This is a genomic window from Gilliamella sp. B3127 (genome assembly GCF_026536935.1).
GTDB lineage: Bacteria > Pseudomonadota > Gammaproteobacteria > Enterobacterales > Orbaceae > Gilliamella > Gilliamella apicola_E.
Genome location: NZ_JAFNNI010000001.1, coordinates 288,357 through 403,699 on the forward strand (window position 1 = coordinate 288,357; position 115,343 = coordinate 403,699).

Genomic DNA, 115,343 nt, shown 5'->3' on the forward strand with positions numbered 1-115,343 from the left:
GAAGGTATATCTGCAATCCAACTTAAAATTTGCATATTAACCTCCATGACTCATATTAGGTAAGCGTGTATGTTTTTCAACAAAACGCATAATCGTTAACACAGCATAGTTTATCAACATAAACGCAATGGTAACGCCACATAATATTTCAATAATACTATTAGTTGCATCATTAATACGATCGATTTGACCGATCAAATCAATAAGCCCAATGGTCGAAGCCACTGATGAGTTTTTAATGATGTTGGTCATTTCAGATGTTAATGGTGGAATAATACGACGATAAGCATTAGGTAATAAAACATACATATAAGCTTGTCGATTGGTTAAACCAAGCGCAATTGCCGCATAACGTTGGCCTTTAGGTAGAGTTTGAATACCTGTTCTAACTTGTTCTGCAATACGTGCAGAAGTAAACAAACCTAAAGCGATTGCCGCAGTAATAAATGCGCTGACATTAGGAGAAATGCCAGAAATAAACCATGTTTTTAAGCTACCAGATAAAATTTCTGGAAAAAGCATATACCATAAAAACATCTGAACAAGTAATGGGATATTACGAAAAAGCTGGATATAACCGGCAGCAAAGCTATTTAGAAATTTATTTTCTAAAGTTCTGCAAATCCCTACTAGTGATCCTAGTATGAATGCAATAATCCAAGCTGTTACTGCTAATGAAACGGTAACGATAATACCGTCAAAAAGCCAGTTTAAGTAAATTCCATCACCATAAGGGGTGGATTCAAAAAATAGTGTCCAATTGAAACTCATAATATATTTATTTCACTAAATTAGATTATGTACTAAATGCAAAAACATTTAGTACATTGGATTAGAAAGATATGAAAAGTATTAATCTAATGCTTTATCATTTGGATTTGCAAAAAGCTCAACCATTTTAGGTGAAATTTCAAGAGCCATATTCGCACCTTTAGGTGGAACTGGTTGAGTAAACCATTTGTTATAAGACTCTAATGCTTTACCAGATTTTTGTGCATCAGCAATAGCTTTATCCATCAATTGTTTAAATTGGGTATCGCCTTTTCTTAACATACAACCATAGGATTCGTAAGATAATGGCTCGCCAACAATTTTCCATTCAGCTGGATTGATAGCGCGTGAACGTTCACCAGCTAAAAGTGCATCATCCATTAAAAATGCAGCAGCACGGCCTGTTTCAAGGGCATTAAATGCATCACCATGATCTTTAGGCGTAATAATACGAATACCTAAATTATCTTTATTATTAATTTGATTTAATCGGACTTCAGAGGTAGTACCCGCAGTAGTTACCACATTTTTACCTTTTAAATCTTCGATACTATTAATATTGCTGTCTGCTTTCACTAAGAATCGAGTACCAACAATAAAAATGCTATCAGAAAAGCTTACTGTCTTTTGGCGCTCAAGATTGTTAGTAGTAGAACCGCATTCAAAATCATAAGTATAGTTATTAAGTAATTGAATACGCGTTTTAGAAGTAACCGGTAAATATTTAACTTTAAGATCTGGCATATTCAACTCTTTTTTAACTGCATCGACAATTAAATTAGAATAATCTTGTGAATAGCCAATAACTTCTTGTTTTTCACCATAGTAGGAAAATGGAATAGAAGATTCACGATGACCAACAACAATCACACCACTATCTTTAATTTTGGCTAATGTACCACTTAATTCTTCAGCAACAGCGGCACCACTCATTAGTCCAAGCATTGCTAATGATAACACTAATTTGGTTAATTTTGTCTTTTTGTTCATACTCATCTCCTACTGTTTAATTTGTATCATATTAAATAAATTTAATATTTTTACAAAGGGCGTATATTATAACTTATTTTTCATCATAAAAGTACTTTTTACTGTATATTTATCGATTAAAAGGACAAGCTACAACCTAGGTTTATCTAGATTTTCACAAAAATTTAACTCAGACAATTTTTTGAATTTCAATAATATACAAGCAATATTTATGCCAGAAAATTGATTATCGACGTTTTTTTACAAAAACCAAAATAAATAGCAAAGAAAGAATAAGATAATAAGCTAGATCGCCAAATCTAGCATAAGGAGTCAAACCAACAGTTGGAGATAACGTATAATTTAAAACATTGGTTTGAAATTGCGGTAACTGCTCAATAATATAACCATGATGGTCAATAATTGCTGTAATGCCGGTATTGGTACTACGAATCATTGGTCGACCAAACTCTAACGCTCTAGCTTGCGCCATTTGCAAATGTTGTTTTGGCCCAATACTATCACCAAACCAAGCATCATTTGAAACGGTCAATAAAAAATCTGTATCAGGTGCAAAATTCTTCCACATCAAATTCGATAAAATCACCTCATAACAAATTGCAGTAGTAAACTTAAATCCCTTCATTGTAAGCTGAGGTTGCTTTTCTGCTCCCTCTTGCATTGACGACATAGGAATATCAAGGAGATCGGCAATAGGATCTAATAAAAATCTAAAAGGGGTAAATTCGCCAAAAGGCACCAAATGATGTTTTTGATATCGATTAGCATTAGGATATTGATATGGCGTATTTTCGCCTAAAACCAGTAACGTATTGTAAATATCTGGATTTGCATCATTATCTCCGATACGATAATCAATAATACCGACTGCAATTTCACTACCATTTGCTCGGGCTTCATTATCTAAAAACTGTAAATAAGGTTGCTGATTTATCTCGTAATCAGTAACACTGGCTTCTGACCAAATAATAATTTTATCTTTACCGAAATTCTTTTCGGTTAATGAAGCGTAGGTTTGTAAAGTGTTATCTAACTGCTCTCTGCTCCAACGTAGTGATTGTAAAATATTTCCTTGAATTAAGCTGAAATTAGCTGTCCGGGAATGATCAATGGTTGTCCAATTAATTGAATTGAGTGAAACTGGTGCAAAAATGATCGCAAATAGTGCGACAATTGCACCAAATGTGTGCTTTATAAAGGCTGATTGCTTGAAATGGTACAAATAATAAACACCCAATCCACAGCATATAGTAAAGAGTAACGTTACCCCATTAATTCCAACGATCGGGAAATAATTTCGTAAAGGGCTATCAAGTTGACTATAACCTAATTCTAACCAAGCGAATCCTGTTAAAATATAGCCTCGTAAAAATTCGGTAACTTGCCACAAAATTGGTGCCAGTAAAACCAATTGTTTCATTGAACACTTAGTTGCAAAACGGTCACAGGCTCTCAATAACCAAGCAAATAGCATTGGATAGAGCGCTAAATAGCTAACTAACAGCCCCAAAATAATAATCGCAACTGACGTTGGCACTTCGCCATATTGTTTAATACTGATATAAACCCAGTGAACACCAGCTAAAAAGTAGCCAACACCCCAACTAAAGCCAACTAGCATAGCTTGCTTTTTTGTTTTATCAGCAACTAACCATAAAAGCCCAGCAAAAGACACAAAGGCAATTGGCCAAAAATGGAAGGGCGCGTAACTAAATACGGCAATGGCGCCTAAAAAAAGGCTCAATAGAATATGCTTAAGCATTTTGCTCTAAATTAGGAACAACTGCATCTTCAGGAATTGTGACATGCAATTGAATAATTCGTCTACGGTCAACAATGGTTACCTTAAATTGATAGCCATCAATAGTAATCGTCTCGCCACGAATTGGTAAACGCCCAAAATGTTGCATCACCAAACCGCCGATGGTATCCATCTCCTCATCACTAAATGAGGTACCAAAGATCTCATTAAAATCTTCAACAGGCGTAAGCGCACGAACGGAGTACATAGTTGGTGATAAACGACGAATATCTCGATCTTCAACCTCATCGTATTCATCCTCAATATCGCCAACAATAAGTTCTAAAATATCCTCGATAGTCACTAAACCTGAAACGCCACCAAACTCATCAATGGCCATCGCCATATGATAGCGCTGCATACGAAACTCTTTTAACATATGATCAACGCGTTTACTTTCAGGAACAACAACAGTCGGTCTAAGGATCTTCTTCAAGTCAAAATCATTAACACCTTGTCGAATATAAATAAGTAAATCCTTAGCTAAAAGTACTCCCTCAATATGGTCTCTATCTTCACTAATAACCGGGTAGCGTGAATGACCGTGTTCAGAAATAATATCTAAACATTCATCAAGGGAAAAATTATCTTTGATTGTTACAATTTGAGAGCGGGGGATCATGATATCGCGAACGCGCTGATCAGCTATATCCATTACACCTTCTATCATATCAAGGGTATCTGGATCAATAAGTTCGTTTTCTTCAGCTTCACGAATCACTTCAATAAGTTCATCTTTATCTTTTGGTTCTGAATTGAATAATTGACTTAACCATAATGTAAACCCTTTTTTGGGTCTCCGGTGATTATCATCACTCATTTGCTCTCTTCCTTTCATATATCAAATGTATTTTGAGTTATAATTTTATATTAAACAGACTATTAAAAATTAGTCATCTAATCAATTAATAAATAAGGATTATCAAATCCTAACTGTGCCATTATATCGATTTCGATATTTTCCATTTCTTCGGCTTCTTCGTCAAGGATATGATCATATCCTAATAAATGCAAACAGCCATGAACAATCATATGCGCCCAATGTGATGTTAACGACTTATGTTGCTCAATTGCTTCAGCTTCAACCACTTGCTTACAAATCACCAAATCGCCAAGTAATGGAACATCAATTTCAACCGGCGATTCAAACGGAAACGACAAAACATTGGTTGGTTTATCTTTATTGCGATAAGTATGATTAAGGTGTTGACTCTCTTCCTTATCGACAATCCGAATAGTGATTTCAGCATTCTCCACAAACTGCGGTAAAATTACCTCTAACCACTGCATAATTTGTTGCTCACTTGGCAGATTATCTTGTTGCTCTGTGGCAATTTGCAAATCTAAAATATTCATTCAAATACCCAACCTATTCACGATGATAAGGATGATTAGCCGTTAAACTCCAAGCACGGTAAAGGCTTTCAGATACAATCACTCTAACTAGTGGATGTGGTAGCGTTAAAGGTGATAGCGACCAACTTTGCTCAGCAGCAGCCTTACAAGCGGGAGACAGCCCCTCAGGTCCACCAATTAACAAACTAACATCACGCCCATCTGCTTTCCAACGTTCAAGTTGCTTAGCTAAATCATGAGTGGTATAAGGTTTACCGGGAATATCTAGCGTCACAATGCGATTACCTTTACTACAAGAAGCCAGCATCTGCTCACCTTCTTTATCTAAAATACGCGCAATATCGGCATTTTTAGTCCGTTTTCCTGCGGGGATTTCAATGAGTTCTAAAGGCATATCTTTGGGGAATCGAGATTGGTAATCATCAAAAGCGGTGGTTACCCAATTTGGCATCTTGTTGCCAACAGCAATAAGCTGTAGTTTCACGTAACTAACTCCAAAGCTTCTCGAGTTCGTATAATTGTCGGCTCTCTTCTTGCATTATATGAACGATCACCGAATCCATATCAACGACTACCCAATCCGCATCATTTTGGCCTTCACTGCCTAATACCACATGTCCTTGCTTTTTAGCTTCATCAAGTAGATGCCCTGCAATTGAAGAAACATGACGATTTGAAGTTCCAGTACAAATAATCATATAGTCGGTGATACTTGACTTACCACGCACATCAAGGGTAACAATATCCTTGCCTTTTAAATCATCAATTTTATCAATAATAAAGTCTTGTAATGATTGTTGCAAAATATACTCTCTACTAATATACATAAAGCGCTAGTATAGCATATTTTTTCAAAATCGCCTTGAAAATAGCACATCTCAACCAGTACAAATCAAAAAAAGTGAGGAGCGCACTTTTTAAAATAAAAAAAGTTGAGGAACGGGGTTTTTGACACCCCAAATCTTACAACTCAACCACCTGATCAAACAATGGATTATCCGTTAATCTATGTGTAACCATCAGCAGAGTTTTATCGTATTTTTTGATAAGTTCAATTATCTGCAGTTCAGTTTGTTGGTCAAGACTTTCGGTAGGCTCATCCATCAACATTAATGGTGAATTATGTAGTAATGCCCGAGCAATACCGATACGTCGAGTTTCACCACCAGATAATGATCGTCCTCCTTGCCCTAATGGCAAATCTAAACCCTGATCGGTTGAGATCAATTTGGAAAGCCCAACTTGATGTAAAATATCCATTAACTGTTGATCAGAAGCGTTTGGATTACCGATTAACAAATTTTGTCTAAGCGAGTCACTAAAAATAGTAATCACTTGAGGAACCACAGCAATCGCCTGACGTAAAGTTGGCTCGTCAAGTTGATTAATCGGTATATCGTTGATAAAGATATTACCTGAAGTGGGTTCCCACGCGCGCGTGACTAAATTAAGTAATGTGGATTTGCCACAACCGGTTTTACCAATTAAGCCAATATGTTTGCCGGCTTCAACTGTCAATGAAAAATGGCTTAAAACTGCAAAAGGTTGATTTGGGTAGCTAAAGCAAACATCTTCAAACCGCAGTTTTGCGGTAGTCAAATCTATCGATCTGCCTTGCTCGACAAACTGGATATCTGGTGTTTGATCAAATAAAGCGGTTGTTCGTTTGGCTGACGCTAATACTTGCCCTAAAAAGATAAATGCAGTAGGGATTGGCGCCAAAATTTCACTACTAGCAAGGCAGACAAACACAAATAGGGCAACTAAAGGCGATAATGTGTATTGAGTGATAAGCCAAAGCACTAACAAAGTCAAAAAGCCAGCAATTAATACCACAAGAGCACTCGAGAGCGCCATTAAGGTAGACTGCTTTTGTTGATGATAAAGCCAGTCTGATTCAAGTTTGTCGAGTTTTGAACGATAACGATCTTGCGCATTAAATAAAGTCAGTTCAGCTTGACCTTGTAGATAATTAACCAACAATGCGCGATACTCACTTTGCTGTTTAGCCAGTATTTCGCCTAATTGTTTACCTGCATAATAAAAGATCACCGGTATAGCAAGTAGAGTAGTAGTTAGTACCATGCTGATAATTAATGCAATAGGAAAGTTGATATAACTTAATCCGACAAACAAGAGCACAATAATTACCAGTGCCGTTACAATAGGTGAAAAGAGTTTTAGATAGAGATGATCAAGTGCATCAATATCCACAATAAAACGATTAAGAAGATCGGCTTTTTGATATTGGGATAATTGGTTAGCGCTTAAAGGAAGAATCTTCTTAAATGCTAATGTTCTTAAATACGCTAATATTTTAAAGGTGGTATTGTGATCAACCAAGCGCTCAGCATAACGGGATGCCGTTCGCATAATGGCAGCCGCTCTTACGCCCGCAGCAGGTAACATATAATTAAACGTATATAAACCCGCCACACCGACTACCGCGGTAGAAGCTAAAAACCATCCAGATAAAGAAAGTAAAAAAACACTGGCAAATAATGTAAGAATAGCTAAACCTAATCCAATAACAATTTGCCAAAAGTAGTGCTTATAAAGTGCAATATAGGGACGTAATAGCGCTAGCATAAGCTCTCCTTGATGGCGTTAAGTTGACCTTTCGACAATTTCCATACTTGGTCAAATTCATGCATATCATCATGTTGATGAGTGATAGTGATACTATTTGTCGCAATATCATAGGGTGCTAACTGCTGAACTGTCTGCTTATCTAAACTTGCGGTCGGTTCATCAAGTATCAGTAATTGGCAAGGTTTCAGCATTGCTCTAGCAAGGGCGATGCGCTGAGCTTGTCCAACTGATAATCTAACCGCATCTTCACCAACTTGGGTATCGACGCCTTCTGGTAATTGATCGATAACATCAGATAATTGCGCTTTTGCAATAACCTCGTCAATTTCATTGGCGCTCGCTATGGGTTTACCCAGTAGAATATTTTCACGAATCGAACCATTAATCAAATAAGGATTTTGCCCAATCCAACTGATTTGATGTTGCCAACTTACTAAATCAAGCTGATTAAATTCAATCCCATTAATTTTTAGTGAACCCTGATAAGGTAAAAAGCCAAGCAATACTTGCATAATAGAACTTTTACCTTCACCACTAGTACCAATTAACGCTAATTTAAATGGCGCTTGTAATGAAAAGCTAAGCGGGCCAACGATAGGCAGACCTTCGTTAGATAACACGATAAGATCTTTCGCTTCAATTGTTTTTAAAACATTTATTTCAGAAGGAATGGTTGATGATGATTGATTAGACTCGTTTTTTTTCTCAACGCTATCAAGTGGCAATTTTTTATTTAAAAAAGTTTCAATATTATCAGCTGCGGCAATGGCTTCTGCTTTGGCATGATAATAGACGCCCAAATCACGTAGCGGTTGAAAATATTCAGGTGCTAAAATCAAGGCAAAAAAACCAGCAAATAACGTGACTGTGCCATTATAAGCACCAAAATCAAACTCCCCTAAATACGAAAAACCAAAATAGACCGCCACAATTGCAATCGAAATCGACGTAAAAAATTCCAAGACCGCTGATGACAAAAACGCCATCTTTAATACTTGCATCGTTTTAATTCGAAAATCTTCAGACGCCTTGGCAATTTGCTCGGTTTGCTGTTTGCCTTGATTAAATAAGCGAATAGTACTCAGCCCTTTAAGGCGATCTAAAAAGTGCCCACTTAAATAAGAGAGTGCTTTAAAATGACGACGATTAATATCCGCGGCTCCCATTCCCACTAAAATCATAAAAATAGGAATTAGCGGAGCAGTACAAAGCAAAATAACGGCCGCGGCCCAGTTAAAAGGGAAAATAGCAATACAAATTAATATTGGCACCATACTTGCCAGGCGCATTTGCGGTAAATAGCGAGCAAAAAAATCATGCAAATTATCGACCTGCTCAATAACTAAGGTACTCCAAGCTCCTGTAGTACTTTGACTTAAATATGCAGGACCAAACAATTCAAACTGATCGATAATTTTTTGCCGAATTTGTTGTCGGATTTTTTGGCCTAAAGCAAAGTTAATCTTTTCACGAAAGAAAATAAGCAAGCCACGCGCCAATAGGATGACAACTAAAGATAAAAAATAAGGGAAAACGGTGGTAAAAGGAGTCTGATCGATGATCAACTTCTGCAAAATAATCGCCAATAAAGCAGCTTGGCCGATCATTAATAGACTCAACAAAAAACCGAATAAAACTGAAGCACGCAAATCTGGTTTATGCATTTTTGTGTGCTGTTTTAACCAGCTAAGTAAATAATTTTGACGTTTTTTATCTAGTGACATTTTAATTTATCTAAATAATGTTCAGCATCTAAGGCAGCCATACAGCCTGTTCCTGCCGAGGTAATGGCTTGTCGATAAATATGATCCATAACATCGCCCGCAGCAAAAATTCCTTCTACGCTAGTTTGTGTTGCATTACCTTCAGTACCTGATTTCACCTTGATATAACCATTATCAAGTTCAAGTTGGCCTTCAAAAATTGCGGTATTGGGTTTATGACCAATAGCAATAAATACCCCCATTACAGATAACTCTTCGGTTAGATCAGAATCGATAGTACTTCGTAATCTTACACCCGTTACGCCCATATTATCGCCAAGAATTTCATCGACGATTTGATGAGTATGCAAAATGACTTTACCTTCTTGCACTTTTTCAGCTAAACGATTCATTAAGATTTTTTCAGCCCTAAAACTATCGCGACGGTGGATTAAATGGACTTCACTGGCAATATTAGCCAAATAAAGGGTCTCTTCAATCGCAGTATTACCGCCACCGACAATAGCCACTTTCTGATTACGATAAAAGAAACCGTCACATGTAGCACAGGCTGACACACCTTTACTTTTGAAAGCTTCTTCAGAAGGCAACCCGAGATATTGTGCGGAGGCACCAGTTGCAATGATTAACGCATCACAACTATATTCCGTATCGCTACCAAATAGTTTGAAGGGCTTTTGGCTAAAATCAACGCTATCGATATGATCGATAATAATTTCGGTATCAAATCGTTCGGCATGTTGTTGCATTTTCACCATAAGTTCAGGACCTGTTAATTCTGGATTTGCTGCTGGCCAGTTTTCGATCTCGGTCGTGGTGGTTAGCTGTCCACCTTGCTGAGTGCCAGTTATTAATACTGGAGAGAGATTTGCTCGCGCAGCATAAACCGCTGCGGTATAGCCAGCAGGGCCTGACCCTAAAATTAATAAACGGGCATGTTTGGTTTTCATTTTGTATCCTTCCTATTATTCTGGCTAAATAAAATATGATTAGCGCAATTTATAGATGATAAGTCTAACATTATCAACTATTTTCTTGTAAAAAAAATGTTTATTACAGCAATAGGTGAAGGTGATAAATAACACGGAGTAACGTTACTTTTCCTTATATTTTCAAATTGTTAAATTAACTTATGTTTTTAACAAATTGATTTTATTTATCTAAAGTTTTCATAAGTTTTAATAATTAATTATTACTGTTTTAATCATTAGGCGATAACGCCTTCACTCGAAATACGACAAGCCACCATTCAAAAAAATGGAAATGTAATCAGCTAAAATTACGTGGGTAAAAGAAATTTTAAACTCAACTCAGCAGAATATTAACGATCCAAAAATCGCAAATATATTATTGGGTGTTGAATTTATTTTAGATTCACTATTAGCAGATGCGCAAACGCTTAATAACACGTTTGAATAATTGTTAAAAAAAGAGTTAATGCCGCCAGTTGGCTACATAAGACTAATAGCAATTAAGATAAGAAAGTGGTGACATCTTCAAGTGACCAACGAATATGAGGTGGTTGCTCATCAATACGATAACCAAACGCTAAACACAGCCCAACACCAAATACCTCACGACTAAATGTTGGAATATGTTTTTCTAAAATATTAATCACCTTATCATATTGGAATCCGCCAAGCGCACAAGAATCTATGCCATGATAAGCCGCTGTAGTCATCATATTTGCAGCAGCAATATAACCTTGCATTTCTGACCAGCTATCAGCATTTAAACCTTCCCGTAAACCATAAGCAATATAGTTAAGAAAATCTTGGCTAGCTTTATCAATTGCCGTTTGATCGTTCTGATCTGGCAATGTTCTTCCTATAGCTTGACGTAAATATGGACTTTGCAAAGTAAAATTATTCGCTTTACGGTAAAGTAAAATCACAAAATGTGAACAGCTAGTAACTTGTTCTTGGTCATAACAAGCAGCACGCAATTCAGCTTTGATATCTGCATTATCGACAACGACAAAATGCCAAGGCTCAAAACCAAACGAAGAAGGCGATAAACGACCCGCGTCTAAAATAATTTCAACATCGCTATGACTAATCTTTTTTGATTCATCAAACCGTTTACAAGCATGTCTAAACTCCAAAGCTAACGATAGTTTGTCCATAATGTCTCCTAAGATTTCTTATTCCATGGTGCCACTTTCAATAGTAACACCATGCCGGGTATTGCTAATAGCGTACATAAACCAAAAAAGTTGGTCCATCCTAAATATTCAACCATAATTCCTGTTGTTGAATTAATCAATGTTCGAGGAATAGAAGCGATGCTGCTAAATAACGCAAACTGTGTTGCAGTATATAATGGATTCGTGGTTTTGGCTATAAAAGCAACAAAAGCTGCCGAACCAAGACCAACCCCCAAGGATTCAACACTGATCACTATCGCTAACATTATTTTTTCACTGACACCAATATCATTAAAAGGGCCTTCAATTGATAACCAGGCAAAACCTAAAATAGAAAAGACTTGAACAAAACCAAAGTACCATAAAGCCCGATTAATCCCTATTTTTATCATCAAAATGCCGCCCATAATCCCGCCTAATATCCCTGGCCATAATTGCGCATTTTTAGCGATCAAACCAATGTCTGGTAGGCTGAATCCCATTTTCATATAAAAAGTAGTCGCTAACGATGTTGCCATGCTATCACCTAACTTATATAAAAATATAAAGGCCAAAATGATCATCGCGGATTTAACGCCTTTTCTTTTAATAAATTCTAAAAAAGGATTGATAATAATATCTTCAAAATTATGGGATTTTGGTATTGGTTTATTAATTGGCTCTTTTATCAACAAGGTAATAATTATCACGGGCAACATAAATAGCGCCGTGACCATAAAAACGCTACTCCAAGGTAAAAAATGAGATAAGATTAGCGATAATGAACCGGGCACCAAACTGGCAAGACGATAAACGTTAATATGAATACTGTTCCCTAATCCAAGTTCAGTATCAGAAAGAATTTCTTGGCGAAATGCATCTAAAGCGATATCTTGCGTGGCTGAAAACAGCGCAATAATGAAACAGAGTGTAGCAATAATCCAAATATTTAGAGTCGGTGAAAAACACCCCAATATTGCAATAAAAAAGAGCAATACTATTTGCGACAGAAACATCCATCCCCGTCGACGCCCCATCCCAAACAGTGAAATATTGTCCATAAATGGCGCCCAAACAAATTTAAAAATATAGGGCAGTTGAGTTAATGAAAATGCACCAATAGCTTTTATATTCAGCCCTTCACTGGTTAACCAAGCAGGTAAAAGTTGAATTAACAAATAAAAAGGAAGACCGGAAGCCAAACCAGTAAAAATACAAATAAGCATTTTAGTGGAAAAGATAGTCCTAAGAAGAGAAACTTGTTTTTTATTCATTAGTTAACATTATCGGTCAGTTATATAGCAAAGTGCTATCATAGCATATTAATAAAAAAAATAATTGCTAAAGCTAACATAAAGCGTTTTACTATACAGGTTAATTTTTAACTCAACTTTCAAAAGTAAGCATTTAATCAACATTCGCCAAAAAAATATCAAGTAAACAATGCGTTTCAATCATCATTAAAACTTAAAAGATGCATTAATTAAACGCCTATAAGGGGGATTGCAGTATGAAAGAAACAGTCAAAGTCGCTGTTTTTAGCAGTAAGCATTACGACAAAGAACATCTCGAAATCGCCAACAAACACTTTGGTTTTGATATCGAATATTATGAGCATAAATTAAGCCATAAAACGGTTGTCACCGCGCAAGGTTATGATGCTGTTTGTGTATTTGTTAACGACGAAGTTGATAAATTAGTTCTACAAAAATTAGCCCATTATGGTATTAAAATTTTAGCATTACGCTGTGCGGGTTTTGATAATGTTGATCTCGATGAAGCAAAAAAATTAGGGATCACCGTTGTTCGTGTGCCAGCTTATTCTCCTGAAGCGGTGGCTGAACATGCGGTTGCATTGATGATGACACTAAACCGCAGAACCCACAAAGCTTACCAACGTACTCGCGACGCTAACTTCTCGTTAGACGGCTTAACCGGTTTTAACATGCATAATCGTACAGCAGGTGTGATTGGAACGGGTAAAATTGGCCAAGCAGTGATCCGCATCTTAAAAGGATTTGGCATGAATATCCTTGCTTATGATCCTTATCCAAATGATATTGCTGTTGAATTAGGTGCACAATATGTTCAATTAGACGAACTCTATGCCAAATCAGATGTTATCACCTTACATTGCCCAATGTCTCCTGAAAATTATCATCTACTAAATAAAGAGTCATTCAACAAAATGAAAAATGGTGTGATGATTATCAACACAAGCCGAGGTGGTTTATTGGATGCAACCGCTGCAATCGAAGCGTTAAAACAGACCAAAATCGGTGCACTAGGTATGGATGTTTATGAAAACGAACGAGACCTATTTTTTGAAGATAAATCTAATGATGTCATATTAGATGACGTATTCCGTCGATTATCAGCCTGTCATAACGTGATTTTTACTGGTCATCAAGCGTTTTTAACCCAAGAAGCACTATTAAATATCTCTGACACAACCTTAAATAATATAGCGCAAATATCAGCAGGAAAAGAGTGTCAAAATATTGTTAAATAACAATAAATAATTTAATATGTCGCGGTTTTTTAACTAAATGAATATGGATGATTTATGCAACGTATCGTTATTTGTGTCATGATGGTTTTATGGCTCACTGCTTGTTCGAGTGGGGGATCATCGAAATCGCCAATGCAGCAACATCGAGGACATTCGAATGTAAAGGGTGGCGTTTATCTAGAAAAACAGCACGAAGAACCAAAAGCCAATAGTGCTCCTTTATCGGTCGATAAAGAAAAATTTATCACAATGATGGTAAATAAACATGGCTTTAATCGCCAACAACTTCGCAATATTTTAGAACAAACCAACAAACTTGATTGGGTTATTGGTTTAATGGACAAACAAGCGCCAAAATCAGGAACGTCAAACGTACCTAATGGCGCATGGATTCGTTATAAAAATAAATTTATCACCCCAGGTAACTTACCTAAAGGTGTCGAATTTTGGAATAAATATGACAAAGATCTACAACGTGCTTACAAAGAGTATGGTGTACCACCTGAAATTATCGTCGGAATTATAGGCGTTGAAACCGGGTGGGGAAGAGTAATGGGCAAAACCAAAATTATCGACGCATTATCAACCCTAGCATTTTATTACCCAAGACGATCACAATACTTTGCTAAGGAACTTGAAGACTTCTTAATTATGTGTCGTGATGAAGGTGTTGATCCGTTTGATTTAAATGGATCATTTGCAGGAGCAATGGGCTACGGACAATTTATGCCATCAGCCTTTAGAAATCATGCTATCGACTTCAACCATGACGGTCATACCGACTTATGGGATCCGGTTGATGCAATCGGCAGTGTAGCAAACTATTTCAAAGCTCACGGCTGGCAACGAAACAAAAAAGTCGCAGTGGTTGCTGATGGTCAAGCGCTCGACCTCGATACAGGCTTTAGCACCAAATATACGATTGAACATTTAGCTAAAGCAGGATTAAAACCAAAAAGCTCAATCGACGGCCATAAAGAAGTCAGCTTATTACGTTTAGACATGGGTGATAATTATCAATTTTGGTATGGACTACCTAACTTCTACGTCATCACCCGCTACAACCATAGCACACATTATGCAATGGCAGTATGGCAATTGGGATTAGCCGTTAAACAAGCTAGATAAAATTAACCTTAAAAGCAAAAGGTCGCAGTTGCGACCTTTTTTATTAATCCTAATAAACTATCTAAAAAGTTGAGGAGTGGGGTTTTTGGGGTTCTAAATTCTTTTTTGAAATATTGTCCCAAATAAATAATTCCGCCTTAAACTGTGGAGTTTTTTAGTAGCTGTATTTTTCCATCAAAAAAAGTTGAGGAGCGGGGTTTTTGAGGTTTTAAATGTCACTTAAAAATTATTAAATGATCAAAATCACTAAGTTTCTAATCCAAAGCCCTAAAATAAAATTTTTAAGGATCAATCGCTCAAATTTTAAAGATTTGTAATTACAATACATTTAAACAAAACAATAGTTAATCAATTATTATTTAGATCTTTTTTAGATCATATTTACAAAAGTTAATATAAATGAGCGAAAAAAAGTGTTGCATCGTGTTTTTCCAATCACTATACTTTTTACACGGTTTTAGCTAATAGGCTAAAATTTAACAGAAAAGTATAAAATTGTAAATTAATCAAAAAATTACTTGACTATAATTTTCAACAGCCAACAGCTAAACCTATCTTTTAAATTCGTCTAAGTCCAGCACCTCGCTTAAATTTTTCACTGAAACTTATTTTTCCACGCAATCAAGTAAAATTCTGCGAATTTTCGCGCGTTCGCTTCCGCGATCCTCTTTTCGATCCTGTTTTCGATCCTTTTCCCAATTATCCCAGAAGATTGTTTTTTTCGTGGCTTTTTTCTCTCTTTTTCGGGTCACGCATTGACATCACAGACAATTAGGAATGCGATACAGGGTAGTGCTCCGTATTTGACTTTCGATGGTGGTCGTACTCGTGCGGTTGATGCTAACGATCTGCTTGGGATTACACTATCTGATGGAACTAGGTACACGCCTTCAACCAAATCTTATCTACAACACCCATCGTTTTGCCTGCTACAGGTTAGAGTTTTGCTGTGCCTAATGGTAAGTTCAATGAAGGTGGTTGAGAAAATATAGCCTTAAGTTGTTATGAGTTAGCTGACTCAAAGAGTCAATGTAGCCAAGCGTTAAAAAACGATTTTGTAAAGCATATCAATAATCGGCCTTTAGGCTATGATGGATTTTATTGACGAATGTGTTGTATTATAAAATCACAATTCTCATTGTTAATATGTCTATTTGTAAGATAGAATGTTACAGTATTAATTATTTAGTAATGAAATACATTGCGCATAGGGTGGGAGATTTTTATCCTTTACTCGCAGTTTAGTAGGTAGTATTTTAATGAGAAGTTATTGTTAGTTAAGGAGCAGTAGATAAAAATAAAAATTTAAATAAAACTTAATTGATAAGGTATTTGTTATGATATGCAATTTCAAAGACCAAATCTGTTCAATTTATAATTTACACTTACTTAATTTAAGCTCAAAAAGTCTTTTTTTTAACTCTAGTTTATTAATCGTCAAAATTTTAAGATCGTTATGTAGATCATTGCAAATATCTTCCAAACGATTATATTATGCTTTCATATTATCTCGCCAAATGCTTTTGTCGTATGGCTTTTTGTTTATAACTTCGTATTCTTGTGATGCATTAACTTCTATAACATCAAATGCGATTCAAGGGAATGCGCCTTATTTAACATTTGATGAAGGGCGCACGCGAGCCATCAATACTGACGATCTGTTATGGATATCTCTTTCTAATGGGGATAAATACACACCTTCAACAAATAATTCGTCAACAACCCCAATTGAATTGCCTGTAGCTGGTCAAAGCTTTTCTGATATTGATATGTTAATGCCAAGGAATAGCTATTCAGTTGGTTTGAATACTCTTATTGCTGCGCCTTTTAATTATTGGAGCGATGATGATGGAGATGCTGATGTTTCAGTTACTGGTGACCTAAATTTGTATATTGTTGATGAAGACTATATATTCTTATCACGTGATACAGTGCCATCACTGTGTAATGGTTCTTATCGTGTTACATTAGCTAATACTAGTGGAACATTAACTACCCGTTATGGCATTCCTAATAGTAGTACTTTTAATGCTAATAGTGTTACTTATCATATTAATCCTAAAGAATTGCCAACGGTTTGTTTTGCCAAGCCAGATACAACTTACGGTAATTCTAGTTATGCTGGTCCAACTACTATGTGGAAAACTGATAAGGGTTTTATTCCACAGTCTTTTATTTCGTCATCTTATAATTTAAACTTCCCCACTACAGGCGCTAACAATTTGTTTTTTGATTTAATTATTGTTGGTAATCATCAGCCATTAACTTGGGATACGGTCTCCCATGGCGGTATTACCGCTACTATGACAAATTCATCAAATACAGGGGTTCGTGTTACATTAACTGGCCCTGTTGCAACTTCATCACAATGGAGAGCTAAAAATCCTGGAAATATACCAAGCCCCTCCTTACCTCAGACTTTCGAGTTAATCGGTCGTGACAGCCAAGGTAATGAAGTTGTTAAGTATGGGTTTGAGTTAAAGCAGTGGTTCATCAACCGAGGTACTTTTGAAGACAATTATGCTAATACATTATCTTGGTGTAAACGTATCGGTTACAGAGTTCCTAAGGTTAAAGATTTAACTAATGCTTTTTGTGCTGAAAATAGTACTTTAAATAATGAATGTAAAGGTTCAGTCGGTGCAACTCCTTCTTCAATCGATAATTATTATCAGCGTATAATCGGCGCAGGATTTTTTACCGAGTGGGGTTTGATGAAAAATTACTCACAAGCCAATTTTTCTTTTAGAGATTATTGGACAGTTGATACCAATTCTACATATAATCAGCCGTTTGTTGTGGGCTCGTACTACGGTAATACGCTATTCGTGGACCGATCTCGCAACTACAACGGACTTTGTGTTTCTCCTTAACTTTTATTCGATAGTTCATATTACTTGAGTAAATAAACTGGAGATAGCAATAAGTCCGTTAGATAGTTGACTTGAAGTGTTTAAAACACCGTCTTGATTAGGACTAATTTTTTTTGTTTTTATAGTAAAAAAGTTGAGGAACGGGGTTTTTGGGCTCCTTAATTGCTTGTAATTTGAAACTTCTGTTTTACTTTCAATTAACTGAGTTTACTTTTCCGATAATTTACTATGATATTGCCGTCGATATTCAGTGGGTGTTCGTTCGGTTTTTTTTCTAAAAATTCGGCAAAAGTAGTTACTATCTTTAAAACCCGCTTCAAGCGAGATTTCTTTGACGTTTAAGTCGTAATCTTTAAGTAGTGATTTTGCGTACTCTATCCGGATATGGTTGAGATATTCATTTAAGCCAATTTTGCCTTCGTTTTTGAATAGATAGGATAAATAGTTAGGTGAGATATAAAACATTTTAGCTAGAAATTCACGGCTTATATCTTCCCGAAAATGAGTATCAATATATTGGCGTATTGCTTCGAATAAGCTGGTGGTTTTTGATGCGGTTTTTATGTCGGCATTGAGTAAATCTAGGGTGTTACTAAGCAGGCTTTGAATCAAGTAGTAGCCGGTTTGCGTTTGTGGTTGATTTTGCCATGTCAATTCAGATAGCGCTTGAATAATAAAGGTGCCAACTCGTGGACCTCGCCTTGGTATGTTGGTTTGTGCTAGCGGAATTAATTGGTTACCGTCCCAATAAACAATGCTGATGCCAATCTGCTGTTTACCAAATAAGATGTTTAACCAGGTGATTGGGGTTGTGCGGATAGGTTTGTTCCAGCTGTTAGCGGTAATGTAGAGCAGATCATTAACCTCAAGTTGTTGTGTCATTATTTTGCCATTGCTATCAGCCCATTGCATAAGCTGTTGACCTTCTATGATCACTTCGATCCTCGGAAAATCAACTTGATAAGCATGAAGTGGTGCCGTTTGTTGGTTATTGGCAAAATAGAGGTGGTTGATTTGTTGGTTAGTGAGCTGAGTTAATACGTTTTTTAAGTTTTTGGTCATATTGTTAGTAAACCAAGTAATGTGCAGTTGGTTTAATTATAGCTTGTAGAGTTAAACTTGAAAAATTTATTTAATTTAATGTGTTATTAATTGTGATTAAAAATGTGATCGAGATCGCATTTTGCTGTTTATCGTACAAAAATCCAGTAAATAGAAAATTTGTCTTCTAGGCTTGAGTTGAATTTTTTTTTACTATGCTACTCATCAATTAAGCATTTAATTAGGAGTGGGTATGGAATTATATTTAGATACAGCCGATGTTGCAGCGATTAAGCGTTTATCTGCAATTTTGCCAATAAAGGGGGTTACCACTAATCCAAGTATTGTCGCTAAATCGGGTAAGCCAATTTTTGATTTGTTATCTGAATTACAAGATTTGCTGGGTTCTGATAAGTTGTTATTCGCGCAAGTGCTTTCGCATAATGCTAAAGAGATGATTAAGGAAGCGGAGCAACTTCGTAAAGTCGTTCCCTCCATTGTGACTAAAATCCCTGTTAATGCCGAGGGGTTGATGGCGATTAAGGAGTTGACCAAGCAGGGTATTCCAACTTTAGGTACGGCCGTTTATGGTGCGGGTCAGGGCTTTTTAGCTGCGCTTGCTGGTGCAAAATATATTGCTCCTTATGTCAATCGTATTGATGCCCAAGGTGGTAATAGTAAAGATACGGTTTATGAGCTACAAGCGCTGTTAGATTTGCATTGCCCTGAATCGATGGTGTTAGCAGCAAGTTTTAGAACGCCAAGACAAGCATTAGATTGTATGCTTGCCGGTTGTCAGTCAATTACGTTACCGGTGGATGTGGCGGAGCTGTTTATTTCCGATCCGGCCGTCGATGCTGCTGTGGTTAAATTCGATCAGGATTGGTGTGGGGCGTTTGGGGCCTTACGCTTTTAATACTTGCTATTGATTTAGATTCCACCCATTTAGGGTGGTTTTTTTTCTCTTTCCCGTGATTAAAAATTCCCCTTTTTTATTTCAATTATGTTGTATGATAGTGATGCGATATTAGAGGAATAGAAGAGAACACCAAATGCACGAAAAATCAAAAAAATACATTATTAATGCTTTATTGACGGTGATTAAAGTTGAAAGGCCTTCAGAGAGTTACTTTCGGTTACATTTTAGTTGTGATAAGCCTTTAGAAGTTAATCCAAATTGGATTTGTCCACATTTAAAGTTGTTATTTGCTGATCCTTTGACTGGCAAAATTACTTTCCCGATGTTAGATGAAAATAATAAAATTTTAGTGAGTGATAAAGTTCGACAATTTGCTCGCAGTTATAGTATTCGGGCTTATGATGAGTCGTCCAATCAAATGGTGATTGATTTTGCTATTCATGCCAGTGGTTTAGCGACGGTTTGGGCTCAACAGGCAAAAGTGGGCGAGCAAATCGGTATAGTTGGGACAGCAGGTAAGTTAGAATTTGATAATCAATATTTGATTTTGATGGGTGATGTGTCTTCTCTGCCCACTATCTGTTATACCCTTGAACATTTACCTGCAAATCATAAAGCAGTTGCTTTTATTGAGGTTAATCATAAGAGCGATATCGTTGAACTGCCATCTGATTTATCTGTTCAATGGTTGATTAAAGATGCCAATCATCCTAATCAATTAGTTGATGCGGTGATGAGTTGGGATTTGAGTCAACAGGATAATCTATTGTTTTGGGGTGGGTTAGAGTGTTCGCTTGCACGGCAATTACGTCAGGCAATTAAAGATAAATATGTCGATTTGCAACCTAGTTCGGTCCACATTACTAGTTATTGGCGAGAAGGTTTTGCTGAAGGGGAGTTTAAACATCGAGATTAACCATGAATATTCTTGCACATTTACATTTGGCAACGTTGGCGAATAGTTCGTTGATTGGTAATACAGTTGCTGATTTTATTAAAGGTGATGCTTATCGAAAATATCCTAAAGAGATTGCCGATGGGATTATGTTGCATCGTAGGATTGACCGTTTGATTGATAGTTTTGCTGAAGTTAAGCAAGCTAAATTGCTTTTTCGACAATCACATCAACGTGTTGCACCGATCACCTTGGATATTATTTGGGACCATTTTTTGTCAAAATATTGGGCGGAATTTAACGCTAAGCAATCTCTTTCATCATTCAATATCTTCACTAAGCGACAGATTCAGCCTTATATCGCAAATTATCCAGTTGATTATCAAGATTTTATGGGCGCAATGTGGCGTGGTGAATGGTTGGTAAATTATGCCTCAGTGGATTTTATTGGTAAAGTTTTAAACGGTATGGCAAAGCGTCGACCTAAACTCTATCTATTAAGCGATACCTTTATTGATTTTGAACAAAACTATACGCCACTAAAAACATTGTTTTTCGAGCTTTATCCTAAAATGTGTTCACTTATTGTCGAATATAGTTGATTAAATGACTATCGAATCGTACTTTGATTTGTTCGATAGTCATTTGTGAGTTTGATTTTATTGCGAAAAGGTAATCTTACCATTATCAACAGTGATTAGATTGTTGGTATCTGGAGTTTGCGATATTGGGACTAGATTTTCAGCCGTAGCTTGTGGCGCTTGTCCACTTATGCCTCCTCTCGGTTTTGTGCGAATGATTTGGCTTTCCGGTAAAGTGGTTTGATTGGTTATATTTGCCCATAACCATTCCATGGCTTCATCACCATAATAGTCAATAGGTAATAGCGTATTGTCAAAAGGCGCTTTGCCATCAAGATAACTTGCATTTTCAACTTCAATATAACGGAGTTGTGACTCTTTTCCTTCCACTTTACTGTTTAATGCAACATAAGGTCGAGATGTGTAGTCGATAAGTTGTTTAGGGTTATTTTTACCATGAACAATAAAGGTTTTGACTTTGTTTAAATTACCTGTTGCCTGGACTTCTTCTAAACCTTTAATTACGCGTGGATCTTTTATTTTTTCTCTTAAGCAAATGGCTCCTTTAGTGCCATAATCTATTTGATGTTCATTGGTAGACCTTGAGAACCATTCACGTCGAGGCGATGTGATATCTTTATTTTCAACTAGGTCAATCGCCGTGGCATCCTGGTTGGCCCAGATTGGTAATTGGCCATTAGATAATCCCCAAATTTGGGCAAAATTGACTTGTTTTAGTGGTTTCACTTCACCAAAATTGTAATATGGGTCCTGTTGAGTACTTGCCACTGAAAAGTCACACATGTTTTCAGTTACATCATATCGACCATAGGCACTAATATATTTATAAGGGTAGGCAATTGATTCATTAAGATAGAAATAAGGTAATTGGATGCTCATTTCAGGTTTCCAACCATAATCATACAGTTTGTTTAATGCCTCTTTTGGTGTGCCGGTTGGTAGTATGTTGGCTTGTTTTAATGCATCACAACGGTTTTGTGAAAAAAGGTATTTAGAGGCTTCAGGGACGTATTTGTCCTGCTTATTGGGTTCAATTGCCGGTATGGCACAAGGAATATAAAGTGCCCCATAGGTACTGTAATCCGGTAGTGAATGATAGGATTTGTTTTCAATAGCGCTATCTTGGCGAGGCTGAATTTGTGGATTAACAGCCACGATACCATTAATTTTTCCCATCGTATCTGATTCAGCCGTTTTGAGCGCAGCTGTCGCACCATCCTCTGCTCCATAGATTAATATAAGTGTATTTGATTCGGAGAAGTTCAATTTATCAGGTTCAGGGAATAGCTCATTTAATTCATACATAGCGAAAATAATTGAAAAGAAGTTATATTTTGACCAACTTGCTTCTTGATTTTGCTTTGAATGGAGCTGTTTTACTGCATAACGGTGCGGATTATTTTTGATAAACTTTTTTTGATTTTGTATAGTTGGCTTGAAGAGTATGTTGTCCTTAGCAACTTGACCATCAACAGTAAAGCCTTGTTCGTTGGTAATATCATAAATACCAGTACCTAAACCTTTGTCGTTATAAACTACTGCGCAGTTATGTTTAAGACCCCACAATCCACGGATTTGTATATCTTTAGCATTATATAGTCCATCAGAACCAGAAGCCGGTACGGCAACAATACAGGGTTTTTTCTTATTAAAATCAATAGGAACTTGTAATAACAAGCCAACATTTTCATCTTTTATGGTGGCTAAAATCTCTGTGCCGGCAATTTTTCCGTCAAATAAAGGCGACAAATCCTCACTTTTAAATCCAAATAGCGAGCCTTCTCCCGTTTTTGTATCAATAAATCGATTTAGTTTTGCACGGCGCAATTCTTGAGGAGTTGGGTTTGATGGATCGGCATAATAGACCTTTTGGATCATTTTCGATAATGCAGTAAACCCCATTCCAGCGGTAACAAGATCATCACTTTCGCCATCATAGTAGTTTGAACTATGAATAACTAGCCAATGCGGTTTATAATTAATTGGGTTTCGCTTTGCGATATCACCCAATTCAGCACCACTAGGATTTGAGAATATTGTTAAAAAGAGTAAGGTGGATAACGTGCTTATTTTTTTTAATTTTATTGGCATTACATTCGTTCCCTACATTTTAATTAACTGCTATATACTAATTAACTGTAGTCTATTATATTATTTTTTATTGGGTTGGTAAATTTGGGTTACTAATAGACCAAAATGCTGAAATAATTTTTTCTGATAATCGTCTTTTTTGCACACAGATGCCAACATCAAACGGTTCCATTAAATTGGTTGACCATTCTGTGATGCGTTCTCTTACTCTTTCAGGGCTATTTTCCATTACCACTTTAGGCAATAAAGCCACACCACATCCCAAAGCAACCATGGAGACAATGGCTTCGTGCCCAGCTACCGTTGCATAAATTTTGGGGCTGATGATTTTTTGTTGTTTAAACCATAAATCTATTCGATGTCGGCTTGGACCGTGCTCAGGCAATATGAATGGGATATTATGCCAATCTGGTGCTTTTTGATGCAATTTGTCACTGAATGAACTATTAAGTTTAGGTATGAGTAATACCATTTCAATTTCACCTAATTTAATAAATTCAACACCAGATGGTAGTTGTTTGGGTTTACCTGCAATAGCTAAATCAGCTTGATGAGATTGAATTTTTTCAACAGCATCGGCTGCATCTCCCGTAGATAGTTTAATTTCTACTAATGGGTAGTGTAGGCGAAAGCGATCAAGTATTTCAGGTAGATGGCTGTAAGCCGCTGTGACCGAGCAAAATAAGGTTAATTCACCAACTAATCGTTGATCTGCTTGGTCCAATTCTTGTTTTAATTGTTGGTGTAGATTAATGACTTGTTGGGCAAAGCGCTTTACTTTTTCACCTTCGTGAGTAATTTGAACTTGTCGGTTGTCGCGGATAAATAATCGATGACCAAATTGTTCTTCAAGGCGCTGGATCTGCCTTGAAAGGGTGGAAGGGCTTACATGCATAGCATCGGCACTTATTCCAAAATGACATGTATCACATAGATGTAAAAACAATTTTAAGTCACGAATATTCATATCTATTTAATTATTGAGAAATATTTAGCGTAGACACCGTTATAATTGATTAATTATATTATCTTCGATTTTATTTGCTCTATTATGCATAGATATTAGGCAAATAGCAAAATAGCGTTCATCAATGGCAATATAGATAGAGACCTGCTAGAATACCGCATCATTTTTTTGCTTAGCTAAATTAATTAATTTTATGACAGAACAAGCTTATTTAGACGAAGTGAATGCTCGTCGTACTTTTGCAATTATCTCTCACCCCGATGCCGGTAAAACAACCATTACTGAAAAAGTTTTGCTTTTTGGACAAGCCATTCAAACTGCGGGAACAGTAAAAGGGCGTGGTGCTAATGCGCAGCACGCTAAGTCAGACTGGATGGAGATGGAAAAACAGCGTGGTATTTCAATTACGACCTCCGTTATGCAATTTCCTTATAATGACTGTTTGGTAAACTTGCTTGATACCCCCGGGCATGAGGATTTTTCGGAAGACACTTATCGAACTTTAACCGCAGTTGATAGTTGTTTGATGGTGATTGATGCAGCAAAAGGTGTCGAAGACAGAACGCGTAAATTAATGGAAGTTACACGTTTACGAAACACACCTATTTTAACTTTTATGAATAAGCTCGACCGTGATATTCGTGATCCGATGGAGTTGTTAGATGAAGTTGAAAACGAGCTTAATATTATGTGCGCCCCAATTACTTGGCCAATTGGTTGTGGTAAGTTATTTAAAGGGGTCTATCATTTAGCTAAAAATGAAACTTATCTTTATCAAACCGGTAAAGGTCATACCATTCAAGAAGTTAGAATCATTAAAGGATTAGATAATCCTGAACTTGATAGCACCATTGGTGATGATTTGGCCCAACAACTTCGCGATGAATTAGAATTAGTGCAAGGTGCATCAAATGAGTTTGATTTAGATGCATTTTTGTCTGGTGATTTAACGCCTGTGTTTTTTGGTACTGCGTTGGGTAATTTTGGTGTAGATCATATGCTTGATGGTCTAACTGCTTGGGCGCCAGCACCACAGCCTCGGCAAACAGATAAACGAGAAGTTGAAGCAAGCGAAGAAAAATTTACCGGTTTTGTATTTAAGATCCAAGCAAATATGGATCCTAAACACCGAGACCGTGTTGCATTTATGCGCATTGTTTCAGGTAAATATGAAAAAGGTATGAAGTTACGCCATGTTCGTATTGCTAAAGATGTTAATATTTCTGATGCATTAACCTTTATGGCAGGCGATCGTGATCATGTTGAGCAAGCTTATGCTGGTGATATTATTGGTTTGCATAATCACGGTACGATTCAAATTGGTGATACGTTTACCCAAGGTGAAGATCTTAAATTTACTGGTATTCCTAACTTTGCACCGGAATTATTCCGTCGAATTCGTTTAAAAGATCCACTTAAACAAAAACAATTGTTAAAAGGTTTAGTTCAGCTTTCAGAAGAAGGGGCTGTTCAAGTATTCCGACCAATTGCTAATAATGATTTAATTGTTGGGGCAGTTGGGGTGTTACAGTTTGATGTGGTGGTTGCCCGTTTGAAATCTGAATATAACGTTGAAGCAATTTATGAGCCAGTTAACGTCACCACTGCGCGTTGGGTTGAGTGTAGCGATGCTAAGAAACTTGAAGACTTTAAACGCAAATGTGAACAGAATTTGGCTTTAGATGGTGGTGATAATCTTTCTTATATTGCACCAAGTATGGTTAATCTAAATTTAACCCAAGAACGTTATCCGGATGTTGAGTTCAGAAAAACTCGCGAACATTAATATGCTATGTAATAAAAGAGACGCTGTCTCTTTTATTTACTTTCCAAACCATTCAAAGCAAATCGTTCAAATGATGACCATTGAGAAAAATAGGTTGATAGCTGGTTAATCGTGCTAAATAATTTTTTTTCTTCCCCCATAAAGCTAATAGATTGATTTAAGCTTGTGGTTTGTGATTCGTCACTTTGTGGATATTGATTGTAATTTTCTGATGTTTCATCTTCAATAATGCTGCTTTCAAGAGCGATAACAATTTTTTTATTGTTGAGCTCTCCCCAAGTTAGCCATTGAGAACTAATCGTATAAATTTGTGCTAACTTTGTGCGATAAGCCATAATAATTAATTTTGAGCTATATGGTAGTGTCTTTTCGACTATATTTTTTCCGTCTTCTATATCAAGTAACCAAAATGGCAAGACTATTTCAATTTTATCATGCCAAGTTTCGCTTAATGTTTTTATTGCATTATTCCATCTTTGCCAAATGTGGCTTTTATTTTGTGCATATTCAGCCAATAAGTATGGTTCAATATCATATTGAATTCCCGCAAGACAAGGATTGTGTATTTGGCATAACTTTTTAATGACTTTATTGCGTTCAATGGCATTTTTTAAACCTGAATCAGTAATCATATCAGGTGCTCCTTCAACAGCAATAATGCTCATTTTCTTTTTAGCTGCGATATCAAGTAGCTGAAATAGCTTATCTTGATTTTGAATATGCCCATTTGCTATATTCAATTGGAGATAAACTTGATTAATACCTTTTTGTTTTAGTTTAGTCAGAAATTGATCTGGTGAATGAATCCAATTTTCAGTATGCCAATTCCACATCGAAATATTGATATCGGATCTATATTGATTGGGCAAAGAGGTATAATTTGACTTCATCTTATCCGCATTTAATTGATTAATATTTGAATAGACATTGGTATTTTTAAGCACCGAATTAGTGTTTATGAAATCTTCTTTTTCAAGTAGCTTTAATAGTAAGGTAGCACTTTTTTTGATTTCATGAGTACTTAAGTAATACCAATGTTTTAAATTGATGGAGCTAATATTTAATGCTAAATTTTCAGCAAATGTTGCAGGACTCATAAAACTTATCACAAATAATAAATATATGATTTTAAGTTTATTTGTCAAATTTTACCCTCTCCATTTTTCCCCAAGATAAATTACCTTTTATTAATCTAGCATAGCCTTTAAGCTTCCAATATAGGTATAACTGTCGATAACCAAAGTTATCTAGTAATGCAGTAATAAATAGTTTTAGTAGATATCTAGTTTTATCTAATCCTGATAATAACACACCATCAATCGCTATAGCAAAAGCACTTATAAGGCTATTGTATCCAAAAACAATTAAAAAATAAGATAACATTACGTTGCTATCTATCATGTCAAGAGACCAAATCAGCGGTATTAAAAAGTACCCTAGCAGTTCAGCAATTGGACCTAAAATATCGGTTAATATTGAAAAAGGTAATAGCATAAGGCTTAACTTTTTATATTTTAGTTTAAAAGTTAACGACTTAAAATTTATAAAAGTTTGTAGTGCGCCTATATGCCATCGTATACGTTGGTTTTTTAATACCTTCCATTTTTCAGGCACTTGGGTCCAACATATGGCGGTTGGTACATAATCAATTTTGTAATCAACATTAGAGTCATAAATATATTTGTGCAATTTTAGAGTGATATCATAGTCTTCGCCAACAGAACCGACACAAAAACCACCGACCTTTATTGCAAAATCTCGTCTAAATAAACCAAATGCACCTGAAATTATCGGTAAAGTATTAAAATGATTCCAAGCAATTTTTGCCAAGAGAAATACTCTCATATATTCAAGAATTTGAATTTGTACGATGAATCTTTTAGATAAATTTATTTTAGATATTATTCCATTTCTAATAGAGCAACTATTAGCCACTCGCACCGCTCCACCGACTGCAACTGTTTTTGGGTCGTCAATTAAAGGGACTACAGCTTTGTTAATGGCGTCAGGTGCTAAGATTGAATCGGCATCAATAAGACAGATAATTGGGGAGTTGCTTAAATTAATTGCGGCATTATGCGCGTCTGCTTTGCCACCATTTTCTTTATCTATAACTCTAAGCCGGCTATCTTTTTTTGATACATAAACATCTCTTATTTTAGCATGAGAGAGTTGATTACGTTCATTTAAGTGATGCGCAATAGGTTGTAAATCAAAGTACTCTTTCACTTTTGAAAAAGTGTTGTCCGTTGAGCCATCATTTACAACTATCATTTCAACATTAGGATAATGAGTTGCTAATGTTGATTCGATACTATCAATTATAGTTACACTTTCATTATAAGCTGGTAAAATGATGGTAATTGGATGTGAAATACCGTCATTTTCGGTCTGGATTTTTCTCTCTTTGTTTGGATTTTTAAGTAACACATAAATTGTTACTAGTAGCTGCACAAAATAGATGAATATTTGCACTAATCCAATTAGCATTATCGTTATAACTAAGAATTTAACACCGAACATCATTATGTTGTTTATATAATCACTCATTGTTTCACCCACATTTCTTGCTTAAAGAATTATTTAATTTTTATCGATAAATAGTTTGCTTTTTAAATCAAAATGTTCTGTTATTAGTTTTTCAATGCTTAATGATTTCTTTATGTAACATTCTTCATTAATGAAATTAAGAAGATAACAACTGTGTATAATCCCTTGTGGTGTTGTTTGTAGTTCCAGTAAGTTTTCAAAAAAAGTTTGCATATAAGTACGCTCATCTTCTTTTGCAAGAATAAGGTAGGGGGTAATGTAGTTCTTAGAAATTTTTTTTAAGATAGTAAAAAATTGGTGATTGGCAAACTCTTCACAATTGATTAGCGATTCAAGCTCTAGAAATTTATTAGAAGGTAAAAGCCTAAAAAAGCAAAATACGCCTTTTTGCGGTATCTTGTTAAATAGCGTAATAATTATCTGAATTATCGAAATACCTGAAGCGTTTTTAACTAGACTCAATGCTGCAGCAATGGCGACTTCTTGACGAGAACTGTTACAAGCCTGAATTAACGCTTGATTCGTTTTTTCGCAAGGATAATATGCTAACATGTTAGCTGCATCAATTTTCTGTTTTATTGTGCCTTTTTTTAATAGTAACCTAAGTTTATTTAGGAATGGTTCCAGATCAAAATAAGTTAAAATATGTTTTTCGCGATGTTTCTCGAAAAAATAGGCAGCAATTATTGCTACGCAATTTAGCGATAATTTTTTTGTTATCTCTTGCTTAAAATAAGATTCATCACCAGTTTTCAATGCTTTTTTGTAAATTTTTAGCAATTGCAATTTTAATTTCTTGTGTCTTCTAAATTGAATTTCACGTTTGATGTAAATTGCAATGGTTACTATCAATACAATAAAGCTAATAAAAATGAAACAGGCATTATATAAATTTAGGTATCGAGTTAGAATGTCCATTTTATTCCACATCCTAGTGTTTTTTTAGTATATAACTTACGGCTGTGGTTGGTTTGAACTCTTTCTTCATTATTATAGTTTACAAACCCAGTTATTGAATTAGATATGTCATATGACAATCCAATAAAATGAGATTTGACTTTAATTAATGAACGATTAAATTTTATCGAACGGTCGGATGTTTCTTGACTATTTGCATATCCTGCAAATAGATGTAATTCTTCTGTAGGTGATATGGTGGTTTTAAATAAATAACCACTCATATGATGGTTGTCTTGATCAAATGTGTTGAACCATTTACCTGCTATGGATAAACGATCATTAAAGAAAAATTGTTCAATACCCGGTGAAATAGTTTTAATGTTGCCATCGTTATAGTGGTCCAACTTTGCATCGAGGGTGATATGGAGTGAATTTATTTGATCATTATACGGGGAAAATAATTGATAATCCCCACCGCTTGTTATTGTATATGTTGCGTAAAATTTTTTAGATGTGGCGACAGAACCTGATAGATAACCATACGCTTTATTGTTGAATGTGTGCCAATAAGTGAGGCCTATTTTTTGGTCGTTGCTATGAAAACGGTTTGCCTGGGTTAAATGGCCGGTTATGGTATTTTGCGGTGATAGCCGATAAGATAGTGCTAAATCCACTTCATTCCAATTCGGCAAAGATTTAGATAATCGACTATGTGTGCTAGATAGAACAATATTCCAGTAATGTGTATTTTTTTTTATGTTATCAATGTTTGCCTGTAGGGACAGTAATTGTTCGTCATTAGGTGTTAGATTTAAGTACTTATCAAGTAACAATTTGGCTTTTTCGGGATGGTTAGGATCTTTTGCTAAAACAACACTAACTAAACCATATTGCGCATCTACGTAATTGGGGGCGATATCAAGTGCGGATTCAAACGATTTTTTTGCTTGTTCTAACTGAGTTAGTGCGTAATAATTGAAACCTAGTTGGACAAGAATATCGGAATTATTTGGCTGTAGTTGATTCGCTTTTATTAATTTTGATATTGCTAATTCAAAATTTTGTGTTTTTTTCGCATCAATACTTTCTTTTAATAATTGATCTGCTTTTATTGCATCATTATCTCTATTTGTGGTTGCTACTGTTTGATAACTGCAAAACAAAATACTGACAATTAAGACAAACTTATAGTACATATAATTACCTTAATCCATTAAATTATTTCTAAATATCAAAAACTAATGTGTATCTTTATGCGTCGATAAAATCGACAAATTTGGGAAAGTTTGGGACTGAGTAGCGTCTAACGTATTTTTACTAGATTAATACGATAAACGTATTGGGCCGAATTATATATGAAACAGATAATAAAATACATATAAAAATTAAGTATGTTTTTTGAAATTTGACATATGTCCTTTTATTGTTGGTTTTTTATCGTTTTATTTATTAATTCGGAATATAATGAACGCTTATTTGGAAAGAATTCTATGAATAATATGAAAACAAGAACACTATTTTTTACTGCATTAACTCTTTTTTCTTTTAACAATTCATTTGCTATTGAAAATAAGCATGATCATTCTGTTTTATTAGATAAAGTTCACCAAAGCGAACGAGATGATCGTCAATATGAAGTGATTGAACTTGATAATAAAATGCGTGTGTTATTAGTTTCCGATCCTAAGGCAACCAAATCACTCGGCTCTATCGCATTGCCTGTTGGTTCATTATATGATCCAGCCCTTCAACAAGGCTTAGCCCATTACACAGAACATATGGTGTTAATGGGGTCGAAAAAATATCCTCAACCATCAAGTTTTACAGAATTTTTGGCTCGACATGCCGGTAATTACAATGCGACAACTAGCGGTAATCGCACCGCATTTTTCTTTGAAGTTGAAAATGGTGTAATTAATACTGCATTGGATTATTTAGCTGATGCCATTGCTGAGCCAATTTTTGATCCTAAATTTGCTGATAAAGAACGTAATGCTGTTAATGCTGAGATGACATTGTACCGTTCAAGTGATGGTTTTCGAATTCAACAAGTTGATTCTGAAACGATAAATCCTAATCATCCTGCTTCACAATTTTCTGGTGGGAATTTAGAAACGTTACGTGATAAAGATAATAGTAAGTTGCAAGATGCATTGGTTAATTTTCATGATAAATATTATTCAGCTAACATTATGGTTGGCGTTATTTATAGTAATCAACCGATCAAAAATTTAGAAGCGTTGGCTGAATCTACTTATGGTCAAATTCCTAATAAAAATATAACGGTTGCGCCAATTACTCAACAAGCTATTACTCAGGCGTTTACAGGTAAAGAAATTACTATGATACCCGCCCAACCAAGAAAAATGTTGTCGTTAAAATTTCCGATTGAAAATGATCTCGACAAATTTTCTGATAAGACTAATGAGTACCTTATTTATCTAATCAGTAATAATAGTAAAAATACGTTAGCTGATCAGCTACAAAAACAGGGCTTAGTTGAAGCCATTCAAGCCACTAGTGATAGTAAATATTATGGTAATAGTGGCACATTTAATATTAATGTTATTTTAACCGATGAAGGCTTAGCTCAGAAAGATAAGGTTATTGCTGCGATTTTTAATTATTTACAATTAATTGAGAAGCAAGGTATTTCTGATGCGTATTATGATGAGATAAAAAAGGTCTTTGCTTTATCCTTTAAGTATAAAGATGTTAACCGTGATATGTCTTATGTAGAATGGTTATCTGATCAGATGCTTCTTTATCCAGTTAAAAATGTATTAGATTCTGATTATGTTGCTGAACATTTGAATAAAGATGCGGTTATCAATCGAATCAAAAGTTTTACTCCAGAAAATGCTCGTGTGTGGTTAATTGCCCCAAATCAAACTACAGATAAAACGGCCTATTTTCTTAATGCACCTTATAAAGTTGATAATATTACTGATGAATTAAAAACAACTTGGACCGATTTAGGTAAAGCGTTTTCTTTTAGTTTGCCTGAGTTGAATCCGTATATTCCTGATAACTTTGATATTGTGAAACAAAATAATGATCAGATTCAACCCGCTACATTTAGTAAACGGGGTAATCATATCCATTTTGTTAGTCGTCACTTTAGTAACGATCCTAAGGCTGTAATTGCTGTTTCTTTACGCAATAATCAGGCGTTTAAAGATGCAAAATCGTCAGTTGCTTTTGAGTTGCTTGATTACATCGTGAGTCGAGATTTGACGCAATTACAATTTCAAGCAGGTAATGCTGGAATATCATTATCAACGGGTCTTGATAATGGTTTGATGGTAACCGCTAATGGTTTTAATCAACATTTACCGGATATGGTTTTAGCTATTCTTAATAGTTATCGCCAAGTGACCATTGATGAGCAAAATCTACAATTAGCTAAATCATGGTATCTTCAACGACTTGATGGAGCTGACCATTTTGAAAGTGTGCGTTTAGCGTCAGAGCCTGTTCTCGCATTATCTAAAATGCCTCACTATTATGAACGAAGTGAAAGACGACAAATTACCAATAATATCACTGTAAGTGATGTTCAAGCTTATCGCGATAGTTTGATGACTCAATCAGTTCCTTATATGATTAGTTTGGGTAATATCTCAAATGAAGATTCATTAGATCTTTATCACGCCGTTCAAAAGACTTTGAAGCGCGATGTTGAATTCACGCCATTAGATGAGATTAAAATTAACACTGCCTTTACAGCTAGAATCACCCAACAAGCAAAAAGCACAGATAATGCGCTGTTAATGACCTATTTTCCAACAAATTATGATTCAACTAAGAGTCAAATAGTTGGATATACTTTAGCTAACATTATGTATTCTTGGTTTTTTGATCAACTGCGTAGCAATGAACAATTAGGTTATCTAGTTGGTGTTTTTCCATCATACATAAGTGAATCAGTAGGATTGGGTTTTGCTGTTCAAAGCAATCAATATGATCCGGCTTATTTATTAAAACGTTACCAAGCGTTTTATCCAACAATGTTAACTAAACTAGAAGCATTATCTAATGATGATGTTGAAGAGTATAAAAGAAGTATCATCGAAGAGCAGACAATGCCACCACAATCTTTAGATGAAGAGTTTGATCGTTTGAGATCAGACTATCGCTTATCTCGTTTCCAATTCGATTCGCGTGATAAAAAAATAGAGTTACTTAAAAAACTCACTAAAGAGGATTTAATTGAATTTTATAAAAGTGCAGTTATTGAACAAAAAGGTTTGGTAATAGCATCGCAAGTATTAGGTCAACCAGAGGATGGTAAAAAACAACCTGAAGCGATTACCGATTATACTGAGTTCAAAAATGCATCATCGTTACAAGACGAATTGTTAAAATAATATTCTCAAACATAGATTCGATCTGAAATATCATTACATTGAATTGGCATTGTACTTATCATATGGTACACTGCCGAAATCCCAATAGTTTGAGTAAATTATGATTACTGGATCGATTGATTATTGTGCTATCGGACAGCGGTTACGAGCTTATCGTATCGCTGCCTCTCTTAGGGCTGAAGAGGTTGCTGAAAGTCTTAGGATCTCAAGAGCTGCGGTTTACCGTTTAGAAAAAGGCGAAATCGTTAAGATAGAAACGCTTGAACGATTGGCTTCTTTGTTAGATACGTCATTTGCTAGTTTACTTGGCATTGATACAGAATATTATTCAAGTGGTGAGGGTTTTTTTGAGCGTATGCGTCAGCTCGAAGAGCAGTCCACTCATATCTTTTCTCATTTTGATCCCTTTTCTTTTCTTTTAACTTCGCCTGATTATTTGTCTCATTTAGGGATGATGTTAAGAGAATCGAGTGAAAGCATTGAAGCTGAAAGATATGCGACTTCTTTATCTATTTTACATGATCGCAAAACTCAGTTTTATCAATCTGTCCCTAAAGTAATTAATTTAATTAGCTTACGTAATGTTGAACGGTTTTTGCATATCGGCTTAGTTGGCAATCTGACTATTTCGCCGGGTAAAAAGTCTGAAAGAATGTTGTTGGCGCGCAAGGAGGTCTATCATTTAATCGAATTAATTGAAGATCAAGCTTATGCACCAACAATTGCTATTACTGAGCAAGCTATTCCATCTATTGCTTTCCAAATATTTTATCAAAATGATAATGCGTTAGCTTTAGCTATGAGCCCGTTTAGATTAGGTGAGTTACCTAATATTACAACGGGTATCGCCTCAATAACTTCATCAGAAGATGCGATTAAGCGTTATCGTCATTTATTTGATAAATTGTGGCAAGATAGTGCCAAAGATCAGCAAGCGATAAATTTATTGAAAGCCACCTTAGATAAATTCTAAAGAATATTGAAATTATTAAAGAGAGTTACTATGTTATCTTTAACATTACAACCGATAAAAAAATTTAGTGGTACGATTAATCTACCTGGTTCTAAAAGTGTTTCAAATCGTGCCTTACTTTTGTCTGCACTTAGCAATGGTAAAACACGATTAACTAATTTACTTGATAGTGACGATGTGCGCTATATGCTTGATGCTTTAAAAGCTTTGGATATTAAATATCAATTATCAAGTGATCGAACAATTTGTGATATTGAAGGAGTAGGTGGCAAATTACATTCTACTCACCCATTAGAGCTATTTTTAGGCAATGCTGGGACCGCTATGCGTCCATTAGCCGCTGCGTTGTGTTTAGCTGATAACAATATTGTATTAACCGGCGAACCTCGTATGAAAGAGCGTCCAATTGGCCATTTGGTTGATGCTTTGCGTCAAGGTGGGGCTAAGATTGATTATCTTGAAAACGAAGGTTATCCTCCATTACATATCCATGGTGGTTTTACCGGTGGAAAGATTGAGGTAAATGGTTCGGTATCAAGTCAGTTCTTAACCGCACTTTTAATGGCTGCACCGCTAGCTGCCAACGATACTGAAATTACTATTATTGGTGATCTGGTTTCTAAACCTTATATTGATATCACGATAAAAATGATGGAGATGTTTGGTGTTTCGGTTATTAATGAAAAATATCAAAAATTTATCATTAAAGCTAATCAAACTTATCAATCACCAAGCCATTATTTGGTTGAGGGTGATGCCTCTTCAGCCTCTTATTTTTTAGCTGCTGCTGCAATCAAAGGTGGCACCGTTCGCGTAACAGGTATTGGTAAAAAGAGTTTACAAGGCGATACCCAGTTTGCACATGTGCTTGAAAAGATGGGCGCTAAAGTCACTTGGGCTGATGATTATATTGAATGTACTCGCAATGAATTAAATGGCATTGATATGGATATGAACCATATACCTGATGCAGCAATGACCATTGCAACTACTGCGTTATTCGCTAAAGGTCCAACGACTATTCGAAATATTTACAATTGGCGTGTTAAAGAAACGGATCGCTTATCAGCAATGGCAACCGAGCTACGTAAAGTAGGTGCGACCGTTGAGGAAGGGGATGACTATATTACAATTATTCCTCCAATTAAATTAAATCATGCTGATATTAAAACTTACAATGACCATCGTATGGCAATGTGTTTTTCATTAGTTGCACTGTCTGATACTCCAGTCACAATTTTAGACCCAAAATGCACAATGAAAACCTTTCCAGATTATTTTGAACAATTTAAACGATTAAGCGAAATATAACATGACTAAAAATATTCCGGTTATTGCTGTTGATGGACCAAGTGGAGTTGGCAAGGGCACTTTGTGTCAAGCATTAGCGAATCATTTTAAGTGGCACCTTTTAGATTCTGGTGCAATTTATCGTGTGCTTGCACTTGCTGCTTTGAAACAAAATATTGCTTTAGATGATGCTAAACAATTAGCAACATTGGCTCTTAACCTGCCGCTTACGTTTGATACCAGTAGTGATGATGTGAAAGTTTTGTTAGATGATGTGGATGTTTCTCGCGAGATAAGAACAGAAGAGACTGGAGGAGCCGCTTCAAAAGTTGCGTCAATAAATGAAGTTAGAGTTGCTTTATTACAGCGACAACGTGATTTTAGACAATTGCCAGGGCTAGTTGCTGATGGTCGTGATATGGGGACAGTGGTATTTACTGATGCCCCAGTTAAACTATTTCTTGATGCTAGTGCACAATCAAGGGCAGAAAGAAGAATGAAACAGTTGCAAGATAAGCAAATTCATGCTAAATTCGCCGAAATTTTGCAGGAGATAACCGCGCGAGATGAACGAGATCGTAATCGAGTTGTTGCGCCATTAAAGCCTGCGGTTGATGCACTAATAATTGATACAACATCGCTTTCAATTCAAGATGTTTTTAATCAATCTGTTATGTATATTAAAGAAAAACTTGCGCTGTAAGTTTATATTTAAACTTTGGCGTGAACCAAGCTCCATTACAAGGATGAGTGGAGTATCGTAAACAACCCCACAAGACATGAAGTAATGTGGACGTTAAATTAAACTTAAAGTAAATAAAATATGACTGAATCTTTTGCTCAACTCTTTGAAGAGTCTTTAAATCAACTAGACACTCGTTCTGGTAATATGATCCGTGGTACTGTCGTTGCAATCGACAAAGATGTTGTTTTAGTTGATGCTGGTTTAAAATCTGAATCAGCAATTCCAGTAGAGCAGTTTAAAAATGCCCAAGGCGAATTAGAAGTTCAAGTTGGCGACGTTGTTGACGTTGTTCTTGACTCAATTGAAGATGGCTTTGGTGAAACAATTTTATCTCGTGAAAAAGCTAAACGTCATGAAGCGTGGCTAACATTAGAGAAAGCAGTTGAAGATGCTGCAACCGTTTTAGGTGTTATCAATGGTAAAGTTAAAGGTGGCTTTACGGTTGATCTTAATGGCGTTCGTGCGTTCCTACCTGGTTCGCTTGTTGATGTTCGTCCATTACGCGATACTTCTCATATTGAAAATAGAGAAATCGAATTAAAAGTTATTAAATTAGATCAAAAACGCAACAACGTAGTTGTTTCTCGTCGTGCAGTAATTGAATCTGAAAATAGCGCAGAAAGAGAACAACTTCTTGAAAATCTACAAGAAGGTTCTGAAGTTAAAGGTATCATCAAAAATCTTACTGATTACGGTGCATTCGTTGATCTTGGTGGGGTTGATGGTTTACTTCATATCACTGATATGGCTTGGAAACGTGTTAAACACCCAAGTGAAGTGGTTGAAGTTGGTCAAGAATTACTTGTTAAAGTTCTTAAATTCGATAAAGATCGTTCACGTGTTTCTCTTGGCTTAAAACAATTAGGCGAAGATCCATGGGTTTCAATCGCTAAACGTTACCCAGAAGGTACTAAAGTAACTGGTAAAGTAACTAACTTAACTGATTACGGTTGTTTCGTAGAAATCGAAACTGGCGTTGAAGGTTTAGTTCACGTTTCTGAAATGGATTGGACTAACAAAAACATTCACCCATCTAAAGTGGTTAGCTTAGGTGATGAAGTTGAAGTTGTTGTTCTTGAAATTGATGAAGAACGTCGTCGTATTTCTCTTGGTCTTAAACAATGTAAACCAAATCCATGGTTACAATTTGCTGAAGCACACAATAAAGGTGATAAAGTTAGCGGTAAGATCAAATCAATCACTGACTTTGGTATCTTCATTGGTTTAGACGGTGGTATTGATGGTTTAGTTCATCTTTCTGATATTTCTTGGAATATGCCAGGTGAAGAAGCAGTTAAAGCTTATAAGAAAGGTGATGATATTGAAGCCGTTGTTTTACAAGTTGATGCTGAGCGTGAACGTATCTCATTAGGTATCAAACAACTTGAAGACGATCCATTCAGCAGTTTTGCATCTAACTTCAAAAAAGGATCAATTGTTAAAGGTAAAGTTACCGCTGTTGATGCTAAAGGTGCAACAATCGAGATTGCTGAAGGTATTGAAGGTTACTTAAAAGCACAAGATATTGCTCGTGAACGTGTTGAAGATGCAACTACTGCATTGAACGTTGGTGATGAAGTTGAAGCGAAGATTGTAAATATCGATCGTAAAACTCGTGCAATTTCTTTATCTATCCGTGCTAAAGATGAAGCTGATGAGAAAGAAGCACTTGCTGCTGTAAATAATACTGCACCTCAAGAAGATGCGTCATTTACTAACGCAATGGCTGAAGCATTCAAAGCTGCGTCAAAAACTGAGTAAAAAATATCTATTGAAAGAGTAAAGAGGGCTTGCCCTCTTTTTCTTTTGTGGTATAAAATGAATAAATTATATACTACATAAATTAAATTAGGAGTGACCATGAACAGATCCGATTTAGCTGAAAAAATAGTCAACTGGCGGGCACACCTTCCTGTGCAACTGGTTGATGATGCTGTTAGAGATATTATTGAGCAAATCGCATTAGCGATGGAGACTAACGATCGTGTTGAAATCCGCGGTTTTGGTAGTTTCAGCTTAAATTATCGTGCTCCACGTAAAGCAAGAAACCCTAGAACAGGTGGAAATGTTGAAGTTAAACACAAATATATTCCTCATTTCAAACCAGGGAAAGAGCTACGTGAACGCGTAAATAATGCAGCTAAAGCATAATTAAATTTAGTTAATAACAAAAAAGCCTTTGAGTAAAATCAAAGGCTTTTTTGTTATTGAATAAGTTATTTTCTTTAATATAAAAAGTGAAAGAGTTATCTGTAAATTGGAATAGAGATCTAATATTAATTATAAATTAACTTCAAAAAAGTCTGAGCATGTTAGATTGGCTGTTTAGTCAATATAAGAAGTAGAAGTTGATGCGGTGTTCAATAGATTTAATGGCAATAGCAATTTCATTAGGTAGCATTCCATTAATTTTTTTACCATCGTTACCCAATGATCAAGATTGGTATATTTTAGCTTTGATACTGATTATTTTAGCGGCTAAATTTCAACGTTATTTTACTTTTATCATCATCCTTGGATTAAGCTTTCTCTGGTCGACCGCTATAGCAAAGCAATATCTCAGTTCAATTGAACCTTATATTGACCAAACATTAGCAATAACGGCAAAAGTTGAAAGTATTAATACACAGGCTCCTGCTAAAATTCAAACCATGACTCCCCATTATGTAAAATTTTCAATTACCAATATTTCCGATCAACCTTTGCCTTCACCCATACCCGTCATTATCTATTGGGAACAACCCGAATTAATAAAAGCTGGACAAATTTGGCAATTAACCATAAAAACTAAAGTAGTCCATAGTTATTTAAATGAAGGAGGATTTGATAAACAACGATTTGCGATAGCCAATAAATCTTTATTAAAAGCAAAAGTCATCAAATCAGTTTTACTCGAGGATAAATCTAATTTTCGACAAATCGTTGCAGATAAATGCCTACCTTATATTAATTTATTTAGTTATCGAGATATTTTATTAGCACTTGGTTTTGGTGATCGCTCACAACTTGAAACTCATAATCGAATAACAATGATGCAAACAGGTGTTGCTCACTTAATGGCTATTTCTGGAATGCATATTCTATTAGTCTTTTATATTTGCTTTGGAATAACTAAAGGATTCGTTTTTTGCTTACCACAACGTTATATTTATTTCTTCCTACCGATTATAGTAGGTTGGTTGTGCAGTATTGGTTATACGTGGTTAACCGGCTTTAATCCACCAACATTACGAGCGATTTTTGCTTTATCGATTTGGATATATTTACGTTATAAGAATAATCAAATAAGTGCGTGGCAAAAAGTTAATCGTATTATTGCATTACTATTAATTATTGATCCATTAATGATATTGTCCGAAAGTTTTTGGTTGTCTTGCTATGCTGTTGTTAGTTTAATTTTTTTGTTTGATTGGTTACCACTACCTAACGCGATGAAAAATAAAAAACGGTGGTATTTATTTAGATTATTACATTTACAATTTGGTTTGACACTATTACTTCTACCAATCCAATTGTATGTTTTTCATGGTATAAGCGTTGTTTCACTGGTTGCTAACTTGATTGCTATTCCTATTATCTCTCTAATTACTTTCCCAGCAATTTTACTGGGACTAGTATTTAGTTTAATCAACTGTTTTTATCTTGCTTTATGGTTCTGGTTTGTTGCCCAATATTCGCTTGAATGGTTATTTCATTGTTTAGATTGTCTAAATTATATGTGGTTAACTATCTCAGTGGATTTTTACTTTCTAAGCTTTATTGGTTGGTTAGCCTTTATAATAATAAGAGCAGCAGTTTGGCGAAGGTTTAGTTTTACACTTTTCATTATTTTGACGCTGGCTTTTTCTCCTTTCTATAAACAACCAGATTATCTTTGGCGAATGGATATGCTAGATGTTGGGCATGGTCTTGCTATTGTAATTCACAATGGTGAATCAGCTATTTTATATGATACGGGTGCAAAATGGGAAAACAGCTCAGCAGCAGAGCAAATTATTACTCCTTTTCTGCAATGGCATAATCTCCAGCTTGAAGGGATTATTATTAGCCATAGTCACAATGATCATGTTGGAGGATTATCCTATTTACAACAACGTTATCCCAATGCCTGGCTTATGAGTTCATCTTTAAGTTTACGCAATGATTATAATTGCTTAGCCAAGCATAATTTTTATTGGAAACACTTAAATCTTAAAGTGCTATGGCCGACTAAATTAGTTGATAACACGGAAAATGCTGATTCGTGCGTAATACAACTTACTGATGGTCGATTTTCAGTGCTGTTAACCGGTGATTTAGAACGAAGGCAAGAGTATGATTTAGTTATGCAACATAAGAAAAATCTATCTTCAACAATATTACAGACTCCACATCATGGTAGTAATACTTCGTCAAGTTACCCATTTTTAAACTACGTTAATCCAGTTAATGCATTAACTTCAACCTCACGTTATAACCCTTGGCAACTCCCTTCAAATAAAATCACTGCTCGTTATAAAGAGTTAAATATTAATTATTTTGTTACAGGAAGAGAAGGGCAAATAAGTCTGTTTTTTTATCCTACTTCATGGCAGCAAAAAACGTTGCGACATGACATTAATCCAAGATGGTATCATGATTGGTTTGGTAGTTTACCGTTTTATGAGTAAAATAAGGGAAGTACTTTAAATAGGGTTACTAAAGGTTTAAAAATGATTGAAAATAGCGGGCGATATGATGATTGAAAAACTGTGGTATGGTAAAAATAAATCATTTTGGTTGCTACTGCCATTTTCATTATTATATGGATTTATTGCTTCCGTTCGTCGTCAACTATACACACTTGGTGTATTAAAATCATGGCAGTCTCCTGTTCCAATTATTGTTATTGGAAATTTATCGGCGGGTGGTAATGGTAAAACGCCACTTGCCATTAGTTTAATTGAGGCGTTGAAATCTAAAGGACTAAAAGTAGGATTAGTTTCGCGAGGTTATGGTGGAAAATCTGATCACTATCCATTAGTCTTAGATGAACATACTGGAACTGAACAAGCCGGTGACGAGCCTGTATTAATTTTTCAGCGAACCCATATACCGGTAGCAGTCGCGCCAAAACGAGTTGACGCAGTTAAAGCGTTATTAGAATCTTATCAATTGGATGTGATTTTAACCGATGATGGTCTACAGCATTATGCTTTAGCTCGTGATATTGAAATTGTTGTGGTCGATGGGAAACGCCAATTTGGTAATGGGTGGTGGATACCTGCTGGACCTATGCGAGAAAGAAGAGAAAGATTAAAATCAGTTGATTTAATTATTATCAATGGCGATAGTACAGGTGATATAGTAAATCAATTTCCAGATAAAACCTTCACCATGCAATTATTACCTGGTCATGTAGTAAATCTCTTAACTAACCAACAATGTGAATTGTCATCACTTCATCATATTTGTGCAATTGCAGGTATCAGTAATCCAAAGCGTTTTTTTGATATGCTAATTAAAATGAAAGCTGATTTAGTTCATACAGAATCTTTTGCTGATCACCAAAATTTTACGCTTCCGTTATTAGAGAAAGTAGTGGAAAATAATCAAACACTTTTAATGACTGAAAAAGATGCAGTAAAATGTCGTCAATTTGCATTACCTAACTGGTGGTATTTACCCATTGATGCAGTAATACCTAATCAAGCTATTGAAAAGATTTATTCACTGTTTGTAGAAAAAAAATCACTAAGAGAAAAAAAATGATTCTATTAAGCGCTATTGCTTGTCCTATATGCCATGGTCAATTGGAGTATGATAAGCAAAATCAACAATTAATTTGCCAAAAAGATCGGTTGGTTTACCCGATTAAAGATGGTATTCCGGTTTTATTAGCAAGCGAAGCAAAGCAATTAGTTCCATCTCATTGTGATAAAGAATAAAAAAGTTTAGAGGTAATTTTATGACTTTTACGGTAATTATTCCTGCAAGATATGCTTCAAGTCGTTTGCCAGGAAAACCGCTTGCAGATATTCATGGCAAACCAATGATAATTCGAGTTATGGAGCAGGCTAAAAAATCGTCAGCTAATCGAGTAATCATTGCAACTGATAACCAACAAGTATTTGATGTAGTCAAAAGCTATAATGGTGAAGTAATTCTCACTAGCGATAAGCATAATTCCGGTACAGAACGGTTAGCGGAAGTAATTGATAGTTACAAATTTGCTGATGATGAAGTTATCGTTAATGTTCAAGGTGATGAGCCTTTGATTCCCCCAGTTATTATTGATCAGGTAGCCGAAAATCTAGTGAAATTCAAAACTGGCATGGCGACGTTAGCTGTTCCTATTGATAGCGTTGAAGAGGCGTTCAATACGGGAGCAGTAAAAGTCGTGACAGATAAAGATGGTTATGCACTTTATTTTTCAAGAGCGACTATTCCTTGGGAGCGAGACCGTTTTGCTAATTTAAATGAGCAAGGTAAGGTAGATCAAATTGGCGATTTTTATTTACGTCATATAGGAATTTATGCTTATCGAGCTGGTTTTATTAGGCAGTATATAAAATGGGCACCTTCGGCATTAGAGTCAATTGAAATGCTAGAACAACTGCGTGTACTTTGGTATGGTGAAAAAATTCATGTCGCTGTAGCTAAAGAACCTCCAGCAATTGGTGTCGATACTCAAGAAGATTTAGAAAAAGTAAGAACATTATTTAAGGAGTAGATGATGGCAACGTTTACAGGTTTTACTCAGGCAGGATTAAACTTTTTACAAGATGCATGGATTAATAATAGTAAGGTTTGGTTTGATGAACACCGAGCTATTTATGACAATGATTTAGTAAAACCTTTTAGATTATTAGTTGAGCAGTTAACGCCAGCTATGCTAAAAATTGATGAGTGGTTTGAAACGCGTCCCGCTATTGGTAAAACCATATCTCGTATTCATCGTGATACTCGATTCTCAAAAGACAAATCGTTATATCGTAGCCGACTATGGTTAACTTTCAAACGCCCAAATCGTGATTGGAAAGAGGCGCCAGCCTATTTTTTTGAAATCAGTCCAGATTGTTATCGTTACGGATTAGGTTATTATTGTGCATCGAAACAGACTATGGATATATTTCGTGAAGAAATTTTAAATGATACCGAAAAATTTCTAAAAGTTATTCGATGTGTTAAAAAGCCATTTGAATTAGTTGGTGAGTCTTACAAAAGACCTTTAATCAAAGATGAAAAAATATCGACATGGTATAACCGAAAAAGTCTTGCTGTGATGGTAACCAATAATCATATTGAAGATGTATTAGATGGTAATTTAGCTGATAAACTTGCTAAAGGTTTTAAACAACTATTACCACTATATGATTATTTAATGCGGGTTGAAATGATTAAAAACATTCCAAATCTGTAAAATAGATATTAAAAAATAGCGCTCCTCAAATATTTTGAAAGCTTAAAATTAATTCTTTAACACCATTTATAATAAACTGGGCACCCACACAAACTAATAAAAAGCCCATAATTCTCGAAGTGGCTTCAATGCCACTTTTTCCCATAAACCGCATTATGTTGCCTGCGCTACGCATACAGAACTATAAAATAATACATAATAGTAATGGAATAGATGATGCATAAACTACCCAAGTTGATAGGTTATATCCCCCACTTTTCAAAGTTGAGGACATACTGATAATCATCGAAATAGTTCCTAGACCAGTGGTGCTTGGTATAGCAAGAGGTATAAATGCAATATTATTTGAAAAAGGCGTAATTTATACGCCTATATAAAAACGAATTGAGTAAATAACGATTAAAACGGAATATCGTCATCGAAATCCATTGGTGGTTCTGGCATAGCTGGTTGACTTGCTGGTGCAGTTGATGAAGCACGAGGTGCTGCAGGAGTAGTTGGCACAGAGGATGTATTATTTGCACTTTGTCCCCAACTTTTTGAACCTTCATTATAAGAGTCATTATTAGGGCGGTTACCTAAAATTTGCAATACGCCACCAATAGGGTTGATAACAACTTCTGTAGTGTAACGATCTTGACCTGATTGGTCTTGCCATTTACGAGTTTGTAGTTGCCCCTCAATATAAACGAGTGTTCCTTTTTTAATGTATTCACCAGTAATTTCAGCTAATTTACCAAATACGACAATTCGATGCCATTCTGTTTTTTCTCGATTCTCGCCAGTTTGCTTGTCTTTCCAAGTTTCTGATGTAGCAACATTAAAATTTGCGACAGTATTACCAGTTGACATGACACGTACTTCTGGATCTTGACCTAAATTACCAACTAAAATGACTTTATTAATTCCTCGGGTTGCCATTATAAACTCCTAACAATTGCATAGATATATAATTGCGCTATTGTAACATGAGACTGAAATAACATCACCGAATTTAATTTAAATTTGGAAGTTTGTATCCAAATTTTAAAAATTCAGAAAGATTGGCTTAGACATAGGAATTTTTGCCTATAACGAGTATAATGCCACCCATTTCATATCTTAAACATTTTTCTGCTGGAGGCCTTATGATTAATGCGTTTGGATTAAAAAACAAACAATTAGTAAAAATTAATGAAGGCGATATAAAGAATGCGACTTGGATTGACTTGATCGAGCCGGAAGAAGCTGATCGTGAATTCATCCTGACCAATTTAGGTCAAAATTTAGCAACAAGTATCGAATTAGACGATATTGAAGCATCAGCTCGTTTTTTCGAAGATAATGAAGGACTACATGTTCACTCCTTCTTTTTTTATGAAGATGCAGAAGATCGTGCCGGTAACTCTACCGTCGCTTTTACAGTGCATAATGGACGTTTATTTACATTGCGTGAACGCGATTTACCTGCGTTTCGACTATACCGAATGCGTTCTCGTTATCAGGGAATGAATGATGGGAATCCGTATGAAGTTTTATTAGATTTATTTGAAGTTAAAGTTGAACAGTTAGCCGATCAAATTGAAAACATATATAGTGAGCTAGAAGAATTGAGCTTAATTATTATGGATCGTTCCGCTCAAGAGCATTATGATGAAGCGATTACTTCCTTAGCTGAGCTCGAAGATACGGCGTGGAAAGTACGTCTCTGTTTAATGGATAGTCAGCGTGCGGTTAACTATTTAGTTCGTCGTGCTAAGATGCCTGTTGAACAGTTAGAACAAGCGAGAGAAGTTATTCGAGATATTGAATCATTGGTACCCCATAATGAGTCATTATTCCAAAAGGTTAACTTTTTAATGCAAGCAGCTACTAGTTTTATAAATATTGAACAAAGCAGAATAATTAAGATTTTCTCGGTTGTTTCTGTGGTATTTTTACCACCAACAGTAGTTGCATCAGCATATGGTATGAACTTTGAAAATATGCCTGAGTTAAAATGGGAATATGGATATCCATTATCTTTATTGTTGATGTTAATAGCAGGGGTCGCTCCTTACATTTACTTTAAACTCAAAAAATGGCTTTAGTGGTTATTTTCCTTTCAACTTTTTAAAAATTACCCGCTAACAATTTTGTTAGCGGTAATAGTAAATTCTGTTAAAGCAATCTAGTTAAATCATTATAAATAGTCCATAATATTGCCAGTTTTATTTTTAATATTTATTGAACTATTGTTCATATAGAAAGATTTTATTTTTAGAAAAAGGGAATAACATGAGTCAATATGCACTAGTTACGGACATTGGTGGAACCAACGCTCGTTTTGCACTTTATGATTTAGCAACTAATGAATTATCCGCAATAACTAAAATCCTCATTTCAAAAGATGATGTACTACTTGAATTAATTAAAAACTATTTGAAATCCCAAGCGGTAACAGTGGATATGGCTTGCATTGCCATAGCTTGCCCAATCAATGAAAGTGATTTGATTGAAATGACTAATAATAATTTGTCGTTTTCTCGTTCAGAACTTATCAAAGAACTTAAACTAACTAAGTTAGAAGTAATTAATGACTTTACTGCAGTTTCAACATCTATTCCTCAATTATCCGCGCAAGATGTGGTTAAAATTGGTGGTGAGGAGCCGAATCTTGATTATCCAATAGCAATCTATGGTGCCGGAACGGGGTTAGGGGTTTCTCATTTAGTTAAAGTCAATGGTCATTGGATTAGCCTATCAGGCGAGGGTGGTCATACAGAATTACCTATGGTTAATGAACAAGAAGATCGAATTTTAGCTCAGTTAAGAAAAAAATTTGGTCGAGTTTCTTCAGAGCGTTTTTTATCGGGTAATGGTATTGTTAATATCTATCAAGCTTTGTTACAGATCAATAATCAACCAGTTGAAGATATCACCCCAGATATTATTGTGAATAAAGCATTATCAAATAGTTGCCCAATTTGCTCAGAAACATTAACTCATTTTTGTACTTTTATGGGGCGATTTGGGGGTAATTTAGCCTTAACACTTAATACTCAAGGCGGTGTGTATATTGCTGGCGGTATTGTGCCTAGATTTATAGAATTTTTTAAATCATCACCATTTAGAGAAGCATTTGAACATAAAGGTCGTATGTCTTATTTAGTTAAAAAAATTCCTGTTTATGTGATTACTCATAAAGATCCGGGATTATTTGGTGCAGGTGTCTATTTGCAAAATAGCCTGAGATAATTGAGAAATAGGATTTTAGTTTATGATGTGGTGTTATATTTATAGAAGCACAAAAAAAGAAAATTGTTATTTCTATATGGAAAAAGAGAACGATTTCTCTCCAATTCCTGAAAAAATTATGTCAATTTTTGGCACGCCAGCTTTTGTCATGAAAGTCTTACTCGATGGTAAACGGCGTTTTGTGGTAGGAACAGCACAGGAAATTGAGGAAAAAATTAAAGCGGATGGATTTTTCTTACAAATGTTAAATGAAGACGATTTTAAAGTATGATTGAACCATTTTGGGAATATAAAACTTTAGATCAAATGAGTGATGACGAGTGGGAACAACTATGCGATGGTTGTGGCCAATGTTGCCTAAATAAATTACAGGACGAGGATACTGACGAAATACTGTATACCAATGTTGCATGTAATTTGCTTGATTCAAATACCTGCCAGTGCAGACATTACCACAACCGTTTTAAATATGAGCCTGATTGCATCAAGCTGACAAGGGAAAATTTACTGACAATTGAGTGGTTACCAGCAACTTGCGCTTATCGTTATTTTTCAGAAACAGGGCAGTTACCGCAATGGCATCCATTAATTGTTGGAAATAAAAAGTTAATGCACAAATTAAAAATATCAGTCAAAAATCGAATTGTGTATGAAAAAGATGTGATTTGTTGGGAAGATCATATTATTTAAAAAGAGAGCCTAGGCTCTCTTTTATTTTTATAGTATAAGCCATAAATTTCCAAGAAAATCGACAGCTAATAAGTTTAAAAACATTAATATAAAAACAAATATCATAAATGAAATATCAATCATACCTAATGGCGGTATAATGCGCCGAATAGGTGCAATAAGTGGTTCTGTTAATTGAGCAAGTAATTCATCAGTATAAGATTGTCCACGACTAACCCAACTTAAAATAGCTCTGAATAATAATAACCAAAAAATGAGGTGTCCAACCGAATGAGCCATTGCAGCCAAGGCGAATAATAGGTAATAAGGGCTAAACAACGGTGCGTTATATCCCTCAAAACGGAAAATAAACATAATTTTTAGTAATGCAACTGCATAAAAAAGAATCCATGTCGCCGTGTCGATACGACCAATAGATGGAATAAGTTTTCGCATTGGACCAATAATCGGTTGGGTAATACGAACAATAAATTGAGTAAAGGGATTATGAAAATTTACTCGCGCATACTGCATCCACAAACGTAGAATAAGTATGTATAAGCAAATAGTGAAAATAGCCCTTCCTAAGAAGATTAACGAAATCATTTAATACTCCTAAAATCTAAAATGATCTGCAATATATCACACATATTGCCGTGCACCAAAGATTGCACTACCAATGCGAACCATTGTACTGCCTGCAACAATAGCTGCTTTCATATCGCCTGACATGCCCATTGATAATGTATCTAAAAAAGGATAATCCGTTTTCAATGATTCTAAAAGCTGAGTCATCTGTTCAAATACCTCAAGCTGTTTGGCATAATCATTTTCTATCTCGGGGATGGCCATAAGGCCACGTAACCTTAAATTAGGTAATGTAATTATCTGCTTAACTAAATCGGCGACTTCATCTACTGCAATTCCAGATTTACTCTCTTCATTACTAATATTTACCTGAATAAGAACATTTAACTTATCCATATCTGTAGGTCGCTGATCATTTAAACGCTGAGCAATTTTGAAACGTTCAATGGTGTGCATCCAATCAAAATTTTCAGCAACTAACTTAGTTTTATTTGATTGCAATGGCCCGATAAAATGCCAAGTAATCGGGGTATTCGGCATATTTTTATTAAAGTAAGCAATCTTTTCAACACCTTCTTGAACATAATTTTCACCAAAGGCTAATTGGCCTGCATCAATTGCTTGAGCGATTAATGTGACCGGCTTGGTTTTACTTACTGCAATAAGTTCAATTGTATTGGGATTTCGATCGCAATCTAAGGCAATTTTATGTATTTCATTTTTAATCTTGATTAAATTGTCATGTACTGTATTCATATTAATTCCCAATAAACTAATGGATAGTGAGTGAAAATGATAAATTCAATGTTGGCTTTTAGTGTAACGCAAAAAGCTTCTGATTTGCATCTTTCTAGTGGTGAAAAACCGTGGATTCGTATTAATGGTGAGCTAAAACCTATTGCACAAGATGAATTATCGCCACAAAAACTTGAAATTGATTTATTTGATCTATTAAATGACGATCAAAAGGGACTATTACAACAGCATCGACAAATTGATTTTGGTTATCATCTTGAAGATATAGGCCGTTTTAGGGTAAATATTTTTTTTCAAAAACGTGGTATTTCAGCCGTATTTCGAATTATTAAGCAAAAAATACCAAGCTTAACTGATATTCAGGCACCTGATGTACTAAATGAATTAGCAAAAGCAGAATCTGGAATTATCTTAGTTACTGGCGCAACAGGTAGTGGAAAATCGACAACTTTAGCTGCATTAATTAATCATATAAATCAGACGTTAGCTAAACATATTATCACATTAGAAGACCCTATTGAGTTCATTTATCAAAGTGATAAATCACTTATCCAACAACGCGAAATTAACCATTTTGGTGATGCAATTGATAGTTTATTAAGGCAAGATCCAGATATCATTTTATTGGGTGAATTACGCAATAAACAGACCATTCAAGCTGCATTAACTATTGCTGAAACCGGTCATTTAGTTCTTGCTACATTGCACACTCGTACTGCAATACAGACAATCAACCGTATTATTGATGCCTTTGAAGAGGGGACACGTGCATTAATTCGCACTCAGCTATCAAATAGTTTAAAAGCGATAGTCTGCCAAAAATTAATACCTTATAAACAAAGTCGAAAAGCTATTTTTGAAGTTCTGATCAACACCCCAGCCGTCAGCAATTTGATCAACGAAGGTAAAACAAGGCAGATATTATCATTAATGCAAACAGGTCAACAAGTTGGTATGCAATTAATGATTGATTAAGTTAAATAGTAAAAATTTTGTCTTCTTTTTATTCGTAAATTTTATAAGTTTTATTCAAAAATTTATTTTATAATCTTTATAGTATTTCATTCATAAAGGTATAAACAAATGGAACAGCGTATAGGTCTTATCGGTATTGGTAATATGGGTAATGCTATTTTACAAGGTATTTTAGCAAGTAATATTGTGCCGGGAACGCAAATTTACGTTTATGATCCTCATCCCGAAAAGGGCCAAGCACTTAATCAAACGCATTCAATAAATAATTTAGAATCGGCAAAAGATGTTGCACGAGAATCAGATATTGTTTTCATAGCAGTTAAACCCAATGTTATTGTGGATGTATTAAATGATATTCAAAAAGAGTTAAAAAAAAATACCATTGTCATCTCGATTGCCGCCGGTGTAACGATTAAAACTATTGCGCAATGTGTAGGCTATGAACAAAAAATTGTTAGAGTTATGCCAAATACTCCAGCTTTAGTTAATGCCGCTATGTGTTCTATCACACCTAATACAGAAATTACTGATCAAGAATTAACAATTGTTGAAACTTTATTAAATTGTATTGGTGAAACAGAAGTTGTACCTGAATACTTAATTGATGCCGTAGTTGGGGCAAGTGGCTCTTCTCCTGCATTTGTATTTATGTTCATTGAAGCATTGGCTGATGGTGCAGTTAAAGGTGGTTTATCTAGAAAACAAGCTTACAAATTTGCGGCACAAACAGTGATGGGTTCAGCTAAATTATTGCTGGAGACAGGAAAACATCCAGGTGAATTAAAAGATATGGTTTGTTCACCAGCCGGTACTACAATTGAAGGCGTGCAAGTACTTGAGGAAAAAGGCTTTCGAGCAGCTATCATTGACGCAGTAGAGGCTTCAATTCAAAAATCCAAAGATTTGTCAAAAAATTAAAGATTGTTAACATGAACAATAACAAATAGTTATTGTTCATTTCATTTTTAATTGTAAATAATAGCAAATCATTGCTTGTATTAGTCATCTATTTATGAGTTAATAGTCCTCAGCATATTACATGCAGATATATTTTGTAACATTTAGATTTATGCAGTTTGTAGTTTACTTTAATCACATTTGTATTAGTTCTCTTCAGTCTTCTCTTCTGTTTGTTAATAAGTAGTCTAGGTTTTATGTTCTAATGTTTCGCCTTTGATGGCTGTAATTAATTTATTTATAGGAAGATTTTTATGTCTAAAAAAACTGGTCAAGTTAAATGGTTCAATGAAAGTAAAGGTTTTGGTTTTATTTCACCTGCTGATGGAAGTAAAGATGTGTTTGTTCATTTTTCTGCAATCTCTGGCGATGGATTTAAAACTTTAGGCGAAGGTCAACAAGTTGAGTTCTCTATCCAGGATAGTCCTCGTGGCCCTGCTGCTGCTGATGTTACAATTATCTAATTGTATTCTCATATAACCTTATCAGTATTCAAATACTGATAAGAGTTTTTACATTTAAATTATAGACTTTCCTTAGCAATTCTTATATTATCCCTCCGAAGTAATTCAATAACATATTTTATGTTCTAAATATTTATAATTTTAAGGAAAAGAAACAATGAAAAAATTAGTATTATCTGTTGCATTATTAGGTTTATCTTCTGTTGCTATGGCTGAGTTATCAGAATCTTGCAAAACTTACTTTGAAAAAGTTGATAGCTTTGTTAAATCAATCCCTGATGATGCTGCGACTAAACAACAAACAGACATGATCAAACAAAACTTAGAAACAGCTAAACAACAAATTTCTGCAATGCCTACAGCTAACCAAGAAGAAGGCTGTAAACAAGCAACTGAAGTATTAAAACAACTAGAAGCTTCAATCCCAGCTAAAAAATAAAGTCATTGTTTAGACGCTATTATTTCTTACGATAGCGAAAATCCCAAGGGGCTATTGGATGTTTATCTTTCCATAGTCCTTTTTTGTTTTGTTTAGCTTTTAATTCGAGCTTTACCATATTCTTATTACTAGCAACGCCTTTGAAGCGGTAAGCCCACGCAAAGCCATTTTCCACCATCTTAGCATTAATGTTGACTTGTTTTAGATAGATGACGCCTAAGGTCCGTTGATAAATATCCTTTTTATTTTCTTTAACATAAACAGTTTTACCCGCAATCAACGATGCTAAGTATTTTCTTGATGCATTACCATATGCTTGGTGTCTTTCTGGAGCATCAATATCGAGTAACCGGACGCGAATTTTTTTATTTGTTAATATATCAACGGTATCACCATCAATTACTTTTACAACTTTACCATTAAAGTCTGCTTGTGCTTGACCGATTACAACAAATAAGAGGATTAGGAGAGATTTTCTTAAAAAATACATTACGGATTGTTTCTTAAAATAGTAGCGTAAAAAAAGCTACTCCTTGCTAATTATCAATAATTAATAATAGTGAGCAAGGAGTGTAAGATTATATTGAATTAAAATTCAGACGTGTCTTTAAATAAACCAACTTTAAGATCAGTTGCTTCATAAATTAATTTACCATCAACGTAAACTTCACCATCGCCGATTCCCATGATTAATTTACGATTAATAACACGTTTAAAATTAATTTTATAAGTCACTTTTTTGTTATTAGGTAATATTTGACCTTTTAATTTTAATTCACCAACACCAAGCGCTCGGCCTTTACCTTTACCGCCAATCCAGCCTAAATAAAAACCGACTAATTGCCATAAAGCATCAAGACCAAGACAACCAGGCATTACCGGATCGTTTTTGAAATGACATTTAAAAAACCATAAATCAGGATTAATATCAAACTCAGCTTCAACATAACCTTTACCGAAACTACCACCGTCTTCATTCATTTCAATAACGCGATCCATCATTAGCATCAAATCAGACGGTAATGGCGGTCCATCATGACCAAATAATTCACTATTACCTGATTTAATTAGATCTGCTTTATCATACGAAGATTTACGTTCAAATGTCATAAAAAAACCTTTTATTTTGTTGTCATTACATAATTGCTTATAGAATCATTATTGATTAAAAAACTAATAATTAACCTAAGCTGTAAAGTTTTAAATGATTATTTCATTAATCGCATCAATGAAATTTTGGTCTCAAGTTTATTGTGTATTGTTACTTTTTGCAATTTTTTTCCAGCGACTGAGCCAACCATCACGTCTTCTATCTTGAATTAGCATTGATTGCATACGAGCATGAATCAACTTATAAAGACTAATATTATTCTCATCTTTGTAAGGAATACCAGTTAATAAATAGAGCGCATCGGCGACATGTTCGACAGTCCAAATAGAGAATTTATCATTATTAATTGCCTCAATAATATCATCGCTTAAGCTTAAATGGCGCTGATTACTAGCAGGAATAATAACGCCTTGTTGGCCAGTCAAACCTTGGTGCTGACAAACAGCAAAAAATCCTTCTATTTTCTCATTAACGCCACCAATAGATTGAACATGGCCAAATTGGTCAACAGATCCTGTCACAGCTAATTGCTGATCGATAGGTTGATTAGATAGTGCACTAATCAGCGCGCAAAGCCCCGCTAGTGAAGCGCTATCGCCATCAATCTCATTATAGGATTGTTCAAATACTAATGACGTAGAAAATGGAAGTTGATGATTGATTGCAAACTCCGACATAATAAACGCTTGCATAATCATCATCCCTTTAGAATGAATATTGCCAGCAAGATCGGTTTTACGTTCAATATCAATTAATTCACCGTCACCAAAATGGACAAGACAGCTTAACCGTGTTGGCTCACCAATCGCTTTTGGATAACCGGGGTATTCAATAACTGACAACCCATTAATCTGCCCAACCACTTGTGACTGAGTATCAATCAAAATTTGATTGGTAAAAATCTCATCATGGAACCGCTCAGCTAAATAATTTTCTCGCCATGCTTTTTGTTCTAAAGCCTTTGTGACGGCTGAAGCATCAATATTCTCATTTTCTATAAAATAAGATGAATTTAGCAGAATCGATTGCACCCATTCAACGCTAAGTGGTAAATAATATTGATCACCCGTATATCTTGTTGCGTGTTTATAAATTTTAGCAAAAGCAGATTGCTCAATTTTGGGTAGCGCTAAGTGGTGGCTTATAAATTGTAAATAATTCATCCAATCATTAATTCGCTGAGGTTCAGTTATATGCATTTCACTTTCAAATTCAGCGTAAATAGATGATGAATAAAATTCTGGTTCAAATTCCTGCAATTCAGCTAGAGAGAGCCTATCTCCGACTAAAATAATGCGTAAATCCAAAGGCATGGCAGGAATAGATAATGGTAATGGATGAGAATCATCAGCTGAAAACCATTCAAAAGTTTGTGACAGAACCATCTGTTTTAACTTAGCCCAAACTACTGGTTGCGCAAGCAGTGAACGCAATCCTAAAATTAAAACACCACCATTAGCATCATGAACTAAACCAGCTTGTAATTTGATTGGACTATTTTCAGGTTGCCTAACACAACCAAATAGTTTCTCCATATCAACGATTGTTGCTGATAGACAATTATCTTGGGATGCAAAATTATCTTGCTTACTTTTCGCTTCAGTTAAGGTAATTTTATTATCACTAAAGTAATAGCTATAACCTAAATGGGTCGTTGTGAGATTACGCTTTACCGACTGCTTTAATAAATCAAAAAAAAGCTCGCTTTCAGATGCTTTTAAAAGCACAAAGCGAGAACGATACTGCGTATTATGATTTTTGCACAATAAGGATACAGCAGCAGCAACGCGAGGTTGCCACGATAACAAATTGGTTAATCCATCACTGCATAAATTTGTTTTAATATCGCTATTATTTACAATGTCATTTACGTTAGGTTGGACTTCTTGAGAGTTGAGTTGTTTGATTGCCAAAGTTAGTATCTTTTTAATTAGCTATATTATTAAAGCAAATTATAACAAGTATCGATAGCAACGCCAACAAATAACCAAAGGCTTTATGCTAAAAAAATTACGGAAAGATTTTAAAAAATCAGTTAAACTGTGGCGTAAATTTCAATTAAGTTTTTCTTGGTAATTACTACAATTAAATATGCTCAAACTCAAAAACAATCATATCAAAGACGATAAAACCTCGCAGATAGTTAGTTGGGGGCATTGGTTTACGCTATTTAATATTCTGGTAGTCATTTTACTTGGTAGCCAATATTTGCTCATTGCTGATTGGCCCCGAACATTCATGGGGCGTTTTTATGCAATTATTAGTGCGATTGGGCATTTTAGTTTTCTTACTTTCATTGTTTATTTGATATTGCTTTTTCCGTTAAGTTTTCTTATTCACTCTTCACGATGGCAAAGGATTATTGCAACTATCGTTGCAACGATAGGAATTAGTTTACTGCTTATTGATGTTGAAGTTTTCTCGCATTTTAGAATGCATCTAAATTTATCTATCTGGCAACTATTTACCTCGGATAAAGCATCTTTTTTCAATAGTGCATTTATATTAATACCCTTTATTCTTTTGGTTGAAATATTATTCTCGATTTGGAGTTGGAAAAAACAACGCAGTTTAAGTAAACGCAAACGTTTTGCCAGACCTGTAGTAATAGGTTTTATTCTATGCTTTGTCTCATCACATTTGATTCATATTTGGGCCGATGCTAACTTCTATCGTCCAATTACGATGCAACGATCAAGCTTACCGCTATCGTATCCGTTAACGGCGCGTCATTTTCTTGAGCGTTATGGATTTATTGAAGAGAATGGTTATCGTAATCGCGCAATTCAAGAAGGTAACCCATTTGCGATCGCTATTGAATATCCACTCGATAAAATTTCATTTAATGAAAATCAAGATAAACCGAATATCTTGATTATTGATATTAATGGTTGGAATGATCGACTATTAGCCAATAATATGCCTTGGCTGAAAGAATTTGCTAGCCAAAATATACAATTTACTAATCATTATGGCGCAAGTAGCCAAGCCTACTTAAATAACTTCTCATTATTCTATGGCCTTGACCCGAATTATTATAATAGTATCTTGGCCGGGCATAAGCCATCGGTATTATTCGAAACTGTAACTAAACAACATTATAACGTTGGTCTATTCTCTGCTGATGGTTTTTCTGAACCACTTTATCGTTATGCATTATTGTCTAATTTCACCACCCCAGATGGTAAAAAGCAGTCTAACAAGCAAACCACTGATAATTGGATGGCATGGCACGATGAACAAAATCAACTCGAAAACCACGCTCCTCTATTTTCTGTCATCCAATATTCACTGGGTGCCAAAAATAAAAAAATGCCAATAACCGAATTAGAGACAGATGCAAAAAAACTCGACCAATATTTAGAATCTTTAATTGCATATTTAACATTATCTAATGCATACGAAAACACCATAATTATTATTACCGGTTCTAATGACATAAAAATAGATGATGCTAAAAAATCTGCTTTACGTAATGATGAAATTAACTTTAATCGAAATGCCTTAAAAGTACCATTAATTATTTCATGGCCAGGTAAAGAGGCAAAAGAAGTTAATAATATAACTTCTGAAACGGATATATTAAGAACATTAATGCAAGATGCTCTCAACGTCACTACATCTGCAAAACAGTATAGCCAAGGTCAAAATCTATTTAACCAACAAGAGCGTGAATGGATTCTAGCTGGAAGTGAAAATCAGGTTGCAGCGCTTTATGGTAATAAAACCGTGGTAATTGATGCGTATGGACGATCTAAGATCTATGATCTAAACGGTAATCAATTGAAAGATGAAAAGATAAACTTACCTACATTCTTACAAATTGTCACCGAAAATCGTCATTTTATTGTGGTAGATAATTAAACAATGTTTTCCAAAGAGGTGAATATTACTTCACTTCTTTTCCCATTGCTTGTAGATCAGCATGATAAGATGAACGCACAAATGGCCCGCAAGCTGCATGGGTAAATCCCATAGCCAGCGCCATTTGTTTTAATTCATCAAATTCCTCAGGTGAAACATAACGTTCCACTGGCAAATGATACTTACTTGGTTGGAGATACTGACCTAAAGTTAGCATGGTAACACCATGGCTACGCAAATCTTTTAAAACCTGAATAAGTTCTTCATTGGTTTCACCTAATCCGACCATTAATCCTGATTTTGTGGGAATTTCGGGATGTTTTTGTTTAAACGTTTCAAGTAATTGTAACGAACCCTCATAACTTGCTCCTGGGCGTATTTTTTTATACAACCGAGGAATATTTTCCAAATTATGATTAAACACATCCGGAGGGTTTTCACTTAAAACCGCAACGGCTTCATCAACACAACCACGAAAATCAGGAGTTAAAGTTTCAATTTTTATATTCGGACTTAATGAACGAATCTCTTGAGTACATGAAGCAAAGTGACTCGCTCCGCCATCTTTCAAGTCATCACGATCAACAGAGGTGATCACAACATAACGCAATTTCATCTCTTGAATTGTTTGCGCAAGCTTATTCGGTTCCTCACGGTCTGGTGGCAAAGGGCGACCATGAGCAACATCACAGAAAGGGCAACGACGAGTACAAATATCCCCTAAAATCATAAAAGTCGCGGTCCCATGATTAAAGCACTCCGCCAAGTTAGGGCATGAAGCCTCTTCACAAACCGAATGTAACCCATGTTTACGCATCGTATTTTTAATATGCGTAATATTTTCTGTATTTGCCGACAACTTAATTCTCATCCAATCAGGTTTTTTTAAAGGAGCTGTATCCTCTATAGTGATTGAGGGAATTAGACGCGTTTTTTCGGCATCACGATATTTTGAACTGCGGATTTCAGTATTTTGCATAATTCACATCTTAATAGTTTGGTAGCTGATTAATAAAATAATCAGTCAATAAATGGTTAATCTCTTGGCGATCAATTTTTGAAACATATTGTTTCAACTGCGTCATTTCTAATCCAGCATAACCACATGGATTAATATAATTAAAAGGAGTGAGATCCATATCGATATTAAGGGCTAATCCATGTAAGGTACAGCCACGCTTAATATGTAATCCAAGAGAACAGATCTTCTGTTGATTGACATAAACGCCCGGAGCGTCTTGTTTTGAATATGCGACTATCTCATAGTGTTTTAATGTTTGAATAACACTATTTTCTAAATAATTGACGACATCACGAATACCTATTTTACGCCTTTTTAAATCCAATAAGATATACATAATTTGTTGCCCAGGCGCATGGTATGTAATTTGACCACCACGATCAGTTTGCACAACAGGAATATCCGTTTTAGTAAGCAGGTGCTCAGGTTTTCCAACCTTACCTTGAGTAAAAACCGGAGGATGTTCAACTAGCCAAATCTCGTCTTGAGTTTGCTTATCACGCTGCTGAGTAAAATCATGCATAGCTTGATAAGTATGCCAATAAGGCATAGTTTTTAACTCTTTAATAATGACGTTTTTACTTGGCATATTATCTGTCAATTCAGTCTTAATTTAACAATAAATTAACAACTATATAGCAGATTTTACTATAACTTGACAACCGCTAACTATTCAAGGTATAACTCAAAACGCAGTATTCTTTCCAATCTCATGAGTTAAATTTGACTTATATCAAATAATTATCTTTTTATTTATATTAATAATTGAAATAGTTGATTAATTTAATAGGAATTAACATTCTTTTCAGGGCGGTGGTTTGCTTTACTTTTTAATGGAAACTGGCAGACTGATATCAATTAAGCATCCGTAATGCAAAGTTGAAGCTTATAATTTTAGTTATGGCGTCTGTTATAGCTAAGGATAGCAAAAACTGCATTTTTTAAACAAAAAAGAGGTTTTATATGTCGGACATGCAAATGAATGATATCGATCCAGTCGAAACAAAGGATTGGCTGGAAAGTTTAGATTCTATTATTCGAGAAGAAGGCGTCGAACGTGCTCAATATATTATTGAACAGATTGTCAATAAAGCTAGAGATGGTGGTGTCCCTTTACTATTTGGTTCTTCAACCAGTAACTATATAAACACAATCCCTGTCGAAGAACAACCAGCATATCCAGGTGATTGGGAAATTGAAAGACGAATCCGTTCAATTGTTCGGTGGAATGCAATTATGATGGTCTTACGAGCTTCTAAAAAAGATTTAGAGCTTGGTGGTCATATGGCATCATTCCAATCTGCTGCTACATTTTATGAAGTATGTTTTAACCATTTCTTCCGTGCTCGCAATGAAAAAGATGGTGGGGATTTAATCTATTTCCAAGGTCATATCTCACCGGGTATCTACTCACGCGCTTTTATTGAAGGTCGTTTAACTGAAGAACAGCTTGATAACTTTAGGCAAGAAGTTCACGGTAAAGGTTTATCATCTTATCCTCATCCAAAATTAATGCCGGAATTTTGGCAATTCCCAACCGTATCAATGGGGTTAGGACCAATTAGTGCAATCTTCCAAGCTCGCTTTTTAAAATACTTAAACCATCGTGGTTTAAAAGATACCACTGAACAAACTGTTTACGCGTTCTTAGGTGATGGTGAAATGGATGAGCCAGAAGCAAAAGGTGCAATTACAGTTGCAACACGTGAAAAACTTGATAATTTAGTCTTTGTTATCAATTGTAACTTGCAACGTCTTGATGGTCCGGTAACCGGTAATGGCAAAATAGTGAACGAACTAGAAGGTGTGTTTGCTGGAGCTGGTTGGAATGTGATTAAAGTACTTTGGGGCGATCGTTGGGATAAATTATTGCAAAAAGATAAATCAGGAAAATTAATTCGTTTAATGAATGAAACTCTTGATGGCGATTATCAAACCTTCAAATCAAAAGACGGCGCTTATGTACGTGAACACTTTTTTGGAAAATATCCTGAAACGGCTGAATTAGTCAAAGATATGTCTGATGAAGAGATCTTCAGACTAAACCGTGGTGGTCAAGACCCCGAAAAAATGTTTGCTGCATTTGCAAGAGCAAAAGAGACAAAAGATCGCCCAACAGTTATTTTAGCCCACACCATTAAAGGATATGGAATGGGTGAAGCCGCAGAGGCGAAAAACATTGCACACCAAGTCAAAAAAATGAATATGGATGGCGTTCGCCATGTTCGTGACTTCTTCAACATTCCGGTTACTGATGAAGCACTCGAAAAATTACCTTATATCAAATTCGAAGAACATAGCCCTGAATACAAATATATCCATGAACGACGTCAAGCATTAAATGGTTATGTGCCTTCACGACTAACTAAATTCTCAGGAACGGTTTCTATCCCTCCTTTAAGCGAATTTGCGCCGTTACTTGAAGCACAATCTAAAGAAATCTCAACCACTATCGCTTTTGTGCGTGCACTTAACATCATGCTAAAAGATAAAGACTTAGCACCGCGACTAGTACCAATTCTCGCTGACGAAGCGCGTACGTTTGGTATGGAAGGTCTATTCCGCCAAATTGGTATATATAACCCACATGGTCAACAATATACCCCACAAGATAAAGAGCAAGTTGCTTACTATCGTGAAGATGAAAAAGGTCAAATTCTCCAAGAAGGTATTAACGAATGTGGCGCGACTGCATCATGGTTAGCGGCTGCTACTTCTTATAGTAATAACGATTTACCGATGATTCCTTTCTACATCTATTACTCAATGTTTGGCTTCCAACGCATTGGTGATTTAATGTGGGCGGCGGGTGACCAACAAGCTCGAGGCTTCATGATTGGAGGAACCTCTGGTCGCACAACATTAAATGGTGAAGGCTTACAACACCAAGATGGTCACAGCCATATTCAAGCATTAACCATCCCTAACTGCTTATCATACGATCCAGCCTACGCTTATGAGGTCGCGGTTATTATGCAAGATGGCTTACGTCGTATGTATGGTGAACAAGAAAATGTTTACTACTACATCACCACACTAAATGAAAACTATGCCCAACCTGCAATGCCTGAAGGTGCAGAAGAGGGGATTCGTCGTGGTATTTATAAGTTAGATACCGTTGAAGGCCAACAAGGCAAACCAACAGTTCAATTATTAGGTTCTGGATCAATGCTACGTCATGTTCGTGAAGCGGCTGATATCCTTGCTAAAAACTATGGCGTCAGTTCTGATATTTACAGTGTAACGTCATTCACCTTACTTGCTCGAGATGGTCAAGATTGCGAACGTTACAACATGTTACATCCAAGCGAAGAAGCAAAAGTGCCATATGTTGCTCAAATAATGAATAACAATCCTGCTGTTGTTTCCACTGATTACATGAAACTTTATGCAGAACAAATTCGAGGATTTGTACCAGCAGAAAGCTACCGAGTACTCGGTACAGATGGATTCGGTCGTAGTGATAGCCGAGAAAATTTACGTCATCATTTTGAAGTCGATGCATCTTATGTTGTGATTGCAGCACTAGGAGAACTAGCTAAACGTGGTGATATTCAGCCAAGTATTGTTGAAGACGCGATTAAAAAGTTCGAAATCAATGCTGACAAACTCAATCCACGTATTGCATAAGAGGTAAAAATAATGAGTATTGAAATAAAATTACCTGATATCGGAAGCGATGAAGTTGAAGTAACAGAAATCCTAGTTAAAGTCGGCGACAAAGTTGATGTAGATCAATCACTATTGACTGTTGAAGGCGATAAAGCATCGATGGAAATACCGGCACCACAGGCTGGTATTGTGAAGTCAATCATTGTCAAAGTTGGCGATAAAGTGACGACAGGTGTTAGTATTATGGAATTTGATGAAGAGGGCGCAAGCGCGTCAAAAACGCCTGCTCCAGAAGTTTCAGCTCCAGCTCCAGCTTCTGCGCCAGCACAAAATAGTAGCCAAGTAGTTGATGTTAATGTTCCAGACATTGGTGGCGATGAAGTAGAAGTGACTGAAATACTAGTTAAAGTTGGTGACTCAGTAGCAGTTGATGATTCACTCATCACTGTTGAAGGTGACAAAGCCTCGATGGAAGTACCTGCAACTATAGCTGGTACAGTAAAAAGCATCACTGTTAAAATTGGTGATAAAGTCAAAACTGGCTCCAAAATAATGGAGTTTGAAACGAATAGTGCACCCGTCAAAGCTGAACCTGCGCCAGCTCCAGCTCCAGCTCCAGCTCCAGCTCCAGCTCAAGCTCAAGCTCAAGCTCAAGCTCCTGCACCAGTTGCTGAGACTGCTAAACCTGCACCAACTGCAAATGAATTTGTAGAAAACGATGCTTACGCACATGCCACACCATCAGTTCGACGATTAGCAAGAGAATTTGGTATCAATCTTGCAAAAATCCAACCTACAGGCCCTAAACATCGTGTACTTCGTGAAGATATCCAAAACTATGTCAAAAATGCCGTAAAACAAGTCGAAAACGGTGGATCATCTGGTGCATTCCCTGGATTATTACCATGGCCAAAAGTCGATTTCAGCAAATTTGGTGAAATTGAATCTTTACCATTAACTAAAATTCAAAAAGTTTCTGGTGCAAATTTACATCGAAACTGGGTGATGATTCCTCATGTCACTGAATTTGATGAAACAGATATCACTGAACTAGAGGCATTTCGTAAGCAACAAAATGCTGAAGCAGAAAAGAAAAAACTCGATCTCAAAATTACTCCGCTCGTGTTTATCATGAAGGCCGTAGCGAGTGCTTTAACTGCTTATCCGCGTTTTAATAGTTCATTGTCAGAAGATGCACAAACTCTTATCATTAAAAAATACATCAACATCGGTGTGGCAGTTGACACGCCAAATGGTTTAGTTGTTCCTGTATTTAAAGATGTAAATAAAAAAGGCATTATTGAACTTTCACGTGAACTTGCTGAAATCTCCAAAAAAGCGCGAGACGGTAAACTCACAGGTAGTGATATGCAAGGTGGTTGTTTCACTATTTCCAGTCTTGGTGGCATCGGAACGACATCATTTACCCCAATTGTAAATGCGCCAGAAGTGGGCATACTTGGTGTATCTCGCTCAAGTATGAAACCAGTATGGAATGGTAAAGAATTTACACCACGCTTAATGTTACCTTTATCATTATCCTTCGATCACCGAGTGATTGATGGCGCAGATGGTGCACGCTTCTTAAGCCATATTGTTAATGTTTTATCCGACTTACGTCGACTAGTGATGTAAGGGGGGAAATCAGTTATGAGTCAAGATATCAAAACACAAGTTGTTGTATTAGGTGCCGGGCCAGCGGGTTATTCCGCTGCTTTCCGTGCGGCCGATCTTGGATTAGATGTGACATTAGTCGAACGCTACTCAACCTTGGGTGGTGTTTGCCTTAATGTTGGCTGTATTCCTTCTAAAGCATTATTGCATGTTGCTAAAGTGATGGATGAAGCAAAATCCCTCACCGAACATGGAATCCATTTTGGAACGCCAAAGTTAGAGCTCGACAAAGTTCGTGCTTGGAAAGAAAAGGTAATCAATCAGCTTACTAACGGGCTGGCAGGCATGGCCAAAATGCGTAAAGTTAATGTGATTCAAGGTGAAGCGCAATTCACCGGTAGTCACACAATGGATGTCACTTCTGCCAAAGGGATAACTAAAATTACCTTTGATAATGCTATTATTGCAGCAGGATCTCGACCAATAACCTTACCATTCATTCCTCATGACGATCCTCGTATATGGGACTCAACCGATGCGTTAGCATTAACCACTATTCCTAAAAAATTACTGTTAATGGGTGGTGGTATTATTGGTCTGGAAATGGGTACCGTATATCACGCATTGGGTTCAGAAGTGGATGTGGTTGAAATGCTAGATCAGGTGATCCCAGCTGCGGATAAAGATGTGATAAAAGTCTTTACCAAACAAATTCAAAAGAAATTTACCTTACGCTTAGAAACTAAAGTAAATACGGTCGAAGCCAAACATGATGCAATCTATGTCACCATGGAAAAGAAAGATGGAACCATCGAAACGCACACTTACGACGCAGTACTAGTGGCGATAGGTCGAGCGCCAAATGGTAAACTTATCAATGCTGAAAAAGCTGGAGTAAATGTGACCGATCGTGGTTTTATCGAAGTCGATAAACAGATGAGAACTAACGTTCCACATATCTATGCGATCGGTGATATTGTGGGTCAACCAATGTTAGCTCATAAAGGGGTTCATGAAGGGCATGTTGCAGCTGAAGTGATAGCTGGTAAAAAACATTATTTCGATCCGAAAACCATACCATCAATTGCCTACACCGAACCAGAAGTTGCTTGGGTAGGATTAACTGAAAAAGAAGCGAAAGCAAAAGGTATCGATTATGAGGTCGCCATATTCCCATGGGCAGCATCAGGGCGAGCAATTGCGTCTGATTGTTCAGAGGGGATGACTAAACTAATCTTCAACAAAGCCGATAATCGCCTTCTTGGTGGTGCGGTAGTTGGAGCAAATGGTGGTGAACTTCTTGGAGAGATCACTCTTGCTGTAGAGATGGGCTGTGATGCAGAAGACATTGCACTAACCATCCACGCTCACCCTACCTTACATGAATCAATTGGACTCGCGTCCGAAGTGTATGAAGGTACGGTTACCGATCTACCTAATCCAAAGGCTTTAAAAAAATAACTAGTATTTTTTAGTATTAATGAAATAAAACCATGTCGTTAGTTAACTAACGGCATTTTTTATATGTGTTTAAAGAAATATCATTTTATAAAGAAGTGAGTACCAGAAAACTTTATAGTTAGGAAAATCCAATAGGAAATGATATATCAAAACGATATAATTTAATATTTGATATGGTTTTCAGATTATATTGTTGAAACTTTTATTATTTTTCTTAATTCTTTTAACTTATTAATTGTCATGATAAATAACAAAAAGAGGAATTTATAAAATTCCCCTAATTGTTTCATGGTAATCCTTTTTAGCTTTTCTAAACTAGGAATCTATTTGACTAGAATATACCAATCACTACACCTACCGATGTAATAGCTGTAATGATCAAAATGACTTTTGTCGCCGTCATCTGTTTTGCTGATACTAACCACCATGCCAATAGCACCATAGATAGAGGTAATATTTTCGGGAATATACTATCAAGTACACTTTGTAATGATTTCATGCTTTCGCCCATAGGTATTTCCAAGGAAGAATTAAGCACAATATTACCTGCAGCTAAACCACCTACGACCATTATACCAAGTACATTAAACGCATCAGTAATACGTTTGACGTTATCACCAATAATATTATCAATCGCATTAACTCCCAATTTATAGCCGTAATGGAAACTAAAATAGGAAATCAATGGGCCTAAAATACCATAAGATAAAATATAAAAAATAGGACCGATAGCATTACCACCCGCAGCCATTCCCATGGCTATTGATAACAATATTGGTACGATAATACCTTGAATGAGGGAATCACCAATTCCGGCTAAAGGCCCCATTAGCGTGGCTTTAATATTTACCGGTAATTCTTCTGGCACATTTTTACCTAAGGCGATCTCTTCTTCCATAGAGGCAACAATGCCGTTAATAATTTGGCCTGTTTGTGGTTCGGTATTATAAAACATAGAATGTCTGACTAATAAGCGGCGCTTCGCTTCAGGATCATTTTTATAATACTTTTCTGCAAAAGGAATATAGGAAAAAGCCCACGCATGTGCTTGTAATTTTTCATAACTCATTGATGATAAATGGGTAAAACCCCATCGATACCAAATTTGACGTAACTCTTGTTTTGTTAAACGTTGTTCATCCATTAATTTATCCATGTTATTCTCCTTTTTAAAACAGATCATCATCTTCAAAAACATCTGAATTTGATTGATTTGTTTCTTTAATTGTTGCTGCCGATTTACTGCTTGCAATAAAATATAAGTAAGCAACTAAAGCGGAGATGAAGACTAGGGCTATCATACTTAACTCTGCAAAAGCTAATAAAACAAAGCCAGCGAAGAAAAAGATTAACTGAACTTTCGATTTAATCACAATATTCATCAGCATTGCGATACCTAATGCTGGTAAAACACCACCCAATACTGAAATAATTTTAGTAATTATTTCTGGTACATTAGTTAATAACCATTCCACCAATCCAGAGCCATAATAAATAGCTAAAAAGACTGGAACGGCACGTAATAGAAAAGTGGTAACTTGTGGATAAAATAGGTGATTTAAAATAATACCACGAGTATTGTTTGTTTCGGCTGCGTGTTGAGCTTTACTATTCCAAAATGAATATAATGCCATTCGAGTATTATAAAATATCAACCCAAAAGTTTGGCCCAATAAAACAGAAAGCGTTACTGCTACGGCAGGCTCTTTGGTTGTGGCAAGAGCTAAACCAATACCGCCATAAGCTGCATAAGTGATTTCACTATTCGTTGCCCCTCCTGTTGATAAATTGGCAATAAAAACAGCTTGAACAGCTAAACCGCACAATACACCAGCTTGTATATCTCCAAAGGCTAAACCAACTAATAAACCCGCAACCAAAGGTCTTCCAACTATATAAAATCCACCTGACATACCAAAAAGCCATGGTGATTCAATCGCGCCTAAATAACAAAATATCCCTGTTAATAAAGCGGGAATAAAAAGCGTTGTTTCCATAATTTTTCCCTCTGAATATGAAACTTACAAAGTGTCGTATTTCTTTTTCATTACGTCCCAACTTTTAACTTCATCATCAGGTAGTAATTGAAATTCGATCTTAATTCCTTGGCTTTCAATATAATCAAACGCTTTGCAATCGTTTTCATCAATGGCAACTGTTCGTCCTAAAACTTTTGCTCCTGCTCTCGTATTCATACAACCGATATTTAATGTTGCAGGCAATTTAGCCCCAGCTTTTAACAATTTTTCAAATGTCTGTGGTGAATCACTAATTAAAAAAAAGTTTTTATTCGACTCAATCCCTTGTTTTATTTTTTCTACACCTTGTTCAACTGTATAAATCCCAATTTTTAGTGTTCCTGCTGCTGCTTTCAGAACACGTTTGCGTAATTCGTCAGCAGCTATATTGTCACCGACTACCAGGATGCCATCGACAGGTCTGAATTTTGTCCAGCGAGTCATTATTTGACCATGAATCACACGATCATCGACTCGAGTTAAAGTAATTGTCATAAATATTCACTCCTATCATTTAATTAAAAATCTAAGTCTTCATTTTCATTCTCAGTGATTGATGCCATTGATACTGAAGTTTGTCCCACTTCTAAAATTGAATCGATAGCTTCATGAATATTGAGTTCGTTAATTAGTGTTCCTGCTTGAATTAGCATAGGTAAATTTAATCCTGTTAATAGATGAATTTTATCTGGATGACCTAACATATAGCGAAAAGTTTCGTTATAAGGTGTGCCTCCTTTAATATCACTAAGTACAATCACAACTTCATTATTCATAATGTATTTATCTAAAACAGTTGTTAATCGTGATGAAAAATCACCGATCCCTTTATCATCAAGCTTGACAGCAATAAATTGAGATATATCACCAGCGATCATTTGGTAACTCGATAAGATGCCTTCGCATAATTCCCCGTGTGAAGTAACAACTACTTTCATTCTGATCTACCTCCTTAAAATATTTTTCAAATATATACTTACATATTTATTATTCAAAAAAAATATATTATGATTTATTTTTCATTATTTGAGAGGTTTGTCACATTTTAACTAACATTTATGTTGACAAAAAATAATTAATTTCTAGTATATGTAATTACATATATTATTAAGGAAAAAACATGAAAAACTACTCTTTACGTGAATTGAGTCAACTTATTGATCACACCAATTTAAAACCAGATGCAACGATTGCTATGATGGAAAAACTATGTAAGGAAGCCAGTGACTATCATTTTAAAATGGTTGCAATCAATCAAGTTCAATCAAAATTGTGTGCTCAATTATTAAAAGGCACAGAGGTAGATATTGGCGCTGCAATTGCATTTCCTTTAGGTCAAACAACGATTGAATCGAAATGCTTTGAAACAAAAAATGCAATAGATATTGGCGCGACCGAAATTGATTACGTCATCAATATTTCTGAATTAAAGGCTGGTAATTTAAAATATATTGAACGTGAAATGTCAGAAATTGTAGAAATTTGCCGTAAACATAATGTTATCTCAAAAGTAATTTTTGAAAATTGTTATTTAACCAACGAAGAAAAAATAGCACTTTGCAAGATTGCAGTTAAAGTAAAACCTGACTTTATTAAAACATCTACCGGATTTGGTCCTTCAGGTGCGACAATTGAAGATGTAACATTAATGAAGGCACAAGTAGGTGATTTTGTAAAAGTTAAAGCAGCTGGTGGTATTCGTAATGCTGAAACATTTATAAAAATGATTAAAGCAGGGGCTGAACGTATTGGAACAAGTGCAGGGATTGCAATTATTGAAGAGATCAAAAAAGATTTACAAACAAGAAATAAGCAGACAATCGAAATTTAACAAATTAATAATATTAAATATTATCAGGAAGATACCCACTTATGCGTGGGTATATTTTTTCAAAATTAGTTCGAATGATTTAATTCAAAAACAAATGAGTTAATATCGCCACGATATTTAGATATTGAATATTCAACTGGTGTTCGATCATAGCTATAACCAATCGAATGGAAATAAAAAATAGGATCACCTTCTTCAATATCTAATAAATCGCTGGTTGTTTCATCCGCTTTCAATACATCTAACTTTCGACGTATTTGAAGAATTGGAAAACTCATTTTTTCTAAAACTGAATATAGTTTTTCTTGTTTAAAGTCATTATCTAAAAAGTTAGGTAATAATTTTACAGGTAAATAAGTCGTTACTAGCACGATTGGTTTGTTTTCTGCATAACGCAGTCGTACTAATTTGTATATAGCATCAAATTCATTGATACCTAAATGGTTTGCAATATCATTGGTTGCTTTATCCAATTTAAACGTTAATACTTTGGTTGTTGGATGAAGTCCCTTACGATTCATTTCTGAATCATAACTTTCAATAATATGGGTAAATTCTTGATTGATCTTTTGCTGTTTAACAATTGTTCCCCGACGTTTACGGCGTTCAAGGTATCCATCATTAACCAAAAATTGAATAGCTTGACGAACAGTAGGGCGACTGACTTGATAAATAGCCGTTAATTCAGACTCTTTAGGGATCAATTGCCCTTCAGCATATATCCCTGATTGAATTTTTTTTAATAAATCTTGCTGAATAAACAAATGACGTGGAATTTTATTATTAGAATCCATGATGCTTATTTTTGATTATTATATTAAGACATATTAATATAATACAATTGTCATGTAAAACAATCATATTTAACCTATTAATAGTTAACTATTTTTTTCAATCATCAACCATTAAACAAATGCTTTAGCTAAATATCCCCTACCTTCATAATAATAAGAACCTGTTTGATAAGCGATAAAAGCTGATTCCCCTTTTTGCAATATTAGTGATTCTGATTTTGTGGTAAATGTGACTTTACCATCTAAACACAACACAATCTGCGCACTTTTAACTTGTTCAAAATGCTTACTTTCATCACTCTTTATAATTTCAAATTTAAAGTCATCAACGGGTACAGGAAAATAAAACTTATTCTCCCTCACAACAGGTTTAGTTAACAATTGGTTTAATGGTGTGCTTTCAAAATCAGTATTATTAAGTAATTCGCTACTATCGATATATTTATGTGTTAAGCCTGCTCTTAATACATTGTCTGAATTAGCCATAATTTCAAGCCCACAGCCAAACAAATAAGAATGTGGAGTCTGCGCACATAAGAACATAGCTTCCCCTGGCTTAAGCTCAATGATATTTAAAAGCAGAGGCATAAATAAACCAATATCATTAGGGTAATCGTTTGCCAAAATTTTAATGGTGCAAAACGGATCCTCATTAAAAGAATCGATATTAATTAAAAGTTTTTTAATCAAAGATGTTTTACTTGGATAGGATAGTGTCAATAAGTATGCAAAAAAATGCTTTAAAGAATGACGATTATTTTTTAAGAGTGATATTGGCGAAATTAAATCGGGAATGGCTACTTTTTCAAAAAGGGAAATAATTTCGTCAATAGCACGAAACGAACGCATGGCTTTAAAGGGTGTTAATGCATAAATAAGTTCGGGCTTATGATTTGGATCTTTATAATTCCGATTGGGGGCATCTAATGGTATACCTAATTGGTTTTCTTTGGCAAAGCCCAGTTTTGCATTTTTAAGGGTTGGGTGAACTTGGATTGATAACGCTTTTTGGGCTGAAAGAATTTTAAATAAAAAGGGAAGTGTTCCAAAATAGTTAAAGGTCTTATTACCTAACATTTCTTGAGGATTATCTTGGATTAACTTATCAAGCCTGATTTTCCCAAGTTTAGCATCAATAACTAAAGAACAACCAAGTGGGTGAGTCCCCATCCAGACTTCTGCCATCGGTTCTGAAGTTGGGTTTGGAATACCAAATAAATTGGTTATGCCATCTATACTGCCCCAATCATAATGTTTAATTGTATTTTCCAGTTTCCATATCGTCTGGCTCATATTGACACCCCTAAATACGTTTTTAGATATAAGTTAACTATACTCTCCACGTAACAACTTGCAATAAAAAAGCCAGTTTTAAAAAGCATTAAACTGGCTTAATCGAGAATTTACTGCAACTAATTAAATTTACTTCAACTAATTAAAAGAAGTATTTAAATCTTACACGAGCACCATAACGATCATCGGTGTTATCGCCATGAGATTTACTTCTATCAAGTAATGACCAATATGCACCTAAATAGATATTAAAATTATCCATATCTAACACATCATCAATTAGATATGAGGCATTAACAGTATGAATTTTATATTTACCTTTGCTATTTATATGGCCATCTTTAACACGGTTATATGGATTAAATTTTTTGATATCATTGTTTGCAAATAAGTAACCTAAGCCGATTTTTTCCCAAACAATATTTGTGCCAATGGTCATATCTTTTTCATCTTTAGCATTCATATAAGCAAAGCTGGCATTAAATCTGAATCCTGCTGCATCCCAATCGCCTTGATTGTTCCATGAAAAAGTCGCGCCATAACCAGTTCTTTGTGATTGATCGCGGAATTTACCGTTATCATCATGATAACCGTAAGCATTTTTTACCACATTTGTTTCGGCAGCAATTGCGGTTGAAATGCTTTCATTTTTCCAAGATAAAACGGGACGTAAATAGACCACGTTTTTCTTCTTATCGATTTCATAACCATGATAAGCCGATTTATTAAACATTTTCTCGCCATTATTGACCAATGCATTTAACTCAAAATTGACATTATCAAATAGCGGTGTATTTAATTGAATACCGCCACCATTATTACTACGTCCACGACCCTCTTTCAACATATAGATATAGCCAAAGCCGTCTTCATATAAATCATTGGCAGTATTACCTGAATATTCAATAAAGGTATCTTGTCCAAGCGGGAACATATCATAAGCTTCATAACGACCAATTTTAATATTCCACTCGTTTTTCTGACCAAAATAAAATGCCGCATCATCCAGATTCACATCACCACCTAAATCTGCTAAGGGTTGCACCACGAATCCAGCAAAGTTTTTGTTGTTAATTTCACGATAGCCATCTAAACCAATCAATATACGACCATTGATATCCCAACGATCTTTGTCAGAAGGTTTATTTTTTTTATCAGCAGTCTCCCTCAAAGAGCTAAGTTGCTGTTTGCTACTAGCGGCATCCACATTAAATTCGACGTCTCCATATAACTTTAATTGTCCTTGCGGAGTATCCCATTGAATAGCTGCATTTGCCATTGAACTTAACCCAATCAGACTACACATAAACATCTTCTTCATAAAATTAACTCCTTGAATAGTTATAATATTTAACAACAGTTTTATGTATGCGATAACAAAATTTAAAGCAAAATGGTGGTTCAATCTTAATAAAAGCGTTATTGATTCGTGATGACATCGTTTACAAATGATGTTATATGGAGTTAAGTAAATTTTAAATGACCAAAATTGAAATCTGTGACACGTGTAACATTTTTTATTCAATCTAATAATCATATCCTCACCAATACAGTGCAATTAACAATATTGTTTAGCTTAGCCATAAGTAAGTAGAAACTGTATTTTAAAGGCAATTAAGTATATAATGCCGGGCAAATTCAATTAATCATTATCAAATATATAGAGTTATGAAACCTTCAATTATCAGTAAATTGGAAACGCTACAAGAGCGTTATGAAGAGGTTCAAGCATTACTATCTGATGCAACGGTTATTGCCGATCAAAACCGATTTCGAACCCTTTCAAAAGAATATGCACAATTAACCGATGTGGTTAAGTGCTTTGCTAATTGGCAGCAAACTCAAGAAGATATCGAAACTGCCAAGATGATGCTATCTGATCCTGAAATGAGTGAAATGGCTCAAGAAGAGTTAAATGAAGCCATAGCTCAAGTTGAACAGCAAGAAAAACAATTACAAGTGCTCCTGTTACCGAAAGATCCGAATGATGACTACAACTGTTTTGTTGAAGTTAGAGCAGGCACAGGCGGTGATGAAGCTGCAATCTTTGCTGGTGATTTAGCCAGAATGTACACAAGATACGCCGAATCTCGCAACTGGCGTGTTGAAATCATGAGTGCAAATGATGGTGAATATGGCGGTTATAAAGAAGTGATCATGTTAGTAAGTGGTGATGGAGTCTATGGTCACTTAAAATTTGAATCAGGTGGACATCGTGTTCAACGCGTACCTGAAACTGAGTCACAAGGTCGTATTCACACATCTGCTTGTACTGTTGCTGTTTTACCTGAGATTCCTGAAGCAGAAATGCCAGAAATCAATCCAGCGGATTTAAAAATTGACACCTACCGTTCATCCGGTGCAGGTGGTCAGCATGTTAATACCACTGATTCAGCAATCCGTATTACCCATATTCCAACTGGGATTGTGGTTGAATGTCAGGATGAACGTTCACAACATAAAAACAAAGCGAAAGCGATGTCAGTATTAGTTGCACGTATTCAAGATGCCGAAGCGCGCAAACGTCAACAAGAAGAAGCATCAACCAGACGTAACTTATTAGGCTCGGGTGATCGTTCAGACCGTATTCGAACATATAACTATCCTCAAGGACGGGTTACTGACCACCGTATAAATCTTACCATTTATCGCTTAGATGAAGTGATTGAAGGTAAATTAGATATGCTAATTGAACCAATAGTACAAGAGTACCAAGCAGATCAGCTTGCAGCGTTATCGGAACAGGATGAATGACCTATTTAGAATGGCTTAAATTTGCGTCGCAAACCTTAACTGAAAGCGAAAGCCCAAAACGTGATGCAGAAATTTTATTGAGTTTTGTAACTCATAGAACACGCACCTTTTTAATGGCTTTTAGTGAAACATCATTAACTGACGATGAAGTCATTGCGTTAGATGCTTATTTAAAAAGACGTCAAGAAGGTGAGCCGATTGCCTACATAACAGGTGAAAAAGAATTTTGGTCATTAAAATTTAATGTCTCCAACTCGACCTTAATCCCGCGCCCCGATACTGAAAAGCTTGTCGAACTTGGTTTAGAATATTTACCAAAAGTTCCTTGTGAAGTTCTGGATTTAGGGACTGGAACCGGAGCGATTGCAATCGCCATGGCAACTGAACGTCCTGATTGCTTATTTACCGCAATTGAAAAAAACAAAGATGCGTTAATATTAGCTCAAAAAAATGCCAAGCAAATCGATGTTAATAATGTTTACTTTTTACTGGGTGATTGGTATAAACCAATAAAAAATCGTAAATTTTCTATGATTACCAGTAATCCCCCTTATATTGACCCGACCGATGTTCATCTATCGCAAGGCGACGTACGTTATGAGCCTCGCAGTGCATTAGTTTCTGAAGATGATGGACTTGCCGATATTAAAGTCATTGTACAAGGCGCAACTAAACATTTAAATCAATATGGTTGGCTGCTAATCGAACATGGTTGGAAACAGGGCTTAGCGGTGCAAACTATTTTTAAACAACACGGATTTCAATTAGTCGAAACCTTCACCGATTACAGTGGCAATGACAGAGTCACACTTGGTCGTTGGTTTAAACCTTAACTAGGAATGAGTTTATGATTAAACAAAAAAAAGTAAAAGTAGGTAATATCACGGTAGCTAATGATTTACCGTTTGTATTATTTGGTGGTATGAATGTGCTTGAATCACGCGATTTAGCCATGAAAATTTGTGAACACTATGTCACAGTAACCGATAAACTGAATATTCCTTATATTTTCAAAGCCTCTTTTGATAAAGCTAATCGCTCATCAGTTCACTCTTATCGAGGACCTGGGTTAGAAGAAGGGATGAAAATCTTCCAAGAATTAAAACAGCAATTTGGTATAAAAATTATCACTGACGTTCATACCGAAGAGCAGTGCCAACCCGTTGCCGATGTCGTTGATGTTATTCAATTACCTGCTTTTTTGGCAAGACAAACAGACCTAGTTGTAGCAATGGCTAAAACTGGTGCGGTAATCAATGTCAAAAAACCACAATTTGTTAGCCCAGGACAAATGGGCAATATTGTCGAAAAATTTGAAGAAGCGGGTAATGACCAAGTTATCCTTTGTGATCGTGGTAGCTGCTTTGGTTATGACAACCTTGTTGTTGATATGCTTGGCTTTAACGTAATGAAAAAAGTTAGCAAAGGTTCGCCAGTGATTTTTGATGTAACTCATGCGCTACAATGTCGTGATCCGATGGGAGCAGCGTCAGGTGGTCGTCGTGGTCAAGTTACTGAATTAGCTCGTTCAGGTATGGCGGTAGGTATTGCTGGATTATTTTTAGAATCACATCCTGATCCAAGTCATGCAAAATGTGATGGTCCATCAGCATTACCGTTAGCAAAACTTGAACCATTCTTAAAACAGATAAAAGCCATTGATGAATTAGTAAAAAGTTTTGAAGAGTTAGATACTGAAAACTAATTGAGCTATCAATTCCTAAGAGAGATGTTATACATTTCTCTTTTTTTTACCTATTACTCACCTTATTAAACTTATTCATTTCATTACTAATTCTGCTCACAATTTCATGACTTAAAAGCCATCAAAAAAATAGAGCTTGATTAATTTATCACGTAAAAAAAGAGCCGAAAATCCCACAAAAATAAGCCGAATTTTCATCATTTTGGTGATTTAGATCACGAATTTAGATTAATTAATTTGCGAACTAAAATATGTTTATGCATTATAAAAATGCATATTTGTCCAATCTCGACCTAAATATGTTTCGTAGTTTAGAAAGCAATTCTAAGTAATAAAGAATTCAGTTTGGCTTATAACATCCGATTAAGGAAATTTAACGGTCAGTTATATAATTATGGGAATGAAATTATGAGTCTGGATAATGCACTTGATTTACCCTATCGTTTTAATCTTTTTACTAAACTTTTTTTATCGATAACCATTTTAACCAGTATATGCCCCGCACAAGCTCAGTATGCTAGTGAATTTATTGATGATGCATCATTAACCGGTAATGTATTTTTTTGGAATCGCGATCGAGAAAGAAAAAATATTAAAAAACATAAATATGAAAAAAACCTCAGGCACTCATCATTCAACACAAATTTAGATTTTAGATCAGGCTATATTGCTGATCACTTTGGTATTGAACTGGGCGGATATGGTGCATGGGAAGTCAGTAACGGTGGCAATGGTCATCCTAATGAAATTGGTTTTAGTGGCGCACGCACCCGTTGGGATGAGGATTGGAAAAAAGATGTCAGTGGTGTGAGCTTTTATAAAGCACAGGTCAATTTTAAGCAAGACGAACGGTTTTGGCTAAAAGCTGGTTTTATTCAGCCATCTGGTCAAACACTATTAGCCCCACACTGGAGTTTATTACCGGGTACTTATCGAGGTTTTGAATTAGGCACAACGCTCGATTTTGATCAAGCTGGTGCCTTATCGATGTCTTATATGTGGACAGATAAATATAAAGCGCCATGGTACAAACGCTTATATGAATTTAAACAATGGGAAAAAGGTAAGAAGATTGATTATCTACACTCAGCCGGTTTGAAATATGACTTTAAAAATGATTTAGTGTTAGAAACAGCCTTTGGTCAAGCCAAAAATTACATGAATCAATATTTTGGTAAAGCATCTTATAAAACAGACATGCTTGATAATCCGTTAACCATGAGTTATCAATTTTATGGTGCCAAAGACCAGTCTCATAAAGGGGATAAGGTCTATGACGGCTTAGCATGGTTACAAGCGGCAACATTAGCTTACCAAGTTGGACCAGTTGGTCTACGCCTTGAAGGGGTAGCAATTAAGGCTGAAGGTAAACAAGGCTTCTTTTTACAACGTATGACGCCTGATTATGCTTCATCTAATGGACGACTAGATGTTTGGTGGAACTCACGATCGGACTTTAATGCTAATGGTGAAAAAGCCCTATTTGCTGAAGTGACTTACGATTTAGGGAATCTATCAACGTATCTAACCGGCTGGAGAACGGGGGCATCTTATGCTTTTGGTTGGGATGCAAAACCAAATTCAATAGCAAAAAATCAAAAGAATCGCTTAGTTGAATCAGCTTACAATTTTGATTTAGGCTACACTATTCAAGACACTTGGGCTAAAGACACCTCTTTCCAATTACATTACACCAAATATAATAACCATGAAAATCATATCAACAGTTGGGGTGGTGGATATGGCAACATTTTCCAAGATGAACGAGATATCAAGTTTATTGTCACAATACCTTTCACTGTGTTTCAAGCAAAGCAAAAATAGGGAAATATTATGAAAAAATCTAAAATATTGTTTACTTCAATCGTTTCTCTGCTAAGTTTTGGAGTAGCTTCTTCGGCTTACGCCTCTCAGAAAATTGTTGATGAAATAAGTTCAAAGCTTAGTGTCAAATATACTATTGTTGATAATCAAGCTGGTGAACATGGTGTTGATTGTGCAATTTTAGGTGCTGATTGGGCTTCTTGTTTCAAAGCCACAATCTCGTTAAACAATGATGGCGAAGCTATCAACGACAAAGATTGGGCAATCTATTTTAGTAGTATCAGAATGATATTGGCGGTTGACAATGATCAATTCAAAATCACTCATCTTACCGGTGATCTTCATAAAATAGAGCCAACTGAAAAATTTACCGGATTTCCGGCTAAAGCCAGCATAGATATACCTATTATCGGTGAGTATTGGCAGTTAAGCGAATCGGATGTTATCCCTCGCTGGTATGTAACATCAACCGACGCCACACCTAAAGTGATCAGTAATACTGAATTGGATGATTTTGTTTCCCTAACTGGTGAACAGTGGAAGCGCACGCCCGATGATCATAATATTTTAATGACGACGGTTAATCGATTTGAACGTAATGCCGATATTAAGCCACTTGATAAAAAGGCCATGCGCGGGCAAATTATTCCAACGCCGGTGAAACTTACCCTTGCTGAAAAAGATATACAGCTTGGTAAAAATGGCATTCATCTTCAATTAAAAGGACTTAATGACGCCAGCTTAGCCGTACTCAATCAACAATTTAACAATTTAAATATCCCATTAACGGATAAAGGTTATAAGATTCTAGCAAATATTGATGCGACCAAATTTAAAAATGGCGTATCAGGTGCTTATCAACTGAATATTGGCGATAAGCAAGCGACTATAACTGCCTTTGATGAACGGGGAATTTTTTATGGTGTAGAATCGATCTTATCGTTGATTCCTGTTAACGAAAACCCAACCATTGCTATGCTAAAAGTCGAAGATTACCCACGCTTTGACTATCGTGGCATTATGTTAGACACCGGACGTAACTTTAAAACAAAGCAAGCGGTGTTAAGATTACTCGATCAAATGGCGAGCTATAAATTAAACAAATTCCATTTTCACCTTAGTGATGATGAAGGGTGGCGAATTGAGATCCCAGGTCTTCCGGAATTGACCGAGGTCGGTAGCAAGCGTTGTCATGATCTGAGCGAAAACAAATGCCTATTACCGCAATTAGGATCAGGACCTGATAGTGATAATTTAGGTAGTGGCTACTTTAGTCGTGATAATTACATTGAAATTGTCAAATATGCTAAAGATCGCTTTATTGAGGTGATCCCTGAAATTGATATGCCAGCACATGCCAGAGCGGCAATTGTGTCTATGGAAGCACGTTATCAACGCCTAATGCAAGAAGGAAAACAAGCAGAAGCTAATGAGTTTCGTTTAGTTGATCCAAGTGATGATTCAAATACCACAACGGTACAATTTTACGATCGAAAAAGTTACCTAAATCCTTGCTTAGATTCATCTAAACGCTTTGTCGATAAAGTGATCACTGAAATTGCCAAAATGCATAATCAAGCAGGACAACCACTGACTGTTTGGCACTTTGGCGGTGATGAAGCCAAAAATATTCGACTTGGTCCGGGATATCAAGATATCCACGCAAAAGAGGCGGGTAAAGGCTTAATCGATCAAAGCATTGAAGATCTACCGTGGGCAAAATCCCAAGCCTGCCAAACATTGGTTAAACAAGGCACCATCAAAGATATAAAACATCTACCGAGTTATTTTGCTATTGAAGCCAGTAAAATAGTTAAAAATCATGGCATCAATCACATGCAAGCATGGCAAGACGGCGTAAAATATGCCGAAAGTGCCAAAGACTTCGCTGTCGATAAAGTCACTGTTAACTTTTGGGACACACTTTACTGGGGTGGTTTTGACTCAGCGAGTGAATGGACCAACAAAGGTTATCAAATAGTGATATCGAATCCTGATTATGTTTATCTTGATTTTCCTTACGAAGTTAATACGTTAGAACCCGGTTATTATTGGGCTACTCGTTTTAATGATGAACGTAAAATATTTAGCTTCGCGCCAAATAACTTACCTCAAAATGCTGAAACATCCGTTGATCGTGATGGAAACCCATTCAATGCTAAAGGCACGTTAGATTGGTCTGGTAGTTACGGCTTATCAGCACAACTATGGAGCGAAATCGTTCGTACTGATAATCAGATGGAATATATGATATACCCAAGGTTAATAGCTGTCGCAGAACGAGCATGGCATCAAGCTGATTGGGAAATTGCTTACCAAAAAGATCGTGAATTTTCGAAAGGAACGACGCATTATGTCGATCAAAACCAATTACTTAAAGATTGGACATTATTTGCTAATTTAGTGGGACAACGCGAATTATCCAAACTTGATTTAGCCAAAATTGCTTATCGCTTACCAACACCGGGGGCGAAAATTGAAAATGGTAAACTCATTGCTAATATCGTCTATCCGGGATTAGCCATTGAATATTCAACTAATCAAGGCGAAAGTTGGCAGCGTTATAAAGGACCCGTTGCCATTAACAATGTCGAACATGTATTGGTTCGTAGTGTCTCTCCAAATCAGAAAAGAACCAGTAGGGCTGTAGGCTTAAAAATGTAAAATATAATTCTTATCCGCTATTTTAGCGGATAAGAATAAATCCCAAAAAGTTGAAGGGTGATTAAGAAGGGGGGATTAATTAGTGCAAAGTTTCCACATCTTCAGCATCATCATCACTGCCATCCTCGAAGTAGGTTCCCCAACCGTCATAATTAACCCCGAATTGGTTTGCCAATGTAATCACCTGAGCAATTTGATTATTGATTGACTCAGCATTTAACGGACTTTCAGCGATAATATCAAAACCAATAACAACATTGCCTTCATCATCAACATCCTCATCAGGATCGGTTGCTTCATAGCCTAATTTATAAGCTTCTATCGCCACTTTTTCGAGCTGATCGAAGTTTTGTGATGAGATATGGTGCTCAATAATATACATAGCATGTGGATCACTACCGTCTTCTAAAAGTTCCTGAATAATAGCAAGAGTGTCTTGCTGAGCAAGCTGAATTTGATCTTTCATAATATACCTTTTAGTGGTCGTGCAAATTGTGTGGTATATTACACGTTTAAAAATAATTTTCGAGAAAAAAGTGATTGTCGACTTACATTCGCACACAACTGCATCAGATGGCATCTTAACGCCAACTGAACTGGTTAAAAGAGCAGCAGATAATCAAATCAACATGCTAGCTATCACCGATCACGATACGATCAAAGGTTTGCCTGAAGCAAAAGAGACTATCGCGCGTGAAAACTTACCAGTAAAATTGATTCATGGTGTAGAGATATCGACGATATGGAAAAATAGCGAAATTCATATTGTTGGATTGAATGTCGATATTGAAAATATGCAGTTGCTTGAATTGTTATTAGCCCAAGAAAAAGGCCGAATTGATAGAGCAATAAGTATTAGTGAAAAATTGGCTAAAGTCAATATTCACGACGCTTATCAACAAGCCCAACAATATTCGAAAGGCGATATCGTTTCTCGAGCCCATTTTGCTCGCTTTTTAGTGGCTAATGGTTATGTCAAAGATATGAAACGAGCATTTAAAAAATACCTAGGCAAAGGTGGTTATGCTTATGTTCCGGCCAATTGTTGCGGTATTGCTGATGCGATTAATGCCATTCATTCTGCTGGTGGACAAGCTGTATTAGCACACCCATCTCGTTATGATTTGACCCTAACTAAATTAAAATTATTAATTAGTGAATTTAAAACATTCGGCGGTGATGCGATTGAAGTTTCACAAAGCCGACAAACACAAGATGATTTACAAAAACTAGCCAAACTGGCTAATGAATTTGAGTTATTGGCTTCGCAAGGCTCTGATTTTCATGATTTGGTTAATTATCTTGATTTAGGTAAAACAACACCATTGCCGGGTAGCGTAACACCTATATGGCATGATTGGGTATAAATTAAACCGTGATGAAAAACCCCGTTCCTCACATTTTTTAACCAGCAATCAACAAAGAAGAATATTATGAGCCAAACATTTTATATTCACCCAGATAATCCACAAACAAGATTATTAGATCAAGTTGTCAAAATATTAAATGACGGCGGTGTGATAGCATTTCCGACTGATTCCGGTTATTCGCTAGGTTGTTTGCTTGATAACAAGTATGGTGTAGATCGCATTTGCCAAATTCGCAACCTTGATAAACACCATAACTTCACCCTAATGTGTCGTGATCTATCCGAACTCTCATCTTATGCGTTCGTTGATAACACCACTTTTCGGTTGCTAAAAAACAATACACCAGGAAAATACGTCTTCATCTTACCTGCAAGTAAAGAAGTGCCACGACGCTTAATGAACGAAAAACGCAAAACCATAGGACTTCGCATTCCCGATAATAAAATAGATTTAGCGCTTCTCGAATTACTTGGACAACCTTTAATGACCACCACGCTAATTTTACCTAACGAAAATGAAGCCCAGTCTGATCCTGAAGAGATAGAAGATAAAATCGGTCATCAACTTGATGCCATCGTTCATGGTGGCTATATCAGCGAACAACCAACCACAGTTATTGATCTAACTCACGATTATCCTGATATTATTCGAGAAGGAAGTGGTGATACTTCACCTTTTAAATAAAAAAATTAAACATTATATAGGGAAAGAAATGAAGAAAATAATGGCACTTATTTTAATTATAAGTATTGGATTAATGTCATTGGTACTCTATCTATCGATAAAACAGATCAATTTTATCAACTCTTCACTAAGTACTACCGGCACCGTTATTGACTTTGAAGAGTCGTATTCAAAAGATTCTAATGGCAATCGATCCGTATCTTATTATCCTATCTTTCAATTTGTTGATACTCAGGAACAAGTCAGAAAGGTTAAATCAAATGTTGGTAGTAATCCTTCAGCTTATCAGAAAGGTGATGTGGTTGATATTATCTATGATCCGCAAAACGCTGATCATGCTAAAATTAACGATACTTTCTCAATGTGGCTTGGAGAAATAATTTTAGGCATACTCGCAAGCCTACTATTTTTAACAAGTGGTGGTTATTTTTATTTTAAATCTAAAAAAAATAAACTAAAACGTGCATTGCTAGCAAGTGGCCGACAAATTGAAGCCAAGATAAATTCGATTGAAAAAAATACCGCATTAACTGTCCGAGGTCGCTCTCCTTACATCATTTATAGCCAGTGGCAAGACAGAACAGCACCCGATGAGATTCATCTTTTTAAAAGTGAAAACATTTGGTTTGATCCAAAACCTTTCATTAATCAAGAGACAATAACCGTCTATATTGATGAAGCAAACCCAAAACGTTATTATGTCGATATACGTTTTTTACCCAAGGTAAAATAAACCAACTTTAGATAAAGATACCTGTGAAGGTAGCGAGGCAAAATGAAAAAATTGAATTCTGAAAAATTACAAAAAGTATTAGCCAATTTAGGCAATGGTTCTCGTCGTGAGATTGAAGCCATGATCGTTGCTGGCAAAATTAGCGTTGACGGTAAAATAGCAACGCTAGGTGATCGCGTTGACGTCAATGCCAACCCTAAAATTCGCATCAACGGCCACTTAGTCCAGTTAAGAAGCAAAGAAAAAGAAGTCTGTCGCGTACTAGCTTACTATAAACCAGAAGGGGAGATCTGCTCTCGCCATGATCCGCAAGGTCGTGCAAACGTATTTGAACGATTACCACGAATAAAAAACGCACGCTGGATCAATATTGGTCGGCTTGATATTAATACCTCTGGATTATTACTCTTCACCACCGATGGCGAACTAGCCAACCGCCTTATGCACCCAAGGCATGAAATCGAACGGGAATATGCGGTACGAGTATTCGGCAATATTACCGACCAACAACTGAATCAACTTCGCAAAGGTGTACAGCTTGAAGATGGTCCAGCTGCATTTAACTCCATCAAACCACAAGGTGGGGATGGCTTAAATCAGTGGTTCAATGTGGTTATTACTGAAGGTCGCAACCGAGAAGTCCGTCGCATGTGGGAAGCCGTAGGTGTCCAAGTTAGCCGATTACTCCGAATTCGCTATGGTAATATTACCTTACCGAAAGGCTTATCTCGTGGCACATGGATGGAACTAGGCATAGACTCGGTTAATTACTTACGACAATTAGTAGGCTTACCAGAGGAAGTAAAAAGCTTTACCAGCAAATCAACCTCAGAAAAACGCATTCCAAAACGGGTAAAACTCAATCCAAGAACGAATAAACGCGTAAGCAAAACTCGCATTTAAATTGCGATTAACCCTTAAATAAAATATTATTTAAGGGTTAAAAATCAATCCGCCAACCAATCTTAACTTCTTTCATCAAGATGATCCCTTTTTATCAATAGACCCATGAATTAAAACAATTATACGCATAATCTATCTTCAAATTTCTACAACTTTAATCAAAGCAGATTAAATAGTGAAAAGACGATACGTAAGTAAGTTAAAAATAAAAAAATAAAGAGAAATGAAAACTATCGTCTATAAACAAAAAAATCCCACAAAAAGTGAGATTTTATAAAAAGTTAAAATCAGATTTCTAGGCAATTATTCAAGCCCTAAAACCATTCGCCCATTTTTGGTTGCAACATTCACCACATTATCTAAATCAGTATAACGACAACCCGTCACGAGTAATTTAAGCTCTTCCCACATATTACCGGTTGAAAAAGGTAACATATAATCACTCACATTATCCGTACCGATAGCAACAGGAATACCCGCAGCAGCCAGTTCATCCACAGGCGTTAAAGAATTACGAGTAGGGCCATGTTCTTCACGACGAGGGCTATCAATCCAAGCAAATGGACAAGCAATCACCATCATCTTTGCCTCTTTCATTTTTTGATAAAGTTTTTGGCGATATTCCAAACTATGCGCAGTAATCGAAATACTATGAATAGCGACCACCTTACCATGCATACCATGCTCAATAGTTTTGTCGGTAAGTTGCTCAGTCTCGATCTCATCTGATGAATTAAATTGATCAACATGCACATGTACCATTTTGCCTAATGATTTACCTGTTTGCATCAACACATCTAAATGGACAAGCCCCATACCTTCACCATGATCACGCTCATCACGACGAGGCAAGCCACCGATAATATCCACTAAATCAGCCCCTTTATCAAACCAATAACGCGCCTCTTTATCAATAACCCCCTTAAGGGTTTGGTTCACTAATTTAATGGTAATATCTTTTTTATACGTCTCACGCGCCCGCAGAGCACCTCGAATCGCCCGTTCCTCAGCAATCGGATCAATATCAACAAACGACCCCATTGCTGACACACCTTGCTCAATCATCCGCTCAACTGCCATGCTAAAATGGCGATAATAATCATCTTCACTCATAGCTGCTTTTACTTTATCAAGCGTATCCCATTTCTCAATCAACGTCTGTTTTTGATAGACATCAAAACTATCAACCGTAATGGTAAAAGCACGGTCTGCGTGCATATGTGAATTAACCCAACCACCATTTTGCTTAATTTTATTCATCAAATATGCTTTTAAACTTTGATCTCGACTCGTTGATAACAGGGTTTTACTATCGGTCATAATGGGCCTCTACAATTGAGTTACTTTTAAAATTAATTGGACAAAAAAAATCCCCCAAAAAGGAGGATCAAACTACTTTACATTCATTATTGTTTAGGACTGCAAAATTACAATTTGTCATAAATAGTTAACTTTAATCTTAAATAAATTGCAGAGAATTCTAATCATTTGAATGATAAGATCAAGCACTTTAAATTAAAAAATATTTAAACAAATGAAATGGTTAAAGTATTATTTTTGAGATTTTAACCCAACCAAATCATCATAAAATAGTCTATAATTTCTAAACAAATAACCCAAACTTAGCTAACTAATTATTTAATAATAACTAAAGAGAGTCGAAAAAATGAGATTAACATTATCAATGTAAAAATAATTGAGGAGTCTATACCGTCACAATATTGTATTGATTGCAAATTTAATAATTTATCAGCACAAAACAATAAAAGGGTTAATTCCAAACTCAGCACAGTGCGACCAAATTTAACGCCAATTTTGACTAATCAAGGTGATATTCAGAAAAATTAGTAAAATCTTTAGAAAATGCCAAGTCATAATAATAATAGACAATCATTAAACCCAGTGAACGCCTTCTACACAATATTCTTAATCCCAATAAATAATATCTAAAAACAGTTTAAAAGCGTTGAAAACGGATAATCTTTTTAATAAAAAGTTGAGGAGTGGGGTTTTTGGGGTTTTAAATGTCTCTTAAAAATTATTAAATGATCAAAATCACTAAATTTCTAATTCGAAGCCCTAAAATAAAATTTTTAAGGATCAATCGCTCTAATTTTAAAGATTTGTAATTGAAATATATTTAATTAAAACAAAATTTAACAGGTTAACTTTCAGGTCCTTTTTAGATCCTGTTTACAAAAGTTAACGTAAATGAGCGAAAAAAAGTGTTGCATCGTGTTTTTCCAATCACTATACTTTTTACACGGTTTTAGCTTCGAGGCTAAAATTTGATAGAAAAGAATAAAATTGTAAATTAATCAAAAAATTACTTGACAGGACAGTCTAAGATGCATTATAATTTTCAACAGCCAACAGCCAACAGCCAACCTGCCAAACCTATCTTTTAAATTCGTCTAAGTCCAGCACGCAGTTTAAATTTTTCACTCAAACTTATTTTTCCACGCAATTAAGTGAAATTCTGCGAATTTTCGCGCGATCCTTTTTCGGATCCTGTTTTCGATCATTCGGTTTTCCCAAACTATCTCGGCAAATTGTTTTTTCCGTGGTTCTTTTTCTTCCTTTTTCGGGTCACACATTGACATCACAGACAACTAGGAATGCGATACAGGGTAGTGCGCCGTATTTGACTTTCGATGGTGGTCGTACTCGAGCCATTAATACTGACAGTTTGCTAGGGATAACGCTATCTAACGGAACTAAATATACGCCATCAACTAATAATTCATCAACGACACCAATCCAGTTGCCAGTTACCGGTCAGAGTTTTGCTGATATTGGTATGTTAGTGCCAACCAATACCAACTCCGTGGCATTAAGTACGCTTATTGGTTCACCTTATAATTATTGGGGTGATGATGATGGTGATACTAACGTTACTGCCACAGGTACGTTAAGTTTATCTATCGTAGATAAAAACAATGAAACGGTATCTCGTAATACCGTACTAACGATTTGTAAGGCACCTTATCAGGTTAAATTAACTAGTACTAATGGTACATTAACCACACGCTATGGTGTTCCTCGTAGTCGTAATTTCAACGCTAGTAATGCAACATATTATATAAATCCTAAGGCATCGGCTGTGGTTTGTTTTGCTAGGCCTAATATGAATTACAGTACAGGGCAATATGCAGGTCCAGCTGAGATATGGGACTCTCGTAATGGTTTTCTCACTCAATCCACTAGATCATCATCGTATTATCAAAACTTTCCTACTGCTGGCGCACATGGTTTATACTTTGATTTAAATATTGGTGGTAATAATCAGACATTGTCTTGGGCGCCTGTTTCTAATGGTGGTATAACCGCTACTATGAGCTATTCTACAGCTACAAGTGTTCGTGTTACATTAACTGGACCGGCAGCAACTCAATCCCAACAGAGCTCTAGTAATCCTGGTCGTATTTCTAAACCTATTTTACCTCGGGGATTCGAATTAGTCGGTCGTGACAGTCGCGGTAATGCAGTTGTTAAATATGGATTCCAGTTAAAGCAGTGGTTCGTCCACCGTAGTTCTAAGTCTGACGTTTATTCTCCTACCTTATCATGGTGTAATAGTATTGGCTATAGAGTTCCTCGTGTAAGAGATTTAACTAATGCTGTTCGCTCATATGCTAATGGTTATGAAGAAGTTATATCTGGCGCTACTCCTTCATCACCTGGTAATTATTATCAACGTCGAATTGGTGCTGGTTTTTTTACTGAGTGGGGAGATATGGAACGCTATCCGGGTTCAGGTTTCAGAGGTAACTCGTACTGGACTAGCGACCCATCTAGCTTTATAGGCTATCAATTCCAAGTGGACTTGAACGTTGGTGGAGTGACTTTTGCTAGACCTGTGAACGTAGGGCTTTGTGTCAGTCCTTAGTTCTTATTTTTTTGTCTTAAAGTCTTTGAGTCGGTGGTTGTGAGGGCAGAATGATAGCATTAAGTTGTTAAGCGATAGCTGACTCGAATAGTCAACGTAGCCAAGCGAAAAAACGATTTTGTTGTTACCCCGTACAAGCAACCCATCCCTTAACAGGGCTGGGTTTATTTTTTAGGTTTTTTATCGTAAAAAAAGTTGAGGAGCGGGGTTTTTGAAGCTTCAAATCACGAAATTATAAGCTTTATAACTATTAGCAATAAAAAGATACCAAAGTATTTTATCAATTTATTTATCGATAATCGTTGTGCAATTTGAACACCCATTTTTGCCATGGGTATACTGGTGATCATAATGGATATTACTGCTGGTAGATAGACAAAGCCTAAACTATATTCTGGTAATTCTTCAATATTCCATCCTGCAATAATGTAGCCAATCGTTCCGCCAAGCGCTACCGGTAAGGTAAATGCTGCAGAGGTGCCAATCGCTTTACGTATATCTACCCCGCATTTTTTTAAGAAAGGAACCACCAATACACCCCCACCGACACCAACTAGGGCTGCAAACACGCCAATTAGTCCACCAATAATGATATAAATCGTGTCATGAAATGATACAGCGTTTCGATTTTGGGCGACATTGGTGCTTTTGAGAATAAATTTACTTCCGGTGTAGATAAGAAAAACGATAAAAATCCATTTTAACCAAACACCGGGAATATAAGGTGTCATATACGATCCGCCCATCGTGCCAATCATGCATCCTAACACCATCTTTTTTAGAATCGACCATTGGATATTATGATTTTTATTCTGAACCCAACTTGATGATAAGCTGGTGCCAATAATGGTGGCAAGCGATGAGGCGACGGCGATGTGGTTTATCCATTCTCCACCATGATTAAAGTGATTAAGTACTATAATTAATGCAGGTACAATTAACGATCCACCACCCACGCCAAATATACCTGCTAGCAATCCCGCAAATGCGCCTATCATTAAGAAGATTATAAATTCGACAACCATTTCTTGTACTTTTTTATTTTTTTATTCAGGAGGATAATTATAACTGTTTTTTATAAGTGCGTAATAATTCTTGGTTTTGATACAAAATTCTTTATTGTTTTTGTATAATGCTTACTTTTCGTTGATTAAGGATTTTAGGTTTAATGCTGACCGATATTTTACGTGGCGCGATGATTTCAGCGAGTTTAATTATTGCTATTGGCGCGCAAAATTTGTTTGTGCTTAAGCAAGGGTTGTTAAAAAATCATATCTTTTTTGTTGCTGCCATCTGTTTTTTTTGTGATTTCGCTTTGATGACTATTGGTATATGGGGCGTGGGGGCTTTTATTAGTCGTTATCCTATAATTACTAATTCATTAGCCATCTTTGGTGCATTGTTTTTGCTTTGGTATGGATTTAATGCATTTAAAAGCGCAGTGAGAGGTGATAGCAGTATGCAGGTTGATTCTGCCGAGCAACGAAAGAGTTCTTTAACAAAAGTGATTTTGTCGACAATTGCGGTGACTTTACTTAATCCTCATGTTTATTTGGATACAGTGGTAATAGTTGGTGGGATTGCCGGTACGTTTTCTACTGAGCAAAAATGGGCGTTTTTAATTGGTGCAGTTTGTGTGTCATTTATTTGGTTTTTTGGTATTGGGTATGGCGCTAGGTTGCTTACGCCTCTATTTAGGCAAAAAAGGATGTGGGTTATATTGGATTCGGTTGTTGGGCTGGTGATGTTTTATATTGCTTATCGACTTATTGTTTATGTGATTTGTGGTCAATAATGTGACGTTTTTGGCGTTACATTTTCTATTAATCTGTTCGTTTTTTCTAATTGCTATCGTTGCAAATTTTGGTATTAAAAGATGAGGTGCTATTTAAACGTTTATTTGATAGCAAACCTTATAATGCTAAATTGCCAATTGCATTACCAGATTCAATGGATAGTGTTATCAAACAATCTTCTGATTTACCAAACGATATGAAGGCGCTCTATCCGTTAGGTTATGGAGTAACCCGTTAGTCGTTTGGACCTTTTATATGTCGTTTTATTTAATGCTATTGCCTAAAGGCAATAGCTGTTTTGCGTTAAATCATTTTCTCTATTAATTTTATCTTTAATCAACAGTTCTCACTTATTTCTTTTATTTTTCTTTTGAAGGGACGCTTCAGCAAAATTTTTTGAGGTAAATAATAAATATATTGAATGATGCGTTTAATTAATGATGTTTTGACAAGAGAGAAAAAATGGTGGGTCGTGAGCGATTCGAACGCTCGACAAACGGATTAAAAGTCCGCTGCTCTACCGACTGAGCTAACAACCCATAAAATAAGTAGTAAGTGGTGGGTGATACCGGGTTCGAACCAGTGACCCCCTCCTTGTAAGGGAGGTGCTCTCCCAACTGAGCTAATCACCCCAATGTTTCTTTCGAAAACTTCACGGTAAGAATTGGTGGGTGATACCGGGTTCGAACCAGTGACCCCCTCCTTGTAAGGGAGGTGCTCTCCCAACTGAGCTAATCACCCTTACCGTGTGGATGTGCATTATAAGGCGTGTCTTATTTCAGTCAACCTTTTTTTTTACTTTTCCTAAAATTTAGCCCTGTTCGGTGTAATTTTAGTCATTTTTTGGATGATACTTCGCAAAAATGGATTTTGTAGGTTTGAATCTAGATAATTGTGATTAAGATTGGGCGATATTGTTTTTCAATCTATTTAGTATGATGGTTTTTAATAAAAGTCGCGTAGTAATTTATATCGAACCCACAAAACTGCACTATCAGTTAGTCGAATCAAGCGGGAAGGTGAATGAGGATTTTATCGTTTATCAAGATTTGGCTGATATCGATCAGTTTATGCATAATCTAAAACTACCAAGATTAACGTCAATTGAATTAAATTTAAGTGATGATTTTGTACAGTATCAAAAAACCACTTATCCCGATGTTAAACTGACGGTAAGCGAATTGACTAGTTATGTTGAAGCATCCCTATACAAACTTTTCCAACAATCTGGCAATCAGCTTTTTTTTGATTATGTATCCATTTCACCTAAAACTTTAATGATTGCTATTTGTGAGCGTAAAACGGTTAATGACTGGTTAGATTTGTTCCAAAAATATGGAGTAACATTTGTCGGTAGTCATTTTGAAAATAGTTCATTTAACTTTCTACCATGGCGAAAACAAAAGGCAAAACAGCACCAATTTAAGTTACTTCTTTTTGTTGTTAATTTTATCGGGGTGTTGACTTGTTATTTTTTTTATCTTTTGATGAACACGCAGTCAGACATCGAACACTATTCTCAACAATTATCTGCTCAACAAGTGTTGCAACAAGAGTTGTTGGCTGAATCTTATATTCCTAATCCTTCACCAAGTCAAAAACAGATCCAACAGTCGCTACAAATGTTTTCTAACAAACTACCAGCAACGATTTGGTTAAATCTGTACGAATATGAGCCTGAGAAAATTAAAATTACCGGTCGTAGTGTCAATTATGTGGATATTATCAATTTTAATCAGCAACTTTCTGCAAATGTGACGAAAAGTCAGGTAAAAAATATTGAGAAAAGTCAGGATAGTTTGTTGTTTCAAATGGATATTGAGTTGAATGAATAATGACTTTCTAGAGAGGCCGATTTGGCAACAATACTTAGTTTGTATTTTATTACCGTTAACACTGTTTTTTATTGGTTATCAATTTTTTATTCAGGACTTAAAGCAACAAGCTGATCAGCAAATGGCGTTGTATCAAGAAAAGCAAGTTGAAATTGAAATGCTTCAAGCAAGAATTGAACGTTATCATGCCGCTAAAAATAGTTCGCTAACTTTGATAACCGAGCATGAACTTGCTAACGCTATTGATCGTCATCATTTGAAGTTGATGTCGTTCAAACTGGAACAAAATGATTCAGCAACTTATTGGGATGTTGAATTAAATGGGCAATTTTTTGATTTTATGAAATTTATTGGCGATTTTAACGAGAATTTCTACTATTTGAACTTTCAACAGTTATCAATCGGTAAGCAAGATAATTATTTGCGGATTAGATTTAGTTTGTTGTTTAAGAAGGGTATGCAATGAGTCGCTATTTATTTGTTTTTGCATTGATGATGTGTTGTTTCATAGTGAATGCTGATGGTCATCGCGATCCTTTTTTGCAAAAGATCGAGCTAGGTTGCCAAGAACAAACTGATCATTTAAATATGCAGATTCAGGCTTGGCAGTTTAGAGGATCTATTCAACGCGTTAATTATCAGCAATTATGGCTTTCGTCAGATAATGATTGGTTAGCTATCACTGATAATAATGTTCCACATGTTTTGTTTCCGTGGGAAATTGAAGTTGTGTTAAGCGATAAAATTTTATGGCAAGCAAGTTTACCTGAGTATTGTAACGATAAAGTGCTTTGGATAATGCCGTTAACTAAATAAGATGAGATCGATATTTGAGGTTGTAATTAATGAATCAAGCCAGCCAACTATTTAGTCAATTAGTTAGTCAATTAGCAAAGAATTTAAGGCAATTGACGATTTTGCTTATGCTTTTATCAATTCCATGTTTGGCTGAGCCTTCCATTTCAGCAAAGAAAGAATCAAATGATCTTATTTCAATGAATTTTTATCAAACGGATGTCGCAATTATTTTGCAAGCGCTGGCTGATAATAAGCAGATGAATTTAGTGATGATAGATGATATATCAACTAAACAAACCATCAAACTTAAGAATGTTGATTGGCAAAAAGCTTTAAAGGTGGTGTTAAATTCAGCAAATTTACAGGCCGAAATTGAAGACAACATTTTGTTTGTTTCAAAATCTATTGAGCCGGAGGTGCTTGCGCAAAGAGAGTTATTAGAGCAGAAGGAACAGGAATTAAATCAGCCGTTAACTTTGTTAACCATTCCGATTAAACATGGCGATCCTAATAATTTAGTAGAGACCATCCAGCAACAAGGATTATTATCTGAACGCGGAAAGGCGATAGTTGATAAGAGAACCAATTCAGTGCTTATTACTGATATGAGCAAACAATTTGCGGATATTAAGAAGTTAGTTAAGGCTTTGGATCAACCCATTCCACAAGTCCATATCTCGGCCCATATTGTCACTATGAGTGATGAGAGTATGGAGGAGTTAGGGATTAAATGGGGATATTTGGGTAAATCTTCACAATTTTTTAATCAGCTGGATGTTGACCTTGGGGTCGTTAATCCTTCTTCTTCTGTGGGTTTTAATTTAGCGAAACTTTCTGGTAGTTTGTTGAATTTGGAACTTTCAGCATTAGAATCAGAAAATCAGTTAGAAATTATTGCTAGTCCGAATTTATTAACTGCAAATCAAAATATGGCATCGATTAAGCAGGGAACAGAGATTCCGTACGAAGTGTCAACGGGGGGGAATGGTTCGACATCCATTGAATTTAAACAAGCGGTATTAGGTTTAGAAGTTACGCCTAAAATTGTTGCTGATAAACAAATGATCTTGGATTTATATATCACACAAAATACTACTGGTCGTTCGATTAAGCGCCGTGATGGGGGAGAAGCTTTAGCCATTGAAACGCAAGAAATTAAAACTCAAGTGAAAGTTAAAGATGGTGAAACCGTGGTTTTGGGTGGAATTTTTCAGCAAGTTAATAGTAATGGGAAAAAGAAAGTACCTGGTCTTGCTCAAGTACCAATTATTGGGAATGCCTTTAAATATAATGCTAAAAAAAATCAAAAAAGGGAATTAGTGATTTTTATTACTCCGCAATTAGTTGAGTAAATAGCGATGGAGTTGTATCATACTCTACCATAATTTATGACTTTGTATTGAGTTAGTTGATTCTCTGCAAAGTGTCGTTATTCTAATCACCAATTATTATAAAAGTTGAGAATATCATGTTTCATTTTGTTGCTTCTGATCTAGATGGTACTTTGTTAAATACCGAACATAGTTTATCGCCGTTTACTAAAAAAATTCTTCAGGCATTACGGGAAATGGGTATTCATTTTGCTTTTGCGACAGGCCGACACCATATTGATGTTACTCAAATGCGTGAAAATATGGAAATCGATGCTTTTATGATTACATCAAATGGGGCAAGAGTTCACGATAGTAATGGTAATTTAGTTTTTAGCCGTAGTTTTGATCCTAATTTAGCTAAAGAGTTGGCGGTAATTTGTAAAGACAGTCCATATATTTATACCCATGTTTACCGTGGCGATGATTGGTTGATTAATAAACCTGATGCCTATTCGCTTAGCTTTTTTGTTGATACAAAATTTAAATATCAATTTTTTGATCCAACTAATTTTGATACCAGTGATATTGCCAAAATTTATTTTACCACCTCTGATATTAGCCATAACCATTATTTGGTGGAGTTGAAGGACAAAATTGAAAAGCAATATGGTAATAAAGTTAGCATCGCGTTTTCAACACCAAACTGTCTTGAAGTTATGGCGGAAAATGTGACTAAAGGCAGTGCATTAAAGTTAGTGGTTGAAAGCTTAGGCTATCAACTTAAAGACAGCATCGCTTTTGGTGATGGTATGAATGATTATGAGATGTTAAAAATGGCAGGTAAGGGCTGTATTATGCAAGATGCGAGTCCTGAACTTAAAGCACTGCTTCCTGAGCTGGAAGTTATTGGATCTAATGCTGATGATGCTGTTCCCCATTATTTAGCTAATCTTTTACTTTAATCTATTAATTATGATTATTGATAAAGAATTAAATACATTAGGTTTGCGTTGTCCTGAGCCGATTATGCTAGTGCGTAAAGCGATTAGGGAATTAGCTGTTGGTCAAATACTGCACGTTGTTGCTGATGATTTGGCCACAACGCGTGATATCCCGAGCTTTTGCCGGCATATGGATCACCAATTAGTTAACTCACAAGTTGAATCCATACCATTTGAATATTGGATTAAAAAATCACATTAATATAGTGTGTTAAGCTATTTTTTATTACCTATTTTGATAAATCAATTTTTCTGAAATGATAACGAAGTGTGCGCCAGTCATTAGGCGCAAGGTTATCAATCATTAAAAAAAGCGTTCTTCTTTTACCATTTCGACGTGATTTTAAATTAATAATGATTATGTAACGTAGTAGTAGTGGTTTTCGCGTTAAATACCAACGCTGTTTGTACCAATAAATTTGGTGTATATATTCGAATAGCGCAAATTCACCTTTTATAGTTTTGAAATAGCAAATACTACGCCACCATTCGATTATTAAGATTAATATTAAAACAAAAGTATAACTATTTAATGAAGTATGCGCTAATTGCAATAAGCAAAGAATAATCAAAATAAGATAAAAGCAGGTTGCACTCAAAAATTGTACTAACGAAGGGGTAAGTTTTGTGCTCCACATATTAATATTGTTTAAATTGATAAAATCACAATTATCTATTCGTTTTATCAGTTTTATTTAAAAATATAAAAATATTGTGAGATAATACACAAAATAATTTGAAAATTTACTAACTTTTGAGAACCTATCAATTAGTTGTTTAACCTGTAGCAAACCTATGTGGTATTTAATATCTGATCTATTAAGTTCTGCTAAAAAATTAAGTTATAAACTAATAAGTAATGGAATATGAAAGTGAAAATATATTAAAGGTAAATTTCTTTTTTAATTTAATATGTTAATAATTGTTTAATGGATTTAAACAATTTTTTAAGCATGGGTTAGCGTCGCTTTTTATTTTGAGTCTTTTCGAGTAAGTAGTATACTCATCGGCTAAAATGGATTGAGATCAATTAATACAGTTTTATTATCTTTCTTTGATTTAAAATCAATTGGATAGGAATGATTTGTGATAATATTAAAAATATTAAAATTTTGCCTTAAACTTATAATCGGTTTAGTACTTTGTGGCTTAGTGATAGGTATCGCTGGCTACAGTTATTATTCTAAAGATCTGCCTGATGTAGCGACTTTAAAAGATGTTCGCTTGCAAACCCCAATGCAAGTATTAAGTAAAGATGGTGAACTAATCGCTATTTTTGGTGAACGTCGCCGAATTCCTCTAAAATATGATGAAATCCCACCGATTGTCGTTAATGCTGTTATAGCTACCGAAGATGCACGTTTCCATGAGCATTTTGGGATTGATCCTATCGGTATTGTGCGTGCTATGTATATCGGGTTGAAGGATAAGAGCTTTTCACAAGGTGGTAGTACTATCACCCAACAAGTGGCGAAAAACTTCTTTTTAACACCAGAAAAAAGTATTTCTCGTAAAGTAAAAGAGATGATTATTGCAATTCGTATGGAGCGAGAATTATCTAAAGACGAGATAATGGCGTTATATCTTAATATGATCAACTTTGGTTCGCGTGCTTATGGTGTGGCTGCTGCTTCATATACTTTCTTTGGTAAAACGCCAGATCAGTTAACTATCGATGAAGCGGCACTACTAGCTGGTTTACCAAATGCGCCTTCTGCCTATAATCCAATTTCCCACCCAGAAAAAGCATTAACAAGACGTAATTGGGTTTTAGGTCGTATGCTAGATCAAAATTATATTACTCAAGCGCAATATGATGAAGCGACTAAGAAGCCTTTAAATGCAAGTTATCATACGCCAAAAATTGAATTTTCTGCGCCATATGTTGCTGAAATGGCAAGACAGTTTATGTTCGATAAATTTGGTGAGAACGCTTATACCGATGGTTATAAAGTTTATACCACCATATCTAAGACAGACCAGGTGGCAGCAACAGAATCAATACAAAAGCATATTATTGATTATGATATGCGACATGGCTATCGTGGACCTGAAAAAGTGTTATGGCAAAATAATGAGCCGGCACTAAGTGACGAAAAAATTCAAGAAGCTTTACATAAATATATTTGCTATAGCGGGATGTGCCCAGCCGTGGTTCTAGAATCATCTGATAAGGAAGCAAAAGCAGTATTATCCGATAAAAGTAATATTACTATTGCCTTTCAAGATATGAAATGGGCGCGAAAATTTATCAGTGATAATCAACAAGGTGCCTCGCCGAGAAAGGTTAATGATACTTTAAAACCAGGTCAGCTGATTTGGGTTAAAAAATCTGGTGAGAATTGGGCATTAGCGCAAATTCCAGCAGTTAACGCTGCACTGGTTTCTCTTGATTCTGATAATGGTGCAATTAAGGCGATTGTTGGTGGTTATGATTTCAATTTAAGTAAATTTAATCGTGCAACACAAGCTTTACGTCAACTAGGTTCTAATATAAAACCATTTGTGTATACGGCTACGTTAGAGAAAGGGCTAACGATGGCGACGCTACTTAATGATGCGCCGATCGTTCGTACAACAGGTAGTGTGACTTGGCGTCCAAAAAATTCACCGCCTACTTATGCTGGTCCATTAAGAATGCGAATTGGTTTAGGGATGTCTAAAAATGTGATGATGGTACGTGCATTACGCGCAATCGGTATCGATTATGCTGCCACGTATTTAGAACGTTTTGGATTCCCAAAAGAGAATATTTCACATAATGAATCACTTGCTTTAGGTTCAGCTTCATTTACGCCATTGCAGGTTGCACGTGCTTATTCCGTTATTGTTAATGGTGGGTATTTAATTACGCCTTACTTAATCGAAAAAATTGAATATGACAATGATAGTGGCGTAATTTATCAGCATCAACCATTGATTGCTTGTCATAACTGTAAAGATGAAGTGGTAAAATTTGATTCTGTTTCAGTATCGTTAGATAACGTTGAAAACGAATCAAATGAGACGGGTAGTGAAGAGCCTGAAGAGGCAAATCTTAAAACAGAAGATAATTTAATCTTACCTAATATTAATAAAGACAATAAAACCACTGATGTGACACCTAAATATGCACCACACACCGTTGATAGTGGTATTGCATATATTATGAAAGATGGACTAAGAACAATTGTTTTTGGCGGTTCGGATTGGCAAGGTACTGCTTGGCGTGTAAAAGCATTAGGTCGTAAGGATGTTGGTGGTAAAACGGGTACTACTAACCAATCGAAAGACGTTTGGTTTTCTGGTTTCGGCGGTAATATTGTTACCTCGGTCTGGATGGGGTTTGATGACCACCGACGTGCTTTAGGTCGAACTTTCCGCGCTGAAGCCGGTGCAGTTACCGCTAACCCTATTTGGGTTGACTATATGAAAGTTGCTCTTAAAGATGTACCTGAAAAACAAGATGTAAAACCGGATAATGTTATTTCTGTTACTATCGATCAGCGAACCGGTATGTTACCAGGTTCTGGAGCGAGAACGATGTCAGAATACTTTATCAAGGGAACCGAGCCAACTACCTATGGATCGCAAGAAGTTGGTACCAGCGTGAAGGATTCACAAGGTAATACGCAAGAACTATTCTAAGTAAGGTTTTTATATGAATGGTTCTATAAGAATTATTGGTGGAAAATGGCGCGGAAGAAAGTTGTCAGTGCTTGATAAACAAGGCTTGCGGCCAACCACAGATAGAGTAAAAGAGACTTTGTATAACTGGCTAATGCCAGTTATACAAAGTAGTGTTTGTTTGGATTGTTTTTCTGGTAGTGGATCATTAGGTTTTGAAGCAGCATCACGCGGTGCTCAAAATGTCACATTATTAGAGAAAGATAAACAAGTTGCCAATCAGCTTAAAAAAAATAAGCAGTTGATTGCATGTGATAATGTCGAAATTTATTCGACAGATACTTTTCAATGGCTTGATAGACCAGCCCAAAGACAATTTGATATTGTATTTATCGATCCGCCTTTTCATTATTCTTTAATCGAGAAAACACTAGAGCTTCTTGAGAATAACCATTGGCTCAGCCCATCTGCTTATATTTATATTGAATCTGAGCTGGGGCATGATTTTAATATTCCATCAAATTGGTATTTACATCGAGAGAAGACAGCAGGGCAAGTTCATAGCTATTTATTTATACGAGAAGAAAGATAATGTTCATACTTTTAGGTAAACTAGTCTATTTATTTATATGGTTATTTTTATTATTTAATCTTGTTCATCCGTTTCCTAAACCAGCAAATATTCTCGCTTATATAGGATTGGTTGCTTTTACACTTATTCATGGATTACAAGCATGGATATTACAATCAACAATGGTTAATCAAGAAAAAGAACAGGATAAATTTAAAGCACTTAGATTTTTTATTTTTGGTGTTTTTGAAGCACTTAGCTGGAAAAACAAAAAATAAAGAATAAAATAGGTTGTCAGATATAAATATTTTTGTATAATGCTCACCACTTCTTTCGAAGCGTTCAATATGCGGGAATAGCTCAGTTGGTAGAGCGCAACCTTGCCAAGGTTGAGGTCGCGAGTTCGAACCTCGTTTCCCGCTCCAATTTCATCTCTATATAAAGTTTAGCTGTTAACTTAGTTCCAACACGATTATTTTTGTCCTGATTAGAAACTATCAGTCGTTTTAAAACCTCCGCCACCTGTTGATGAGCTGGATGAAAACCCACTGTCACTTGATGAACTATAAGATGACGAGGTGGAAGAACTCGAAGAGGAAGATGAGCTCGAATAGGAAGATGATGATGATGAGCGTGAAGAGGATGAAGAGAAAGAAGAAGATCTCCTTGATGATGAATCGTCACTCGCCCATCCTGAATTATGATTAGATGATTTTAATTCTCTCCTTATTGCTCTATACCCAAAAAGGGTTTGAACAACTGTTTCTGGAAAAATTTGATTGCTAAATAACTGGTTTAATAAATCATTAAGCTTGAACGATGGTATGTTATATTCATAAATTGAGCTAGGAATATTGTTTTCCCTAAATAAATAAAATGTTTGTTCAAAACGATTATAAACATTGTCTAATTCGTTAAGCGTTTTTAATAACGAGGCAAGATATGCATCAATATCAAGTATTTGTTTATTTATCGCGACAATTCTTTCTAATAATTTATCATCTTCTGTTGATTTAGTTTGTAAAGTTAAATCATTAAGTTGACTTAGAGATTGTTTTTGTAACAGTTTAACTAATTGATTTGAAATTAGTTTAAACTGCGAATTATTGCCTTTTTGAAGCTCTTGTAAGGTATTTTCTATATTTTGTTTCTGTTTTTTATAATGTGCTAAATCTTGCTCAGTTAGCGCAATTGTTTTTTTCAATTTAGATAAATTTAGGTTAGTATCAACCTCGCGCTCTTTCCGCTCTTTTGCTTTTAATGCTTGCTCATATGCTCGTTTTTTATTATTAAACCGTAACTGAGATTCTTTATATAAATCTTTAAGCATTTTATGATTTTTGAAATTTTCTGAAAAATTGATAAACCTTGCTACCCATGAGTCTAAATAACGAAATATTTTGAAGGCTTTATAATTTTTCTCTCCAAAGCGACGATTAATTAAATAATTGTAATAGTAATTTTGTTGATATTGTTTCAACTTGGTTGAAAATTCTTGTTGTGAACTTTTGAAGTTTTTTGTTTCTTTGGTTAGCTCGTCTTTAGTAATGTTATAATTATTTAATAGTGATAGATAATCTGCATCACTTTCAAGTTGTCGAATCTTTTCCGCTGTTAATTCATCTAATTTTAATAATGTTTCATCCATTTTTTGTTGGGAATCAGCAATAAAATGATCTAAATTACTGGATTTATTTTTTAAATTACAGTTTAAATCCTTTAACTGTTTAATGATTTTCTGAATTTCCAAATCGTTATTTTGGGGAGATTCTAATAGATAAATAGTCGCTATCTTTTGATAAATCTCTACTTGTTTATTTGTCAAATCAAGGATTTTTTGACGAGAGTTTTGCACCTCGTTATTAGTTTTCTCGATTGCACTAAAGATTTCCTGAAGTTTTATTTCAATACTTCGTTCAATATTGCTAGATTGCATATTTACCACTCTAAAATCCTACCTGTTTTAACTGTATTAGGACAGTTAAATTCTAGACGACCAATTGGTTTTTTACATAATTTATTTTCATCAATATGCCCATCGGCAATTTTATCTTTTTTAACCTTATTAAATTCTTTTTGAGAAACCTGCTGACCAAACATATCTACGAGTTTCCTTTCACCTGTTTCAATACTGGTTACCCATAGCGGTGTTGCTATTCCGGATGATGTCGTTGGTGTGACAATCACATACCAAGATTTACCGTTTGTTTTTTCGTGGGTGCGCTCAACTCCTGATTTATAATTAGGTTTGTCAACAATAGTAAGTGTCAAATTAGTTTGAGCTAGATTGAAATAATAAGACATCATTTGTTGATAATTTTCAAACTTATCAAAGTTGAGATTTTTTAGGTCAGCTTGTAAATCACTTTGTAAAGCAATAACCGGTACCATATCCGACTTCGGAACTTTTAGGGCTAATAATTTCTGATTATCAATCTGCATTTTATTTATAATGGTTTTTGCTCGTTCTGTGGAATTGTAAAGTGTTTCAATTTGATTGAAATCGATAACTCTTTGTCCTTGATTAAGATTATCAAGAACGGAATCGACTGCATTTTGTAGTACGTGATACTCTTTGCTTGTTTTTATAAACTCATCATCATCTATCAAATTAGCTAGCCGTTTATCATCTTCCAATAATTTTTTTAAAATATTTAATTGAGTTCTAATATCCGACAATTTAGTGGTTACTGAGTCATTAATTTGCTTAAATTGTTTAACTAAACTATTTTCGTCATCTGTAATAAAAGCCCCGTTAATGGTTGGCTTGGTGACTGTGGGAATAATTTTCTGGCTAAGTAGATTAGAAATAGAGGTCTTTAAATTTTTTACTGGAATCTGCGCATAATGAACAGTAGTTTTATCAATTTGCTTAAACTCGTTGCGTAATTCTGCTAATGAATCTTCCGACGCTAATATTTGACTATAGTAACTATCAATTTCTTGTCTAACGTCTCTTGTATAGATTAAATTATTAAAAAAGATTAAGGCTAAAATAAATAAGAATATGCTAAAAAGGCTAAATATTAACTTTCTTTTGATATAACAACGAACTAGAAAATGTTGAAACCAAGGACGTTTAGGTGCAACAAACCGTAACCGATTATCAAACCAAAGATCAATTCCTTCATCAACGATTTTATCGTCCACAATTTGACCTTTGGCTTCATAGAAGGTTTTAATGTTTTCTTTTAAATTAGCTCGTAATCCTTCGCGGTCAAGGTGCTCAAGTAGTAATTGTTGTTTTTGATATAATTCATCAATTATTGCCATTGCACCTAGTTGGTCACTAAGTTTAACATCCTGCATTAACCATCAACCTTCAAGATAATATTATTAAAGCGCTGTTTTCCATCTTCCACTATACGATCGATTTCTTTAGCATTATCAATCGATTCATTTCTTAGCTCTGTAATTAATTGTTGGCTTGATTCTTGATAATTGACAATGGCTTCAACTAATGCACGTAAAGAATCAGCTTTAATCGTCGAACCATAACCCGCTCTTAAACCTTCTTCAAGTTGCTTATTAGCTGAAGTAGCAATACTTTCAATGCCTTTATTCATACCATCTTTCATTGCTTCTAGTGTTTTAGTGCTTTCACTCAAACCTGTCAATGAAGTTATAGAAGCGCTTAATGCAGTAAATACAATTTCGTTGGTTGAAAAAAAGCTTACACTTTGTTGGTAGACACGCTCTTTTATGGAGGTTGTTTGTTGCAATCTTGCAAATACTGCTTCGGCAGAATTATAAGAAACGGTTAAATTATTGGCGAGATCTAAGATGATTTGATAACGGCTATCTTCTTGTTGTACATTGCGTAGAGCTTCGTCTCTAGCAAGTTCTAATCGTCCTCGAGCGACATGATCATCACCTGTAAAATTATCAACTTGAGCAATGGCATCGGTTAATTTTTGTTTGCGTTCTTCAAGACGACCTGTCGCAATTTGCAGTACTTCTTCAGCAACGATTTGAGCTTGTTTCAGTCCAAAACGGAAATCTTGGTAGGCGTTTAAAATAATATGTTCACGCTCGACTTGATTACTTGTTTCTTTAGAAACATCTAAATAGGTTTTTTTGATTAAACTAAAACGATCAGGAATAGAACCACGTTGAAATGTCATCCAACCCATTTTAATTTTTTCCAAAAAATCTAACTTTCCGTCATCTAACCAACCAAGCATTTTTTCCATATCGGTACGAATACTATCAAAATGCTTAACAATATTAGAATAGCGATCAGAAACATGTACGCCATCAATTTGTTCCCGGACTACTTCATTAAATGCACTTTGTTGTTGCAAAGTGTGAGCAATGGCGATAATACGATTTTTATCAATTTCAGCAACATTATCCAATAACTTTAAAATTGGCGCATTAGCCTGAGGTTTAACCATGATGCCGATTTTATTCAACAACTGTACTGCTCTATCTACATATGAAACTATTTGACTAGACATGTTTAATATTCCTTTAACTATTGTTCCTTAGTTAATTAAGAAAACTAAAAAGATTATATATCACTAAAAAAGTTATCACAAATTAGGATTAATTAGTTGTGAAATATAAATTTTAATTAAACTGTGATAAAAAACTAAGCTAAAGATGAACAAGGTAATAATATCCAAATTATTGAATATACCTAGATTTGACTTCCTCCTAGTTCTATAGGCCTAGAAGGAGGTCCATTTTAATTTCATTTGCATCTTTTTTATAATTTTGCTAACTTTTCCTGCCAGTATTCTTGATATTGTGGCAGGCGTTTTTGTGCAGTTTGGTACACCTGTTTTAGTTCAGTAGTATCGAGTTTTCTTTCCAGTCTCTCCATGGCATAATCTAGTTTTTTCTGCTGCATATATGCCATAAACAGTAGTGAGGCATCATACACTTCACCCATATCCGGCGTAATTTTTTCAAGCTGTTTGATTGCCCGATAATTATCATCCTTATAAATCCCGGCTCTTAAAGCTTCATCCAAATAGATTATACCGGGCTTAGATTTATCAATATTTGGGCTTCCTTTGGGACTATCGAAGTAATAGTGTTGTTTTCGCAGTGCGAGTAATTTTTCTTTATCAGGCGCTTGTTTGTTCATTGCAACAGCAATCTTAGCAAAATCCATTACACCGTAAATTAGCTGAGCTTGGTTTTTACCATAAATTCCCATACCCACTTGATAGGGGGTGCCACTAAAATCAATCACTATTGCTTTTCCAAAGCAATACGCCTGTTCTGCACCCCAAATAATAGTAGAGTCGGGATTTATTTTATTCTGCACTTTATAAAATTGGATAATAGCATCGAAAATGTAGGGATTCGTTATCGTTAATGGTGCAAAAATAATTGCTCTCCATGGGGAATCATAAGTATATAATTCATCGAGATCAAAACCGCGTTTTTTAGCTTGCAATGGTGTAATGACACAAGGTGGATTTTCAATAAAATCTTGCTCATTAATGATTAGCGGCTCGGAATCGCTTTCTGGTTTAGGTGGTGTAAATTCAATTTTATTACCCACCGCTTTATTTTTTTCATTCAATGCATCCCAAACCAGATCATGAAAATCAGCATAAATTAGTTTTTCGTCGAAATCGCTAGCAGAATTAAATAACTCTTTAATTTTTCTTAAAGCTTTTATACTTTTTATATCCGTATCATCTTCAAAGCCAAACCAAAATAAACGGCTGGCAATCTCTATAATCTTATTACTATTATGATACATTGAACCATGTTGGAAAAATTCAGTTAATGCAGCAAGATTCTGTGGTACTTTATAATATTGACTTGATAAACCACCAGATAACCAGTCAAAACTCAATTTTAACAAGGCAATTGCGACCGCTGTTTCTGGTGTTATACCCCAGTGTTTTGCAAGAATATTGCTAAAACGGCTTGCTAAAAATTCATGTTCACCGTCAGTTTCATTAGCATATTTGATTGCCACATCCATATATTTCACATCGGTCATGGCAAGTGAAATGGCGGCAAATGCTCCCGCCACCGATGATTCTTCATCCTGTAAATCTAAACTGTAGTGATATTGATACATAGTTAATTCAACAAACTCTCGAATTTTATCATGTAAGCTTTCATACATGGCTGCTTTGCGGAAAAAGGCATGTGAATTACTCGCCAGCCCAGGGTATTGTTTGATAATGCGAGAAAATTCAGGATAGTATTCAGGCTTGGCAACAAAATAAATATGAAGCCAATGCCCCTCAAATATATTTGAATAACCTTTTGCCATTAAGCCATTTAAATAATCAAGCGCATCCGAATATGCCTGTTCACTTTCTTGTTTGAAGCGTAAGTAAATTTCACCGCCCCATGGCATCGCTCTGGCGATAATGGTGTCAGTTTCACAAAAAACATCATTTTCAGTAAAAGTATCATAAAAACGTTCGGTTTCTGATTGATTGTCCGGATCGTCTTTTTTTTCTGGCTTGCTATCTCTAATGCCCAACTTATCCCACGCTTGTTTTTGTAGAATTGCTGGTTCATATCCTTTATCAACTAAGTATTTGATATGTACATCTGCATATTTAAATTCAAAATTTTCCCATTCAAACTGTAAATAAACTAAACGCCATTTGTTATAATCAAAATCGTCGTATTTCCTTAACAGAGAACATCCTTTCGATTCAGCCTCTTTCTCACCTGAATAAAGATATTTTTTTATTAATGCTAAAATTCTATCGGTATCATAATTATCAATAATGCCATTATAGGCAAAATATTCATCAATCGTGTCAGTTAGCAAATCTACATCATATTCATCTGATTGCTCCAGATATTTTAGGTCTCTTTCAAGCTCAAGTATCTTGGTTTGTCGGTAGGTTTGTTCTATTGGTGTTTCGATAAAAATATTGTCCTTATTGCAGAAAGCAATTCTAAAATAATGATCTGTAATACCTTCAAAAAAACCACTATCGAGCATTTTCTGGAGTTTTTCGGTAAGTAGTGGGATAAAATATTGATTATTTATCTGATCACTATACTGAAGCGCATTATACTCTAGATCATTGATAGCAAATGATCGATAACTTTTGGGATTCTCCCCTCGAATTAAAGCGAGTATTCTTAGATATCCTTCATCGAAGGTAATATAAAAACCATAAACATGATTTGGTAATTTGTAAGCTGGAATATTATCTTCACCACCAGCTCGAATTGTGTCAACAATGTGTTGTAATGCGCTAACTATTTTATCCACCATTTGTACCGGATAATCGGTAAGATATTGTTCAGCCAGATGATGAATAGAAACAGGACAGGTTTGATAACGATTAAAAATATATTTTAATACACCTTTAGATTCTCGTTCAGCTATTTGAATATTTGGATCAAGAATTGTTGAAAAATAAGTAATGCAATCAAAATGTATCGGAGCTATTTTCTCTATAAATTTTGAAAATATAATTCCTACAGTATTTTTGACTAAGGTATTAAATACTTCTATAGACGGACTTAATGTTTTCAATTCTTTAAATGTTGCTACCACATCAAAATTCACGCCCTGTTTTATATAGTTTCGAGATAATTCTCTTAAATCCAGATATTCTTTGCTACTTTTGGGTGATTGACTCACGTGTATTGGCGGCGACTCAATCACAGATTTTGCGGATGATGGACTAACTGATGTATTGGTTGATTTTGATATGTTTTTTTTTACAGAGGGTTTACGTAACTCGTCAAAATCAAATGGGTTAGGTTCGCCTTCATCAACCCATTCGTCGAGGTAAAACCATGGTTTTTCTTTACCGTCATCAATCACATCTTTGGGGGGAATGGGTTTTGGGTGGTTTTTAGGTTTTGGGGCATCGGGCATTTTGATAATTTGACTTAATCGGGCTATCGCGGGCAATAGGGTTGTTGGTATGTTTTTTTCTTGGTAACCCTTTTTAATTTTTGATTTTATTATTTTGACGGCTTCTTTTTCTGCTTCCTCCTGCGAGGCAAAAGTCTTAGTATGCCTTTGTCCTTCGGTTCCAACTGCACCGTAAAGCACCGTGTAAAGGTTATCTTTTTGCTCGATATACCAAAATTTATTATTCACTTCATCAATGCATTCAAAATATTGATTCATTGTTTTATGTTTTCCTTATACTTATCTTTTTTATATTTATCAGAATAATTTGAATTTATCCTGTTTATTGGGGCGTAAGCCCCAATTAATAAGCCTTTTTATTATAATTTGGCTAACTTTTCTTGCCAGTATTCTTGGTATTGTGGCAGGCGTTTTTGTGCTGTTTGGTATACCTGTTTTAGTTCAGTAGTATCGATTCTTTGCAGTGTCTCCATGGCATAATCTAGTTTTTTCTGTTGCATGTATGCCCTAAACAGTAGTGAGGCATCATAGACTTCGCCCATATCCGGGGTGATTTTTTCAAGCTGTTTGATTGCCCGATAATTATTATCATTAAAAATCCCTGCTCCTAAAGCCTCATCCAAATACATTATTCCGGGCTTGGAGTAATCAATGTTTGGGCTTCCTTTGGGACTATCGAAGTAATAATATTGTTTTCGCAGTGCGTATAATTTTTCTTTATCGGGCTCTTGTTTGTTCATTGCTTCTGCAATCTTAGCAAAATCCATTACACCATAAATTAGCTGAGCTTGGTTTTTACCATAAATTCCCATACCCACTTGATAGGGGGTGCCACTAAAATCAATCACGACCCTTTTACCAAAACAGTAAGCTTTTTCAGCGCCCCAAATGATAAAGGAGCGGGCACCTATGTCATTTCGCATTTTATAATATTGGATAATAGCGTCGAAAATGTAGGGATTAGTTATCGTTAATGGCGCAAAAATAACTGCTTTCCATGAGGAATCAACAGAATCTAATTCATTGAGATCAAATCCGCGTTTTTTAGCTTGTGATGGTGTAATGATACAAGGTGGATTTTCGATAAAATCTTGCTCATTAATGATTAACGGTTCGGAATCGCTTTCACATTCAGGTGGGATATTATAGATAATTGGTTGACCGCTACCTTCTCCTTCATCTTCAAGCGCTTCTATAACTAAATTATGAAAATCTGCATATATCAATTTTTCTTGCGGATCAGTCGCATTATTAAATAATTTTTTTAACTTTTTAAGACTATAACTTGGTTCACCAAAAAGATATTCTACTAAATAAGTCAATTTACAATATGGATTTTTTGGCTCGTTCATACTGTAATAATCGGTCAAACTAGCTAAATTTTGCGGAATTTTATAAAATTGACTGGATAATTCAGACATATGTTGACCTTGAGTTAATTGCAATAGAGCAATCGCAACTGCTGTTTCGGGCGTAATACCCCAATATTTTTCAAGAACAATACCAAAATTCCCGGCCAAATATTCATGGTCACCATCGGTTTCAAGTGCAAATTTAATAGCCAAATCCATATGTTTTACATCCGTCATTGCCAAGGCAATAGCAGCAAATGCCCCGGCGACTGAATTATATTCATCTTGTAAATCAAAACTATAATCAAATTCATACATGGTTAAGTCTACAAATTCTCTTATTTTATCATGTAAACTTTCGTACATGGCTGCTTTGCGGAAAAAGACATGTGAACAACAAGCAATCCCCCCAGCCCCTAGCTCTAATTCTTCAAAGTCTTCATAGTCTTCAACGTATTTAGCGAATTCAGAATAGTATTCAGGCTTGGCAACAAAATAAATATGAAGCCAATGCCCCTCGAATATTTTTGAATAACCTTTTGCCATTAAGCCATTTAAATAATCAAGCGCATCGGAATATGCTTTCTCACTTTCTTGTTTGAAGCGTATGTAAATTTCACCGTCCGTTGGCATGGCTCTGGCGATAATGGTGTCAGTTTCACAAAAAACATCAGTTTCAGCAAAAGTATTATAAAAACGTTCGGTTTCTGATTGATTGTCTGAATCGTCTTTATTTTCTGACTTGCTATCTGGCTTGTTATCAATAATACCCAGTTTATCCCACGCTTGTTTTTGTAGAATTGCTGGTTCATACCCTTTATCAACTAAGCATTCAACACCGTTATAAGCATATTTATAACTAAAATTTTCCCATTCAAACTGTAAATAAACTAAACGCCATTTGTTATAATCAAAATCTTCGTATTTCCTTAACAGAGAACTTCCTTTCGATTCAGCCTCTTTCTCACCTGAATAAAGATATTTTTTTACTAATGCTAAAATTCTATCGGTATCGTATTGCGCAATAACGCCATTAAGGGCAAAATATTCCTCAACCCTGTCAGTTAGCAAATCTGCATAATATTCATCTGATTGCTCCAGATATTTTAGGTCGCTTTCAAGCTTAAGTATCTTTGTTTGTCGGTAGGTTTGTTCTATTGGTATTTCAATAAGAATATTATTTGTTTGGAAAAGGGCAATTCTGAAATATTTATCAGTCATATCACCAAAAAAACCATCATCCAGCATTTTTTGAAGTTTTTCGGTAAGTAATGGAACAAAGTATTGATTATTTATCTCAACGCCATAACTAGTCCCATCATATTCTAACTCATTTAGACTTTCTGAATAATAGCGTTTGGAATATCGTTCATTGAATAAAGCATATATTTCCAGCGTTTTATAATCAAAGGTAATTTTAAAGCCACAAACATTTTCAGGGAATTTGTTAGCTGAAATATTTTTTTCACCTCCTATCTGGGTAGTTTCAAAAATACTCTGTAATGCGTTAACTATTTTATCCACCATTTGTACCGGATAATCGGTAAGATATTGTTCAGCCAGACAATGAATTGATTCGGCATGAGTCTGATAACGGTCATAAATATATTTCATCACACCTTGAGCAAAGATGCCTACGAATTTATTTTCTGGATCTCTAATTTTCAAAAGATAAGTAATGCAATCAAAGTGCATAGGTGAGATGTTCTTCATAAATTTTGAAAAAATGAGTTGAAGCATCTCTCTGATAAAAATTTGAAATTTAAGATCATTTGGACTCAATGCTTTTAATTGTTCAAACTTAGCTTCAATATCGAACTGCTCACCTTGCTTTATATATTTTCGTAACAAAACTTTTAAGTTATCAAATTCTTGTTCTTGTGGTGTTTTGGTTAAAGTCTCTTTTTTAATTGAAGTATTACTTTGTTTTGGTGGTTGTTTAACTGGAGCAACTTTTTTAGGCGGAACTTTACGTAACTCGTCAAAATCAAATGGGTTAGGTTGACCTTCACCAACCCATTCGTCGAGGTAAAACCATGGTTTTTCTTTACCGTCATCAATCACATCTTTGGGTGTTGTGGGTTTGGGGTGGTTTTTCGGTTTTGGGGCATCAGGCATTTTGATGATTGTTTTTTCTGTGCAGGTTGATTGTTCAAGCGTTGGTGGGATTGCTTTTTCCTCATATCCCTTTTTGATTTTCGATTTGATCAGTTTGTTGGCTTCTTTTTCCGCATCGGCAGGCGAAGAAAACGTTTTAACTTGTGTTTGTCCTTTTGTCCCTACCTTACCAAATACGATTGTTAGCGATTCGGCTTGTTGGGTGATATACCAAAATTTATTCGATAATGTATCTTTAAACTCCAGATAATACTTCATTTCCTATATTCCTTATTATAATTCTATGCCAGTTCTTATTCTTATAAATAAATTAAAAAGTAATTAATATAACTTTTTAGTTTATAGAATTTTGATTATAAAAACGACCATTATGTGTGTTGATTGAGTAAAACCGAGATGAAGAATTTTATTACTATAAATTATGTTATTGACTAATTTATAACAATAATTTTCTATAATTGCTTTTTAATTAGAATATTGTTTAGCAATTTTTTAAGAAACTTTACATTATTATGTGTAAATTTTTATAATTTTATTGTTGTTTTTAATGGTATATGGTACAACTAGTTATTAATAGTTCATTTTTTTAAAAGGTTAATTCCTTAATATTTCTGAACTATCAATACTTTTCTTTTTTCCATCTTAAATGTTTAAAAATGATTTTGAGCTTTGTTTTTCAATAAAGTAATAATTGTTCTATCTATCAATATGTTATCCAAGTTATTTAAAAAATAAATTCAGTATTTATTTTGAAATGTAAGGATCACATTATTCAAGAGTTTCATTAATTAAGTTTTTCATGTTTTTAAATTAAAAATTGGATTATAACCAATAAAAGATTTAGTGAGATAAAATATGAATAAAATAAATAAGTTAATTTGGAATTCACAATATGCTGTTGGCAATTCAAGGAAAGGAAAATTTAAAGGTAAAGCATTTCTAATCAAATTTATTACTACAACAAGCATAACTTTAGCAATGACAAATCCAAGCTTTGCTCAGTGTATTACTAGCGATCCAAATAATCAGGCTTGTACCGGTGATGTAAATAATCCTAACGGTAATGGGTATGAAAATACAAATTCTTCTGATATTTTCTCTTTTGTTCAATCTGATGGCTCTATTACAGGTAGTAAAAATGGGGTAGAAATTAATTACCATGGCAATGGTATTTTGAGCATCAATACATTAGCGAAAGTATTTGGTAACGGAGGGGATGGAATTAATGCTCAAAATAGTAGCAATTCACAAGATATCAAAATAACACAATTAGTGAGTGGTGAAACGAGAGGGAGTAAATCGGGCATTGAGGCTACTAATAACGGTAAAGGGTTAACCATTATTAATACAGCTGGAATAATCGCTGGTAATCAAGATAACGGTATATCTGTGCTCAATGGGACTCAATCTACCGATTTAACGATTAATCAATCAAGAGGCAGTATTGAAGGGCATAATCGTGGGATAAGTGCTGAAAATCAAGGTAATGGTATCTCTGAAATCATTGTTTCCGGTAATGTGAATGGATTGAGTAGTGAAGGTATATTTGTAAAAAATAGCACTAATAGCAAGAATATTACAATTAATCAATATGATGGCAGTACGGTTAGCGGGCAAAGTTATGGTTTGGCCGCTTATAATAATGGTAAGGAACAAACTGATATCACCATTGCTGGTTATGTTGAAGGCCGTAATAATGATGCAATTTATTCAGAGTCGTCAAGTACAACATCAGATGTCTTTTTAACGCAAATGGCTGATTCTCAAATTAAAGGTCATAATAACGGTATTAATATTCTTAATAATGGTAATGGATTTAGTGATTTAATCATTTCTGGTTCGGTAACAGGTGAGCAAATTGATGGTATTGTTGCTAAAAATCTTTCAGATACATCAACTGCTATGTATTTAAGACAGTTAGGCGGTAGTATTTATGGTCATGTGAATGGTGTGAATTTATTGAATAATGGTAATGGTGATACCACTATCTCAACTAAAAATAATATTCAGGGTGATCAACAAGATGGTATTGTAGTTGTAAATGGAACTAGTTCTAGTAATATAAAATTAAATCAGATATCAGGTACGATTAAAGGTCATAATAATGGCATAAATATCACTAATAATGGTAAAAAGTCGACGATCATTTCAACTTCTGGTGTTGTTGAAGGTGCTCAAAACGATGGAATTAGGGCAATCAATAACAATTCGACAACCTCTAATATGAGCGTTATTCAGTCAAATGGCACAATTCATGGAAATCTTAATGGCATAAATGTAACGAATAATGGGCAGGGCTATACGTCAATTCAAACAGCTAAAAATATTATTGGTGATCAAAATGATGGTATTGTGGTTACTAACGGTAATACATCAAGTGATTTAACGATAATCCAATCAGCAGGTAGTATTGCTGGCAAACTTCGTGGCATTAATTTAACCAATAATGGAAAAGGGAATACAAATGTTAATCTTAGTGGCTCAGTAACAGGCGATATTAATGAAGGCGTTGTAGTTCAAAATGGTACACAATCAAGTCACTTAAATTTAATTCAGATAGCAGGAAAAATCAAAGGTTTATTAAATGCGGTTAATTTAGTTAACAATGGTGTCGGTTCAACAAGTGTAAAAACTTCAGGCGATTTAGAGAGTGTTCAACAACATGGTTTGTTAGTTTTAAATAATAGTACAGCCAATAATCTTAATATTGATCAATTTGGAGGTACGATTACAGGTAATTATAATGGACTTAATGTAACCAATAAAGGAAGTGGGACGACTGAAATAAAAATTGCAGGTAAGGTTTTTGGTAATAATTCTGATGGCATTTTTGTGCTTAATGATGTTGCGGCACAGAACTTAATTGTTTCTTTGAACGACTCAGGTTTTGTTAAGGGCCATAATAAAGGGCTCAATTTAACAAATAAAGGAAATGGCGAAACAAAAATTTTCTTAAATGGCAACATTGAAGCTGATCAAGATGATGCTATTTATGCTATAAATGAAAATAATGCTACTAACTTGACTGTTCAACAATTAGTAACCAGTAGTCTTAATGGTTTAAGAAATGGCATAGAATTAGAGAATACAGGATCTGGTTCTACAATTATTACTACTTATGGAACGGTTAGTGGTGAACAACAAGCTGGTATAGTTATTAATAATCGAGGTACAAGCACTGATGTTAATGTTAAACAAAATTCTGGAACAATTTTTGGTAAAAATAATGGAATAACAATCAATAACAGTGGTACTGGCTCAACGGTTATTGATATCTATGATACGGTTTATGCGAATGGGACCGATGTAAACAATAATTTAGATGCGGGTATCTATACAACAGGTAAATCAGACACAACAACTAATATTAACCTTAATGATGGTGCTAATGTTTATTCTGTTCTTGGTACAGCAATAAGAAATGATGTGACCAATTCTATTGTTAATTTAAATAGTGGTTCTAAAGTAAGTGGTAAAATATTGCTAGGAACAGGTGATGATACGCTTAATATCAATCAAGGCTCTGATATTTCAGATTTAACCATGATTGATGGTGGACGTAAAAATATTCGAGCTAGTTCATCGAATGAAATGGATGTTCTTAATTTTAGTACCCATCTAGTTGGATCTTCTGATTCAGTAGGTATTCGTGGTGATGTAGCGATTCTTAACTGGGAAAATATCAATGTTGGTTCAAACGGAAGGTTATCATTAACTGGTAACTTAAATACCGATAAGCTTACTCTAAATTCAAATGCTATTTTAGATTTTGTTCCAAGGATACATCAAGCTTCGGTAAGTGGCGATGTTTATAATAGTGGTACTATTGCGCTGAATAATAATTTTACTGGAGATCATCTAACTATAACCGGTAATTATATTGGTAATAATGGTCAGCTTTTGCTTGATACAGTATTGCAAGATAGTAGTAGCTCAACTGATAAGTTGTTTATTGGAGGGAATGCTTCCGGAAATACATTGGTTAAAATAACCAATATTGGTGGATTAGGTGCAGATACTGGCAAAACGAATGGTATTGAAATTGTCAATGTTAATGGTGTAAGTTCGAACGATGCATTTAATTTAGAAGGATCACATTTAGATGTGGGCGCTTATGAATACTATTTACATAAAGGCGATATTAATCAACAAAATAATAACTGGTACTTACGTTCTAGTAAACCTACTGAACCAACTAATCCAACTAATCCAACGAATCCAACGAATCCAACTAATCCAACAAACCCAACAAACCCAACAAACCCAACAAACCCAACAAACCCAACAAACCCAACAAACCCAGAGCAACCTGTTAATCCAGTGTCTCCGAATAAGGTTGCTTATCGTAAAGAAGTACCAATGTTTGCTGGGGTAGCGGCACAATTACGTCAGGCTGATTTAATTATGCAAGCAAATATGCATCAACGTATTGGTAATACTTTACTACCAGACTCAGAAATTAGTTGGGGACGAATAATCGCTGAGCGCACAGATATAAAACAAAATGGTATAGCTGATACACATAGCAAAGGAAATTATACTGGTTTCCAAATAGGTAGCGATATCTGGAAAAAAGAAGATAGCTATTGGCGTGCAGGTGGTTACTTCGGTTATTTACATGGTAGTTTAGATGTTGATGGTTTTGCCAGCAGTATGAAAGGATATGTAGGAAAAAATCGCTCAAATAGTTATTTCTTAGGTCTCTATGGCAACTATATGGATGAGAATGGGGCTTACTTAGATTTGGTGTTCCAAGGGGGGCGTCATAAAGTAGACATTAAACCAAATTATAATAAAAATAGTAAACAAAAAGGAATAGGGTTAAGTGCTTCCGCGGAAGTCGGTAAACCATTTGATTTAAATTATTATGATTGGCGAATTGAACATCAGTTTCAAATTATTCACCAATGGATGAATCTTAATAATAGTCATATAAGTGGTAATACCACCGTCAAACAAAGTCATAATGATTCATGGCTTTTCCGAGTGGGTGCTAGACTTGAAAATCATTTTCAGTCAGAGTTAGGAACATTCCACCCTTATACTCGTTTAAATTTATACTATTCGCCCGATGGTTCAGATCGTATAAGATTTGATTGTTCCAGAGCCTCAACTAAATTTAATAGTGGTGCTGGTTATACAAGTACGGAATTGGCTATTGGTGGTAGTTATGAATTTAATAATCAAGTTAGTGCTTATACTGAGATTGGTCATACTTGGTCCAATAGTGGAGATGCAAACGTTAAGTCGCCAATTAATGGCTCTTTAGGAATAAGAGCTAATTGGTAACACGAGTAATAAACTAAGTTGTTTATCTTCCTGACCGATACTTTTAATAGAAAGTATCGGTTTTTTTCTTTATTCATTTAAAATAATTAATCTTAATAATTAATCTAAGTTATATAAAAAATAGTTATCATAATAATTTTTTTATAGTTTTAAGATTTATTTATGGTAATGTTTTTGCATTGTTTTGTTATATAAGGAAGTTCCATGACTCATTCAACCAATCCTTTGGTGCGTTTTTATTTTAA

At 35.3% G+C, this 115,343-nt stretch carries 99 protein-coding genes, 4 tRNA genes and 1 pseudogene (2 of these 104 cut by a window edge); 56 read left to right on the plus strand and 48 right to left on the minus strand.

Annotated features, from left to right (window positions below):
* From J3U00_RS01275 to J3U00_RS01335, 13 genes are all read right to left on the minus strand, one after another.
* Positions 1-35, minus strand: partial view of an ABC transporter permease subunit gene (locus J3U00_RS01275; RefSeq protein ID WP_267331260.1) — the 5' portion only. It extends 667 nt beyond the left edge of the window; the window shows 35 of its 702 coding nt (coding positions 1-35); it begins with the start codon at positions 33-35; its stop codon lies off the left edge, out of view.
* A 1-nt stretch (position 36) separates the two neighbouring features.
* Positions 37-771: an amino acid ABC transporter permease gene (locus J3U00_RS01280; protein ID WP_065734340.1), complete on the minus strand. Its 735-nt coding sequence runs from the start codon at positions 769-771 to the stop codon at positions 37-39.
* Positions 772-852: 81 nt separating this feature from the next.
* The gene (locus J3U00_RS01285) at positions 853-1,761 is read right to left on the minus strand and encodes a glutamate/aspartate ABC transporter substrate-binding protein (protein ID WP_065562134.1); all 909 of its coding nucleotides are present in this window, start codon (positions 1,759-1,761) and stop codon (positions 853-855) included.
* 226 nt (positions 1,762-1,987) lie between these two features.
* On the minus strand, positions 1,988-3,505 hold the full coding sequence (lnt, locus tag J3U00_RS01290) for an apolipoprotein N-acyltransferase (RefSeq protein WP_176701507.1): 1,518 nt from the start codon (positions 3,503-3,505) through the stop codon (positions 1,988-1,990).
* A 10-nt stretch (positions 3,506-3,515) separates the two neighbouring features.
* Positions 3,516-4,382 carry a CNNM family magnesium/cobalt transport protein CorC gene (corC, locus tag J3U00_RS01295; protein WP_065734343.1) on the minus strand — a complete coding sequence of 289 codons (867 nt, stop codon included), beginning with the start codon at positions 4,380-4,382 and terminating at the stop codon, positions 3,516-3,518.
* 77 nt (positions 4,383-4,459) lie between these two features.
* Entirely contained in the window at positions 4,460-4,918 is a 459-nt protein-coding gene (gene ybeY, locus J3U00_RS01300) for an rRNA maturation RNase YbeY (RefSeq protein WP_065562131.1), read from the minus strand.
* 13 nt (positions 4,919-4,931) lie between these two features.
* Entirely contained in the window at positions 4,932-5,402 is a 471-nt protein-coding gene (gene rlmH / locus J3U00_RS01305; RefSeq protein ID WP_220225000.1) for a 23S rRNA (pseudouridine(1915)-N(3))-methyltransferase RlmH, read from the minus strand.
* Between the two features lie 4 nt (positions 5,403-5,406).
* Positions 5,407-5,724, minus strand: coding sequence for a ribosome silencing factor (rsfS, locus tag J3U00_RS01310; RefSeq protein WP_065734345.1), 318 nt, complete (start codon positions 5,722-5,724; stop codon positions 5,407-5,409).
* A gap of 157 nt (positions 5,725-5,881) precedes the next feature.
* Positions 5,882-7,507, minus strand: coding sequence for a heme ABC transporter ATP-binding protein/permease CydC (gene cydC / locus J3U00_RS01315; RefSeq protein WP_267331261.1), 1,626 nt, complete (start codon positions 7,505-7,507; stop codon positions 5,882-5,884).
* Positions 7,501-9,234 (minus strand): heme ABC transporter permease/ATP-binding protein CydD, encoded by a 1,734-nt coding sequence (gene cydD, locus J3U00_RS01320; protein ID WP_267331262.1) that lies wholly within the window; start codon positions 9,232-9,234, stop codon positions 7,501-7,503. Before cydD ends, cydC begins: the two co-directional genes overlap by 7 nt.
* The gene (gene trxB / locus J3U00_RS01325) at positions 9,225-10,184 is read right to left on the minus strand and encodes a thioredoxin-disulfide reductase (RefSeq protein WP_267331263.1); all 960 of its coding nucleotides are present in this window, start codon (positions 10,182-10,184) and stop codon (positions 9,225-9,227) included. The genes cydD and trxB overlap by 10 nt, the downstream gene beginning before the upstream one ends.
* 521 nt (positions 10,185-10,705) lie before the next feature.
* Positions 10,706-11,359 (minus strand): NAD(P)H-dependent oxidoreductase, encoded by a 654-nt coding sequence (locus J3U00_RS01330; RefSeq protein WP_065734349.1) that lies wholly within the window; start codon positions 11,357-11,359, stop codon positions 10,706-10,708.
* An 8-nt stretch (positions 11,360-11,367) separates the two neighbouring features.
* Positions 11,368-12,633, minus strand: a complete 1,266-nt coding sequence (locus tag J3U00_RS01335) for an AmpG family muropeptide MFS transporter (RefSeq protein WP_267331264.1) — start codon at positions 12,631-12,633, stop codon at positions 11,368-11,370.
* Between the two features lie 236 nt (positions 12,634-12,869).
* On the opposite strand from J3U00_RS01335, the gene J3U00_RS01340 reads away from it, so the two are divergent.
* The 4 genes from J3U00_RS01340 (at position 12,870) to J3U00_RS01355 (ending at position 17,872) form a co-directional block, all read left to right on the plus strand.
* Positions 12,870-13,871: a 2-hydroxyacid dehydrogenase gene (locus tag J3U00_RS01340; protein ID WP_267331265.1), complete on the plus strand. Its 1,002-nt coding sequence runs from the start codon at positions 12,870-12,872 to the stop codon at positions 13,869-13,871.
* Between the two features lie 54 nt (positions 13,872-13,925).
* A complete protein-coding gene (mltB, locus tag J3U00_RS01345) occupies positions 13,926-14,999 on the plus strand; it encodes a lytic murein transglycosylase B (RefSeq protein ID WP_267331266.1) in 1,074 nt (357 codons plus the stop codon).
* Positions 15,000-15,754: 755 nt separating this feature from the next.
* Complete coding sequence (locus tag J3U00_RS01350) at positions 15,755-15,991, plus strand: hypothetical protein (protein WP_267331267.1); 237 nt, start codon at positions 15,755-15,757, stop codon at positions 15,989-15,991.
* Between the two features lie 546 nt (positions 15,992-16,537).
* The gene (locus tag J3U00_RS01355) at positions 16,538-17,872 is read left to right on the plus strand and encodes a hypothetical protein (protein ID WP_267331268.1); all 1,335 of its coding nucleotides are present in this window, start codon (positions 16,538-16,540) and stop codon (positions 17,870-17,872) included.
* Between the two features lie 207 nt (positions 17,873-18,079).
* Here J3U00_RS01355 and J3U00_RS01360 read toward each other — a convergent pair whose 3' ends face one another.
* On the minus strand, positions 18,080-18,934 hold the full coding sequence (locus J3U00_RS01360; protein WP_267331269.1) for a helix-turn-helix domain-containing protein: 855 nt from the start codon (positions 18,932-18,934) through the stop codon (positions 18,080-18,082).
* 232 nt (positions 18,935-19,166) lie between these two features.
* Here J3U00_RS01360 and fsa point away from each other — a divergent pair, with 232 nt between their 5' ends.
* From fsa to J3U00_RS01375, 3 genes are all read left to right on the plus strand, one after another.
* The gene (gene fsa / locus J3U00_RS01365; protein ID WP_267331270.1) at positions 19,167-19,829 is read left to right on the plus strand and encodes a fructose-6-phosphate aldolase; all 663 of its coding nucleotides are present in this window, start codon (positions 19,167-19,169) and stop codon (positions 19,827-19,829) included.
* A gap of 136 nt (positions 19,830-19,965) precedes the next feature.
* Positions 19,966-20,748 carry a siderophore-interacting protein gene (locus tag J3U00_RS01370; RefSeq protein WP_267331271.1) on the plus strand — a complete coding sequence of 261 codons (783 nt, stop codon included), beginning with the start codon at positions 19,966-19,968 and terminating at the stop codon, positions 20,746-20,748.
* 2 nt (positions 20,749-20,750) lie between these two features.
* Entirely contained in the window at positions 20,751-21,329 is a 579-nt protein-coding gene (locus tag J3U00_RS01375) for an ACP phosphodiesterase (RefSeq protein WP_267331272.1), read from the plus strand.
* Positions 21,330-21,386: 57 nt separating this feature from the next.
* Here the strand turns inward: J3U00_RS01375 and J3U00_RS01380 are convergent, their stop codons facing one another.
* Positions 21,387-23,420 (minus strand): 3-hydroxybutyrate oligomer hydrolase family protein, encoded by a 2,034-nt coding sequence (locus J3U00_RS01380; RefSeq protein WP_267331273.1) that lies wholly within the window; start codon positions 23,418-23,420, stop codon positions 21,387-21,389.
* 67 nt (positions 23,421-23,487) lie between these two features.
* Positions 23,488-24,387 (minus strand): HTH-type transcriptional activator IlvY, encoded by a 900-nt coding sequence (gene ilvY, locus J3U00_RS01385; protein WP_267331274.1) that lies wholly within the window; start codon positions 24,385-24,387, stop codon positions 23,488-23,490.
* 193 nt (positions 24,388-24,580) lie between these two features.
* On the opposite strand from ilvY, the gene prfC reads away from it, so the two are divergent.
* Complete coding sequence (prfC, locus tag J3U00_RS01390) at positions 24,581-26,173, plus strand: peptide chain release factor 3 (RefSeq protein ID WP_065561949.1); 1,593 nt, start codon at positions 24,581-24,583, stop codon at positions 26,171-26,173.
* Between the two features lie 32 nt (positions 26,174-26,205).
* Here the strand turns inward: prfC and J3U00_RS01395 are convergent, their stop codons facing one another.
* Genes J3U00_RS01395 through J3U00_RS01410 form a run of 4 tightly spaced genes read right to left on the minus strand, consistent with a single transcriptional unit; the run spans position 26,206 to position 30,819 of the window.
* On the minus strand, positions 26,206-27,270 hold the full coding sequence (locus J3U00_RS01395) for a hypothetical protein (protein WP_267331275.1): 1,065 nt from the start codon (positions 27,268-27,270) through the stop codon (positions 26,206-26,208).
* Positions 27,271-27,307: 37 nt separating this feature from the next.
* Complete coding sequence (locus J3U00_RS01400; protein WP_220224913.1) at positions 27,308-28,723, minus strand: glycosyltransferase family 2 protein; 1,416 nt, start codon at positions 28,721-28,723, stop codon at positions 27,308-27,310.
* A 33-nt stretch (positions 28,724-28,756) separates the two neighbouring features.
* Positions 28,757-29,641, minus strand: a complete 885-nt coding sequence (locus tag J3U00_RS01405) for a hypothetical protein (RefSeq protein ID WP_267331276.1) — start codon at positions 29,639-29,641, stop codon at positions 28,757-28,759.
* Positions 29,629-30,819: a YaiO family outer membrane beta-barrel protein gene (locus J3U00_RS01410; RefSeq protein WP_267331277.1), complete on the minus strand. Its 1,191-nt coding sequence runs from the start codon at positions 30,817-30,819 to the stop codon at positions 29,629-29,631. Before J3U00_RS01410 ends, J3U00_RS01405 begins: the two co-directional genes overlap by 13 nt.
* A 294-nt stretch (positions 30,820-31,113) precedes the next feature.
* Between J3U00_RS01410 and ptrA the strand changes: the two genes are divergently transcribed.
* The 11 genes from ptrA (at position 31,114) to J3U00_RS01465 (ending at position 44,382) form a co-directional block, all read left to right on the plus strand.
* Complete coding sequence (gene ptrA / locus J3U00_RS01415; RefSeq protein WP_267331278.1) at positions 31,114-33,993, plus strand: pitrilysin; 2,880 nt, start codon at positions 31,114-31,116, stop codon at positions 33,991-33,993.
* 100 nt (positions 33,994-34,093) lie between these two features.
* Entirely contained in the window at positions 34,094-34,966 is an 873-nt protein-coding gene (locus J3U00_RS01420) for a helix-turn-helix domain-containing protein (protein WP_267331279.1), read from the plus strand.
* 30 nt (positions 34,967-34,996) lie between these two features.
* Complete coding sequence (gene aroA, locus J3U00_RS01425; protein WP_267331280.1) at positions 34,997-36,277, plus strand: 3-phosphoshikimate 1-carboxyvinyltransferase; 1,281 nt, start codon at positions 34,997-34,999, stop codon at positions 36,275-36,277.
* A gap of 1 nt (position 36,278) precedes the next feature.
* The gene (cmk, locus tag J3U00_RS01430; RefSeq protein WP_065561942.1) at positions 36,279-36,959 is read left to right on the plus strand and encodes a (d)CMP kinase; all 681 of its coding nucleotides are present in this window, start codon (positions 36,279-36,281) and stop codon (positions 36,957-36,959) included.
* Between the two features lie 120 nt (positions 36,960-37,079).
* The gene (gene rpsA, locus J3U00_RS01435; protein WP_065561941.1) at positions 37,080-38,762 is read left to right on the plus strand and encodes a 30S ribosomal protein S1; all 1,683 of its coding nucleotides are present in this window, start codon (positions 37,080-37,082) and stop codon (positions 38,760-38,762) included.
* 99 nt (positions 38,763-38,861) lie between these two features.
* Positions 38,862-39,152 carry an integration host factor subunit beta gene (gene ihfB / locus J3U00_RS01440; RefSeq protein WP_065561940.1) on the plus strand — a complete coding sequence of 97 codons (291 nt, stop codon included), beginning with the start codon at positions 38,862-38,864 and terminating at the stop codon, positions 39,150-39,152.
* A 200-nt stretch (positions 39,153-39,352) separates the two neighbouring features.
* The gene (locus J3U00_RS01445; protein ID WP_267331281.1) at positions 39,353-41,650 is read left to right on the plus strand and encodes a DNA internalization-related competence protein ComEC/Rec2; all 2,298 of its coding nucleotides are present in this window, start codon (positions 39,353-39,355) and stop codon (positions 41,648-41,650) included.
* Between the two features lie 67 nt (positions 41,651-41,717).
* On the plus strand, positions 41,718-42,731 hold the full coding sequence (gene lpxK / locus J3U00_RS01450; protein WP_267331282.1) for a tetraacyldisaccharide 4'-kinase: 1,014 nt from the start codon (positions 41,718-41,720) through the stop codon (positions 42,729-42,731).
* Positions 42,728-42,907, plus strand: coding sequence for a Trm112 family protein (locus J3U00_RS01455; RefSeq protein WP_220224904.1), 180 nt, complete (start codon positions 42,728-42,730; stop codon positions 42,905-42,907). Before lpxK ends, J3U00_RS01455 begins: the two co-directional genes overlap by 4 nt.
* 20 nt (positions 42,908-42,927) lie before the next feature.
* Positions 42,928-43,692: a 3-deoxy-manno-octulosonate cytidylyltransferase gene (gene kdsB / locus J3U00_RS01460; RefSeq protein ID WP_267331283.1), complete on the plus strand. Its 765-nt coding sequence runs from the start codon at positions 42,928-42,930 to the stop codon at positions 43,690-43,692.
* Positions 43,693-44,382, plus strand: coding sequence for a DUF2461 domain-containing protein (locus J3U00_RS01465; RefSeq protein WP_416379862.1), 690 nt, complete (start codon positions 43,693-43,695; stop codon positions 44,380-44,382).
* A gap of 25 nt (positions 44,383-44,407) precedes the next feature.
* On the opposite strand, the pseudogene J3U00_RS11610 reads toward J3U00_RS01465, so the two are convergent.
* Together J3U00_RS11610 and ssb are read right to left on the minus strand one after the other, a co-directional pair.
* A pseudogene (locus tag J3U00_RS11610) lies at positions 44,408-44,743 on the minus strand (MarC family protein).
* A 38-nt stretch (positions 44,744-44,781) separates the two neighbouring features.
* The gene (ssb, locus tag J3U00_RS01470; protein ID WP_267331285.1) at positions 44,782-45,303 is read right to left on the minus strand and encodes a single-stranded DNA-binding protein; all 522 of its coding nucleotides are present in this window, start codon (positions 45,301-45,303) and stop codon (positions 44,782-44,784) included.
* 206 nt (positions 45,304-45,509) lie between these two features.
* On the opposite strand from ssb, the gene corA reads away from it, so the two are divergent.
* The 4 genes from corA (at position 45,510) to J3U00_RS01490 (ending at position 48,288) form a co-directional block, all read left to right on the plus strand.
* Positions 45,510-46,451 carry a magnesium/cobalt transporter CorA gene (corA, locus tag J3U00_RS01475; RefSeq protein ID WP_065734620.1) on the plus strand — a complete coding sequence of 314 codons (942 nt, stop codon included), beginning with the start codon at positions 45,510-45,512 and terminating at the stop codon, positions 46,449-46,451.
* Positions 46,452-46,638: 187 nt separating this feature from the next.
* On the plus strand, positions 46,639-47,598 hold the full coding sequence (locus tag J3U00_RS01480) for a glucokinase (RefSeq protein ID WP_065734559.1): 960 nt from the start codon (positions 46,639-46,641) through the stop codon (positions 47,596-47,598).
* A gap of 22 nt (positions 47,599-47,620) precedes the next feature.
* On the plus strand, positions 47,621-47,869 hold the full coding sequence (locus J3U00_RS01485) for a YcgL domain-containing protein (RefSeq protein WP_267331286.1): 249 nt from the start codon (positions 47,621-47,623) through the stop codon (positions 47,867-47,869).
* Positions 47,866-48,288: a YcgN family cysteine cluster protein gene (locus J3U00_RS01490; protein WP_065561932.1), complete on the plus strand. Its 423-nt coding sequence runs from the start codon at positions 47,866-47,868 to the stop codon at positions 48,286-48,288. The genes J3U00_RS01485 and J3U00_RS01490 overlap by 4 nt, the downstream gene beginning before the upstream one ends.
* 27 nt (positions 48,289-48,315) lie before the next feature.
* Here the strand turns inward: J3U00_RS01490 and J3U00_RS01495 are convergent, their stop codons facing one another.
* Together J3U00_RS01495 and J3U00_RS01500 are read right to left on the minus strand one after the other, a co-directional pair.
* Entirely contained in the window at positions 48,316-48,873 is a 558-nt protein-coding gene (locus tag J3U00_RS01495) for a YggT family protein (protein WP_267331287.1), read from the minus strand.
* A 36-nt stretch (positions 48,874-48,909) separates the two neighbouring features.
* A complete protein-coding gene (locus J3U00_RS01500) occupies positions 48,910-49,611 on the minus strand; it encodes a YggS family pyridoxal phosphate-dependent enzyme (protein ID WP_065734557.1) in 702 nt (233 codons plus the stop codon).
* Positions 49,612-49,647: 36 nt separating this feature from the next.
* Here J3U00_RS01500 and J3U00_RS01505 point away from each other — a divergent pair, with 36 nt between their 5' ends.
* The 4 genes from J3U00_RS01505 (at position 49,648) to J3U00_RS01520 (ending at position 52,446) form a co-directional block, all read left to right on the plus strand.
* Positions 49,648-50,586 carry a type IV pilus twitching motility protein PilT gene (locus J3U00_RS01505; RefSeq protein WP_267331494.1) on the plus strand — a complete coding sequence of 313 codons (939 nt, stop codon included), beginning with the start codon at positions 49,648-49,650 and terminating at the stop codon, positions 50,584-50,586.
* Positions 50,587-50,694: 108 nt separating this feature from the next.
* On the plus strand, positions 50,695-51,504 hold the full coding sequence (gene proC / locus J3U00_RS01510) for a pyrroline-5-carboxylate reductase (protein ID WP_267331288.1): 810 nt from the start codon (positions 50,695-50,697) through the stop codon (positions 51,502-51,504).
* A 293-nt stretch (positions 51,505-51,797) separates the two neighbouring features.
* Complete coding sequence (locus J3U00_RS01515) at positions 51,798-52,007, plus strand: cold shock domain-containing protein (protein ID WP_034909833.1); 210 nt, start codon at positions 51,798-51,800, stop codon at positions 52,005-52,007.
* A 157-nt stretch (positions 52,008-52,164) separates the two neighbouring features.
* Positions 52,165-52,446: a DUF5339 domain-containing protein gene (locus tag J3U00_RS01520; RefSeq protein ID WP_065561927.1), complete on the plus strand. Its 282-nt coding sequence runs from the start codon at positions 52,165-52,167 to the stop codon at positions 52,444-52,446.
* A 19-nt stretch (positions 52,447-52,465) separates the two neighbouring features.
* Here J3U00_RS01520 and J3U00_RS01525 read toward each other — a convergent pair whose 3' ends face one another.
* The 3 genes from J3U00_RS01525 to J3U00_RS01535 all read right to left on the minus strand — a co-directional run bounded on the left by J3U00_RS01525 (position 52,466) and on the right by J3U00_RS01535 (position 55,470).
* Positions 52,466-52,936: a thermonuclease family protein gene (locus J3U00_RS01525; protein ID WP_065561926.1), complete on the minus strand. Its 471-nt coding sequence runs from the start codon at positions 52,934-52,936 to the stop codon at positions 52,466-52,468.
* Between the two features lie 98 nt (positions 52,937-53,034).
* A complete protein-coding gene (gene fabA, locus J3U00_RS01530) occupies positions 53,035-53,556 on the minus strand; it encodes a bifunctional 3-hydroxydecanoyl-ACP dehydratase/trans-2-decenoyl-ACP isomerase (protein WP_065561925.1) in 522 nt (173 codons plus the stop codon).
* A gap of 138 nt (positions 53,557-53,694) precedes the next feature.
* Positions 53,695-55,470, minus strand: a complete 1,776-nt coding sequence (locus J3U00_RS01535) for an AAA family ATPase (RefSeq protein WP_141673897.1) — start codon at positions 55,468-55,470, stop codon at positions 53,695-53,697.
* A gap of 178 nt (positions 55,471-55,648) precedes the next feature.
* Here J3U00_RS01535 and J3U00_RS01540 point away from each other — a divergent pair, with 178 nt between their 5' ends.
* Positions 55,649-57,421: a DUF3413 domain-containing protein gene (locus J3U00_RS01540; RefSeq protein ID WP_267331289.1), complete on the plus strand. Its 1,773-nt coding sequence runs from the start codon at positions 55,649-55,651 to the stop codon at positions 57,419-57,421.
* Positions 57,422-57,446: 25 nt separating this feature from the next.
* On the opposite strand, the gene lipA is transcribed toward J3U00_RS01540, so the two are convergent.
* Both lipA and lipB read right to left on the minus strand, forming a co-directional pair.
* Positions 57,447-58,400, minus strand: a complete 954-nt coding sequence (gene lipA / locus J3U00_RS01545) for a lipoyl synthase (RefSeq protein ID WP_065734553.1) — start codon at positions 58,398-58,400, stop codon at positions 57,447-57,449.
* Between the two features lie 10 nt (positions 58,401-58,410).
* On the minus strand, positions 58,411-59,031 hold the full coding sequence (gene lipB, locus J3U00_RS01550; RefSeq protein WP_065734552.1) for a lipoyl(octanoyl) transferase LipB: 621 nt from the start codon (positions 59,029-59,031) through the stop codon (positions 58,411-58,413).
* 374 nt (positions 59,032-59,405) lie between these two features.
* On the opposite strand from lipB, the gene aceE reads away from it, so the two are divergent.
* From aceE to lpdA, 3 genes are read left to right on the plus strand one after another with little or no spacing between them, the layout of a single operon-like run.
* Positions 59,406-62,072 carry a pyruvate dehydrogenase (acetyl-transferring), homodimeric type gene (aceE, locus tag J3U00_RS01555; RefSeq protein ID WP_267331290.1) on the plus strand — a complete coding sequence of 889 codons (2,667 nt, stop codon included), beginning with the start codon at positions 59,406-59,408 and terminating at the stop codon, positions 62,070-62,072.
* Positions 62,073-62,084: 12 nt separating this feature from the next.
* Positions 62,085-63,689: a pyruvate dehydrogenase complex dihydrolipoyllysine-residue acetyltransferase gene (aceF, locus tag J3U00_RS01560; RefSeq protein ID WP_416380183.1), complete on the plus strand. Its 1,605-nt coding sequence runs from the start codon at positions 62,085-62,087 to the stop codon at positions 63,687-63,689.
* A gap of 15 nt (positions 63,690-63,704) precedes the next feature.
* Positions 63,705-65,129 carry a dihydrolipoyl dehydrogenase gene (lpdA, locus tag J3U00_RS01565; RefSeq protein WP_267331291.1) on the plus strand — a complete coding sequence of 475 codons (1,425 nt, stop codon included), beginning with the start codon at positions 63,705-63,707 and terminating at the stop codon, positions 65,127-65,129.
* A 331-nt stretch (positions 65,130-65,460) separates the two neighbouring features.
* On the opposite strand, the gene J3U00_RS01570 is transcribed toward lpdA, so the two are convergent.
* The 4 genes from J3U00_RS01570 to J3U00_RS01585 are packed head-to-tail and all read right to left on the minus strand — an operon-like array spanning position 65,461 to position 68,085.
* Complete coding sequence (locus tag J3U00_RS01570; RefSeq protein ID WP_267331292.1) at positions 65,461-66,285, minus strand: PTS system mannose/fructose/sorbose family transporter subunit IID; 825 nt, start codon at positions 66,283-66,285, stop codon at positions 65,461-65,463.
* A gap of 13 nt (positions 66,286-66,298) precedes the next feature.
* Positions 66,299-67,126, minus strand: coding sequence for a PTS mannose/fructose/sorbose/N-acetylgalactosamine transporter subunit IIC (locus J3U00_RS01575; protein WP_267331293.1), 828 nt, complete (start codon positions 67,124-67,126; stop codon positions 66,299-66,301).
* 24 nt (positions 67,127-67,150) lie between these two features.
* The gene (locus J3U00_RS01580) at positions 67,151-67,642 is read right to left on the minus strand and encodes a PTS system mannose/fructose/N-acetylgalactosamine-transporter subunit IIB (protein WP_267331294.1); all 492 of its coding nucleotides are present in this window, start codon (positions 67,640-67,642) and stop codon (positions 67,151-67,153) included.
* Between the two features lie 23 nt (positions 67,643-67,665).
* On the minus strand, positions 67,666-68,085 hold the full coding sequence (locus J3U00_RS01585; RefSeq protein WP_267331295.1) for a PTS sugar transporter subunit IIA: 420 nt from the start codon (positions 68,083-68,085) through the stop codon (positions 67,666-67,668).
* Positions 68,086-68,267: 182 nt separating this feature from the next.
* Between J3U00_RS01585 and deoC the strand changes: the two genes are divergently transcribed.
* Positions 68,268-68,978, plus strand: coding sequence for a deoxyribose-phosphate aldolase (gene deoC / locus J3U00_RS01590; protein WP_267331296.1), 711 nt, complete (start codon positions 68,268-68,270; stop codon positions 68,976-68,978).
* Between the two features lie 65 nt (positions 68,979-69,043).
* Here the strand turns inward: deoC and J3U00_RS01595 are convergent, their stop codons facing one another.
* The 3 genes from J3U00_RS01595 to J3U00_RS01605 all read right to left on the minus strand — a co-directional run bounded on the left by J3U00_RS01595 (position 69,044) and on the right by J3U00_RS01605 (position 72,386).
* A complete protein-coding gene (locus J3U00_RS01595) occupies positions 69,044-69,772 on the minus strand; it encodes a GntR family transcriptional regulator (RefSeq protein WP_267331297.1) in 729 nt (242 codons plus the stop codon).
* A 111-nt stretch (positions 69,773-69,883) separates the two neighbouring features.
* Positions 69,884-71,065 carry a mannose-6-phosphate isomerase, class I gene (gene manA / locus J3U00_RS01600; protein ID WP_267331298.1) on the minus strand — a complete coding sequence of 394 codons (1,182 nt, stop codon included), beginning with the start codon at positions 71,063-71,065 and terminating at the stop codon, positions 69,884-69,886.
* Between the two features lie 142 nt (positions 71,066-71,207).
* Positions 71,208-72,386, minus strand: a complete 1,179-nt coding sequence (locus J3U00_RS01605; protein ID WP_065561919.1) for a carbohydrate porin — start codon at positions 72,384-72,386, stop codon at positions 71,208-71,210.
* A 347-nt stretch (positions 72,387-72,733) separates the two neighbouring features.
* On the opposite strand from J3U00_RS01605, the gene prfA reads away from it, so the two are divergent.
* The 5 genes from prfA to J3U00_RS01630 all read left to right on the plus strand — a co-directional run bounded on the left by prfA (position 72,734) and on the right by J3U00_RS01630 (position 80,012).
* A complete protein-coding gene (gene prfA / locus J3U00_RS01610) occupies positions 72,734-73,819 on the plus strand; it encodes a peptide chain release factor 1 (RefSeq protein WP_267331299.1) in 1,086 nt (361 codons plus the stop codon).
* Positions 73,816-74,652: a peptide chain release factor N(5)-glutamine methyltransferase gene (gene prmC, locus J3U00_RS01615; protein ID WP_065561917.1), complete on the plus strand. Its 837-nt coding sequence runs from the start codon at positions 73,816-73,818 to the stop codon at positions 74,650-74,652. Before prfA ends, prmC begins: the two co-directional genes overlap by 4 nt.
* 17 nt (positions 74,653-74,669) lie before the next feature.
* Positions 74,670-75,524 carry a 3-deoxy-8-phosphooctulonate synthase gene (kdsA, locus tag J3U00_RS01620; protein WP_416379870.1) on the plus strand — a complete coding sequence of 285 codons (855 nt, stop codon included), beginning with the start codon at positions 74,670-74,672 and terminating at the stop codon, positions 75,522-75,524.
* A gap of 408 nt (positions 75,525-75,932) precedes the next feature.
* A complete protein-coding gene (locus J3U00_RS01625) occupies positions 75,933-77,348 on the plus strand; it encodes an OprD family outer membrane porin (RefSeq protein ID WP_267331301.1) in 1,416 nt (471 codons plus the stop codon).
* 9 nt (positions 77,349-77,357) lie between these two features.
* Positions 77,358-80,012, plus strand: coding sequence for a beta-N-acetylhexosaminidase (locus J3U00_RS01630; RefSeq protein WP_267331302.1), 2,655 nt, complete (start codon positions 77,358-77,360; stop codon positions 80,010-80,012).
* 79 nt (positions 80,013-80,091) lie between these two features.
* Here J3U00_RS01630 and rraB read toward each other — a convergent pair whose 3' ends face one another.
* Positions 80,092-80,478 carry a ribonuclease E inhibitor RraB gene (rraB, locus tag J3U00_RS01635; protein ID WP_267331303.1) on the minus strand — a complete coding sequence of 129 codons (387 nt, stop codon included), beginning with the start codon at positions 80,476-80,478 and terminating at the stop codon, positions 80,092-80,094.
* Positions 80,479-80,506: 28 nt separating this feature from the next.
* Here rraB and rnm point away from each other — a divergent pair, with 28 nt between their 5' ends.
* From rnm to rluB, 4 genes are all read left to right on the plus strand, one after another.
* A complete protein-coding gene (gene rnm, locus J3U00_RS01640) occupies positions 80,507-81,379 on the plus strand; it encodes an RNase RNM (protein WP_267331304.1) in 873 nt (290 codons plus the stop codon).
* Positions 81,380-81,445: 66 nt separating this feature from the next.
* On the plus strand, positions 81,446-82,066 hold the full coding sequence (locus tag J3U00_RS01645) for an L-threonylcarbamoyladenylate synthase (protein ID WP_065561914.1): 621 nt from the start codon (positions 81,446-81,448) through the stop codon (positions 82,064-82,066).
* 28 nt (positions 82,067-82,094) lie between these two features.
* The gene (locus J3U00_RS01650) at positions 82,095-82,799 is read left to right on the plus strand and encodes a DUF3592 domain-containing protein (protein ID WP_081299434.1); all 705 of its coding nucleotides are present in this window, start codon (positions 82,095-82,097) and stop codon (positions 82,797-82,799) included.
* A 42-nt stretch (positions 82,800-82,841) separates the two neighbouring features.
* Entirely contained in the window at positions 82,842-83,702 is an 861-nt protein-coding gene (gene rluB / locus J3U00_RS01655) for a 23S rRNA pseudouridine(2605) synthase RluB (protein WP_267330904.1), read from the plus strand.
* Positions 83,703-84,005: 303 nt separating this feature from the next.
* Here rluB and J3U00_RS01660 read toward each other — a convergent pair whose 3' ends face one another.
* On the minus strand, positions 84,006-85,022 hold the full coding sequence (locus J3U00_RS01660) for an amidohydrolase family protein (RefSeq protein WP_065734544.1): 1,017 nt from the start codon (positions 85,020-85,022) through the stop codon (positions 84,006-84,008).
* A gap of 1,276 nt (positions 85,023-86,298) precedes the next feature.
* Between J3U00_RS01660 and J3U00_RS01665 the strand changes: the two genes are divergently transcribed.
* On the plus strand, positions 86,299-87,591 hold the full coding sequence (locus tag J3U00_RS01665; protein ID WP_267331305.1) for a hypothetical protein: 1,293 nt from the start codon (positions 86,299-86,301) through the stop codon (positions 87,589-87,591).
* A gap of 224 nt (positions 87,592-87,815) precedes the next feature.
* Here J3U00_RS01665 and J3U00_RS01670 read toward each other — a convergent pair whose 3' ends face one another.
* The gene (locus tag J3U00_RS01670) at positions 87,816-88,616 is read right to left on the minus strand and encodes a sulfite exporter TauE/SafE family protein (protein WP_267331306.1); all 801 of its coding nucleotides are present in this window, start codon (positions 88,614-88,616) and stop codon (positions 87,816-87,818) included.
* Between the two features lie 146 nt (positions 88,617-88,762).
* Here J3U00_RS01670 and J3U00_RS01675 point away from each other — a divergent pair, with 146 nt between their 5' ends.
* Together J3U00_RS01675 and J3U00_RS01680 are read left to right on the plus strand one after the other, a co-directional pair.
* Positions 88,763-89,386 (plus strand): LysE/ArgO family amino acid transporter, encoded by a 624-nt coding sequence (locus J3U00_RS01675; RefSeq protein ID WP_416379869.1) that lies wholly within the window; start codon positions 88,763-88,765, stop codon positions 89,384-89,386.
* A gap of 68 nt (positions 89,387-89,454) precedes the next feature.
* Positions 89,455-89,625: a hypothetical protein gene (locus tag J3U00_RS01680; RefSeq protein ID WP_267331307.1), complete on the plus strand. Its 171-nt coding sequence runs from the start codon at positions 89,455-89,457 to the stop codon at positions 89,623-89,625.
* Between the two features lie 225 nt (positions 89,626-89,850).
* Here J3U00_RS01680 and J3U00_RS01685 read toward each other — a convergent pair.
* From J3U00_RS01685 to J3U00_RS01695, 3 genes are all read right to left on the minus strand, one after another.
* Positions 89,851-89,926: transfer RNA gene (locus J3U00_RS01685), tRNA-Lys, on the minus strand.
* 17 nt (positions 89,927-89,943) lie between these two features.
* Positions 89,944-90,019, minus strand: a tRNA-Val gene (locus tag J3U00_RS01690).
* A gap of 33 nt (positions 90,020-90,052) precedes the next feature.
* Positions 90,053-90,128: transfer RNA gene (locus tag J3U00_RS01695), tRNA-Val, on the minus strand.
* Positions 90,129-90,322: 194 nt separating this feature from the next.
* Here J3U00_RS01695 and J3U00_RS01700 point away from each other — a divergent pair.
* The 6 genes from J3U00_RS01700 (at position 90,323) to tusA (ending at position 94,536) form a co-directional block, all read left to right on the plus strand.
* Positions 90,323-91,222: a PilN domain-containing protein gene (locus J3U00_RS01700; RefSeq protein WP_267331308.1), complete on the plus strand. Its 900-nt coding sequence runs from the start codon at positions 90,323-90,325 to the stop codon at positions 91,220-91,222.
* Positions 91,215-91,688: a hypothetical protein gene (locus J3U00_RS01705; protein ID WP_267330161.1), complete on the plus strand. Its 474-nt coding sequence runs from the start codon at positions 91,215-91,217 to the stop codon at positions 91,686-91,688. The genes J3U00_RS01700 and J3U00_RS01705 overlap by 8 nt, the downstream gene beginning before the upstream one ends.
* Entirely contained in the window at positions 91,685-92,038 is a 354-nt protein-coding gene (locus J3U00_RS01710) for a hypothetical protein (RefSeq protein WP_267331309.1), read from the plus strand. Before J3U00_RS01705 ends, J3U00_RS01710 begins: the two co-directional genes overlap by 4 nt.
* 29 nt (positions 92,039-92,067) lie before the next feature.
* Positions 92,068-93,372: a secretin N-terminal domain-containing protein gene (locus tag J3U00_RS01715; RefSeq protein ID WP_267331310.1), complete on the plus strand. Its 1,305-nt coding sequence runs from the start codon at positions 92,068-92,070 to the stop codon at positions 93,370-93,372.
* Between the two features lie 116 nt (positions 93,373-93,488).
* Positions 93,489-94,295 carry a Cof-type HAD-IIB family hydrolase gene (locus J3U00_RS01720; protein WP_065563098.1) on the plus strand — a complete coding sequence of 269 codons (807 nt, stop codon included), beginning with the start codon at positions 93,489-93,491 and terminating at the stop codon, positions 94,293-94,295.
* A 10-nt stretch (positions 94,296-94,305) separates the two neighbouring features.
* Positions 94,306-94,536: a sulfurtransferase TusA gene (gene tusA, locus J3U00_RS01725; protein WP_065563097.1), complete on the plus strand. Its 231-nt coding sequence runs from the start codon at positions 94,306-94,308 to the stop codon at positions 94,534-94,536.
* A gap of 28 nt (positions 94,537-94,564) precedes the next feature.
* Here the strand turns inward: tusA and J3U00_RS01730 are convergent, their stop codons facing one another.
* Positions 94,565-94,972, minus strand: a complete 408-nt coding sequence (locus tag J3U00_RS01730; protein ID WP_267331311.1) for a protein YgfX — start codon at positions 94,970-94,972, stop codon at positions 94,565-94,567.
* Positions 94,973-95,420: 448 nt separating this feature from the next.
* On the opposite strand from J3U00_RS01730, the gene J3U00_RS01735 reads away from it, so the two are divergent.
* From J3U00_RS01735 to J3U00_RS01750, 4 genes are all read left to right on the plus strand, one after another.
* Positions 95,421-97,961, plus strand: a complete 2,541-nt coding sequence (locus J3U00_RS01735; protein ID WP_220224982.1) for a penicillin-binding protein 1A — start codon at positions 95,421-95,423, stop codon at positions 97,959-97,961.
* Between the two features lie 13 nt (positions 97,962-97,974).
* Positions 97,975-98,532: a 16S rRNA (guanine(966)-N(2))-methyltransferase RsmD gene (rsmD, locus tag J3U00_RS01740; protein WP_267331312.1), complete on the plus strand. Its 558-nt coding sequence runs from the start codon at positions 97,975-97,977 to the stop codon at positions 98,530-98,532.
* Positions 98,532-98,789: a DUF1145 domain-containing protein gene (locus J3U00_RS01745; protein ID WP_065563094.1), complete on the plus strand. Its 258-nt coding sequence runs from the start codon at positions 98,532-98,534 to the stop codon at positions 98,787-98,789. Before rsmD ends, J3U00_RS01745 begins: the two co-directional genes overlap by 1 nt.
* A 71-nt stretch (positions 98,790-98,860) precedes the next feature.
* Positions 98,861-98,936 (plus strand) — tRNA-Gly (locus tag J3U00_RS01750).
* A gap of 62 nt (positions 98,937-98,998) precedes the next feature.
* On the opposite strand, the gene J3U00_RS01755 is transcribed toward J3U00_RS01750, so the two are convergent.
* The 5 genes from J3U00_RS01755 to J3U00_RS01775 form a co-directional block, all read right to left on the minus strand.
* Entirely contained in the window at positions 98,999-100,456 is a 1,458-nt protein-coding gene (locus J3U00_RS01755; RefSeq protein ID WP_267331313.1) for a hypothetical protein, read from the minus strand.
* Positions 100,450-101,820 (minus strand): DUF6384 family protein, encoded by a 1,371-nt coding sequence (locus J3U00_RS01760; RefSeq protein WP_267331314.1) that lies wholly within the window; start codon positions 101,818-101,820, stop codon positions 100,450-100,452. Before J3U00_RS01760 ends, J3U00_RS01755 begins: the two co-directional genes overlap by 7 nt.
* Entirely contained in the window at positions 101,820-102,971 is a 1,152-nt protein-coding gene (locus J3U00_RS01765) for a hypothetical protein (protein WP_267331315.1), read from the minus strand. Before J3U00_RS01765 ends, J3U00_RS01760 begins: the two co-directional genes overlap by 1 nt.
* 251 nt (positions 102,972-103,222) lie before the next feature.
* Entirely contained in the window at positions 103,223-106,597 is a 3,375-nt protein-coding gene (locus J3U00_RS01770; RefSeq protein ID WP_267331316.1) for a DUF6138 family protein, read from the minus strand.
* Positions 106,598-106,698: 101 nt separating this feature from the next.
* On the minus strand, positions 106,699-110,067 hold the full coding sequence (locus J3U00_RS01775; RefSeq protein WP_267331317.1) for a DUF6138 family protein: 3,369 nt from the start codon (positions 110,065-110,067) through the stop codon (positions 106,699-106,701).
* Positions 110,068-110,664: 597 nt separating this feature from the next.
* On the opposite strand from J3U00_RS01775, the gene J3U00_RS01780 reads away from it, so the two are divergent.
* Together J3U00_RS01780 and sstT are read left to right on the plus strand one after the other, a co-directional pair.
* Positions 110,665-115,098 (plus strand): autotransporter outer membrane beta-barrel domain-containing protein, encoded by a 4,434-nt coding sequence (locus tag J3U00_RS01780; RefSeq protein WP_267331318.1) that lies wholly within the window; start codon positions 110,665-110,667, stop codon positions 115,096-115,098.
* 204 nt (positions 115,099-115,302) lie between these two features.
* A protein-coding gene (gene sstT / locus J3U00_RS01785) for a serine/threonine transporter SstT (protein WP_065563085.1) crosses the window boundary here: on the plus strand, positions 115,303-115,343 show its start. Its footprint extends 1,192 nt past the window's final position; the window shows 41 of its 1,233 coding nt (coding positions 1-41); its start codon is at positions 115,303-115,305; the stop codon falls past the right edge of the window.

Bases quoted from the DNA above. Each gene is read 5' to 3' on its own strand.
- J3U00_RS01280 (WP_065734340.1), bottom strand. From the start codon at position 771: ATGAGTTTCAATTGGACACTATTTTTTGAATCCACCCCTTATGGTGAT.
- J3U00_RS01285 (WP_065562134.1), bottom strand. From the start codon at position 1,761: ATGAACAAAAAGACAAAATTAACCAAATTAGTGTTATCATTAGCAATG.
- corC (WP_065734343.1), bottom strand. From the start codon at position 4,382: ATGAGTGATGATAATCACCGGAGACCCAAAAAAGGGTTTACATTATGG.
- ybeY (WP_065562131.1), bottom strand. From the start codon at position 4,918: ATGAATATTTTAGATTTGCAAATTGCCACAGAGCAACAAGATAATCTG.
- cydC (WP_267331261.1), bottom strand. From the start codon at position 7,507: ATGCTAGCGCTATTACGTCCCTATATTGCACTTTATAAGCACTACTTT.
- cydD (WP_267331262.1), bottom strand. From the start codon at position 9,234: ATGTCACTAGATAAAAAACGTCAAAATTATTTACTTAGCTGGTTAAAA.
- trxB (WP_267331263.1), bottom strand. From the start codon at position 10,184: ATGAAAACCAAACATGCCCGTTTATTAATTTTAGGGTCAGGCCCTGCT.
- J3U00_RS01330 (WP_065734349.1), bottom strand. From the start codon at position 11,359: ATGGACAAACTATCGTTAGCTTTGGAGTTTAGACATGCTTGTAAACGG.
- J3U00_RS01335 (WP_267331264.1), bottom strand. From the start codon at position 12,633: ATGAATAAAAAACAAGTTTCTCTTCTTAGGACTATCTTTTCCACTAAA.
- J3U00_RS01340 (WP_267331265.1), top strand. From the start codon at position 12,870: ATGAAAGAAACAGTCAAAGTCGCTGTTTTTAGCAGTAAGCATTACGAC.
- mltB (WP_267331266.1), top strand. From the start codon at position 13,926: ATGCAACGTATCGTTATTTGTGTCATGATGGTTTTATGGCTCACTGCT.
- J3U00_RS01360 (WP_267331269.1), bottom strand. From the start codon at position 18,934: ATGACCAAAAACTTAAAAAACGTATTAACTCAGCTCACTAACCAACAA.
- fsa (WP_267331270.1), top strand. From the start codon at position 19,167: ATGGAATTATATTTAGATACAGCCGATGTTGCAGCGATTAAGCGTTTA.
- J3U00_RS01370 (WP_267331271.1), top strand. From the start codon at position 19,966: ATGCACGAAAAATCAAAAAAATACATTATTAATGCTTTATTGACGGTG.
- J3U00_RS01375 (WP_267331272.1), top strand. From the start codon at position 20,751: ATGAATATTCTTGCACATTTACATTTGGCAACGTTGGCGAATAGTTCG.
- J3U00_RS01380 (WP_267331273.1), bottom strand. From the start codon at position 23,420: ATGCCAATAAAATTAAAAAAAATAAGCACGTTATCCACCTTACTCTTT.
- ilvY (WP_267331274.1), bottom strand. From the start codon at position 24,387: ATGAATATTCGTGACTTAAAATTGTTTTTACATCTATGTGATACATGT.
- prfC (WP_065561949.1), top strand. From the start codon at position 24,581: ATGACAGAACAAGCTTATTTAGACGAAGTGAATGCTCGTCGTACTTTT.
- J3U00_RS01395 (WP_267331275.1), bottom strand. From the start codon at position 27,270: ATGAGTCCTGCAACATTTGCTGAAAATTTAGCATTAAATATTAGCTCC.
- J3U00_RS01400 (WP_220224913.1), bottom strand. From the start codon at position 28,723: ATGAGTGATTATATAAACAACATAATGATGTTCGGTGTTAAATTCTTA.
- J3U00_RS01405 (WP_267331276.1), bottom strand. From the start codon at position 29,641: ATGGACATTCTAACTCGATACCTAAATTTATATAATGCCTGTTTCATT.
- J3U00_RS01410 (WP_267331277.1), bottom strand. From the start codon at position 30,819: ATGTACTATAAGTTTGTCTTAATTGTCAGTATTTTGTTTTGCAGTTAT.
- ptrA (WP_267331278.1), top strand. From the start codon at position 31,114: ATGAATAATATGAAAACAAGAACACTATTTTTTACTGCATTAACTCTT.
- J3U00_RS01420 (WP_267331279.1), top strand. From the start codon at position 34,094: ATGATTACTGGATCGATTGATTATTGTGCTATCGGACAGCGGTTACGA.
- aroA (WP_267331280.1), top strand. From the start codon at position 34,997: ATGTTATCTTTAACATTACAACCGATAAAAAAATTTAGTGGTACGATT.
- cmk (WP_065561942.1), top strand. From the start codon at position 36,279: ATGACTAAAAATATTCCGGTTATTGCTGTTGATGGACCAAGTGGAGTT.
- rpsA (WP_065561941.1), top strand. From the start codon at position 37,080: ATGACTGAATCTTTTGCTCAACTCTTTGAAGAGTCTTTAAATCAACTA.
- ihfB (WP_065561940.1), top strand. From the start codon at position 38,862: ATGAACAGATCCGATTTAGCTGAAAAAATAGTCAACTGGCGGGCACAC.
- J3U00_RS01445 (WP_267331281.1), top strand. From the start codon at position 39,353: ATGCGGTGTTCAATAGATTTAATGGCAATAGCAATTTCATTAGGTAGC.
- lpxK (WP_267331282.1), top strand. From the start codon at position 41,718: ATGATTGAAAAACTGTGGTATGGTAAAAATAAATCATTTTGGTTGCTA.
- J3U00_RS01455 (WP_220224904.1), top strand. From the start codon at position 42,728: ATGATTCTATTAAGCGCTATTGCTTGTCCTATATGCCATGGTCAATTG.
- kdsB (WP_267331283.1), top strand. From the start codon at position 42,928: ATGACTTTTACGGTAATTATTCCTGCAAGATATGCTTCAAGTCGTTTG.
- J3U00_RS01465 (WP_416379862.1), top strand. From the start codon at position 43,693: ATGATGGCAACGTTTACAGGTTTTACTCAGGCAGGATTAAACTTTTTA.
- ssb (WP_267331285.1), bottom strand. From the start codon at position 45,303: ATGGCAACCCGAGGAATTAATAAAGTCATTTTAGTTGGTAATTTAGGT.
- corA (WP_065734620.1), top strand. From the start codon at position 45,510: ATGATTAATGCGTTTGGATTAAAAAACAAACAATTAGTAAAAATTAAT.
- J3U00_RS01480 (WP_065734559.1), top strand. From the start codon at position 46,639: ATGAGTCAATATGCACTAGTTACGGACATTGGTGGAACCAACGCTCGT.
- J3U00_RS01485 (WP_267331286.1), top strand. From the start codon at position 47,621: ATGATGTGGTGTTATATTTATAGAAGCACAAAAAAAGAAAATTGTTAT.
- J3U00_RS01490 (WP_065561932.1), top strand. From the start codon at position 47,866: ATGATTGAACCATTTTGGGAATATAAAACTTTAGATCAAATGAGTGAT.
- J3U00_RS01495 (WP_267331287.1), bottom strand. From the start codon at position 48,873: ATGATTTCGTTAATCTTCTTAGGAAGGGCTATTTTCACTATTTGCTTA.
- J3U00_RS01500 (WP_065734557.1), bottom strand. From the start codon at position 49,611: ATGAATACAGTACATGACAATTTAATCAAGATTAAAAATGAAATACAT.
- J3U00_RS01505 (WP_267331494.1), top strand. From the start codon at position 49,648: ATGATAAATTCAATGTTGGCTTTTAGTGTAACGCAAAAAGCTTCTGAT.
- proC (WP_267331288.1), top strand. From the start codon at position 50,695: ATGGAACAGCGTATAGGTCTTATCGGTATTGGTAATATGGGTAATGCT.
- J3U00_RS01515 (WP_034909833.1), top strand. From the start codon at position 51,798: ATGTCTAAAAAAACTGGTCAAGTTAAATGGTTCAATGAAAGTAAAGGT.
- J3U00_RS01520 (WP_065561927.1), top strand. From the start codon at position 52,165: ATGAAAAAATTAGTATTATCTGTTGCATTATTAGGTTTATCTTCTGTT.
- J3U00_RS01525 (WP_065561926.1), bottom strand. From the start codon at position 52,936: ATGTATTTTTTAAGAAAATCTCTCCTAATCCTCTTATTTGTTGTAATC.
- fabA (WP_065561925.1), bottom strand. From the start codon at position 53,556: ATGACATTTGAACGTAAATCTTCGTATGATAAAGCAGATCTAATTAAA.
- J3U00_RS01540 (WP_267331289.1), top strand. From the start codon at position 55,649: ATGCTCAAACTCAAAAACAATCATATCAAAGACGATAAAACCTCGCAG.
- lipA (WP_065734553.1), bottom strand. From the start codon at position 58,400: ATGCAAAATACTGAAATCCGCAGTTCAAAATATCGTGATGCCGAAAAA.
- lipB (WP_065734552.1), bottom strand. From the start codon at position 59,031: ATGCCAAGTAAAAACGTCATTATTAAAGAGTTAAAAACTATGCCTTAT.
- aceE (WP_267331290.1), top strand. From the start codon at position 59,406: ATGTCGGACATGCAAATGAATGATATCGATCCAGTCGAAACAAAGGAT.
- aceF (WP_416380183.1), top strand. From the start codon at position 62,085: ATGAGTATTGAAATAAAATTACCTGATATCGGAAGCGATGAAGTTGAA.
- lpdA (WP_267331291.1), top strand. From the start codon at position 63,705: ATGAGTCAAGATATCAAAACACAAGTTGTTGTATTAGGTGCCGGGCCA.
- J3U00_RS01570 (WP_267331292.1), bottom strand. From the start codon at position 66,285: ATGGATAAATTAATGGATGAACAACGTTTAACAAAACAAGAGTTACGT.
- J3U00_RS01575 (WP_267331293.1), bottom strand. From the start codon at position 67,126: ATGGAAACAACGCTTTTTATTCCCGCTTTATTAACAGGGATATTTTGT.
- J3U00_RS01580 (WP_267331294.1), bottom strand. From the start codon at position 67,642: ATGACAATTACTTTAACTCGAGTCGATGATCGTGTGATTCATGGTCAA.
- J3U00_RS01585 (WP_267331295.1), bottom strand. From the start codon at position 68,085: ATGAAAGTAGTTGTTACTTCACACGGGGAATTATGCGAAGGCATCTTA.
- deoC (WP_267331296.1), top strand. From the start codon at position 68,268: ATGAAAAACTACTCTTTACGTGAATTGAGTCAACTTATTGATCACACC.
- J3U00_RS01595 (WP_267331297.1), bottom strand. From the start codon at position 69,772: ATGGATTCTAATAATAAAATTCCACGTCATTTGTTTATTCAGCAAGAT.
- manA (WP_267331298.1), bottom strand. From the start codon at position 71,065: ATGAGCCAGACGATATGGAAACTGGAAAATACAATTAAACATTATGAT.
- J3U00_RS01605 (WP_065561919.1), bottom strand. From the start codon at position 72,386: ATGAAGAAGATGTTTATGTGTAGTCTGATTGGGTTAAGTTCAATGGCA.
- prfA (WP_267331299.1), top strand. From the start codon at position 72,734: ATGAAACCTTCAATTATCAGTAAATTGGAAACGCTACAAGAGCGTTAT.
- prmC (WP_065561917.1), top strand. From the start codon at position 73,816: ATGACCTATTTAGAATGGCTTAAATTTGCGTCGCAAACCTTAACTGAA.
- J3U00_RS01625 (WP_267331301.1), top strand. From the start codon at position 75,933: ATGAGTCTGGATAATGCACTTGATTTACCCTATCGTTTTAATCTTTTT.
- J3U00_RS01630 (WP_267331302.1), top strand. From the start codon at position 77,358: ATGAAAAAATCTAAAATATTGTTTACTTCAATCGTTTCTCTGCTAAGT.
- rraB (WP_267331303.1), bottom strand. From the start codon at position 80,478: ATGAAAGATCAAATTCAGCTTGCTCAGCAAGACACTCTTGCTATTATT.
- J3U00_RS01645 (WP_065561914.1), top strand. From the start codon at position 81,446: ATGAGCCAAACATTTTATATTCACCCAGATAATCCACAAACAAGATTA.
- J3U00_RS01650 (WP_081299434.1), top strand. From the start codon at position 82,095: ATGAAGAAAATAATGGCACTTATTTTAATTATAAGTATTGGATTAATG.
- rluB (WP_267330904.1), top strand. From the start codon at position 82,842: ATGAAAAAATTGAATTCTGAAAAATTACAAAAAGTATTAGCCAATTTA.
- J3U00_RS01660 (WP_065734544.1), bottom strand. From the start codon at position 85,022: ATGACCGATAGTAAAACCCTGTTATCAACGAGTCGAGATCAAAGTTTA.
- J3U00_RS01670 (WP_267331306.1), bottom strand. From the start codon at position 88,616: ATGGTTGTCGAATTTATAATCTTCTTAATGATAGGCGCATTTGCGGGA.
- J3U00_RS01700 (WP_267331308.1), top strand. From the start codon at position 90,323: ATGATGGTTTTTAATAAAAGTCGCGTAGTAATTTATATCGAACCCACA.
- J3U00_RS01705 (WP_267330161.1), top strand. From the start codon at position 91,215: ATGAATAATGACTTTCTAGAGAGGCCGATTTGGCAACAATACTTAGTT.
- J3U00_RS01710 (WP_267331309.1), top strand. From the start codon at position 91,685: ATGAGTCGCTATTTATTTGTTTTTGCATTGATGATGTGTTGTTTCATA.
- J3U00_RS01715 (WP_267331310.1), top strand. From the start codon at position 92,068: ATGAATCAAGCCAGCCAACTATTTAGTCAATTAGTTAGTCAATTAGCA.
- J3U00_RS01720 (WP_065563098.1), top strand. From the start codon at position 93,489: ATGTTTCATTTTGTTGCTTCTGATCTAGATGGTACTTTGTTAAATACC.
- tusA (WP_065563097.1), top strand. From the start codon at position 94,306: ATGATTATTGATAAAGAATTAAATACATTAGGTTTGCGTTGTCCTGAG.
- J3U00_RS01730 (WP_267331311.1), bottom strand. From the start codon at position 94,972: ATGTGGAGCACAAAACTTACCCCTTCGTTAGTACAATTTTTGAGTGCA.
- rsmD (WP_267331312.1), top strand. From the start codon at position 97,975: ATGAATGGTTCTATAAGAATTATTGGTGGAAAATGGCGCGGAAGAAAG.
- J3U00_RS01745 (WP_065563094.1), top strand. From the start codon at position 98,532: ATGTTCATACTTTTAGGTAAACTAGTCTATTTATTTATATGGTTATTT.
- J3U00_RS01760 (WP_267331314.1), bottom strand. From the start codon at position 101,820: ATGCAGGATGTTAAACTTAGTGACCAACTAGGTGCAATGGCAATAATT.
- J3U00_RS01765 (WP_267331315.1), bottom strand. From the start codon at position 102,971: ATGTCTAGTCAAATAGTTTCATATGTAGATAGAGCAGTACAGTTGTTG.
- J3U00_RS01770 (WP_267331316.1), bottom strand. From the start codon at position 106,597: ATGAATCAATATTTTGAATGCATTGATGAAGTGAATAATAAATTTTGG.
- J3U00_RS01775 (WP_267331317.1), bottom strand. From the start codon at position 110,067: ATGAAGTATTATCTGGAGTTTAAAGATACATTATCGAATAAATTTTGG.
- J3U00_RS01780 (WP_267331318.1), top strand. From the start codon at position 110,665: ATGAATAAAATAAATAAGTTAATTTGGAATTCACAATATGCTGTTGGC.